Annotated in this window: 126 protein-coding genes (2 of these 126 cut by a window edge); 111 read left to right on the top strand and 15 right to left on the bottom strand. The window is 31.4% G+C overall.

The window, feature by feature from the left end:
- Positions 1 to 275, bottom strand: the start of a protein-coding gene (locus LPB88_RS14740) for a SusC/RagA family TonB-linked outer membrane protein (protein ID WP_230716453.1). Its footprint begins 3,004 nt before the window's first position; the window shows 275 of its 3,279 coding nt (coding positions 1-275); the start codon lies at positions 273 to 275; its stop codon lies beyond the left edge, outside the window.
- Positions 276 to 362: 87 nt separating this feature from the next.
- Positions 363 to 2,078 (bottom strand): ShlB/FhaC/HecB family hemolysin secretion/activation protein, encoded by a 1,716-nt coding sequence (locus tag LPB88_RS14745; RefSeq protein ID WP_230716454.1) that lies wholly within the window; start codon positions 2,076 to 2,078, stop codon positions 363 to 365.
- Between the two features lie 168 nt (positions 2,079 to 2,246).
- Here LPB88_RS14745 and rpsL point away from each other — a divergent pair, with 168 nt between their 5' ends.
- The 37 genes from rpsL (at position 2,247) to ctlX (ending at position 25,933) form a co-directional block, all read left to right on the top strand.
- Positions 2,247 to 2,630 (top strand): 30S ribosomal protein S12, encoded by a 384-nt coding sequence (rpsL, locus tag LPB88_RS14750; RefSeq protein WP_007136570.1) that lies wholly within the window; start codon positions 2,247 to 2,249, stop codon positions 2,628 to 2,630.
- A 118-nt stretch (positions 2,631 to 2,748) separates the two neighbouring features.
- On the top strand, positions 2,749 to 3,225 hold the full coding sequence (gene rpsG / locus LPB88_RS14755) for a 30S ribosomal protein S7 (RefSeq protein ID WP_007803600.1): 477 nt from the start codon (positions 2,749 to 2,751) through the stop codon (positions 3,223 to 3,225).
- A gap of 10 nt (positions 3,226 to 3,235) precedes the next feature.
- Positions 3,236 to 5,392 carry an elongation factor G gene (gene fusA, locus LPB88_RS14760; protein ID WP_110835464.1) on the top strand — a complete coding sequence of 719 codons (2,157 nt, stop codon included), beginning with the start codon at positions 3,236 to 3,238 and terminating at the stop codon, positions 5,390 to 5,392.
- Between the two features lie 11 nt (positions 5,393 to 5,403).
- Entirely contained in the window at positions 5,404 to 5,709 is a 306-nt protein-coding gene (rpsJ, locus tag LPB88_RS14765) for a 30S ribosomal protein S10 (protein ID WP_007803605.1), read from the top strand.
- A 403-nt stretch (positions 5,710 to 6,112) separates the two neighbouring features.
- A complete protein-coding gene (rplC, locus tag LPB88_RS14770; protein WP_007803612.1) occupies positions 6,113 to 6,730 on the top strand; it encodes a 50S ribosomal protein L3 in 618 nt (205 codons plus the stop codon).
- Complete coding sequence (rplD, locus tag LPB88_RS14775; RefSeq protein ID WP_089351922.1) at positions 6,730 to 7,359, top strand: 50S ribosomal protein L4; 630 nt, start codon at positions 6,730 to 6,732, stop codon at positions 7,357 to 7,359. Before rplC ends, rplD begins: the two co-directional genes overlap by 1 nt.
- A gap of 7 nt (positions 7,360 to 7,366) precedes the next feature.
- Entirely contained in the window at positions 7,367 to 7,657 is a 291-nt protein-coding gene (rplW, locus tag LPB88_RS14780) for a 50S ribosomal protein L23 (protein ID WP_017495018.1), read from the top strand.
- A gap of 9 nt (positions 7,658 to 7,666) precedes the next feature.
- Entirely contained in the window at positions 7,667 to 8,491 is an 825-nt protein-coding gene (gene rplB, locus LPB88_RS14785) for a 50S ribosomal protein L2 (RefSeq protein ID WP_007803623.1), read from the top strand.
- A gap of 6 nt (positions 8,492 to 8,497) precedes the next feature.
- On the top strand, positions 8,498 to 8,776 hold the full coding sequence (gene rpsS, locus LPB88_RS14790; protein WP_007803626.1) for a 30S ribosomal protein S19: 279 nt from the start codon (positions 8,498 to 8,500) through the stop codon (positions 8,774 to 8,776).
- Positions 8,777 to 8,782: 6 nt separating this feature from the next.
- Positions 8,783 to 9,196: a 50S ribosomal protein L22 gene (rplV, locus tag LPB88_RS14795; RefSeq protein ID WP_007803631.1), complete on the top strand. Its 414-nt coding sequence runs from the start codon at positions 8,783 to 8,785 to the stop codon at positions 9,194 to 9,196.
- A 5-nt stretch (positions 9,197 to 9,201) separates the two neighbouring features.
- Positions 9,202 to 9,963, top strand: a complete 762-nt coding sequence (gene rpsC / locus LPB88_RS14800) for a 30S ribosomal protein S3 (RefSeq protein WP_007803635.1) — start codon at positions 9,202 to 9,204, stop codon at positions 9,961 to 9,963.
- 19 nt (positions 9,964 to 9,982) lie between these two features.
- Positions 9,983 to 10,408 (top strand): 50S ribosomal protein L16, encoded by a 426-nt coding sequence (rplP, locus tag LPB88_RS14805; protein ID WP_007803637.1) that lies wholly within the window; start codon positions 9,983 to 9,985, stop codon positions 10,406 to 10,408.
- A gap of 13 nt (positions 10,409 to 10,421) precedes the next feature.
- Entirely contained in the window at positions 10,422 to 10,613 is a 192-nt protein-coding gene (gene rpmC / locus LPB88_RS14810) for a 50S ribosomal protein L29 (RefSeq protein ID WP_007803639.1), read from the top strand.
- A 17-nt stretch (positions 10,614 to 10,630) separates the two neighbouring features.
- A complete protein-coding gene (gene rpsQ / locus LPB88_RS14815) occupies positions 10,631 to 10,891 on the top strand; it encodes a 30S ribosomal protein S17 (RefSeq protein WP_007803646.1) in 261 nt (86 codons plus the stop codon).
- A 2-nt stretch (positions 10,892 to 10,893) separates the two neighbouring features.
- Positions 10,894 to 11,262: a 50S ribosomal protein L14 gene (gene rplN, locus LPB88_RS14820; RefSeq protein ID WP_007803649.1), complete on the top strand. Its 369-nt coding sequence runs from the start codon at positions 10,894 to 10,896 to the stop codon at positions 11,260 to 11,262.
- A gap of 11 nt (positions 11,263 to 11,273) precedes the next feature.
- A complete protein-coding gene (rplX, locus tag LPB88_RS14825; protein ID WP_007803650.1) occupies positions 11,274 to 11,588 on the top strand; it encodes a 50S ribosomal protein L24 in 315 nt (104 codons plus the stop codon).
- Positions 11,589 to 11,590: 2 nt separating this feature from the next.
- Positions 11,591 to 12,142, top strand: a complete 552-nt coding sequence (rplE, locus tag LPB88_RS14830) for a 50S ribosomal protein L5 (RefSeq protein ID WP_007803652.1) — start codon at positions 11,591 to 11,593, stop codon at positions 12,140 to 12,142.
- Positions 12,143 to 12,145: 3 nt separating this feature from the next.
- On the top strand, positions 12,146 to 12,415 hold the full coding sequence (gene rpsN, locus LPB88_RS14835) for a 30S ribosomal protein S14 (RefSeq protein ID WP_007803655.1): 270 nt from the start codon (positions 12,146 to 12,148) through the stop codon (positions 12,413 to 12,415).
- Positions 12,416 to 12,519: 104 nt separating this feature from the next.
- Positions 12,520 to 12,918 carry a 30S ribosomal protein S8 gene (gene rpsH, locus LPB88_RS14840; protein WP_017495014.1) on the top strand — a complete coding sequence of 133 codons (399 nt, stop codon included), beginning with the start codon at positions 12,520 to 12,522 and terminating at the stop codon, positions 12,916 to 12,918.
- 18 nt (positions 12,919 to 12,936) lie between these two features.
- A complete protein-coding gene (gene rplF / locus LPB88_RS14845) occupies positions 12,937 to 13,479 on the top strand; it encodes a 50S ribosomal protein L6 (protein ID WP_055093060.1) in 543 nt (180 codons plus the stop codon).
- Positions 13,480 to 13,490: 11 nt separating this feature from the next.
- Positions 13,491 to 13,841 (top strand): 50S ribosomal protein L18, encoded by a 351-nt coding sequence (gene rplR / locus LPB88_RS14850; RefSeq protein WP_039111736.1) that lies wholly within the window; start codon positions 13,491 to 13,493, stop codon positions 13,839 to 13,841.
- Positions 13,842 to 13,844: 3 nt separating this feature from the next.
- The gene (gene rpsE / locus LPB88_RS14855; RefSeq protein ID WP_085950926.1) at positions 13,845 to 14,369 is read left to right on the top strand and encodes a 30S ribosomal protein S5; all 525 of its coding nucleotides are present in this window, start codon (positions 13,845 to 13,847) and stop codon (positions 14,367 to 14,369) included.
- A 12-nt stretch (positions 14,370 to 14,381) separates the two neighbouring features.
- Entirely contained in the window at positions 14,382 to 14,564 is a 183-nt protein-coding gene (gene rpmD / locus LPB88_RS14860) for a 50S ribosomal protein L30 (RefSeq protein WP_017495010.1), read from the top strand.
- Between the two features lie 11 nt (positions 14,565 to 14,575).
- Positions 14,576 to 15,028 (top strand): 50S ribosomal protein L15, encoded by a 453-nt coding sequence (gene rplO / locus LPB88_RS14865; protein WP_017495009.1) that lies wholly within the window; start codon positions 14,576 to 14,578, stop codon positions 15,026 to 15,028.
- Positions 15,029 to 15,041: 13 nt separating this feature from the next.
- Positions 15,042 to 16,388, top strand: a complete 1,347-nt coding sequence (gene secY / locus LPB88_RS14870; RefSeq protein WP_230716455.1) for a preprotein translocase subunit SecY — start codon at positions 15,042 to 15,044, stop codon at positions 16,386 to 16,388.
- Between the two features lie 7 nt (positions 16,389 to 16,395).
- Positions 16,396 to 16,611: a translation initiation factor IF-1 gene (gene infA / locus LPB88_RS14875; RefSeq protein ID WP_007136545.1), complete on the top strand. Its 216-nt coding sequence runs from the start codon at positions 16,396 to 16,398 to the stop codon at positions 16,609 to 16,611.
- A 12-nt stretch (positions 16,612 to 16,623) separates the two neighbouring features.
- A complete protein-coding gene (gene ykgO / locus LPB88_RS14880; protein WP_072945378.1) occupies positions 16,624 to 16,740 on the top strand; it encodes a type B 50S ribosomal protein L36 in 117 nt (38 codons plus the stop codon).
- Between the two features lie 2 nt (positions 16,741 to 16,742).
- Positions 16,743 to 17,117 (top strand): 30S ribosomal protein S13, encoded by a 375-nt coding sequence (gene rpsM / locus LPB88_RS14885; RefSeq protein WP_056245953.1) that lies wholly within the window; start codon positions 16,743 to 16,745, stop codon positions 17,115 to 17,117.
- A gap of 8 nt (positions 17,118 to 17,125) precedes the next feature.
- A complete protein-coding gene (gene rpsK, locus LPB88_RS14890; RefSeq protein ID WP_007803677.1) occupies positions 17,126 to 17,509 on the top strand; it encodes a 30S ribosomal protein S11 in 384 nt (127 codons plus the stop codon).
- A 95-nt stretch (positions 17,510 to 17,604) separates the two neighbouring features.
- Positions 17,605 to 18,210 carry a 30S ribosomal protein S4 gene (gene rpsD, locus LPB88_RS14895; RefSeq protein ID WP_026982953.1) on the top strand — a complete coding sequence of 202 codons (606 nt, stop codon included), beginning with the start codon at positions 17,605 to 17,607 and terminating at the stop codon, positions 18,208 to 18,210.
- Between the two features lie 21 nt (positions 18,211 to 18,231).
- A complete protein-coding gene (locus tag LPB88_RS14900) occupies positions 18,232 to 19,224 on the top strand; it encodes a DNA-directed RNA polymerase subunit alpha (protein ID WP_026109818.1) in 993 nt (330 codons plus the stop codon).
- A gap of 36 nt (positions 19,225 to 19,260) precedes the next feature.
- Positions 19,261 to 19,749, top strand: a complete 489-nt coding sequence (gene rplQ / locus LPB88_RS14905; RefSeq protein WP_089351920.1) for a 50S ribosomal protein L17 — start codon at positions 19,261 to 19,263, stop codon at positions 19,747 to 19,749.
- 254 nt (positions 19,750 to 20,003) lie between these two features.
- Positions 20,004 to 21,122, top strand: coding sequence for a glutamine-hydrolyzing carbamoyl-phosphate synthase small subunit (gene carA, locus LPB88_RS14910; protein ID WP_230716456.1), 1,119 nt, complete (start codon positions 20,004 to 20,006; stop codon positions 21,120 to 21,122).
- Between the two features lie 102 nt (positions 21,123 to 21,224).
- Complete coding sequence (gene eno, locus LPB88_RS14915) at positions 21,225 to 22,517, top strand: phosphopyruvate hydratase (protein ID WP_230716457.1); 1,293 nt, start codon at positions 21,225 to 21,227, stop codon at positions 22,515 to 22,517.
- A 155-nt stretch (positions 22,518 to 22,672) separates the two neighbouring features.
- Entirely contained in the window at positions 22,673 to 23,950 is a 1,278-nt protein-coding gene (locus LPB88_RS14920) for a citrate synthase (protein WP_230716458.1), read from the top strand.
- A gap of 65 nt (positions 23,951 to 24,015) precedes the next feature.
- Positions 24,016 to 24,930, top strand: coding sequence for a dimethylarginine dimethylaminohydrolase family protein (locus LPB88_RS14925; protein ID WP_230716459.1), 915 nt, complete (start codon positions 24,016 to 24,018; stop codon positions 24,928 to 24,930).
- Positions 24,931 to 24,997: 67 nt separating this feature from the next.
- Positions 24,998 to 25,933, top strand: coding sequence for a citrulline utilization hydrolase CtlX (gene ctlX, locus LPB88_RS14930; protein WP_230716460.1), 936 nt, complete (start codon positions 24,998 to 25,000; stop codon positions 25,931 to 25,933).
- Between the two features lie 78 nt (positions 25,934 to 26,011).
- On the opposite strand, the gene LPB88_RS14935 is transcribed toward ctlX, so the two are convergent.
- A complete protein-coding gene (locus tag LPB88_RS14935; RefSeq protein WP_230716461.1) occupies positions 26,012 to 26,641 on the bottom strand; it encodes a MarC family NAAT transporter in 630 nt (209 codons plus the stop codon).
- 151 nt (positions 26,642 to 26,792) lie between these two features.
- Here LPB88_RS14935 and LPB88_RS14940 point away from each other — a divergent pair, with 151 nt between their 5' ends.
- The 69 genes from LPB88_RS14940 to LPB88_RS15280 all read left to right on the top strand — a co-directional run bounded on the left by LPB88_RS14940 (position 26,793) and on the right by LPB88_RS15280 (position 98,058).
- Positions 26,793 to 27,158 carry a CoA-binding protein gene (locus tag LPB88_RS14940; RefSeq protein ID WP_089351913.1) on the top strand — a complete coding sequence of 122 codons (366 nt, stop codon included), beginning with the start codon at positions 26,793 to 26,795 and terminating at the stop codon, positions 27,156 to 27,158.
- Between the two features lie 179 nt (positions 27,159 to 27,337).
- Entirely contained in the window at positions 27,338 to 27,958 is a 621-nt protein-coding gene (recR, locus tag LPB88_RS14945; protein WP_230716462.1) for a recombination mediator RecR, read from the top strand.
- A 72-nt stretch (positions 27,959 to 28,030) separates the two neighbouring features.
- On the top strand, positions 28,031 to 28,825 hold the full coding sequence (locus LPB88_RS14950; protein WP_230716463.1) for a polysaccharide biosynthesis/export family protein: 795 nt from the start codon (positions 28,031 to 28,033) through the stop codon (positions 28,823 to 28,825).
- 15 nt (positions 28,826 to 28,840) lie between these two features.
- Complete coding sequence (locus LPB88_RS14955) at positions 28,841 to 31,282, top strand: polysaccharide biosynthesis tyrosine autokinase (RefSeq protein WP_230716464.1); 2,442 nt, start codon at positions 28,841 to 28,843, stop codon at positions 31,280 to 31,282.
- Between the two features lie 10 nt (positions 31,283 to 31,292).
- Positions 31,293 to 32,276 (top strand): SDR family oxidoreductase, encoded by a 984-nt coding sequence (locus LPB88_RS14960; RefSeq protein ID WP_230716465.1) that lies wholly within the window; start codon positions 31,293 to 31,295, stop codon positions 32,274 to 32,276.
- A gap of 27 nt (positions 32,277 to 32,303) precedes the next feature.
- Positions 32,304 to 33,695, top strand: coding sequence for a UDP-glucose 6-dehydrogenase (locus LPB88_RS14965; protein ID WP_230716466.1), 1,392 nt, complete (start codon positions 32,304 to 32,306; stop codon positions 33,693 to 33,695).
- An 87-nt stretch (positions 33,696 to 33,782) separates the two neighbouring features.
- Positions 33,783 to 34,247: a UpxY family transcription antiterminator gene (locus LPB88_RS14970; RefSeq protein WP_230716467.1), complete on the top strand. Its 465-nt coding sequence runs from the start codon at positions 33,783 to 33,785 to the stop codon at positions 34,245 to 34,247.
- A 270-nt stretch (positions 34,248 to 34,517) separates the two neighbouring features.
- Positions 34,518 to 35,831, top strand: coding sequence for a nucleotide sugar dehydrogenase (locus tag LPB88_RS14975; protein ID WP_230716468.1), 1,314 nt, complete (start codon positions 34,518 to 34,520; stop codon positions 35,829 to 35,831).
- Between the two features lie 30 nt (positions 35,832 to 35,861).
- Complete coding sequence (locus LPB88_RS14980; RefSeq protein ID WP_230716469.1) at positions 35,862 to 36,869, top strand: mannose-1-phosphate guanylyltransferase; 1,008 nt, start codon at positions 35,862 to 35,864, stop codon at positions 36,867 to 36,869.
- Between the two features lie 12 nt (positions 36,870 to 36,881).
- Entirely contained in the window at positions 36,882 to 37,928 is a 1,047-nt protein-coding gene (gene rfbB / locus LPB88_RS14985; RefSeq protein ID WP_230716470.1) for a dTDP-glucose 4,6-dehydratase, read from the top strand.
- A gap of 5 nt (positions 37,929 to 37,933) precedes the next feature.
- Positions 37,934 to 40,420, top strand: a complete 2,487-nt coding sequence (locus LPB88_RS14990) for an SLBB domain-containing protein (RefSeq protein ID WP_230716471.1) — start codon at positions 37,934 to 37,936, stop codon at positions 40,418 to 40,420.
- Positions 40,421 to 40,429: 9 nt separating this feature from the next.
- The gene (locus tag LPB88_RS14995) at positions 40,430 to 41,509 is read left to right on the top strand and encodes a Wzz/FepE/Etk N-terminal domain-containing protein (RefSeq protein WP_230716472.1); all 1,080 of its coding nucleotides are present in this window, start codon (positions 40,430 to 40,432) and stop codon (positions 41,507 to 41,509) included.
- Between the two features lie 127 nt (positions 41,510 to 41,636).
- On the top strand, positions 41,637 to 42,047 hold the full coding sequence (locus tag LPB88_RS15000) for an FdtA/QdtA family cupin domain-containing protein (protein WP_230716473.1): 411 nt from the start codon (positions 41,637 to 41,639) through the stop codon (positions 42,045 to 42,047).
- Positions 42,031 to 42,447: an FdtA/QdtA family cupin domain-containing protein gene (locus tag LPB88_RS15005; protein ID WP_230716474.1), complete on the top strand. Its 417-nt coding sequence runs from the start codon at positions 42,031 to 42,033 to the stop codon at positions 42,445 to 42,447. The genes LPB88_RS15000 and LPB88_RS15005 overlap by 17 nt, the downstream gene beginning before the upstream one ends.
- On the top strand, positions 42,444 to 42,992 hold the full coding sequence (locus LPB88_RS15010) for an acyltransferase (protein ID WP_230716475.1): 549 nt from the start codon (positions 42,444 to 42,446) through the stop codon (positions 42,990 to 42,992). Before LPB88_RS15005 ends, LPB88_RS15010 begins: the two co-directional genes overlap by 4 nt.
- A complete protein-coding gene (locus LPB88_RS15015) occupies positions 42,989 to 44,101 on the top strand; it encodes a DegT/DnrJ/EryC1/StrS aminotransferase family protein (protein WP_230716476.1) in 1,113 nt (370 codons plus the stop codon). The genes LPB88_RS15010 and LPB88_RS15015 overlap by 4 nt, the downstream gene beginning before the upstream one ends.
- Positions 44,102 to 44,112: 11 nt before the next feature.
- Positions 44,113 to 45,555 carry a lipopolysaccharide biosynthesis protein gene (locus LPB88_RS15020; protein ID WP_230716477.1) on the top strand — a complete coding sequence of 481 codons (1,443 nt, stop codon included), beginning with the start codon at positions 44,113 to 44,115 and terminating at the stop codon, positions 45,553 to 45,555.
- Between the two features lie 22 nt (positions 45,556 to 45,577).
- Entirely contained in the window at positions 45,578 to 47,113 is a 1,536-nt protein-coding gene (locus LPB88_RS15025; protein WP_230716478.1) for an aldolase catalytic domain-containing protein, read from the top strand.
- Positions 47,114 to 47,119: 6 nt separating this feature from the next.
- A complete protein-coding gene (locus tag LPB88_RS15030; protein ID WP_230716479.1) occupies positions 47,120 to 47,851 on the top strand; it encodes a 3-deoxy-manno-octulosonate cytidylyltransferase in 732 nt (243 codons plus the stop codon).
- Complete coding sequence (locus LPB88_RS15035) at positions 47,841 to 48,470, top strand: HAD family hydrolase (RefSeq protein ID WP_230716480.1); 630 nt, start codon at positions 47,841 to 47,843, stop codon at positions 48,468 to 48,470. Before LPB88_RS15030 ends, LPB88_RS15035 begins: the two co-directional genes overlap by 11 nt.
- A 2-nt stretch (positions 48,471 to 48,472) precedes the next feature.
- Positions 48,473 to 49,510 (top strand): sulfotransferase, encoded by a 1,038-nt coding sequence (locus LPB88_RS15040; protein WP_230716481.1) that lies wholly within the window; start codon positions 48,473 to 48,475, stop codon positions 49,508 to 49,510.
- A gap of 79 nt (positions 49,511 to 49,589) precedes the next feature.
- Positions 49,590 to 50,768 carry a hypothetical protein gene (locus tag LPB88_RS15045; RefSeq protein ID WP_230716482.1) on the top strand — a complete coding sequence of 393 codons (1,179 nt, stop codon included), beginning with the start codon at positions 49,590 to 49,592 and terminating at the stop codon, positions 50,766 to 50,768.
- The gene (locus tag LPB88_RS15050; protein WP_230716483.1) at positions 50,765 to 51,883 is read left to right on the top strand and encodes a DegT/DnrJ/EryC1/StrS aminotransferase family protein; all 1,119 of its coding nucleotides are present in this window, start codon (positions 50,765 to 50,767) and stop codon (positions 51,881 to 51,883) included. Before LPB88_RS15045 ends, LPB88_RS15050 begins: the two co-directional genes overlap by 4 nt.
- Complete coding sequence (gene rfbF, locus LPB88_RS15055; protein WP_230716484.1) at positions 51,883 to 52,656, top strand: glucose-1-phosphate cytidylyltransferase; 774 nt, start codon at positions 51,883 to 51,885, stop codon at positions 52,654 to 52,656. Before LPB88_RS15050 ends, rfbF begins: the two co-directional genes overlap by 1 nt.
- Positions 52,620 to 53,759 (top strand): CDP-glucose 4,6-dehydratase, encoded by a 1,140-nt coding sequence (gene rfbG / locus LPB88_RS15060; RefSeq protein ID WP_230716485.1) that lies wholly within the window; start codon positions 52,620 to 52,622, stop codon positions 53,757 to 53,759. Before rfbF ends, rfbG begins: the two co-directional genes overlap by 37 nt.
- Positions 53,752 to 54,210: a dTDP-4-dehydrorhamnose 3,5-epimerase family protein gene (locus tag LPB88_RS15065; protein ID WP_230716486.1), complete on the top strand. Its 459-nt coding sequence runs from the start codon at positions 53,752 to 53,754 to the stop codon at positions 54,208 to 54,210. Before rfbG ends, LPB88_RS15065 begins: the two co-directional genes overlap by 8 nt.
- Entirely contained in the window at positions 54,197 to 55,087 is an 891-nt protein-coding gene (locus tag LPB88_RS15070) for a glycosyltransferase (RefSeq protein WP_230716487.1), read from the top strand. Before LPB88_RS15065 ends, LPB88_RS15070 begins: the two co-directional genes overlap by 14 nt.
- On the top strand, positions 55,087 to 56,346 hold the full coding sequence (locus LPB88_RS15075) for a hypothetical protein (protein WP_230716488.1): 1,260 nt from the start codon (positions 55,087 to 55,089) through the stop codon (positions 56,344 to 56,346). Before LPB88_RS15070 ends, LPB88_RS15075 begins: the two co-directional genes overlap by 1 nt.
- A 90-nt stretch (positions 56,347 to 56,436) precedes the next feature.
- Positions 56,437 to 57,483: a glycosyltransferase family 4 protein gene (locus LPB88_RS15080; RefSeq protein WP_230716489.1), complete on the top strand. Its 1,047-nt coding sequence runs from the start codon at positions 56,437 to 56,439 to the stop codon at positions 57,481 to 57,483.
- A gap of 74 nt (positions 57,484 to 57,557) precedes the next feature.
- Entirely contained in the window at positions 57,558 to 58,709 is a 1,152-nt protein-coding gene (locus tag LPB88_RS15085; RefSeq protein WP_230716490.1) for a glycosyltransferase, read from the top strand.
- Positions 58,709 to 59,608: an NAD-dependent epimerase/dehydratase family protein gene (locus LPB88_RS15090; protein ID WP_230716598.1), complete on the top strand. Its 900-nt coding sequence runs from the start codon at positions 58,709 to 58,711 to the stop codon at positions 59,606 to 59,608. The genes LPB88_RS15085 and LPB88_RS15090 overlap by 1 nt, the downstream gene beginning before the upstream one ends.
- On the top strand, positions 59,608 to 60,573 hold the full coding sequence (locus LPB88_RS15095) for a glycosyltransferase family 4 protein (RefSeq protein WP_230716491.1): 966 nt from the start codon (positions 59,608 to 59,610) through the stop codon (positions 60,571 to 60,573). The genes LPB88_RS15090 and LPB88_RS15095 overlap by 1 nt, the downstream gene beginning before the upstream one ends.
- On the top strand, positions 60,570 to 60,995 hold the full coding sequence (locus LPB88_RS15100) for a WxcM-like domain-containing protein (protein WP_230716492.1): 426 nt from the start codon (positions 60,570 to 60,572) through the stop codon (positions 60,993 to 60,995). Before LPB88_RS15095 ends, LPB88_RS15100 begins: the two co-directional genes overlap by 4 nt.
- Positions 60,988 to 62,127 (top strand): DegT/DnrJ/EryC1/StrS aminotransferase family protein, encoded by a 1,140-nt coding sequence (locus tag LPB88_RS15105; RefSeq protein WP_230716493.1) that lies wholly within the window; start codon positions 60,988 to 60,990, stop codon positions 62,125 to 62,127. The genes LPB88_RS15100 and LPB88_RS15105 overlap by 8 nt, the downstream gene beginning before the upstream one ends.
- A 20-nt stretch (positions 62,128 to 62,147) precedes the next feature.
- Positions 62,148 to 62,696, top strand: coding sequence for a dTDP-4-dehydrorhamnose 3,5-epimerase (rfbC, locus tag LPB88_RS15110; RefSeq protein WP_230716494.1), 549 nt, complete (start codon positions 62,148 to 62,150; stop codon positions 62,694 to 62,696).
- Positions 62,696 to 63,541: a dTDP-4-dehydrorhamnose reductase gene (gene rfbD, locus LPB88_RS15115; RefSeq protein ID WP_230716495.1), complete on the top strand. Its 846-nt coding sequence runs from the start codon at positions 62,696 to 62,698 to the stop codon at positions 63,539 to 63,541. The genes rfbC and rfbD overlap by 1 nt, the downstream gene beginning before the upstream one ends.
- Before the next feature lie 84 nt (positions 63,542 to 63,625).
- Positions 63,626 to 64,510 (top strand): glucose-1-phosphate thymidylyltransferase RfbA, encoded by an 885-nt coding sequence (rfbA, locus tag LPB88_RS15120; RefSeq protein WP_230716496.1) that lies wholly within the window; start codon positions 63,626 to 63,628, stop codon positions 64,508 to 64,510.
- Between the two features lie 84 nt (positions 64,511 to 64,594).
- Entirely contained in the window at positions 64,595 to 66,562 is a 1,968-nt protein-coding gene (locus LPB88_RS15125; RefSeq protein WP_230716497.1) for a nucleoside-diphosphate sugar epimerase/dehydratase, read from the top strand.
- Positions 66,563 to 66,729: 167 nt separating this feature from the next.
- Complete coding sequence (locus LPB88_RS15130) at positions 66,730 to 67,575, top strand: ABC transporter permease (RefSeq protein ID WP_230716498.1); 846 nt, start codon at positions 66,730 to 66,732, stop codon at positions 67,573 to 67,575.
- A gap of 3 nt (positions 67,576 to 67,578) precedes the next feature.
- Positions 67,579 to 68,778, top strand: coding sequence for an ABC transporter ATP-binding protein (locus tag LPB88_RS15135; protein WP_230716499.1), 1,200 nt, complete (start codon positions 67,579 to 67,581; stop codon positions 68,776 to 68,778).
- Positions 68,771 to 69,844 (top strand): DegT/DnrJ/EryC1/StrS aminotransferase family protein, encoded by a 1,074-nt coding sequence (locus LPB88_RS15140; protein WP_230716500.1) that lies wholly within the window; start codon positions 68,771 to 68,773, stop codon positions 69,842 to 69,844. The genes LPB88_RS15135 and LPB88_RS15140 overlap by 8 nt, the downstream gene beginning before the upstream one ends.
- A complete protein-coding gene (locus LPB88_RS15145) occupies positions 69,844 to 70,542 on the top strand; it encodes a WbqC family protein (RefSeq protein WP_230716501.1) in 699 nt (232 codons plus the stop codon). The genes LPB88_RS15140 and LPB88_RS15145 overlap by 1 nt, the downstream gene beginning before the upstream one ends.
- The gene (locus tag LPB88_RS15150; protein WP_230716502.1) at positions 70,539 to 71,171 is read left to right on the top strand and encodes a class I SAM-dependent methyltransferase; all 633 of its coding nucleotides are present in this window, start codon (positions 70,539 to 70,541) and stop codon (positions 71,169 to 71,171) included. Before LPB88_RS15145 ends, LPB88_RS15150 begins: the two co-directional genes overlap by 4 nt.
- 4 nt (positions 71,172 to 71,175) lie before the next feature.
- Positions 71,176 to 71,829: an acetyltransferase gene (locus LPB88_RS15155; protein ID WP_230716503.1), complete on the top strand. Its 654-nt coding sequence runs from the start codon at positions 71,176 to 71,178 to the stop codon at positions 71,827 to 71,829.
- Positions 71,830 to 71,835: 6 nt separating this feature from the next.
- Positions 71,836 to 72,762 carry a hypothetical protein gene (locus tag LPB88_RS15160; RefSeq protein WP_230716504.1) on the top strand — a complete coding sequence of 309 codons (927 nt, stop codon included), beginning with the start codon at positions 71,836 to 71,838 and terminating at the stop codon, positions 72,760 to 72,762.
- Complete coding sequence (locus tag LPB88_RS15165; RefSeq protein ID WP_230716505.1) at positions 72,746 to 73,681, top strand: glycosyltransferase; 936 nt, start codon at positions 72,746 to 72,748, stop codon at positions 73,679 to 73,681. Before LPB88_RS15160 ends, LPB88_RS15165 begins: the two co-directional genes overlap by 17 nt.
- A complete protein-coding gene (locus LPB88_RS15170; protein ID WP_230716506.1) occupies positions 73,671 to 74,600 on the top strand; it encodes a glycosyltransferase in 930 nt (309 codons plus the stop codon). The genes LPB88_RS15165 and LPB88_RS15170 overlap by 11 nt, the downstream gene beginning before the upstream one ends.
- Positions 74,600 to 75,472, top strand: a complete 873-nt coding sequence (locus tag LPB88_RS15175; RefSeq protein ID WP_230716507.1) for a glycosyltransferase family 2 protein — start codon at positions 74,600 to 74,602, stop codon at positions 75,470 to 75,472. Before LPB88_RS15170 ends, LPB88_RS15175 begins: the two co-directional genes overlap by 1 nt.
- Positions 75,473 to 75,522: 50 nt before the next feature.
- Positions 75,523 to 76,611 (top strand): glycoside hydrolase family 99-like domain-containing protein, encoded by a 1,089-nt coding sequence (locus tag LPB88_RS15180; protein ID WP_230716508.1) that lies wholly within the window; start codon positions 75,523 to 75,525, stop codon positions 76,609 to 76,611.
- Between the two features lie 65 nt (positions 76,612 to 76,676).
- Positions 76,677 to 77,555 (top strand): glycosyltransferase, encoded by an 879-nt coding sequence (locus LPB88_RS15185; RefSeq protein WP_230716509.1) that lies wholly within the window; start codon positions 76,677 to 76,679, stop codon positions 77,553 to 77,555.
- Positions 77,556 to 77,637: 82 nt separating this feature from the next.
- Positions 77,638 to 78,561: a glycosyltransferase family 2 protein gene (locus tag LPB88_RS15190; protein ID WP_230716510.1), complete on the top strand. Its 924-nt coding sequence runs from the start codon at positions 77,638 to 77,640 to the stop codon at positions 78,559 to 78,561.
- A gap of 4 nt (positions 78,562 to 78,565) precedes the next feature.
- Positions 78,566 to 79,411 carry a glycosyltransferase family A protein gene (locus tag LPB88_RS15195; protein WP_230716511.1) on the top strand — a complete coding sequence of 282 codons (846 nt, stop codon included), beginning with the start codon at positions 78,566 to 78,568 and terminating at the stop codon, positions 79,409 to 79,411.
- A gap of 21 nt (positions 79,412 to 79,432) precedes the next feature.
- A complete protein-coding gene (locus LPB88_RS15200; protein ID WP_230716512.1) occupies positions 79,433 to 80,299 on the top strand; it encodes a glycosyltransferase family A protein in 867 nt (288 codons plus the stop codon).
- 46 nt (positions 80,300 to 80,345) lie between these two features.
- A complete protein-coding gene (locus LPB88_RS15205) occupies positions 80,346 to 81,257 on the top strand; it encodes an alpha-1,2-fucosyltransferase (RefSeq protein WP_230716513.1) in 912 nt (303 codons plus the stop codon).
- Positions 81,254 to 82,411, top strand: a complete 1,158-nt coding sequence (locus LPB88_RS15210) for a glycosyltransferase (protein WP_230716514.1) — start codon at positions 81,254 to 81,256, stop codon at positions 82,409 to 82,411. Before LPB88_RS15205 ends, LPB88_RS15210 begins: the two co-directional genes overlap by 4 nt.
- An 18-nt stretch (positions 82,412 to 82,429) precedes the next feature.
- The gene (locus LPB88_RS15215) at positions 82,430 to 83,446 is read left to right on the top strand and encodes a glycosyltransferase (protein ID WP_230716515.1); all 1,017 of its coding nucleotides are present in this window, start codon (positions 82,430 to 82,432) and stop codon (positions 83,444 to 83,446) included.
- 28 nt (positions 83,447 to 83,474) lie between these two features.
- Positions 83,475 to 84,137, top strand: a complete 663-nt coding sequence (locus LPB88_RS15220; RefSeq protein WP_230716516.1) for a cytidylyltransferase domain-containing protein — start codon at positions 83,475 to 83,477, stop codon at positions 84,135 to 84,137.
- Positions 84,138 to 84,155: 18 nt separating this feature from the next.
- Positions 84,156 to 85,196, top strand: coding sequence for an N-acetylneuraminate synthase (gene neuB / locus LPB88_RS15225; RefSeq protein WP_230716517.1), 1,041 nt, complete (start codon positions 84,156 to 84,158; stop codon positions 85,194 to 85,196).
- Positions 85,189 to 86,322 carry a UDP-N-acetylglucosamine 2-epimerase gene (gene neuC / locus LPB88_RS15230; RefSeq protein WP_230716518.1) on the top strand — a complete coding sequence of 378 codons (1,134 nt, stop codon included), beginning with the start codon at positions 85,189 to 85,191 and terminating at the stop codon, positions 86,320 to 86,322. Before neuB ends, neuC begins: the two co-directional genes overlap by 8 nt.
- A 33-nt stretch (positions 86,323 to 86,355) precedes the next feature.
- Complete coding sequence (locus LPB88_RS15235) at positions 86,356 to 87,789, top strand: MBOAT family protein (protein WP_230716519.1); 1,434 nt, start codon at positions 86,356 to 86,358, stop codon at positions 87,787 to 87,789.
- Positions 87,789 to 88,670 (top strand): hypothetical protein, encoded by an 882-nt coding sequence (locus LPB88_RS15240; RefSeq protein WP_230716520.1) that lies wholly within the window; start codon positions 87,789 to 87,791, stop codon positions 88,668 to 88,670. The genes LPB88_RS15235 and LPB88_RS15240 overlap by 1 nt, the downstream gene beginning before the upstream one ends.
- A 136-nt stretch (positions 88,671 to 88,806) precedes the next feature.
- Positions 88,807 to 90,066 (top strand): CDP-glycerol glycerophosphotransferase family protein, encoded by a 1,260-nt coding sequence (locus LPB88_RS15245; protein WP_230716521.1) that lies wholly within the window; start codon positions 88,807 to 88,809, stop codon positions 90,064 to 90,066.
- An 11-nt stretch (positions 90,067 to 90,077) separates the two neighbouring features.
- Positions 90,078 to 90,728 carry a CatB-related O-acetyltransferase gene (locus LPB88_RS15250; RefSeq protein WP_230716522.1) on the top strand — a complete coding sequence of 217 codons (651 nt, stop codon included), beginning with the start codon at positions 90,078 to 90,080 and terminating at the stop codon, positions 90,726 to 90,728.
- Positions 90,729 to 91,865 (top strand): glycosyltransferase family 4 protein, encoded by a 1,137-nt coding sequence (locus LPB88_RS15255; protein ID WP_230716523.1) that lies wholly within the window; start codon positions 90,729 to 90,731, stop codon positions 91,863 to 91,865. It abuts the gene before it with no gap.
- Between the two features lie 189 nt (positions 91,866 to 92,054).
- Positions 92,055 to 93,059, top strand: a complete 1,005-nt coding sequence (locus tag LPB88_RS15260) for a glycosyltransferase (RefSeq protein ID WP_230716524.1) — start codon at positions 92,055 to 92,057, stop codon at positions 93,057 to 93,059.
- Positions 93,060 to 93,070: 11 nt separating this feature from the next.
- The gene (locus LPB88_RS15265; RefSeq protein ID WP_230716525.1) at positions 93,071 to 94,189 is read left to right on the top strand and encodes a glycosyltransferase; all 1,119 of its coding nucleotides are present in this window, start codon (positions 93,071 to 93,073) and stop codon (positions 94,187 to 94,189) included.
- A complete protein-coding gene (locus LPB88_RS15270; protein ID WP_230716526.1) occupies positions 94,186 to 95,256 on the top strand; it encodes a glycosyltransferase in 1,071 nt (356 codons plus the stop codon). The genes LPB88_RS15265 and LPB88_RS15270 overlap by 4 nt, the downstream gene beginning before the upstream one ends.
- Positions 95,257 to 96,606 carry an O-antigen ligase gene (locus LPB88_RS15275; RefSeq protein ID WP_230716527.1) on the top strand — a complete coding sequence of 450 codons (1,350 nt, stop codon included), beginning with the start codon at positions 95,257 to 95,259 and terminating at the stop codon, positions 96,604 to 96,606.
- A 57-nt stretch (positions 96,607 to 96,663) separates the two neighbouring features.
- A complete protein-coding gene (locus LPB88_RS15280; protein WP_230716528.1) occupies positions 96,664 to 98,058 on the top strand; it encodes a sugar transferase in 1,395 nt (464 codons plus the stop codon).
- Position 98,059: 1 nt separating this feature from the next.
- Here the strand turns inward: LPB88_RS15280 and LPB88_RS15285 are convergent, their stop codons facing one another.
- Entirely contained in the window at positions 98,060 to 99,196 is a 1,137-nt protein-coding gene (locus LPB88_RS15285; RefSeq protein ID WP_230716529.1) for a DUF4105 domain-containing protein, read from the bottom strand.
- A 36-nt stretch (positions 99,197 to 99,232) separates the two neighbouring features.
- Positions 99,233 to 100,216 (bottom strand): PorV/PorQ family protein, encoded by a 984-nt coding sequence (locus LPB88_RS15290; RefSeq protein WP_230716599.1) that lies wholly within the window; start codon positions 100,214 to 100,216, stop codon positions 99,233 to 99,235.
- 275 nt (positions 100,217 to 100,491) lie between these two features.
- On the opposite strand from LPB88_RS15290, the gene LPB88_RS15295 reads away from it, so the two are divergent.
- Together LPB88_RS15295 and LPB88_RS15300 are read left to right on the top strand one after the other, a co-directional pair.
- Positions 100,492 to 101,223, top strand: a complete 732-nt coding sequence (locus LPB88_RS15295; protein WP_230716530.1) for a phosphatidylcholine/phosphatidylserine synthase — start codon at positions 100,492 to 100,494, stop codon at positions 101,221 to 101,223.
- 10 nt (positions 101,224 to 101,233) lie between these two features.
- Positions 101,234 to 102,094 (top strand): glycoside hydrolase family 25 protein, encoded by an 861-nt coding sequence (locus tag LPB88_RS15300; RefSeq protein ID WP_230716531.1) that lies wholly within the window; start codon positions 101,234 to 101,236, stop codon positions 102,092 to 102,094.
- A gap of 59 nt (positions 102,095 to 102,153) precedes the next feature.
- Here the strand turns inward: LPB88_RS15300 and LPB88_RS15305 are convergent, their stop codons facing one another.
- The 5 genes from LPB88_RS15305 to LPB88_RS15325 all read right to left on the bottom strand — a co-directional run bounded on the left by LPB88_RS15305 (position 102,154) and on the right by LPB88_RS15325 (position 105,541).
- Positions 102,154 to 102,375 carry a DUF5808 domain-containing protein gene (locus LPB88_RS15305; RefSeq protein WP_230716532.1) on the bottom strand — a complete coding sequence of 74 codons (222 nt, stop codon included), beginning with the start codon at positions 102,373 to 102,375 and terminating at the stop codon, positions 102,154 to 102,156.
- A gap of 97 nt (positions 102,376 to 102,472) precedes the next feature.
- Positions 102,473 to 103,213 (bottom strand): LPS export ABC transporter ATP-binding protein, encoded by a 741-nt coding sequence (lptB, locus tag LPB88_RS15310; protein ID WP_230716533.1) that lies wholly within the window; start codon positions 103,211 to 103,213, stop codon positions 102,473 to 102,475.
- Between the two features lie 198 nt (positions 103,214 to 103,411).
- Positions 103,412 to 103,765: a carboxymuconolactone decarboxylase family protein gene (locus LPB88_RS15315; RefSeq protein WP_007803834.1), complete on the bottom strand. Its 354-nt coding sequence runs from the start codon at positions 103,763 to 103,765 to the stop codon at positions 103,412 to 103,414.
- The gene (gene tatC, locus LPB88_RS15320; RefSeq protein WP_230716534.1) at positions 103,758 to 104,576 is read right to left on the bottom strand and encodes a twin-arginine translocase subunit TatC; all 819 of its coding nucleotides are present in this window, start codon (positions 104,574 to 104,576) and stop codon (positions 103,758 to 103,760) included. Before tatC ends, LPB88_RS15315 begins: the two co-directional genes overlap by 8 nt.
- Positions 104,576 to 105,541, bottom strand: coding sequence for an SIS domain-containing protein (locus tag LPB88_RS15325; protein WP_230716535.1), 966 nt, complete (start codon positions 105,539 to 105,541; stop codon positions 104,576 to 104,578). The genes tatC and LPB88_RS15325 overlap by 1 nt, the downstream gene beginning before the upstream one ends.
- An 87-nt stretch (positions 105,542 to 105,628) precedes the next feature.
- On the opposite strand from LPB88_RS15325, the gene recQ reads away from it, so the two are divergent.
- Positions 105,629 to 107,824: a DNA helicase RecQ gene (gene recQ, locus LPB88_RS15330; protein ID WP_230716536.1), complete on the top strand. Its 2,196-nt coding sequence runs from the start codon at positions 105,629 to 105,631 to the stop codon at positions 107,822 to 107,824.
- A 150-nt stretch (positions 107,825 to 107,974) separates the two neighbouring features.
- On the opposite strand, the gene LPB88_RS15335 is transcribed toward recQ, so the two are convergent.
- Entirely contained in the window at positions 107,975 to 108,214 is a 240-nt protein-coding gene (locus LPB88_RS15335; RefSeq protein ID WP_230716537.1) for a hypothetical protein, read from the bottom strand.
- Between the two features lie 294 nt (positions 108,215 to 108,508).
- Here LPB88_RS15335 and LPB88_RS15340 point away from each other — a divergent pair, with 294 nt between their 5' ends.
- Both LPB88_RS15340 and LPB88_RS15345 read left to right on the top strand, forming a co-directional pair.
- Positions 108,509 to 110,068: an NAD(P)/FAD-dependent oxidoreductase gene (locus LPB88_RS15340; RefSeq protein WP_230716538.1), complete on the top strand. Its 1,560-nt coding sequence runs from the start codon at positions 108,509 to 108,511 to the stop codon at positions 110,066 to 110,068.
- Between the two features lie 9 nt (positions 110,069 to 110,077).
- Positions 110,078 to 111,172 (top strand): hypothetical protein, encoded by a 1,095-nt coding sequence (locus LPB88_RS15345; protein ID WP_230716539.1) that lies wholly within the window; start codon positions 110,078 to 110,080, stop codon positions 111,170 to 111,172.
- A 94-nt stretch (positions 111,173 to 111,266) separates the two neighbouring features.
- On the opposite strand, the gene LPB88_RS15350 is transcribed toward LPB88_RS15345, so the two are convergent.
- The 4 genes from LPB88_RS15350 to msrA all read right to left on the bottom strand — a co-directional run.
- On the bottom strand, positions 111,267 to 112,226 hold the full coding sequence (locus LPB88_RS15350; RefSeq protein ID WP_230716540.1) for a quinone oxidoreductase: 960 nt from the start codon (positions 112,224 to 112,226) through the stop codon (positions 111,267 to 111,269).
- Positions 112,227 to 112,370: 144 nt separating this feature from the next.
- Positions 112,371 to 112,718 carry a cupin domain-containing protein gene (locus tag LPB88_RS15355; RefSeq protein ID WP_230716541.1) on the bottom strand — a complete coding sequence of 116 codons (348 nt, stop codon included), beginning with the start codon at positions 112,716 to 112,718 and terminating at the stop codon, positions 112,371 to 112,373.
- Positions 112,719 to 113,561: 843 nt separating this feature from the next.
- Entirely contained in the window at positions 113,562 to 114,977 is a 1,416-nt protein-coding gene (locus LPB88_RS15360) for an aminopeptidase P N-terminal domain-containing protein (RefSeq protein ID WP_230716542.1), read from the bottom strand.
- 229 nt (positions 114,978 to 115,206) lie between these two features.
- Positions 115,207 to 115,343, bottom strand: the 3' end of a protein-coding gene (msrA, locus tag LPB88_RS15365; RefSeq protein ID WP_230716543.1) for a peptide-methionine (S)-S-oxide reductase MsrA. It continues 472 nt past the right edge of the window; only the last 137 of its 609 coding nucleotides appear in the window; its start codon lies off the right edge, out of view; its stop codon occupies positions 115,207 to 115,209.

The raw sequence follows: 115,343 nt of genomic DNA on the forward strand, positions 1-115,343 counted from the left end.
GCATTTACTTGAGATGAACTTGCAGCTATTTCTTGAGATTTCATCCCAATGTAGCTAAAAATTAAAACTTGACTTGATGTTGCTTTGATGGAGTATTTACCATCAAAATCTGTTTGCGTTCCAGCTTTTGTACCTTTTACTAATACACTCACGCCTGGTAAAGGCATGCCTGCATCATCGGTAACAGTTCCTGAAACAGTTCTTTCTTGTGCAAAGGTTAGTTGCACGATTAGTGCTAATAAAAGCACTAGAAATCTGTTTAACTTTGGTTTCATATTATCAAATATTTTGAATTAGTTATGTAATATTCGTAATTAATTCCCAAAAGTCCTAATATTTTGTTAACAGATTTAAATTAGAGATTAAAATTTAACATTGTAACATATATTGAGAATACTGTTATAAAATTTTATTTCTGCGTTATTTGTGCTTCCGTTTGCTATAATTAGCTTTAAAAGACCGTTTTTTGTTAATAGTCCAAATCCTACACCAATAGAGAGTAAAGTGTTAAATTTTTTGCTGTTTTGTGGAGATGTTTGGTCCTGGTAAATTCCGTAATCGAGGATGCTGTGTAGGTATAAGTTTTGAGATGTCAAGTAGCGATATTCGGTTATAAGTAGGTTGCTGGTGTTTCCTTGTAAGCTGTTTTCTGAAAAACCTCTAATTGAGTTAAGTCCTCCAAAACGGAAAAGTTCATTTGTGATATAGTTTTTACTTTTTAAATAAAGATTCTGTGAATTGATGTAGATAAAGTTTTTTTTGTTTAGTTCAAAATTGTAAGAAAGATTGATGCTGCTGTAAAATTGTTTACTCGATTCAGCTGTTTCCGGATCACCATTGGTGTTTCTTTTTCCATAGCCAATTAAAAAGTTTAGGTAAGCTTTTTTTGAAAATAGATTGTTAGAATAATCTGTTTTTTTGTAATCAAAAGTAGAGGTGAGATAGGAGTTTTTAAAATCGCTGATTGTTGTGTTATTAGTATTTTGAATATCGCTTGATTCTGTCGATTGATAACCTAGGTATATTTTTGAATTATAATTTATATAATACCCCAGGTCGATCGCTGTTTTAGTATTTTGAAAAGTACTGTCTTGTTTAAAAATGTTTAATTGCGCTTTTAATCCCAACGATGAGTTAAAGATGTATGGGATTTCTATTTTGGTATTAAAGGTTTTTTGCTGATTTCCATCGCTTTTCCAATACAATGAGAATTGTTCTCCGGCATGGAGTGTGTTTAATAACGAAATGTCTAAATAGCCATTAAGGGTTGCTTTTTTGTTTTCTTCGTTTGAAAATCCAATGTAGCCGTCAAAAGTATTGGCTTTTCTTTTTTCTATGTAAGCGTATATTTTTGTAGAATCGTTAGTAAAAAGGATTTCAGGGTATTTGGTTTGAGTGACAAAATCAAAGTTATTTATGTCGTCATGCAGTTCTTTTACAACTTCTTGATTAAAGGTTTTGTTAAGGTATTTTTTATTCAGTTGTTTTAGATGTCCTTTTGGGAAATAATCTTTGCGATTGCTATTTTGATAGTTGATGATGATTGAATTTATATTGCGTTTTTTTTCTGATTTAAAATTTAGATTGGCATAGATAGTTAGGTTTTTTTGCTGAATATTTTCAAGTTTTATTTTGCTTAAAGCAAAGCCTTTTTTTTCTGCATCAATTATCTTTTGGTTAAGAAAATTTTCGATTTCTTCGTATGGGATAACTAAAGTGTCTTTTTTTGTATCTGATAAATTGAAAAAAGAATTATTTGCTCCTATATATATATGAATGTACTTTATTCTCTTATTCAGGTCTATTGTTGCAATGTATGTACTGTCATTTGTTTTGTCTGTTTTTAATGTTTGATTGTCTATGTAGCCTTTTTTAGATAATTTTTCAGAAGTATTTTTTATTTCGTCAAACAGTGATTTGATATTGGGATGAATGGTTGTATAGTTTAGAGAATCAATTGTTTGGGTTTGATTTTTGTTAGAACCGTTTATTTTTAAATGAAAATTTTGGGCATAGCAGGAAACGCTTGCACAAAAAAGGAGTAGGTATAAAAAACGTTTTGAAAGCAATTTTTTCATTTATTAAAAGTATTGCAAATATCTATCGTTTGTTTCTAAAATCATAAGGATAAATAATGTTATTGAAAATTAATGAATTAACGTTTGTATAGTGAAAATTATTTTATACATTTGCAACCCCGTAAAAAGCGGGAATTTAATATACATAATAAATTTTTAGTATTAATTATGCCAACAATTCAACAATTAGTAAGAACAGGAAGAACTCAGATAACTAAGAAGAGTAAATCGGTTGCTTTAGATTCTTGTCCTCAAAGAAGAGGGGTTTGTACGCGTGTTTACACTACTACACCAAAAAAACCAAACTCTGCAATGCGTAAAGTTGCGCGTGTACGTTTGACAAATGGTAATGAGGTGAATGCTTACATCCCTGGAGAAGGACACAATTTACAAGAGCACTCGATAGTATTAGTTAGAGGTGGAAGGGTAAAAGATTTACCAGGTGTTAGATATCATATCGTTCGTGGAGCGCTTGACACGTCAGGAGTTGCAGGAAGAACGCAAAGAAGATCTAAGTACGGTGCTAAACGCCCAAAAGAAGCAAAAAAGTAATTTAAAACGTTAAGAGTTGGAGGTTAGGAGTTAAGGGTTGGGGATTATTGACGAAAGTTGAAGTCTGTAACACATAACATTTAACGGATAACCTATAACTTTTTATTAAAAAAAAGACATGAGAAAAAGAGCGGCAAAGAAAAGACCACTTTTACCAGATCCAAGGTTTAATGACCAATTGGTAACACGTTTTGTGAACAACTTAATGTGGGATGGTAAGAAATCTACAGCCTTCAAAGTATTTTATGATGCTATTGACATCATTGAGTCTAAGAAGCAGGATTCAGAAAAATCTTCATTAGAAATTTGGAAAGATGCGTTAACAAACGTTATGCCTCACGTAGAAGTACGTAGTCGTAGAGTTGGTGGAGCTACATTTCAAATTCCAATGCAAATTAGACCAGACAGAAAAATTTCTATGGCAATGAAGTGGTTAATACTTTATTCTAGAAGAAGAAATGAAAAATCTATGGCACAACGTTTAGCGTCAGAATGTTTAGCTGCTGCTAAAGAAGAAGGTGCTGCGGTTAAGAAAAGAATGGATACTCACAAGATGGCAGAAGCTAACAAAGCTTTCTCTCACTTTAGATTTTAATTCGTAAGAAATGGCTAGAGATTTAAAATATACAAGAAATATTGGAATTGCTGCTCACATTGATGCTGGTAAAACAACAACAACTGAGCGTATCCTTTTTTATACTGGAAAGTCACACAAAATTGGTGAAGTACACGATGGTGCTGCAACAATGGACTGGATGGCTCAAGAGCAAGAAAGAGGTATTACAATTACTTCGGCTGCGACAACTTGTGAGTGGAACTTTCCAACTGAGCAAGGTAAGATTTTGCCTGAGTCTTTGCCATACCACTTTAATATTATTGATACTCCTGGACACGTTGACTTTACTGTAGAGGTAAACCGTTCTTTACGTGTACTTGATGGATTGGTTTTCTTGTTTAGTGCTGTTGATGGTGTTGAGCCTCAGTCAGAAACTAACTGGAGACTTGCTGATCAATATAGAGTTCCACGTATGGGATTCGTAAACAAAATGGACCGTCAAGGATCTAACTTTTTGGCAGTTTGTCAACAAGTTCGTGATATGTTGAAATCAAATGCTGTTGCGATCACTTTGCCAATTGGTGAAGAAAATGATTTCAAAGGTGTTGTAGATTTAGTAAAAAACCAAGCTATCATTTGGCATGATGCTACTCAAGGGGCAACTTTTGATATTGTGCCAATTCCTGAGGATATGATTGCAGAGGTTAAAGAATACAGATCAATTCTTATTGAAGCAGTTGCTGACTACGATGAAAATCTTTTAGAGAAATTCATGGAAGATGAAAACTCTATTACAGAGGAAGAAATCAACAATGCTTTAAGAGCTGCTACTATGGATATGGCTATCATCCCGATGATTGCTGGTTCTTCTTTCAAAAACAAAGGAGTTCAATTCATGTTAGATGCGGTTTGTAAATATTTACCTTCTCCAATGGATAAGGAAGGTATCGAAGGGATTCACCCTGATGATGCTGAATTATTAGAAGAAGATCAAACTAAAATCTTACGTCGTCCAGATGTAAAAGAGCCGTTCGCTGCTTTGGCATTTAAAATTGCTACTGACCCATTCGTAGGTCGTTTAGCTTTCTTCCGTGCTTACTCAGGTCGTTTAGATGCTGGTTCTTACGTTTTGAACACTCGTTCAGGAAATAAAGAAAGAATTTCTCGTATCTACCAAATGCACGCTAACAAACAAAATCCAATCGAATATATTGAGGCTGGAGATATTGGAGCTGCTGTTGGATTTAAAGATATCAAAACTGGAGATACATTGTGTGATGAAAAGCACCCAATCATTCTTGAGTCTATGAAATTCCCTGCACCGGTAATTGGTATTGCAATTGAACCTAAAACTAAAGCTGACGTTGATAAAATGGGTATGGCTTTGGCTAAATTAGCTGAAGAAGATCCAACATTTACAGTTAGAACAGATGAGGCTTCAGGACAAACTATTATCTCTGGTATGGGTGAGCTTCACTTGGATATCTTAGTAGATCGTATGAAACGTGAATTTAAAGTTGAAGTAAACCAAGGTGAGCCTCAAGTTGAGTATAAAGAAGCGTTTACAAGAACTGCTACACACAGAGAAACTTACAAGAAACAATCAGGGGGTCGTGGTAAATTCGGTGATATCGTATTTACACTTGAGCCAGCTGATGAAGTTGATGGTAAAGTTCCTGTTGGATTACAGTTTATTAATGCAGTAAAAGGTGGTAACGTTCCTAAAGAATATATCCCTTCTGTAGAAAAAGGTTTCCGTGAAGCTATGAAAACTGGTCCATTGGCAGGTTATCAAGTGGATAGTTTAAAAGTAACTTTGACGGACGGATCTTTCCACCCTGTCGATTCTGATGCACTTTCTTTTGAGTTAGCTGCTAGAATGGGTTATAGAGAAGTAGCTAAAGCTGCTGGTGCGATTATTTTGGAGCCAATCATGAAAATGGAAGTTATTACTCCTGAAGAAAACATGGGGGATATCGTTGGTGATATCAACCGTCGTAGAGGTCAGGTAAATGACATGGGTGACAGAAACGGTGCTAAAACTATTAAAGCTGATGTGCCTTTATCAGAAATGTTTGGTTATGTAACAACATTAAGAACATTGTCTTCTGGTAGAGCAACTTCAACAATGGAGTTTTCTCACTATGCAGAAACACCTTCTAATATTTCAGAAGCTGTAATTAAAAAAGCAAAAGGTAACGCTTAATTCTTAAGAAAATGAGTCAAAAAATCAGAATAAAACTAAAATCTTACGATCACATGTTGGTGGATAAATCTGCTGAAAAGATCGTAAAAACAGTAAAAACTACTGGAGCAGTTGTAACAGGTCCAATTCCGTTACCAACTCACAAAAAACTTTTCACTGTATTGCGTTCTCCGCACGTTAACAAAAAAGCGAGAGAGCAATTTGAAGTAATGTCATACAAGAGATTGATTGATATTTATTCATCTTCATCTAAAACTATTGATGCATTAATGAAACTTGAATTGCCAAGTGGAGTTGAAGTAGAAATAAAAGTATAATTTTTTTATTATATTTTGCATATAAAAAGCGAGTCAGAAATGTCTCGCTTTTTTTTATAGCTAAAAATTTTGACAGTAATTTTTTGAGGTATTTATTTTTGATAAATTATTTCTGTTTCTGTCGAAATGTCTTTAATTTAGGCTGTTAAGGGAGTTTTTTCTTTTGAAGATTATGTAATTGTTAAGGAAAATGATGTTGAGGGTTAAGATGAGAAAAATTAATTTTTTAAAGAAATGGAATGTGGATGTTGATGAGATTGGTGCTTTGATTTTGATTATGAGCTATTTAATTTTTATAACCGTTTGGTATATTCAATTTTAATGTATACTTTTGCACTCCCTGTTTGGAAATTTCTGTTATTTTCAAATTGAAGGGAATTTTAGTAATTAATAATTAATATTTATGTCTGGGTTAATTGGTAAAAAAATCGGCATGACTAGTATTTTCGACGAAAACGGGAAAAACATTCCTTGTACAGTAATCGAGGCTGGGCCGTGTGTTGTTACCCAAGTCAGAACCAAAGGTGTTGACGGGTACGAAGCGTTGCAACTAGGTTTCGATGACAAAAACGAGAAACATTCTACTAAAGCGGCTTTAGGTCACTTTAAAAAAGCTGGAACTGTTGCTAAGAAAAAAGTCGTTGAATTCCAAGATTTTGCAACTGAACAAAAATTAGGAGATCTTATCGATGTTTCTATTTTTGCTGAAGGAGAATTTGTAGATGTACAAGGTGTGTCTAAAGGTAAAGGTTTTCAGGGTGTTGTAAAACGTCACGGATTTGGTGGTGTTGGTCAAGCAACTCATGGTCAACATAACCGTTTAAGAGCGCCAGGTTCTGTGGGAGCTTCTTCTTATCCATCTAGAGTATTCAAAGGAATGCGTATGGCTGGAAGAATGGGAGGAGATAATGTAAAAGTACAAAACCTTAGAGTTTTAAAAGTAGTTGCTGAAAAGAACCTACTTGTTATTAAAGGATGTGTTCCTGGACATAAAAACTCTTATGTAATCATTCAGAAGTAATGGAAGTAAAAGTATTAGATTTCAACGGAAAAGATACTGGAAGAAAAGTTCAACTTTCTGATTCAGTATTCGCAATTGAACCAAACAATCACGCTGTATACCTTGATGTTAAGCAATATCTTGCTAATCAAAGACAAGGGACTCACAAAGCTAAAGAAAGAGCTGAAGTGACAGGAAGTACACGTAAGATTAAAAAACAAAAAGGAACAGGTACTGCTCGTGCGGGAAGTATTAAGAATCCATTGTTTAAAGGTGGTGGAACAGTTTTCGGACCAAGACCAAGAAGTTATTCATTTAAATTGAATAAATCTTTGAAAAGATTGGCTAGAAAATCTGCTTTCTCAATCAAAGCAAAAGAGTCAAATATTATCGTTCTTGAGGACTTTAATTTTGAAACTCCAAACACTAAAAATTTCATTAACGTTTTGAAAGCTTTAGGGTTAGATAATAAAAAATCTCTATTTGTGTTGGGAGAGTCAAATAAAAATGTATATTTGTCGTCACGCAATTTAAAGGCTTCAAATGTCGTAACTAGCTCAGAATTAAGCACTTACGCTATTTTAAACACTAATAATTTAGTGCTTTTAGAAGGTTCTTTGGAGTTAATTGAAGAAAATTTAAGTAAATAATAGGAGTATGAGTATCATAATTAGACCTATAGTAACAGAAAAAGTAACCAAAGAAAGTGAAGTTTTAAACCGCTTCGGATTCGTTGTTGACAAAAAAGCAAACAAAGTTCAGATTAAGAAAGCTGTTGAAGCTGCTTATGGAGTAACTATCGTTTCAGTTAACACGATGAACGTAAGACCGGATAGAACTACAAAATACACTAAGAGTGGTTTAATCAGTGGAAAGACAAATGCAATTAAGAAAGCGATTGTTCAAGTACAAGAAGGAGAAACAATTGATTTTTACAACAATATCTAAGATAGAAAAATGTCAGTAAGAAAATTAAAACCTATTACCCCAGGTCAGCGATTTAGAGTTGTGAATGGTTATGACGCCATTACAACTGATAAGCCGGAACGCTCTTTGATAGCGCCGATAAAAAACTCTGGAGGTAGAAATAGTCAAGGAAAGATGACCATGCGTTATACGGGTGGTGGTCACAAGCAGAGATATCGTATTATTGATTTCAAAAGAACTAAAGACGGAATTCCGGCTACAGTGAAATCAATCGAATACGATCCGAATCGTACTGCATTTATCGCTTTATTAGCTTATGCTGATGGAGAGAAAACTTATGTAATTGCTCAAAACGGATTGAAAGTTGGTCAGAAATTAGTTTCTGGTCCAGAATCTCAACCTGAAATTGGTAATACATTGCCTTTGAGCAGAATTCCTTTAGGAACTGTTATCTCTTGTATTGAGTTACGCCCAGGTCAAGGTGCGGTAATCGCTCGTTCAGCTGGAACATTTGCTCAATTAATGGCAAGAGATGGAAAATATGCTACAATTAAAATGCCGTCAGGAGAAACAAGATTGATCTTGTTAACTTGTTCAGCTACAATTGGAGCAGTTTCTAATTCAGACCACCAATTAGTTGTATCTGGTAAAGCAGGTAGAACAAGATGGTTAGGAAGAAGACCTAGAACAAGACCTGTTGCAATGAACCCTGTTGATCACCCAATGGGTGGTGGAGAAGGACGTTCTTCTGGTGGACATCCACGTTCAAGAAATGGAATACCAGCAAAAGGTTATAGAACTCGTTCTAAGAAAAACCCGAGTAACAAGTATATCGTAGAACGTAGAAAGAAATAATAAGATATGGCACGTTCATTAAAAAAAGGACCTTTCGTTCATTATAAGTTAGACAAGAAAGTTCAAGAAAACATTGAAAACGGAAATAAAGGAGTGGTAAAGACTTGGTCTAGAGCTTCTATGATTACTCCAGACTTTGTTGGGCAGACTATCGCAGTTCATAACGGTCGTCAATTTGTACCAGTTTACGTAACAGAAAACATGGTAGGTCACAAATTAGGAGAGTTTTCACCAACTAGATCTTTTAGAGGTCATGCTGGAGCAAAAAATAAAGGTAAAAAATAAGAAGCAATGGGAGTTCGTAAAAGAGAAACAGCAGATGCGAGAAAAGAGGCTAATAAGTCTATTGCTTTCGCAAAATTGAATAACTGCCCTACTTCACCTAGAAAAATGCGCTTAGTAGCGGACTTGGTAAGAGGTCAGAAGGTAGAAAGAGCACTTAACATCTTAAGATTCAGTTCTAAAGAAGCTTCAAGAAAATTAGAAAAACTATTATTATCTGCAATCAACAACTGGGAGCAAAAAAATAGTGAAGGTAATTTAGAAGAAGCTGGATTATTTGTTAAAGAGATCAGAGTAGATGGTGGAATGATGTTGAAAAGACTTCGTCCAGCTCCACAAGGTCGTGCACACAGAATAAGAAAACGTTCTAATCACGTAACAATCGTGCTTGGAGCTATCAATAACACACAAAGCAATTCTTAAGCAGCATGGGACAAAAGACAAATCCAATTGGAAATAGACTTGGTATCATCAGAGGATGGGACTCAAACTGGTATGGTGGAAATGATTACGGTGATAAACTTGCCGAAGATCACAAAATCAGAAAGTATATCCACGCTCGTTTATCAAAAGCTAGTGTATCAAAAGTAATCATTGAGAGAACTTTGAAGCTTGTAACCGTTACTATCACTACTGCTAGACCTGGTATCATTATCGGAAAAGGTGGTCAAGAGGTAGACAAGTTGAAAGAAGAACTTAAGAAAGTTACTGACAAAGAGGTTCAAATCAACATCTTTGAAATTAAAAGACCTGAGTTAGATGCTTATCTTGTGGCGACAAGCATCGCTCGTCAAATCGAAAGCCGTATTTCTTACAGACGTGCAATCAAAATGGCTATTGCTGCTTCTATGCGTATGAATGCTGAAGGTATCAAAGTTTTGATTTCTGGTCGTTTGAATGGTGCTGAGATGGCGCGTTCAGAAGGTTTCAAAGAAGGTAGAATTCCTCTATCAACTTTCAGAGCTGATATTGATTATGCTTTGGCTGAAGCTCACACTACTTATGGTAGAATGGGTATCAAAGTATGGATCATGAAAGGTGAAGTTTATGGAAAGAGAGATCTTTCTCCACTTGCAGGAATGGATAAAAAACAATCTGGAACTGGTGGTGGTAAAGGTGGTGATTCTCCAAGAGGAGACAGAAAGCCCTTTAATAAAGGTGGAAAACCAGACGCTCGTAAAAGAAAGTAAATTTTTAAACTAAAGAAAAATGTTACAGCCTAAAAGAACAAAATACCGTAAGGTACAGAAAGGTAAAATGAAAGGTAACTCTCAAAGAGGGCATGAACTTTCTAATGGAATGTTTGGTATTAAATCTGTACATGAAGATGGAATGTTCTTAACGTCTCGTCAAATCGAAGCTGCGCGTATTGCTGCAACTCGTTTCATGAAGAGAGAAGGACAATTATGGATCAAAATATTTCCAGACAAACCAATTACTAAGAAGCCTCTTGAGGTACGTATGGGTAAAGGTAAAGGTGCCGTTGAATATTGGGCTGCCGTTGTTAAACCCGGAAGAATTATGTTTGAAGTTGGAGGAGTTCCTTTATCAGTTGCAAAAGAGGCTTTACGTCTTGCAGCTCAAAAGCTTCCAGTAAAAACTAAATTCGTCGTTGCTAGAGATTTCGAAGCATAATTAAATTTATATTATGAAACAATCAGAAATAAAAGATCTTTCTGCAGCGGAGTTGCAAGAAAAACTTAGTCAAACTAAGAAAATATATGCTGACCTAAAAATGGCTCACGCTATTTCTCCAATTGAGAACCCGCTTCAAATTAGAAGTGTAAGAAGAACAGTTGCAAGATTGGCTACAGAGTTAACTAAAAGAGAGTTACAATAATTGTATTCTGCTGAAAGATGGAAGAAAAAAGAAATTTAAGAAAAGAAAGAATAGGTGTTGTTACTTCAAATAAAATGGATAAGTCTATTGTTATTGCTGAAGTAAGAAAAGTAAAACACCCATTATACGGTAAGTTCGTGTTGAAAACAAAGAAATATGTTGCACACGACGAAACAAACGACTGTAACATTGGAGATACTGTAAGAATTAGCGAAACGCGTCCTTTAAGTAAAACAAAATGTTGGAGATTAGTTGAAATCTTAGAAAGAGCTAAATAATTATGGTACAACAGGAATCAAGACTAAAAGTAGCAGATAACACGGGAGCAAAAGAAGTTTTAACTATCCGTGTTTTAGGAGGTACCAAAAGAAGGTATGCCTCTGTTGGTGACAAGATTGTAGTATCTATTAAAGATGCAACTCCTAACGGTAACGTTAAAAAAGGAGCTGTTTCAACTGCAGTTGTTGTACGTACCAAAAAAGAAGTGAGAAGAGCTGATGGTTCTTATATCCGTTTCGATGATAATGCATGTGTTCTTTTGAACGCTGCAGGGGAAATGAGAGGAACACGTGTTTTTGGTCCGGTAGCAAGAGAACTTCGTGAAAAACAATTCATGAAAATTGTATCATTAGCACCAGAAGTGCTTTAATTCGTTTTAAGATGATAAAGCTAAAAATAAAATCAGGAGATATCGTAAGAGTTATTGCTGGAGACCATAAAGGTGCTGAAGGTAAAGTTTTACGTGTTTACCGTGAGAAAAATAAAGCGATAGTTGAAGGTGTAAACATGGTTTCGAAACATACAAAACCAAGTGCTAAAAACCCTCAAGGTGGTATCGTTAAGAAAGAAGCTTCTATACAAATATCCAACATTTCACTAATTGATCCTAAAACTAAGGAAACAACTAGAGTTGGTATTAGAGTAGAAGGAGATAAGAAAGTAAGATTTTCAAAAAAATCTAATCAAGTACTATAGTAATGGCATATACACCTAGACTAAAAGAAGAATATAAGAGTAGAGTAATCTCTGCTCTTAAAGAGGAATTCGGATATACAAACGTGATGCAAGTTCCAAAACTTGAAAAAATCGTTTTGAGCCGTGGAGTTGGTGCAGCTGTATCTGATAAAAAACTTATTGACTATGCAGTTGATGAGTTAACAAAGATCACTGGACAAAAAGCAGTATCTACAATTTCAAAGAAAGACGTTGCGTCATTCAAATTGAGAAAAGGGATGCCTATTGGAGCGAAAGTTACTTTACGTGGTGAAAGAATGTATGAGTTTTTAGATAGACTTGTAACTTCTGCTTTGCCACGCGTTAGAGATTTTAGTGGTATCAAAGCTACTGGTTTCGACGGAAGAGGTAATTACAATCTTGGAGTTTTAGAGCAAATCATTTTCCCAGAAATTGATATTGACAAAGTGAACAAAATTTCAGGAATGGATATTACATTTGTTACTACTGCAAAAACAGACAAGGAAGCAAAGTCATTATTGGCTGAATTAGGATTACCTTTTAAAAAGAATTAAGACATGGCTAAAGAATCAATGAAAGCCCGCGAGGTTAAGAGAGAAAAAACGGTAGCAAAGTATGCTGAGAAAAGAAAAGCTTTGAAAGAAGCTGGAGATTTTGAAGGTTTACAAAAATTACCTAAAAATGCTTCACCAGTTCGTTTGCACAATCGTTGTAAATTAACAGGTAGACCAAGAGGGTATATCCGTCAATTCGGTATTTCACGTGTAACTTTCCGTGAAATGGCTAACAATGGGTTAATTCCTGGAGTTAAAAAGGCATCTTGGTAATCTCGTAAAAAGTTATTACTTTTGCAAACCAAAAAATAATTTTAATTGATTAAAGGTTCGGGAGACGGGTGTCTCCCGAAAACCATAATCGCAATCAAATACATATGTATACAGATCCTATTGCAGATTATTTGACTAGAGTTCGTAACGCTGTGGCTGCAAACCACAAAGTTGTTGAAATTCCAGCTTCTAATCTAAAAAAAGAAATAACTAAGATCTTATTTGATCAAGGTTATATCTTGAGTTACAAATTTGAAGACAACTCTGTTCAGGGTTCAATCAAAATCGCTTTAAAGTATGATAAAGATACTAAAGAGCCTGTAATTAAAGATATCCAAAGAATTAGTAAACCTGGTTTACGTAAATATGCAGGTGCTGCCAAATTACCAAGAATCCTTAATGGATTAGGAATTGCAATTGTTTCAACTTCAAAAGGTCTTATGACTGGAAAACAAGCGAAACAATTAAATGTAGGTGGTGAAGTAATTTGTTACGTATACTAATTTTAAAGACTAAATAAGATGTCAAGAATAGGTAAAAGCCCAATTGTAATTGCTGCTGGAGTAACTGTAGAAGTTAAAGACGGTATCATTACAGTAAAAGGAAAAAAAGGTCAACTAACTCAGGAGTTTTCGGACATTACTGTAAAAGTTGAAGGCGATCAAGTTTTATTAGAAAGATCGTCTGATCATAAAGACCAAAGAGCAAAACACGGATTATACAGATCATTAATCAATAACATGATAATTGGTGTATCTGAAGGTTTTACAAAAGAACTTGAATTAGTTGGAGTTGGTTATAGAGCTTCAAACCAAGGTCAAAAGTTAGATTTAGCTCTTGGATATTCTCACAATATTGTTTTGGAAATTGCTCCTGAAGTAGCTCTAGAAACAATATCTGAAAAAGGTAAAAACCCTATCGTAAAATTAACATCATTTGATAAACAACTTTTAGGTCAGGTTGCTGCGAAAATCAGAGGTTTCCGTAAGCCTGAGCCGTACAAAGGAAAAGGTGTTAAATTTGTGGGTGAAGTATTAAGAAGAAAAGCAGGTAAATCAGCTTAAAAAATAAGATTATGTCATTAACAAAATCTGATAGAAGACAGAGAATTAGATTCAGAATTAGAAAATCGATTAGTGGTACTGCTACTAACCCAAGACTATCTGTATTTAGAAGTAACAAAGAAATTTACGCTCAAATTATTGATGACGTAAACGGAGTTACTTTATTAGCTGCATCTTCAAGAGAAAAAGAAATAGGAAAAGGTACTAACGTTGAAATCGCTGCTGCTGTTGGAAAACTAGTTGCTGAGAAAGCGTTAAAAGCTGGGATTGATACCATCACTTTTGACAGAGGTGGATATTTGTATCACGGTCGTATTAAATCATTAGCAGAAGGCGCAAGAGCGGCTGGACTTAAATTCTAATATATTATGTCTAAATACAAAAATGTAGAATTGGTAAAACCAAGTGGTCTTGAACTTAAAGATCGTCTGGTAAGTGTTAATCGTGTTACTAAAGTTACAAAAGGTGGTAGAGCTTTCGGTTTTTCTGCTATTGTAGTTGTAGGTGATGAAAACGGAGTAGTTGGTCATGGATTAGGAAAATCTAAAGACGTTTCTGAAGCAATTGCGAAAGCAGTAGAAGATGCTAAGAAAAATTTAGTAAAAATTCCTTTGAACGGACAATCTGTTCCTCACGAACAAAAAGGTAAATTTGGTGGTGCGCGTGTATTCTTAATTCCTGCGTCTCATGGTACAGGAGTTATTGCTGGTGGAGCTGTTCGTTCAGTTCTTGAATCAGTAGGTATTCACGATGTATTATCTAAATCTCAAGGATCATCAAATCCTCATAACGTAGTGAAAGCAACTTTTGATGCTTTATTACAAATGAGAAGCGCTCACACTGTTGCAAAACAAAGAGGTGTTTCTTTAGAAAAAGTTTTTAAAGGTTAATTCAAGGAAATTATGGCTAAATTATTAGTAAAACAAGTAAGAAGCAAAATCAACTGCCCTCTTTCTCAAAAAAGAGGTTTGGAAGCTTTAGGTCTACGTAAAATGGGACAAGTTGTAGAGCATGATTCAAATCCTGCAATCCTTGGGATGATAAACAAAGTTAAACACTTAGTTTCTGTCGAAGAAGCTAAATAACAAATACTGTTATGAATTTAAGTAACTTACAACCAGCTGAAGGGTCAACACACAATCAAAATAAAAGATTAGGTAGAGGAGAAGGTTCTGGAAAAGGTGGTACTTCTGCAAGAGGTCACAAAGGAGCAAAATCTCGTTCTGGTTATTCTAAAAAGATTGGTTTTGAAGGAGGGCAAATGCCACTTCAAAGACGTGTGCCTAAGTTTGGTTTCACAAACATCAATCGTAAAGAATACGAAGGTGTTAATTTAGATACGCTTCAATTATTAGTAGACAATGGTGTGATTACTGATTCTGTTTCAATGACAGATTTCGTAGCAAATCGTCTAGCTACCAAAAATGAAATCGTTAAGATTTTAGGTAGAGGAGAATTGAAAGCAAAATTAAAAGTAACTGCCCACAAATTTACTGCTACTGCAAAAGCTGCTATTGAAGCTGCTGGTGGAGAAGCTGTAACTATATAACTTATCTATTAAGATGAAGAAATTTATTGAATCAATAAGTAATGTTTGGAAAATCGAAGAACTGAAAAATAGAATCTTAATTACATTAGGATTACTTTTAGTATATCGTTTTGGTGCACACGTTACGCTTCCTGGAATTGACGCAACTCAATTAACAGGTTTAGCGGGACAAACTAAAAATGGTTTAGGATCTATCCTAGACATGTTTACAGGGGGTGCTTTCTCTAAAGCTTCAGTTTTTGCTTTAGGTATTATGCCTTATATTTCTGCATCTATTGTTGTTCAGTTAATGGGAATTGCGATTCCTTATTTACAAAAGCTTCAAAGCGATGGAGAGAGTGGTAGAAAAAAGATTAATCAAATCACTCGTTGGTTGACTATAGCTATTACACTGGTTCAAGGTCCAACTTATATCTATAATTTATACAGAACGTTACCTGGAAGTGCATTCTTACTAGGCTTTAATTCACCTGAATTTTTGTTTTCGTCTGTTATCATCTTGGTTACTGGTACTATTTTTGCTATGTGGCTTGGAGAAAAAATTACAGATAAAGGTATTGGAAATGGAATTTCATTATTGATTATGGTTGGTATTTTGGCAAGACTACCTCAAGCGTTCATGCAAGAGTTTTCTTCTAGAGTAACAAACAACAATGGTGGTCCAATGTTATTAGTTATTGAAATTATTGTGTGGTTATTGGTAATCATTTCTTGTGTATTGCTTACAATGGCAGTACGTAAAATTCCGGTTCAATACGCTCGTCGTACAACAACTGGAGATTACGAGCAAGATTTAGCTGGTGGTAATAGACAATGGATTCCTCTAAAGCTTAATGCTTCTGGAGTTATGCCAATTATTTTTGCTCAGGCAATTATGTTTATACCTGCAGCTGTAGCTGGATTGTCTAAATCAGATACATCACAATCTATTGTTGGTGCGTTTAGTAATATGTTTGGTTTTTGGTATAATTTTGTATTTGCAACTTTAATTATTGTGTTTACATTCTTCTATACTGCGATCACTGTACCTACTAACAAAATGGCCGATGATTTAAAAAGAAGTGGTGGTTTTATTCCTGGAGTTCGTCCAGGTGCTGAAACTTCAGACTTCTTAGATAAAGTGATGTCTTTAATAACTTTCCCAGGATCTTTATTCCTTGCTTTGATTGCTGTGTTCCCAGCTATTGTTGTAAGTATTATGGATGTACAACAATCTTGGGCAATGTTTTTTGGAGGTACCTCATTAATAATTATGGTTGGAGTTGCAATAGATACTATTCAACAGATCAATTCATACTTGTTAAACAAACATTATGATGGTTTAATGAAGACTGGTAAAAATAGAAAAGCGGTAGCTTAATATATTTATGGCAAAACAATCAGCAATAGAACAAGACGGATCAATCATCGAAGCATTATCAAATGCGATGTTCCGTGTAGAGTTAGAAAATGGACATATCGTAATTGCTCATATTTCTGGTAAAATGCGTATGCATTACATCAAGTTATTACCTGGTGATAAAGTGAAACTGGAAATGAGTCCTTATGATTTGTCAAAAGCAAGAATTACTTATCGATATTAAAGGATATTCACTATGAAAGTTAGAGCATCAGTAAAAAAGAGAAGTCCCGAGTGCATCATTGTGCGTAGAAAAGGGAGATTGTACGTAATAAACAAAAAGAATCCTAGATTTAAACAAAGACAAGGATAATTATGGCAAGAATAGCAGGGGTAGATATCCCAAAAAATAAAAGAGGTGTTATAGCACTTACCTATATCTTTGGATTAGGAAGAAGTAGAGCTATTGAGATTTTAGAGAAAGCTCAAGTTAGCCAAGATAAAAAAGTTCAAGATTGGAATGATGACGAGATCGGAGCAATTCGTGAAGCTGTTGGTGCATTCAAAATTGAAGGAGAATTACGTTCTGAAGTTTCTTTGAACATCAAACGTTTAATGGATATTGGTTGTTACAGAGGGATCCGTCATAGATCTGGTCTTCCGTTAAGAGGGCAAAGAACTAAAAACAACTCTAGAACAAGAAAAGGTAAAAGAAAAACTGTTGCTAACAAGAAAAAAGCAACTAAATAATAAGTAATATGGCTAAAGCAACTGCAAAAAAACGTAAAGTTATCGTTGAATCAACGGGAGAAGCTCATATTTCTGCTACCTTCAATAACATCATCATTTCTTTGACTAACAAAAAAGGTGAAGTTATTTCTTGGTCTTCAGCTGGTAAAATGGGTTTCAGAGGTTCTAAAAAGAATACTCCGTACGCAGCCCAAATGGCAGCAGAAGATTGTAGTAAAGTAGCTCTTGAAGCTGGACTTAAAAAAGTAAAAGTTTATGTAAAAGGACCAGGAAACGGACGTGAGTCTGCTATCCGTTCTATTCATAACGGTGGAATTGAAGTTACAGAGATTATCGATGTTACTCCAATGCCTCACAACGGATGTCGTCCTCCAAAAAGACGTAGAGTTTAATTTTATTTATTCATAGTATAAACAAGGTAGAATATAGATTATCGAAGGATTTGACCTGAATTCATAATCTCTACCTTAAATTTAATTTTTTAGAAATGGCAAGATATACTGGTCCAAAAACTAGAATTGCTCGTAAATTTGGCGAAGCAATCTTCGGAGATGATAAATCTTTCGAAAAAAGAAATTACCCACCTGGACAACACGGGATGGCTAAAAAAAGAGGTAAAAAATCTGAGTATGCTGTTCAGTTAATGGAAAAGCAAAAAGCTAAATATTCTTACGGAATTTTAGAAAAACAATTCAGAAATTTATTCAAAAAAGCATCAGCTACTAAAGGTGTTACTGGTGAAGTTCTTTTACAATTATGTGAAGCAAGATTAGATAACGTTGTTTTTAGAATGGGTATCGCTCCTTCTAGAAGAGGTGCTAGACAATTAGTTTCTCACAGACACGTTACTGTTAATGGTGAAGTTGTAAATATCGCTTCTTACCACCTTAAACCTGGTGATAAAGTTGCAGTTCGTGAAAAATCTAAATCTTTAGAAGCTATCGAACGTTCTTTATCAAATTCAAGTCATGTTTATGAATGGATTACTTGGAATAATGATCTTAAAGAAGGAACTTTCGTTTCTGTACCTGCAAGACTTCAAATTCCAGAAAACATTAAAGAACAATTAATCGTAGAGTTGTACAACAAATAATAATTGACTTAGTCGAAATTTATGGCAATATTTAATTTTCAAAAGCCCGATAAAGTTATCATGATCGATTCAACCGATTTTGAAGGTAAATTCGAATTTAGACCTTTAGAACCTGGTTATGGATTGACAGTTGGTAATGCACTTAGAAGAGTTTTGCTTTCAGCATTAGAAGGTTATGCAATTACATCTGTTCGTATCGAAGGTGTAGATCATGAGTTTTCTACTATTTCAGGTGTTGTTGAAGATGTTACCGAAATTATCCTTAATCTAAAACAAGTACGTTTCAAACGTCAAATTGAAGATATCGATAATGAAGCAGTTACAATTTCTGTTTCTGGTAAAGATCAACTAACAGCAGGTGATTTTCAAAAATTTATTTCAGGTTTCCAAGTTTTGAATCCAGACCTTGTTATCTGTAATTTAGATTCTAAAATCAAATTGAACTTCGATTTAACAATCGAAAAAGGTAGAGGATATGTTCCTGCTGAGGAGAACAAAAAACAGAACGCTGCAATTGGTACTATTTTTACAGACTCTATTTTTACTCCGGTAAAAAATGTAAAATACGCAATTGAAAACTTCCGTGTTGAGCAAAAAACAGATTACGAAAAATTAGTTTTTGAAATTAAAACTGATGGTTCTATTAATCCAAAAGATGCTCTTACAGAAGCGGCTAAAGTTTTAATTCACCACTTCATGTTATTTTCTGACGAAAGAATTACACTCGAGGCTGACGAAATTGCACAAACAGAATCGTATGATGAAGAGTCATTGCATATGAGACAATTGCTTAAAACTAAGCTTGTTGATATGGATTTATCTGTGAGAGCATTAAATTGCTTGAAAGCGGCTGAAGTTGATACACTTGGTGATTTAGTATCGTTCAATAAAAATGACCTAATGAAATTCCGTAATTTTGGTAAAAAATCTTTAACTGAGCTTGATGAACTTGTTGCAGTTAAAAATTTAACTTTCGGAATGGACTTAGCTAAATACAAATTAGATAAAGAATAATTCAATCCCGCTTGCGGGATTAAATTTAAAATAGCAATGAGACACGGAAAAAAATTCAATCACTTAAGCAGACAGACTGGACATAGAAAAGCTATGTTAGCTAATATGGCTTGTTCTCTTATTGAGCACAAACGTATTAACACTACTGTTGCTAAGGCTAAAGCGCTTAAACAATTCGTTGAGCCTTTAATCACAAAATCAAAAGAAGATACGACTCACAATCGTCGTATTGTTTTTGCTTACTTACGTAGTAAATATGCGGTAACTGACTTGTTCAGAGACGTAGCTGCTAAAGTTGGTGACCGTCCAGGTGGATACACTCGTATCATTAAAGTTGGAAATCGTTTGGGAGATAATGCTGATATGGCAATGATCGAACTTGTAGATTTCAATGAACTTTACAATGGAGGTAAAAAAGAAGTTAAAAAAGCAAAAAGCCGTCGTGGTGGTAAAGCAAAAAAAGCTGAGGAAACTACTGAAGCTCCAGCTGCTGAGTCTGATACGACTACAGAAGCTTCTGAATAATTATGAAAGTAATGATTCTATAGAAATCAAGGATAAACTAATTTTTAGTTTATCCTTTTTTTTTGATTTTTTTTAAAATAGTTTAAAATGTAACTTATTTCGAAATATAGGTTTTAATTTTATCAATGAAATTTTTAAAAAATCTTGGAAGCACTCTTTTAAAGAAGTAAATTTGCAAAATATCTAATTACAAATGAAAAACGTCTAACGGATTTCATGAAACAATTAAAAAAAAACAATACACAAATTAAAGAATGAAATACACTACACGACAAAGCGCCATTTTATTACTAAGTGATGGAACTATTTTTCACGGGAAATCTATCGGAATTAGCGGTAAAACTTTTGGTGAAGTTTGTTTTAATACTGGAATGACCGGATATCAGGAGATTTTTACAGATCCTTCTTATTTTGGTCAAATAATGGTGGCTACTAATGCTCACATTGGAAACTATGGTGTTAATGATTTGGAAATAGAATCTGATAGCATTAAAATTGCTGGTTTAGTTTGTAAAAACTTCAGTTTTAATTATTCAAGAGAAGATGCTTCAGGAAGTTTAGAAGATTATTTTACAAAACAAAATTTAATCTGTATTTCTGATGTTGATACGCGTGCACTTGTAAGTTACATTCGTGATAATGGAGCTATGAATGCTGTTATTTGCACTGATGGTACTTCTGTTGAAGAATTGAAAAAAGAATTGGCCAACGTGCCAAACATGGAAGGTTTAGAGTTAGCTTCAAAAGTATCAACAATTGAACCTTATTTTTTTGGTGATGAAAATGCAACTTATAAAATCTCTGCTTTAGATCTTGGAATCAAAAAGAATATCTTGAGAAATCTTGCAAAGAGAGATTGTTATATTAAAGTTTTTCCATACAATTCAACATATAAAGATTTAGCTGAATTTAATCCAGACGGATATTTCTTGTCAAATGGACCTGGAGATCCGGATCCGCTTTTTGGAGCTATCGAGGTTGCAAAAGAAATTTTGGCTGATGATAAACCATTATTCGGAATTTGTTTAGGACATCAGGTAATTGCTTTGGCAAACGGAGTTCAAACGTATAAAATGTTTAATGGTCACCGAGGAATTAACCACCCGGTTAAAAATCTAATTACCGGTAAAGGAGAAATTACTTCGCAAAATCATGGTTTCGCTGTAAATAAAGAAGCTTTAGATAATCATCCAGATTTAGAGATAACACATTTGCATTTAAATGATGGAACGGTTGCAGGTATGCGTATGAAAAGTAAGAATTGTTTTTCAGTGCAATACCATCCTGAAGCAAGTCCTGGACCACATGATTCATCTTATTTGTTCGATCAATTTGTTGAGAACATAAAAGAAGCTTTATCTAAAACGATGTAGTTAATAAATAAAGGTGTTTATTAGTTAGAATACGTTTTTACTATTAAATATTTTTATAATTTCGAAAAAAAAATATAATTTATTAATAAAAAAACAAAAGTAATGAGTATTATAATTAAAGTTCACGCAAGACAAATTCTTGATTCTAGAGGTAATCCTACTATTGAAGTTGATGTAGTAACTGAAAACGGAGTTTTAGGTAGAGCTGCTGTTCCATCTGGAGCATCAACTGGAGAGCACGAAGCTGTTGAATTACGTGATGGAGGTAAAGCTTATCTTGGAAAAGGAGTTTTGAATGCAGTGAATAATGTAAATACTGTTATTGCTGAAGAGTTAGTTGGTACTTCTGTTTTCGAACAAAATACTATTGATCAATTGATGATCGATTTAGACGGAACTCCAAATAAATCTAAATTAGGAGCTAATGCTATTTTAGGAGTTTCTTTGGCTGCTGCAAAAGCTGCTGCTAACGAATTAGGATTGCCTTTGTACAGATACGTAGGTGGGGTTTCTGCTAATACGTTGCCTGTACCAATGATGAATATCATCAATGGAGGTTCGCACTCTGATGCACCTATCGCATTTCAAGAATTTATGATTTTCCCAGTAAAAGCAACTTCTTTTACACATGCTATGCAAATGGGAACTGAAATTTTCCACAGCTTAAAAAAAGTATTACACGATAGAGGTTTAAGTACTGCTGTAGGTGATGAAGGTGGTTTTGCGCCTAACTTGGCTGGAGGTACTGAAGATGCTTTAGATACTATCAAGTTAGCGGTTGAAAAAGCAGGATATACTTTCGGGGATGAAATTATGATTGCTCTTGACTGTGCTGCTTCTGAGTTTTATGTAAACGGTAAATATGATTATACTAAATTTGAAGGTGAAACAGGAAAAATAAGAACATCTGAAGAACAAGCTGATTATTTAGCTGAACTTGCTGCTAAATATCCAATTATTTCTATCGAAGATGGTATGTATGAAGATGACTGGAACGGATGGAAATATTTAACTGAAAAAATTGGACATAAAGTACAATTAGTAGGAGATGATTTGTTTGTTACTAATGTTGAGCGTCTTTCAACTGGAATAGAAAAAGGAATTGCAAATTCAATTTTAGTAAAAGTGAACCAAATTGGGACTTTAACTGAAACTATTGCAGCTGTAAATATGGCTAAAAATGCAGGTTATACATCAGTAATGTCTCACCGTTCTGGAGAAACTGAGGATACTACTATTGCTGACTTAGCAGTAGCTTTAAACTGTGGTCAAATTAAGACAGGTTCTGCTTCTCGTTCTGATCGTATGGCAAAATACAATCAATTATTAAGAATTGAAGAAGAGTTAGGAAGTACTGCTTATTTTCCTGGATTAAACGCTTTCAAAATTAAATAATTGTAAGAGTTATATATTGAATTCAAACCATTCGCTTTTGCGAATGGTTTTTTTTTGGAGTTTTAACAAATTCATAGCAGGATTCTTTTTTTAATTAGTCTTAAATTCCTTAGATTTGATAAATTATTATTTTAAAGAATTATTTCCGATATATTATGTCAAAAATAGCTACATTAGAAGTAGATGGTCAAAAAATTGAACTTCCGGTAATCACAGGAAGTGAAAATGAATCAGCTATCGATATTAACAAATTACGTGATTTAACTGGTTTTATTACAATCGACCCTGGATATAAGAATTCTGGATCTTGTACAAGCGAAATCACCTTCTTAGACGGAGAATTAGGAATTTTACGTTACAGAGGATATTCAATTGAAGATTTAGCTGAAAAAGCTAATTTTTTAGAAGTGTCTTATCTATTAATTTTTGGTGAATTGCCAACAGCTCAAGAATTAGAGCAGTTTGAAAATGGTATTAAAAAACATACTTTGGTAAACGAAGAAATGAAAAATATCATTGATGGTTTTCCAAAAACAGCTCATCCAATGGGTGTTTTATCAGCTTTAACCAGTGCGTTAACTGCCTTTAATCCAAAAGCGGTAAATGTTGATAATGAAAAAGAAATGTACGAAGCCATTTGTAAAACAATGGGTAAATTTCTTGTAATTGCTACATGGACTTATAGAAAATCTATGGGATATCCGTTAAACTATTATGACAATACACAAGGTTATGTGGAGAACTTTATGCAATTGATGTTTAAATTGCCTACAGGACCTTACGCTGCTAATCCGGTTGTTATTGATGCACTAGATAAATTATTCATATTACATGCTGATCACGAACAAAACTGTTCGACTTCTACGGTAAGAATGGTTGGTTCATCTCATGCTGGTTTATTTGCTTCAATTTCTGCTGGAGTTTCAGCACTTTGGGGGCCTCTTCATGGTGGTGCAAATCAAGCTGTTCTTGAAATGCTTGAAGATATTAATAAAGATGGAGGAGATACGGATAAATTTTTGGCGAAAGCAAAAGATAAGAATGATCCTTTCCGTTTAATGGGATTTGGTCATAGAGTTTATAAAAACTTTGATCCACGAGCTAGAATTATTAAAAAAGCTGCTAAAGAAGTATTAGAGACTTTAGGTGTTGATGATCCGATTTTAGAAATCGCTAAGAAATTAGAAATGGCTGCTCTCGAGGATGAATACTTCAAATCAAGAAACTTGTATCCAAATGTTGATTTCTACTCTGGAATTATTTACAGAGCACTTGGAATTCCAACAGATATGTTTACAGTGATGTTTGCAATTGGTAGATTACCAGGTTGGATCGCGCAATGGAAAGAAATGCGTGAAAACAAAGAACCAATTGGTAGACCAAGACAAATCTATACAGGGCATCCGCTTAGAGACTTTAAGTCGAATAAATAAAAATATTTTAAAGCTTCACTTAACTGTGAAGCTTTTTTTATCTTTGCCCAAAATATAATAAAGTTATGTTGCAATTAAATATAAAGAACGAAACGTCAAGATTACGGGCTGTAGTTTTGGGTTCAGCTGTTCATAATGGGCCAACTCCATCTATAGATGAAGCCTATGATCCTAAATCATTGGAACATATTAAAGCAGGAACCTATCCAATCGAAGAAGATATGGTTGTTGAAATGGAAGCTTTTAATACTGTTTTTAAAAAATATGATGTAAAAGTTTATCGTCCAGAAATGATCGAAAACTATAATCAGATTTTTGCAAGAGACATTGGTTTTGTAATTGATGACACCTTTGTAAAATCGAATATTTTACCGGATAGAGAACGTGAATTAGATGCAATTCAGTATGTAATTGATCAGATGGATCCTTTAAAAGTGGTTCGTCCGCCAGAAGAAGTTCATATTGAAGGAGGAGATGTTATGCTTTGGAACGATCATATCTTTATTGGAACATATAAAGGAAGTGATTATAAAGATTACATTACAGCAAGAACAAATATGCAGGGTGTAAACTATATTAAAGAGTTGTTTCCAAATAAAATTGTCAAAGAATTTGATTTAGTAAAATCTAAATTAGAAGCTCGTGACAATGCTTTGCACTTAGATTGTTGTTTCCAGCCTGTAGGAAAAGATAAAGGAATTATTTATAAAAGAGGTTTCCGTGAAGAAGCTGATTACTTGTACTTAGTTAACCTTTTTGGAATGGAAAATTTATTTCATATCGAAAGAAACGAAATGTATAATATGTTTTCTAACGTTTTTTCGATTGATGAAAATGTCGTTGTTTCGGAAAAAAACTTTACTAGACTAAACAATTGGCTTCGTGCAAACGGATTTACTGTGGAAGAGATTCCTTATGCAGAAATTGCAAAGCAAGAAGGATTATTGAGGTGTTCAACTTTGCCGTTAATTAGAGACTAAAAAAAAGTTTCAAATCTAAAGTTCCAGCAACTTGAAACTTCAAACTTGAAACAAAAAATACATAAACATGAGACAAACAACAAATGCAATCGTAATGATTCGGCCTGTTGCTTTCAGGATGAATGAGCAAACAGCTGTAAATAATTATTACCAAAAAGTATTAGACGGACTTTTACCAAGTACAGTAAATGCCAAAGCACAACAAGAATTTGATACTTTTGTTGAAAAACTGAGAGCGGTGGGAGTTGATGTTACCGTAATAGATGATACTTTAGAAACGGACACTCCAGACAGTATTTTTCCAAACAACTGGGTTTCTTTCCATGAAAATGGAGACGTAGCATTATATCCAATGTTTGCAGAGAATCGTCGTCAGGAACGTCGTGAGGATATCTTAGACACTTTAGAGGATAAAGGTTTTGAGATTTCTAACATTATGGATTATACATCAGCAGAAGAAGATGGTTTTTTTCTTGAAGGAACAGGAAGTTTGCTTTTAGATCGCGCTAATGCAAAAGCGTATTGCGCATTATCACCGCGTGCTGATGAAGAATTATTTATTGAATTCTGTGAAGATTTTGATTACGCTCCGGTAATTTTCGAAGCTTTTCAAACTGTTGATGGCGAACGTAAATTGATTTATCATACCAATGTTATGATGTGTTTAGGAGAAACTTTTGCTGTTATTTGTGCAGATTGTATAGATGATAAAAAAGAGCGTAAAATGGTTCTTGAAAATCTAAAAGCCGATAAGAAAGAAATTGTTTTAATTACGGAAGCTCAGGTAAATAATTTTGCAGGAAATATGTTGGAAATTAGAGGAACTAATGATAAAAAATATATTGTAATGAGTGCATCGGCGCATCAGAGTTTGACACCTAAACAAATTGCACAATTAGAAAATCACGCTGAAATTCTGAGTTCAAGCTTAGATACGATAGAAGCTTGTGGTGGAGGAAGTGCAAGATGTATGATGGCTGAAGTGTTTTTGCCAAGAAACTAGAATACTTTTTAGATATAAAAAAGGGATAGAACTTAACGTTTTATCCCTTTTTACTTTTTGTATAAATTGAAAAATAATTTACATTAAATTTCCTTTAACAATATTAATGATAGAACTCACAATATATTGAATTCCGATAGAAATTACAATAAATCCAACGATTCTCGATATTGCCACAATTCCCGAAGCACCAAGTATTCTTGCCAAATAATGAGCGCTTTTTAGAATTACAAAAATGGCAACTGCAATTGCCAGAATTGCCAAAGATGAAATGATGATTTCTTCCATTCCATGATGTTCCTGGTAAAAAGCAATTAGTAACGAAATTGATCCTGGTCCTGCTAGCATTGGTATTGCCAGAGGAGTCAGAGCAATGTCATTTCGTTGTTGCGCGTCCGTTTCAACTTTCTTGTTTATTCCTCTTTTTTTATTAATTTTTCCAGAAAGTAAAGAGAATCCTGAGTTTACAATTATGATTCCTCCTGCAATTCTAAGCGCATCAATACTAATTCCGAAAAAGCTTAGAACATATTGACCGATAAAGAAGGAAACCATCAAAATAATAAAAACATTTATAGCAGTCCAAAGCGAAATTCGGGAGCGCTCCTCTTGAGAATCGTGTTGAGTAAGTCCAACAAAAATTGGAACAGTTCCAATTGGGTTTAAAACCGAAAATAGAGCAGCAAATAAATAAATGAATAAATCCATAGAGTTTTGGTTAGTGGAGTAAAAATAATCATTTTTTGATATCTGAAAGCAAATTCGTATTAAGATATTGTCTTTATTATTCTTATTTCTAAATCAATAACCTAAACTAAGCTCATTCTTTTTGATTACTTTTGTGGAATATTTAAAAATGATGAAAAATAAAAAAACTTTAGTTCTGGGTGCAACCACAAAACCAGATCGTTACGCTTTTAGAGCTATAAATATGTTAGTGGAAAAAGGACATACTGTTTTAGCAATTGGTCAAAATACTGGTGAGGTTGCCGGTGTTAAAATTTATACTAAAGCAATTCCTGTAAAAAATATAGACACAGTTACCTTATATCTGAACCCTGCACGTCAACGAGATTATTATAATTACATTATAGAAGCACAGCCTAAAAGAGTTGTTTTTAATCCCGGAGCAGAAAATCCAGAATTCTATCAACTGTTAGAACTAAATAATATCAAAGCCGAAGTTGCATGTACTTTGGTCTTATTGGCTACAAATCAATATTAAATTTTTAAGGAGCTATTCCAGCTGTTCACTATATCTTTTGTGGCGAACCCCGCCACAAAAGGATGTCGTTTCCATCTGGGCTAGAAAGAACTCTTGAAATTCAATTTACATTCTTGGTTAACATTGAATTTAGTTGCCCCAAAGCCTACTAAATCATTAAAAGTATTACTTTTGTCTTCATGGAATTTTCATCAAAATTAATAGAAAAAGCAGTCAACGAAATGTCGCAATTGCCAGGAATTGGTAAGAGAACGGCATTGCGATTGGTTCTTCATTTATTAAAACAACCCAAAGAACAAACCAGCTTTTTATCGCAGGCATTATTGAACATGCGTGCAGATATTAAGTTTTGTGAAAGTTGTCACAATATTTCAGATACAAAAGTTTGTGAAATTTGTGCAAATATGGCAAGAAATCATCAAACGATTTGTGTTGTTGAGGATATTCGAGATGTTATGGCTATTGAAAATACTGGCCAGTACAAAGGAATTTATCATGTTCTTGGTGGAAAAATTTCTCCAATTGAAGGAGTTGGACCAAGTCAGTTGAATATTTCGAGTTTAGTCGAAAAAGTAAAAGCGGGAAAAGTGGTTGAGATTATTTTTGCCTTAAGTTCAACTATGGAAGGTGATACAACGAATTTTTATATTTATAAACAAATCGCCGAATCAGAAATTATAATTTCTACAATAGCAAGAGGTATTTCTGTTGGTGATGAATTAGAATATGCAGACGAAATTACACTTGGTCGGAGTATTTTACACCGGGTTCCGTTCGAAAAAACTTTCAAAAACAATTAAATAAGCCCCAAATAAAGTATAGATTTCCTGAAGATTAAAGGAAAAGCTATATTTGCGATAAAACCCCAAGTAATGACTAAAAACAGTTTCTTTATATTTCTATTAATTAGTACGCTATTTACATCTTGTATTCCTATAAAAGATTTAGTGTACTTGCAGGATAAAAACAATTCAGGAGAACAAAATACTATTTCAGCAGTAGAGTCTAAGCCTTATAGATTGCAGGTAAATGATGTTTTGAGTGTTAGCATAAAAGCTATTGATCCTAAATTAGTTTCGATTTTTAATACAACAGATAATGCTTCTTCGACAACCGGAAAATCTGAATCAGCTTTGTATTTTGATGGATTTACCGTAGATGATCATGGTAATATTAGAATGCCAGTTTTAGGAGAGATAAATGTTATTGGATATACACTTGACGAAGTCAGAATTAAAATTGAAAAAAAATTGCTTGAGGAATATTTTAAAAACGAAGCAGATATTTTTGTTACAGTAAAATTAGCAGGTTTTAGATACACCATAAATGGTGAGGTGGGAAGTACCGGAACAAAAACATTGTTTCAGGAACATGTTAATGTTATGGAGGCAATTGCAAATGCAGGCGATATTACTACAGTTGGAGATCGAAAAACGGTAACCATAATTCGACAAACACCAACTGGGGTTCAAATGAATAATATAGATCTTACCGATGCCAATGTTATGAAATCACCTTATTATTATTTGCAGCCTAATGATTATATTTATGTAAAGCCATTGAGACAAAAAACTTGGGGAACTGGTCAAACAGGTATACAATCTATAGGTACTATTATTACATTGTTGTCACTGGCAACAACGGTTTATTTGATTATCAAAAATTAAAACTAAATTCAAAAGATGTTAGATATAAAAGATTTTTCCATTTTTGAGAATCATTCAAGTTTTGATTTTAAAGGGTTTTTGTTAAAAATCGCCAGCTATTGGAAATGGTTTTTGGTTAGTTTGTTAATTGCTTTTACGATTGCATATCAGGTAAATATTCGTAAAGAGAAAATTTACGAAATACAGACGATGATTTCTATTAAAGAAGAGAGTAATCCGTTTTTTACATCCAATACTAGTTTAGTTTTCAATTGGGGCGGAATCTCAGATCAGGTAAATGGGATTTCTACAATATTACAATCGCGTTCTCATAATGAATTAGTTGTAGATAAGTTGCAGTATTATATTGATTATCTCGAGCAGGGAAAATATAATTTAATTGATTCCTATGGAGCAGTTCCTTTCTATGTAAGTATTGATAAGACAAAACCTCAGCTTGTAAATACTTTGATTGGAATTAAATTTCTTACTGAAAATGAATATGAGATTCAAATCCCTTTTGAGAATAATTCTGTTTCGTTAATTACCTATTCCGCTAATTCATATAGTAATACTTCGGTTCAGCCTACGATATTCGTGAAAAGATATAAAGTTGGAGAACAAGTTTTATTGCCGTTTTTAAATTGGAAATTGCAGATAAATGATATTCCTGGTTTTTACAAAGGAAAAGAGTATTTTGTAAAATTTAATGATTTTGATGGAACAGTGTCTCGATATAGAGGCATTAATGTTGAGGGTGATAAAGGCGGAGGTTCATTGTTAACACTAAGCATGCAAGGAGCAAATAAAGCCAGAATGGTAGAATATTTGAATGCTACTGTAAGAATGCTCATCAAAATACAATTAGATGGTAAAAACCAGTTTGCTACAAATACAATTAGGTTTATTGATAGTACGTTAGTTGCAATGGAGTCGCAATTGAAACAGACAGGGAATGAATTAAAAACTTTTAGAAAGGATAAAAATGTCTATGAAATAGAGGGTGGAGGCGCGAAATTTTCTGATAAAATCATGAATTTTGATGTCGAACGAGATCAGGTTACTAGAAAAATTGCATATTATAATTCTTTAAAAGCATATTTAAATAATAGTGTTGATTATTCAAGATTACCGGCTCCTTCTGTTGCAGGAATTGAAGATCCAAATGTTGTAGCAAATGTTTCAAAACTTATAGCGCTTTCTACTCAAAGATCTGAGATGGCTTACGCCGTAAAAAGTGATAAAATATTTAAGGATTTCGATAATCAAATGCGTGCAATTAAAGATGTTCTGTTGGAAAATATTACAACAGCAAAAACATCATTGGTGTATGATTTGTCATTGGTTAATGCTAAAATTGGTGAAGCCGAAAGTACCGTAAAAAGACTCCCGGAAGAACAACAAGAATTGTTAAAAATACAAAGAAAGTATGATTTAAATGATAATATTTATACCGAATTTCTTAAGAAACGAAATGAGGCAGAAATTGTAAAAGCGTCTAATTTATCTGATATTCACTTTATTGATTCGGCAAAAGATATTGGAGGAGGCTTGATAGGTCCTAAAACTTCTGCCAATTATATACTTGCACTGTTTTTAGGGATATTAGTGCCCTTGCTATTTGTTTTTGTTTTGTTTTTTATTAATAATTCGATTCAAAATACAGATGATATTAGTAAATTGACTGATATACCGTTAATTGGAGTTGTTGGAGTTAATAAAGATGCTGTCAATCTTGCTGTTTTTGATAAACCAAAATCAGCACTTTCTGAAGCCTTTAGAGGAATTCGTTCATCATTGCAGTTTTTATATAAAAGACAACAAGTAAATGGTTCAAAAACGTTGATGATAACTTCTTCTATAAGTGGAGAAGGAAAGACATTTTGCTCAATAAACATTGCTACTGTTTTTGCTCTAAGTGAAAAGAAAACAGTTGTTATTGGATTAGATTTAAGAAAGCCAAGGTTGGCTGAGGAATTTAATTTAACAAATCAATTGGGTGTTGTGAACTATTTGATTAAACAAAATAGTTTGGATGAAATCGTTAATAAGACACAAATTCCAAATCTTGATGTTATTCTCTCTGGTCCAATCCCACCAAATCCTTCTGAATTAATTTTGAGTGAGGCTATGAAGGAAATGATAGATCAATTAAAACAAAAGTATGATTATGTTATTTTGGATACTCCACCAGTTGGTCTTGTGTCAGATGCATTAGAATTAGTTCAGTATGCTGATGTGACACTTTACATAGTTAGGCAGAATTATACGAAAAAGGAGATGATATCGTTACTGAATACCAGAGTGAAGAGAGGAGAGCTTAATAACGCTAGCATTGTTTTGAATGGGTATGAAAATAAAGCAAAATATGGTTCATCGTATGGTTATGGCTATGGAGCTTATTCAAACGGATATCATGATGAAGTAGTTAAATTAAGTTGGTGGAAGACTATTTTAAATAAATTCAATATAAAATAATTTGAATTAGATGAATGCATTATCTCAAAATACAATTTTAATTACAGGTGGAGCTGGTTTTATTGGGTCAAATTTATGTGAGTATTTCTTAGGAATAGGCAACAAAGTAATTTGTCTGGATAACTTTTCTACAGGTCATCGTCATAATTTGAAAGATTTTATCGAGAATCCTAATTTTAAATTAATTGAAGGAGATATTCGAAATATTGCTGATTGTGTTTTAGCTGTTGAAGGAGTTGATTATGTCTTGCATCAGGCAGCTTTAGGTTCGGTTCCAAGATCTATAAATGATCCAATTACAACAAATGATGTAAATGTGTCGGGTTTTTTAAATATGTTAGTTGCTTCTCGAGATGCTAAAATAAAGCGTTTTGTATATGCTGCAAGTTCTTCAACTTATGGAGATTCTGAAGGATTACCAAAAGTAGAAGATATTATCGGAAAACCATTGTCACCATATGCAATTACAAAATACGTAAACGAATTATACGCTGAAATTTTTAGTAGAACTTACGGTTTAGAAACCATAGGTTTGAGATATTTTAACGTTTTTGGACGAAAACAAGATCCCAATGGAGCTTATGCGGCAGTGATTCCTAAATTTGTGATGCAATTGATGAAACATGAAAGTCCTGTAATTAATGGTGATGGAAATTATTCTCGTGATTTTACTTATATAGATAATGTAATTCAGATGAATGAATTGGCGATAACAAGTCAAAATCCCGATGCAGTTAATACAGTTTATAACACCGCTTTTGGTGATCGAAATACATTAAATGATTTGGTTGAATATTTAAAAGAGTATTTAACTGAGTTTGATTCTAAAATTGCTGATGTTAAGATTGTTTATGGAGCAAATCGTGCAGGAGATATTCCACATTCACTAGCTAGTATTGACAAAGCAAAAACAGTATTAGGATATAATCCAAAATATTCGCTGCAAGACGGGTTAAAAGAAGCAGTGACTTGGTATTGGAATAATTTGAAATAAAAAAGGATTAAGATAATAGTATATTAAATGAAAATTACAAAAATTTGTTGTATTGGGGCAGGTTATGTTGGGGGGCCAACAATGGCAGTAATTGCTCAAAAATGCCCAAATATTCAAGTGACTGTTGTCGATTTGAACGAACAAAGAATTAAAGATTGGAATGATCCAAATACAGATAATATTCCGATTTACGAACCGGGACTTTCAGAAATAGTAGCTGAGGCTAGGGGACGAAATCTTTTCTTTTCGACAGAAGTTGAAAAAGCAATTGATGAAGCTCAGGTGATTTTTATTTCAGTTAATACGCCAACCAAAACTTATGGAAAAGGAAAAGGGATGGCTGCTGATTTAAAGTATATAGAGCTTTGTGCCAGACAAATTGCAAAAGTAGCTAAGGGGAATAAAATTGTTGTTGAGAAATCAACGCTTCCGGTGAGAACTGCCGAGGCAATAAAAAGCATTTTAGATAATACAGGAAACGGTGTTCAGTTTCAGATTTTATCAAATCCTGAATTTTTGGCTGAAGGAACCGCTGTGGCAGATTTATTAAATCCGGATAGAATTTTAATTGGGGGTGATTCTACACCAGAAGGCGAAGAGGCAATTAACGCATTAGTTGATGTTTATGCAAACTGGGTTAGTAAAGATAAAATTCTAACAACAAATGTTTGGTCTTCTGAATTGTCTAAGCTTACCGCTAATGCATTTTTAGCACAACGCATTTCGTCTATAAATGCAATGTCTGAATTATGTGAGAAAACTGGTGCCGATGTAAATGAGGTTGCTAAAGCAATTGGTATGGATAGTCGTATTGGATCTAAATTCCTAAAAGCTTCCGTTGGTTTTGGTGGTTCGTGTTTCCAAAAAGACATCTTGAACTTAGTTTATATTGCAAAATCATATGGATTAAGAGAAGTTGCTGATTATTGGGAGCAGGTTATTATTATGAATGATTATCAGAAAAGAAGGTTTTCAAATAAAATAGTTCAGACACTTTATAATACTGTGGCTGATAAAAAAATAACATTTTTAGGATGGGCTTTCAAAAAAGATACAAATGATACCCGAGAGTCTGCAGCAATATATGTAGCAGATGATTTGATTAATGAGCAGGCAAAAATTTCTGTTTATGATCCAAAAGTCTCAAGAAATAAAATGTTGAATGATTTGAATTATTTGGAAACAAGATCTAGCGAGCAGAATAATTCTACAGTTATAACGTTTGATAATGCTTATGATGCATGTAGAGATGCTCATGCTATTGCAATTCTAACAGAGTGGGATGAGTTTACAACTTATGATTGGCAAAAAATTTATGATTCAATGCATAAACCTGCATTCCTTTTTGATGGTAGAAACATATTGAATTCAAAAGAAATGGAATCAATAGGGTTTATTTACAAAGGAATTGGTTTGTAATTGAAAATTTATTGAGGTAAAATTTGATAGGAAATGAAAAACGGGAGAGATGAGTTTAAAATTTTTATTTCAATATAAAGAGAAAAGATGAATTGGTATGTAGTGTATACAAAGCCTAAATGGGAGAAAAAAGTTGCTGAAAAGCTTAATCAGATTGGGATAGAATGCTACTGTCCATTAATTACTCAGGTAAAAGAGTGGTCTGATAGAAAAAAGAAGGTTGAAGTGCCACTTTTTAACTCATATGTGTTTGTGCAATTAGAAAATGTTGATCGAAATTCTGTTTTTCAGATAGCGGGTGCAGTGCGATATTTGTTTTGGCTAGGAAAACCTGCCATTGTTCGTAATGAAGAAATAAATATTATAAAAAAAAGCCTCATGTCTTCAAATGTAAGTGATATTTCAGTGAATTCAATTCAGCCTGGAGATCGTATTAAATTAGAAACAGGTGCTTTTAGTAATCAAGATGCGATAGTTCGGGAGGTTTCTAATACTCATTATATATTAGTTTTGGAGTCTTTAGGTTGTGTGCTTAAAATAAAATACAAATAATTGAGTTATAGTTTAGCTATAGTCAAGTAAAACAGAAGATGAAATTTCTTTATTTTGAGATTTTATTTTCTGTTTTTTTTGTAATGTTTTTTTTTATATACTGATTAATAGATTGTTGGTGCTTTTTGGTTTTTTTTAATAGTCCGTTTTTTCAGTATTATGGGAAACCGTATTGAATAAATTGACTTAATGTGTTATATTTGCCGAAAATGAATTTTGAGTGTCTGTGTCAAGTTTTTGTGACTCAGAGGGGCGAAGCCGTGAATTGTAATGACTGAAGTGAATAAAAAAGAGTATAAATTGGATGAAAACATAAAAATAGCCATTATTGGCCTAGGTTATGTTGGTTTACCTTTGGCCAGATTATTTGCTACGAAATATGCAGTTGTTGGTTTTGATATAAATGGAGACAGGGTTTCATCGTTAAAATCAGGTACAGATACAACATTAGAAGTTGATGACGAAACTTTACAAAAAGTTTTAGTTGATAATCCTAAACTTCAAGTGGGATTATATTGTACAACTTCGCTTAGTGATATTGCAGATTGTAATTATTTTATAATAACTGTTCCAACTCCTGTTGATAAAAATAATCGTCCAGATTTGACTCCTCTTTATAAATCGAGTGAGTCAGTGGGTAAAATTTTAAAAAAAGGAGATATTGTAATTTATGAATCTACTGTTTATCCAGGAGTAACTGAAGAACAATGTGTGCCGGTTCTGGAAAAAATCTCCGGATTAAAATTTAATGTAGATTTCTTTGCTGGTTATTCACCTGAGAGAATAAATCCTGGAGATAAAGAACATACAGTAGAAAAAATTTTGAAAGTAACCTCGGGATCGACCCCTGAAATAGGATTAAAAGTCGATGCGCTTTACAAATCTGTAATTACCGCAGGAACTTATTTAGCTCCAACTATTAAAGTTGCAGAAGCAGCTAAGGTTATCGAAAACTCCCAAAGAGACATAAATATTGCTTTTGTAAATGAATTAGCTAAAATATTCAATTTGATGAATATTGATACACAAGAAGTATTAACAGCAGCTTCTACAAAATGGAATTTTTTACCCTTCAAACCCGGATTGGTTGGGGGACATTGTATTGGAGTAGATCCTTATTATTTAGCACAACGAGCGCAAGAGTTCGGATATCATCCTGAAATAATTTTGGCAGGAAGACGTTTAAATGATAGTATGGGGGAATATGTAGCTTCGCAAGTAGTGAAGTTGATGATAAAAAAAGGAATTTCAGTTAATGGAGCAAATCTTTTAATGCTTGGAATTACCTTTAAAGAGAATTGCCCGGATGTCAGAAATACTAAAATTGTAGATGTAATTCGAGGATTAAAAGAGTATGGTATAGCTGTAACTTTATTTGATCCTCTTGCAAATATTGAAGAAGTTAAAAAAGAATACAAATTAGAAACTATTAATTCTGTACCAAAAGAAAAATTTGATGCTATTGTACTTGGTGTAGCGCATAATGAATTTTTAGAATTGAATTTTTCGGAATTGCAAAAAGAAAATAGTTTATTATACGATGTAAAAGGAGTCTTAGGTACTTTAGCTGATAATAGGCTATAGTAAAAAAGACTTTTTTTTATTTAGAGAAAAATGGAAACAAATAATTCAATCATACATGTAATTTTGACCGGTGGTGTTGGCAGCAGATTGTGGCCATTATCACGGAAGAGTAAGCCAAAGCAATATTTGGAGATGTTTGAAGGGAAGTCTTTGTTTGAAATGACAGTGGATCGCAACAGACATTTAGCTGATAAAGTTATGGTTGTAGGAAATGTTGATAATCATACGCTTAGTGCAAGAGTAATGGATAAGTCTAAAAGGGCTTATATTAATATTGTTGAAGCAACTCCTAGAAATACCGCTGCCGCAATTGCTTTTGCTGCATTTGCGTCTGATCCTGATGATATTTTAATTGTAACTCCTTCTGATCATATTATTGAAAAGATGGAGGATTATAATAAAGCCATAAGTGAAGCTATTGTAAAAGCAAAAGAAGGTTTTATAGTAACTTTTGGTATTATTCCAACTAAGCCTGAGACAGGATATGGTTATATTGAATCAAAAGGCGACAAAGTAATTTCATTTCGTGAAAAACCAAATGAAACAACAGCTAAAAATTTCATTGCAAGAGGTAATTTTTTGTGGAATAGTGGAATGTTTTGTTTTAAAGCAGGAGTTTTATTGGAAGAATTAAAGCAATTTCAGCCAGATGTTTTTGAAAAATCTAAAACTGTTTGGGAGGCTAGTAAAGAGGGATTTTTAGATTTAGATCTATCTTTAGAAATTCCATCAATTAGTGTGGACTATGCCGTAATGGAGCGTAGTAAAAAAATCAAAGTAGTTCCTGCCGCGTTCTCATGGTCAGATTTAGGCTCGTTTGAGTCTGTTTATGATTATTTAGTTTTAAAAGGGCATGCTGTTGATAACGATGGAAATATGGTTATTGGTACCGAAAAATATACCGCATTTTTAGGATTGAGAAATACTATTTTTGTCTATACAGATACCGCAAATTTAATTTTGCAAAAAGAAAATTCACAGGATGTAAAAGATTTGTACGGTGAATTAGAAAGACGAAATTCAGAATTATTAAATTAATTGAAAAGTAAAATGAAGAAAATTCTTGTAACCGGTGGTGCTGGTTTTATTGGATCGCACGTGGTGAGACGTTTTGTCAATAAATATCCGGAATATCAAATATTCAATTTAGATGCCTTGACTTATGCCGGAAATCTGGAGAATATTAAAGATATTGAAGATAAGTCTAATTATACATTTGTAAAAGGAGATATCGTAGATGAAACTTTTATAAATGAGCTTTTTTCGCTTCATAATTTTGACGGTATTTTGCATTTAGCAGCAGAATCGCATGTTGATCGCTCTATTGAAGATCCGTTAGCTTTTGTAAAAACAAATGTTATTGGAACAATGAATTTATTAAATGCTGCAAAAAATCAATGGAAAGCTAATTTTGAAGGGAAACGTTTCTATCATATCAGTACGGATGAAGTTTATGGTTCACTTGGAGCAGAAGGACTTTTTACAGAAAGTACTTCTTACGATCCTAACTCTCCTTATTCAGCTTCTAAAGCAAGTTCAGATCATTTTGTAAGAGCTTATGGCGAAACGTATGGTTTGCCTTATGTCTTGACAAATTGTTCTAATAATTACGGGTCATATCATTTTCCTGAAAAATTAATTCCACTTTTTATAAATAATATTATTAACAATAAACCATTACCGGTTTATGGAGATGGTAATTATACACGTGATTGGCTCTTTGTGGAAGATCATGCTATTGCAATAGATTTAGTTTTTCACGAAGGTAAAAATCATGAGACTTATAATATTGGCGGCTTTAATGAATGGAAAAATATAGATTTGGTAAAACTATTATGCCAAATTATGGATCAGAAACTAAGCAGAAAAGAAGGGACTTCACAGGAATTGATTACTTATGTGAAAGACAGACCAGGTCATGATTTGCGTTATGCTATTGATGCCTCAAAAATTAATAAAGAATTAGGATGGAAACCATCCGTTACTTTTGAAGAAGGTTTAGAAAAAACAATTAATTGGTATCTTAATAATGAAGAATGGTTGCAAAATGTAACTTCTGGTTCTTATAAAGATTATTATCAAAAGCAATATTCATAATAAATATGAAAAAGATAACATACGTTCTTACTCTGTTCTTTATTTTATTAGTGTCATTTAATGCAAATGCACAAGATATCATGAAATCGAAAGATTTAAGCACAGTACAAGTTGATTATTTATCAAATGACGACTTGGCTAAAATTAGCGCTCAATTAAAGAGTAATAATGCAACAATTGATCAAGTAGAGTCAATGGCATTGTCAAAAGGGATGACTCAAACGGAGTTCAATAAGTTAAAAATTAAGCTTGTTGAATTTGAGAAGAAAAACTCAAAAGATAGTTCAAAGGACAAACCCAATGACAGCAAATCAAAGATAGTTGATAAGGATTCTGAGTTTGGAAGAAAGCAAGAAAAAATTAAAAATGAAAAAATAAAGGATTCATTGAACGCCTTGATTTTTGGATCCGAGTTATTTGATAATCCAACTTTGAATTTTGAGCCAGATTTGAAAATGGCAACACCGGTAAATTATGTTTTGGGACCAGGTGATAAATTGGAAGTTAGCGTATATGGTGTTCAGCAGTTTGACGATACTGTTCCTGTAAATTTTGAAGGTAAAATTACAATTCAGAATGTAGGACAGATAACTGTAGCAGGAATGTCAATTGAAGCGGCTTCACAAAAAATTAGGGCAGCAATTGCAAGAGTTTATAGTACTGTTAGATCTGGACAATCTCAGGTTAGTGTTAGTTTAAGTGATATTAGAACTATTAAAATAACAATAGTTGGAGGAAAACAGCCAGGCAATTATTCTATTTCCTCTCTAGCTTCTGTTTACAATGCATTACATTTAGCAGGGGGCCCTGGTAAAAATGGAAGTTACAGGAATATAGAGTTAATCCGTAATAACAGGGTTTATAAGAATGTAGATATTTATAAATTTTTAGTTAAAGGAGATCAATCTGATAATGTTAACCTGAAGGATAATGATGTTATTAGAATTCCCGCTTATACTCAAAGAGTGGTAGTTGAAGGAGAGGTAAAGAGACCTGGAATTTTTGAAATGAAAAAGGGTGAAAAATTTGCAGATCTTTTAAATTTTGCATCTGGCTTTAATGAGTTCGCTTATACTGCCTCAGTAAATGTATTGCAAAAAACAGGAAAAGAATTTAAGGTTCATGATATAAATGAAAGTGAATATAATATTTATTTGCCACAATCGGGAGATGTCTTTAAAGTAACTAAAATTTTAAATCGATTTGAAAATCGTATAAAAATAGAAGGTGCTGTGTTTAGGCCAGATTATTATTCTTATAATGAGGGAATGAGAATTTCAGATCTTATTACGAGATCTGAAGGTCTTAAAGAAGATGCTTATAGCAAAAGAGCAAGGATTATTCGTTTAAAAACGGATCTAACAACAGAGATTGTAAATGTGGATTTAAGTGCAGCATTATCAGGAGATTTGAATGCTGACATAGAGCTTAAAAGAGAAGATATTGTTACGGTCTATTCTATTTTAGATTTTAGAGAAGAGTATAAAGTAACAATTGACGGAGAAGTTAAAAATCCTGGGGATTATGAATATTTTGAGAATTTAACTTTGAATGACCTAGTAGTTCAGGTTGGTGGCTTGACAGGTTCAGCATCTAAAAGGGTTGAAATTGCTAGAATGGTAAAGTCTGATGTAATTGATGATGCCGATCCAAAGAGAATTGAATTAGTTGAACTTGAAATTACTGCGGATAATAATGAACAGATTAAAAACTTTGTATTAAAGCCTTTTGATGTTATCAATATACGTAAAATGGCAGTTTACGAAAAACCAGAAATGGTCAAAGTTAGTGGTGCTGTAACTTATCCAGGTAAGTATGTTTTGGCTAATAAAAAAGAAACCGTTTACAATGTTGTAATGAGAGCAGGTGGATTGACATCAATTGCAAATTTGGACGGTATGAAAATCAAAAGACCAATCAAAGAGGAGCAGATTGAACAATTAGAAAGTATAAATCTTAATCTTGAGAAAAAGCAAATTGGTGAAGACGGGAAAGAATTAGATGTAAAACAAAAAGATACACTTACTTCTAAATTATCTAAAAAACTTAGAGATGAATTAAAATTTGCAACAATTCCTGTAAATTGGGAAAAAATTGTAAAAGACAAAAATCATTATTCAAACGTTACTCTGTTTCCAGGTGATGAAATTGAGGTGGCGGTTTATAATGAGGGAGTTAAGGTGACCGGAAATGTATTATTGACTTCTGAAATTCCTTATAGAAGTGGAAAAGGGTTTCAATATTATATAAATTCTGTTGGAGGTGTTGATAATAAAGGATGGAAGAAAAAAGCTTATATTATTTATCCAAATGGAAAAGCAGCGGTAACGGGTTCTTTTTTGTTTTTTAGATCGTATCCAAAAGTGACGCCAGACTCTCAAATTGTTGTGCCGGAAAAACCTGAAAAGAAAAAAATGACTGCGGGAGAATGGGTTGGTATAGGAAGTGTCATTTCTAGTTTAGCTTTATTAATTGTTACGGCTTTTAAATAAATAAATTTCATGGATAACAAACTACTTGAAAACGATGAAATTTCGTTAAAAGAATTGATTCAAAAAGCAAAAGGATGGTATTTATATTTGCTTTCTAAATGGAAACTGATATTATTAGCTGGAATAATAGGAGCTACCTTAGGATTAATGTACTCATTTGTTAAAAAACCGATTTATACTGCTACATTGACATTTGCTTTAGAAGATGAAAAAGGAGGCGGAGGTTTAGGTGGAGCATTAGGTTTAGCAAGTACTTTCGGATTAGATTTAGGAGGAAGTGGAGGTGGAATTTTTACGGGTTCTAATTTGACGGAATTGTTTAAATCAAGATCAATGGTAGAAAAGACATTATTGACACCAGTGAATATAAATGGAAAAGTAATTTCACTCGCAGAAATGTACATTCAGGATAATAAATGGAGAAAAAAGTGGTCTGATAAACCAAAATTTGCCTCAATTGAATTTTTACCTGGTGCTAATCGTGCAAATTATACAAGAGATCAAGATAGTATTTTAGGAGAAATGTATGGTAATTTGTATAAGTCAGGTTTGTCGGTTAGTCAGAAAGATAAAAAAATATCGATAATTACAATGGACGTTTCGTCAACAAATGAGTTATTTGCAAAGTATTTTTGTGAAGCTTTGGTAGGACAAGTTGGTAAGTTTTATGTTGAGACAAAAAGTAGAAAAGCTAGAATAAATATGGCTATTTTGGAACGTCAAGTAGATTCTGTTAGAGGAGAATTAAATTCAGCAATAAATGGAGTAGCTGTTGCTAATGATAATACTTTTAACCTGAATCCAGCACTAAATGTTCGAAGAGCACCATCTGCTAGAAGACAAGTTGATGTTCAGGCTAACACTGCAATATTAACGGAGCTTGTCAAGCAATCTGAATTAGCAAAGGTGACTTTGCGTAAAGAAACACCTTTAATTCAGGCAATTGATAGACCAATTTTACCATTAGCGAAAGAAAGTTTTGGTAAGACAAAAGGTTTTTTAATTGGTGGTTTTTTAGGCTGCTTTTTATATACAATACTACTACTATTTAGAAAAATAATTAAAGAAAAAATTAACTATAATGATTAAAATAGATTAATAAAATTATTTAGCTATAATGCTTAAATACTGTACTTGTTAAAATATAGAGGGTTTATTGATGGGTAAGTTATTCTTAGTTTAACATTGGATTATTATTAAAAAAAAGTAAATTATTATGAAACCAAAAACTATAGATTTTCCTAAAATTCAAGATCCAAGAGGGAATCTAACATTTTTGCAATATCCAAATCAAGTTCCTTTTACAATTAAGAGAACCTTTTGGACATATGATGTTCCAGGTGGTGAAATTAGGGGAGGTCATGCTTATTTTAGACAGGAAGAAATTATTATTGCTTTAAGCGGTAGTTTTGATGTAGTAATAACAAATGAAGATGGGACTTTAGAAAAATATTCTTTAAATAGAAGTTACTACGGGATATATTTACCAGCAAAAACTTGGCGTCATATGGAAAATTTTTCTACAAATGCACTTGCTTTGCATGTTTCAAGTGAATCTTTTTTTAAAGAAGATTATATTAGAGATTTTAATGTTTTTAAAAAAGTATGCCATGAACAGGAAGAGTAGTGTATTTGAATGTGATCTTTTGCATCTGAATCAAATTGGAGATAGAAATGGACATATAACTTCTGTTAATAATAATATAGAGATTCCTTTCCCTATTAAAAGAATCTTTTATTTATATGACATTCCTGGAGGAGAGTCGAGAGGTGCTCATGCACATAAGGAATGTCATCAATTTTTAGTAGCAACGAGTGGTAGTTTTGAAGTGTTATTAGATGATGGAATTACAAAAAGACAGGTTTTATTAAATAGGCCGGATTTAGGCCTGCATATTCCTGCGGGTATTTGGGCATCTGAAATTAATTTTTCGAGTGGATCTATTTGTTTAGTTTTAGCTTCTCATGAATATGATGAAGCTGATTATGTTAGAGACTATGATGAATATTTAAATCTTACTTTATGATTCATGTTTTAGCTGATGTACAAACTGAAAAAATTGGGATAAATACTTCTGTTTGGCAATATTCGATAATATTATCAGGTGCAATAATAGGGGATAATTGTAATATTAATTGCCATACGTTTATTGAAAATGATGTTAAAATAGGCGATAGTGTGACTATTAAAAGTGGAGTTTATTTATGGGATGGTATTGAAATAGAAGATAATGTTTTTATAGGACCAAATGTTACTTTCACAAATGATGAAAGACCGAGATCTAAGCAATATCCAATTGAATTTAAAAAAATAAAAATTTTGAAAAATGCTTCAATAGGAGCAGGATCAATAATCTTAGGCGGAGTAACTTTAGGAGAATTTTCTATGATTGGTGCAGGTACTTTAGTTACAAAAAATGTTCCTGATAGAGCTTTAGTTATAGGAAGTCCTGGAAGAATTATGGGGTGGTTGAATAATGATGGTACAAAAATGGAATCACTAGGGGATAAATTTATTGATAATTTTAAAAATGAATGGATAGTTAAAAATAATAATTTAGAAAAAATATGAAAGTTCCTTTTTTAAACTTTGCTCCAGTGCATAATGCTATTAAATTAGAAATACAAAATACTTTTGAAAGAGTATATGATAGTAATTGGTATATAATGGGTAAGGAATTATCTGAATTTGAAGAGATGTATTCAGAGTTCAATGATACTAATTTTACAATAGGGGTTAGTAATGGACTTGATGCTTTACATTTGGCATTAATAGCTTTGGGAATTGGAGAAGGAGATGAAATAATTGTGCCTTCAAATACTTATATAGCAACAGCTCTCGCAGCTTCTTTTGTAGGAGCGATTCCGGTTTTCGTTGAGCCAAATATTGATACATATAATATCAATCCATTAAACATTGAAAAAGCTATTACATCTAAAACAAAAGCAATTATGCCAGTTCATCTATATGGGCAAGCTTGTGAGATGGATGAAATAATGAGAATTGCAAAAGAAAATAATTTATTTGTTATTGAAGATAATGCTCAGGCGCATGGAGCAACTTTTAAAGGTAAAATGACTGGTTCATGGGGAGATGCAAATGGGACTAGCTTTTATCCCGGAAAGAATTTGGGTGCTTTAGGAGATGGAGGAGCTGTTACTACAAATAGCGACACCATTGCAAAAAAAATTAAAATGTATAGGAATTATGGGTCCGAAATTAAGTATGAAAATAAAGTTATAGGTCATAATATGCGTCTTGATGAATTACAGGCAGCATTCTTAAAACTAAAACTTAATTATATTAATAGCTGGACAGATCAAAGAAAAGAATTAGCTTTATTATATAATGAGCAATTGGTTGGAATTAATGAAATCATTCTTCCAAAGATTCACCCAGACTCTTCTCATGTTTTTCATTTATATGTTATTAGGTTAGAAAAAAGGGAAAAACTTCAAAAATATTTAAATGACAACGGTATAGGTACATTGATTCATTATCCTATTCCTCCTCATTTACAAAAAGCTTATGCACATCTAGGATATAAAAAAGGAGATTTTCCCATCGCTGAAGAGATTGCTAATACAAGTTTAAGTTTACCTTTATGGCCGGGAATGAGTAAAGATGATTTGTTGAGTGTGACAAATTGTATTAAAGATTTTTTTGAAACTTATAGTTAGTAAGGATGACTATGAAATCAAAAATTAAAGAAGTACTTGGACATGGACTTGTCTATGGTTTAACATCTTCTTTGCAGAATATACTCGGATTTGTATTATTACCTATACTGACTGTCTACTATACTCCAGCTGAGTTTGGGGTTTATAGTATAATTTTGCTATCCAGCTCATTAGCGAGTGCTATTTTTTATTTTGGAGCTTCAACTGCTTTAGGCCGATTTTACTTTGATGAAGATTCAGATAATTATAGACAAGAAATTGTTTCTACGGCATTGTTTATTACAATGGGAGGAGCAGTACTTTTAGTACTATTATCTTTTTTATTTGGAGAATATTTATCTATTGTACTTTTCAAATCAAGTGTTTATAGAATACCACTAATCCTGGCTTTCTCTGGAGCTTCGTTTGGATTTTTGTTAAATACAATGACACTATTATTGAGATATGAAAAACGTTCTGTTTTATTTATGAGTGTGACATTGTCAGGAGTAGTCTTAAATTTTATTACAACTTATACATTACTTACCGTATACAATTATGGAATTTTAGCACCTCTTTGGGGCTCATTTTTCAGTATGGGATTATGTTTTGTTTTTTTATTTATAATTAATTTTTCAAATTTAACTCTTAGAATAAATCGTTCATACTATAAGAAAATATTATTTTTTGGAATACAATTTAGTATAAGTGGTCTTTTGTTTTATTTACTAGATTATGCAGATCGTCTAATTATTAAACAGTTATTGCCAATGGCAGATGTTGGAATATATTCTTTGGGCTGTCGAATAGCTGCGGTAATTAATGTAATTTTAATTTTGCCTTTTAGCCTCATCTGGGCACCTATTCGTATGGAGCAAGCTTCAAGTCAAAATAATCAAGAATTTACATCAAAGATATTTTCTTATTTAGCATTAACTGGTTTTGTATTAGTAACATTTGCTATGTTATTTGGCGGAGACTTAATGTCGTTAATTTTTAAGAATAATCAATACACTGGATATACGAGAGTATTTCCTCTAATCATGCTGTCTTTATTATTTTATGGTTTTCAAAACATACTTGATTTTGGAATTTATTTGCATAAAAAAGTGCATTTCTATATTATAATTTCTTTAGTTGGAATTGTTTTCAATGTTGCAATGAACTACTGGTTGATACCTTATTTTGGATATATGGGATCTGCTTATATTACTTTTTTGACATATTTTATTACAACAAGTCTAATTTATTTTATTTCTTCAAAATATTATACATTACGACTTGAGTGGAAAAGAGTATTGATTCCATTTATAGTGCTCATATGCCTATATTATTTTCTCAATTTTACTGAAATTTTTAATTGGCATAATTTGCTGCTAAGAATTTTTATTACCATTATATTATTATTAGGTATTATTTTCTGTTGGCTAGATGATAAGGAACAAAAGATAATACGAACATTTCTCAATTTTTAATTTTTCATAAACAATATACAAAATGAAAATACTTGACTGTACTTTAAGAGACGGAGGTTATTATACAAATTGGAATTTTGATAAAAGAATAACAGATCTATATTTCAAATCTTTAAATGATTTGCCCGTTGATTATCTTGAAGTTGGATATAGATGTAGTCCTGGAAACGATTATTATGGGGAATATTATTATTGTCCTCCATATGTCCTTGATAGAATTAAGAGTATTTCTAATAAAAAACTAGTAATTATTCTAGATGAAAAAAACATCAAAAAAGAAGAAGTAAATGAACTTTTAAGACCTTGCGTTGGTGTTATTAGTATGATACGTTTTGCAATTGATCCTAAAAATTTTAAGCGAGCATTAATTTTAGCTGAAGAAGTAAAAAAAATGGGGTTTGAAGTTGGTTTTAATGTGATGTATATGTCAACATGGAAAGACGAATCAGATTTTTTAGAATCAATTAAATACGTTGAAGGAATTACTGATTATTTTTATATGGTAGATTCTTTTGGAGGAGTTTTTCCTAAAGATGTAAAAGATACTATTGATATTGTACGATCAAAAACAAATGTGCCATTAGGTTTTCATGGTCATAATAACTTAGAATTAGCATTAGTAAATTCATTGACAGCACTTGAAAATGGAGTTGAAATTATTGATGCTACCATAACGGGTATGGGTAGAGGAGCTGGTAATTTAAAAACGGAATTATTATTAACGGTTTTAAATAGTACCAAGGGATTAGAGGTTGATTTTAATGCCTTAAGTCAAATATCTGGTGCATTTGAATTACTTCAAAAAGAGTTTGAATGGGGAACAAATATTCCTTATATGGTTTCAGGTGCAAATTCATTACCGCAAAAAGAAGTTATGGAATGGGTAAGCAAGAGATATTATTCGTATAATAGTATAATAAGAGCTTTACATAATAAAAAGGAAGGAGTCAAGGATAACTTAAAATTTGATATACTTAAACATGAAAACTCTTCAAAAGAAGTATTAATAATTGGTGGAGGTGAATCTGTTATAGCTCATATAAAAGCACTAATTGTTTATTTAGAAGCAAATCCGGAAATTACGATTATTCATGCTAGTTCAAAAAATGCAAAACCTTTTATTAATTTGAAAAATGAACAGATCTTTTGTTTAGTTGGAAATGAAGGACATAGACTTGAAGATGTGTTTTCTGAGTATGTAGATTTTAAAGGATTATGTGTGTTACCTCCATATCCTAGAGAGATGGGTACTTATGTTCCTGTTTCAGTCGAAAGTAGAACTTATGAACTGGAGAATGTGAGTTTTTCAAATTTAAAGGTTTATTCGCATACATCTTTAGCTATACAAACAGCTTTAAATCTTGGAGTAGATAATATATTGATAACCGGATATGATGGATATTCAGGAGATAAAATTGCGGAAAAAGAACAAGAATTGTTTATCGAGAACGAAGGTTTATTTCAAGATGGAATTGCTAAAGGAGTTGATTTCTATTCTTTAACACCAAGTAAATACAAATCTTTAAAAGCCAAGTCAGTTTATGGCTTATTAATATAATTACTTATGCAAGATTATTTATTAGTTATACCCGCAAGATATCAATCATCTAGATTGCCAGGAAAACCTTTAATCGATTTGAATGGAAAGAGTATGATTTTACGAACATATGAGAAATGTCTTGAAGTTGTGCAAAATGAAAAAATTATTGTTGCAACTGATGATGAAAGAATCTATAATCATTGTTTAAGTAATTCAATGAATGTGTTAATGACATCAGATTCTTGTTTAACAGGTACAGATAGAGTGGCAGAGGTGGCAAAGATTATTTCAGCTGAATATTATATTAATGTGCAGGGAGATGAACCATTATTTAATCCAGCTGATATTTTAAAGGTCATTGATTGTTTAAAGAATAATAAAGGGAAAATAATTAATGGATATTGCTCAATAAACAATAAAGAAGACTTTTTTAGCACTTCAATTCCAAAAGTAGTTTTTCGACCTGATGGTAGATTACTATATATGTCTAGAAGCCCAATTCCTGGAAATAAAAATAGTGATTTTATTAAAGGCAATAGACAAGTTTGTGTCTATGCTTTTCCGAAAGATGCTTTAGAAAAATTTAGCTCTCAAGTTAATAAAACTTCGCTGGAGAAAGAGGAGGATATTGAAATAATTAGATTTTTAGAATTGGATTATGAAATATTTATGATAGAACTTTCTAATGACTCAATTGCTGTGGACAACCCAGAAGATGTTGAAAAAGTTTTGAAAAAACTATCCAATGAAAACTAAACCTAATCAATACAAAATAATCCTTTGGGATTTTGACGGAGTTATTGTTGAATCTAATAAAGTTAGAGAATTTGGTTTTAGAAAAGTTTTAGAACAATTTCCTCAATCACAAATTGAAGAGTTGATTAAATTCCATAATTTAAACGGTGGATTGTCTCGATATGTTAAATTTAGATATTTTTACGAAGAAATTTGTAAATCTACGATATCAAATGAGCAAGTACAAGATTTAGCTAATTTGTTCTCAGAAATAATGCTGGATAGTCTAGGCTCTAAGGAATATCTAATAAAAGATGCTTTGAAGTTTATAGAGTCGAATAGTAATGCTATTGAAATGAGTATTGTATCAGGTTCTGATCAGAATGAGTTAAGAATTCTTTGTTCTAGATTAGAAATTGATAAAAATTTTAAGTTTATATATGGTTCTCCAACCCCTAAAAATAAGTTAGTTGCTGATTTTTTAAATACGACTACTTTTAAAAATGAAGAGATTTGTTTAATAGGTGATTCTATGAATGATTTTGAAGCAGCATCAATAAATAATATTGATTTTTTCGGATACAATAATCCTGAACTGAAAAATTTTGGAATTTATATTAATTCGTTTGAACTTATTTAATTATGAAGAAAATAGTTGATGTTTCAGGTTATGGACATTCAGGTAAAACTGCTGTTTCAGATTTTTTAAAAGATTATGAAAGTGTTTTTTCATTTCCTAGCTATGTAGAGTTTGAATTGTTTAGAGTTCAGGGTGGACTTTTAGACTTATATTTATCCATTTATTTTGGATGGAATTTAATAAGGTCGAGAACAAGAATAAATGAATTTAAAAAATTAGTTTTAAGGATAGGCACTGTTCAGAATAAATTTAAACCTAGTACTTTGTGGAATGCTTCAGGGCATGGATACAATCAGTTTTTTAATCATAAGTTTATTTCCATATCGGAAGAGTTTATAGAGGAACTGAGTAAAGTTCGTCAAGAGTCTTTTTGGCCCTATGATAGTTTAAGTGATAATAAGGCTAAATTATTTTTTGATAAAATTTGGAGTAAATTGTCAGGAAAACTTTCATTGAAAACTATTTATTATACAGATAGAAACCACTTTACTAATTTGACATCAAGTTATATTCACAAGTTATTTTCTGAAGTTGGAGATTCAAATCAAACACACGTTGTTTTAAATAATACTTTTGAGCCCTACAATCCTTCTATGTCTCTTGAGATGGTTGAGAACTCTTTTTCAATTGTTGTGGATAGAGATCCGAGAGATATTTTTTCTAGTTTAATTAATGCTAAAGATATATTTGTTCCGAGTTTTGAGAAGTATAAAAATGCTGAAGAATTAAAGAAACGAATGGTTGGTTTTGATAATATTGACCAGTTTATTGCAAGATTTAGAATTTTAAAAGACAATATAATTGAAGAACAAAATAATAGAGTATTAAGAATAAGATATGAAGATTTTATTTTAAATCATGAAGAAACAGTTGGGCAGATAAAGAATCATATTGGTCTGACAAATTTGTCAAAAAAAGGGAGTAAATCATTTAACATAGAAGATTCTAAAAAAAATGTTGGAATTTGGAAACAGTATAAAGATTTGCCTGAAATTATTAAGATAGAAAAAGAACTGGCACAATATTGCTATCAACAATAATTTTAATATAATGCTTAATTCTTTATGTTTTTTCTTTCCTTATCATGAGGATTCCGGAGTACCGGTTTTATTTTATCGATTGGCTAATTTAATAGCTCAATCAATACCAGATATCGAAATTAGTGTAATTGACTATGAAAATGGAGCAATGGCACGTAACATGATTTCACTGCCAAATCTCAAATTGATTGTTTTTAATGATAATGCTGAGGTTTCTCCTCCGGCAGGAAGTATTCTTATAATGCAAAGTTTTGTGCCTTATTATTGGCCAAAAGAGCTTAAAATGATTGGTGATCAAAAAATCTTTTTTTGGAATCTGCATCCACAAAATCTAATCCCATCGTTATTACCGGTTCCGTTTTTGCGAAAATTACCAATTAACAACTTTGGTGTTTATAAATTTGTTTCTATTTTTTACAATAAACTTTTTCAGAATCTAACGAAGTATCTTAAACTACTATTAGAGACTGATTCGATTTGTTTTATGGATAAAACAAATTTAGATTTTACAGCTAAATATTTGTTTTCAAATATAGAGAAGAAAGAGTATTTACCCGTGCCTGCTAGCCCTACAGAGATTAATAATCTCAAAATTTTCTCAAAGGAAGAGATTCATATCGGTTGGGTTGGAAGACTATGTGATTTTAAAAGTTACATTTTGGTTTATACCATTAATAAATTATCTGAAATATCCAGTCAATTTAATAATACACAATTTGTTTATCATATAGTTGGAGATGGTCCGTTTTTAAATTATATAAAAGAAAATATAAAAGTTTGCGATAAAGTTTCAGTAGTTTTTCATGGATCTTTACCTCATGATAAATTAGATTATTTTATTAATGATAAATTTGATATAGTAACGGCCATGGGCACATCTGCCTTAGAGGGAGCTAAATTAGGGAAACCAACAATTTTGCTTGACTTTACTTTTAAAAAGATTAAAAAGGATTATGTTTTTAGGGAAATTTATAATACTGTTGGTTTTGATTTAGCTCATTTAATAACAAACAAAGATTATAAAAAAGGCAATGATTCGTTATTAAATATATTAAATAATATTATTTTAAATTATCCGGAAAGTTCGCAAAAAGCAAAGGAATATTTTACAGATAATCATAATATTGAGAGTGTCAAAAATCTATTTGTAGAAAAAACCATGCAAACTAAATTAGTTTTTTCAATGATAGATTCTTCAATTATGGAAAAAGGAAGATTATTAAAAATTTATAATAGAATAAGAAAATTAACGGCATGATAAGACTTTCAAAATCAATTATTGGCGAAAAAGAAGCCAATGAAGTAAAGAGGATATTATTGGATGATGGTTATTTGGGCATGGGAGCCGAGGTTGGTAAGTTTGAATCTGATATTGCAGATTATTTAGGAGTATCTTTTGATAATGTGGTTTGTGTTAATACTGGTACTTCTGCTCTTCATCTTGCTGTAGAAGCAGTTGTAGAAAAAGACTTTGAAGTGTTAGTTCCATCATTTACATTTTTATCATCTTATCAAGCAATTAGTGCTGCTGGTGCAATTCCTGTTTCCTGTGATGTACATGAAGATACCTTATCTATAGATCTGGAAGACGCAGAAAAAAGAATCACCCATAAAAGTAAAGCTATAATGGTTGTACATTATGCAAGTAATGTCGCAAACATTGACAAGGTTTACGAATTTGCTAAAAAACACAATCTTAGAGTAATTGAAGATGCCGCGCATGCATTTGGCTGTACTCATAAAAATAAGAAGATTGGATCTTTTGGAGATATAGTTTGTTTTTCTTTCGACGGTATAAAAAATATTACTTCAGGAGAAGGAGGTGCAATAGTAACAAATGATGCTCACGTATTGTCAATTGTTAAAGATGCTCGCTTATTGGCCATTGAAAAAGATTCTGATAAAAGATATAATGGACAAAGAAGTTGGGATTTTGATGTAAAAAGACAGGGATATCGTTATCATATGAGTAATATATTTGCTGCAATTGGAAGAGTTCAATTAAGTAGGTTAGATAGTGAATTTGGCCCAAAAAGGATTGAATTATTAAAATTATACCAAGTATTACTTGGTTCGAATCAAAATGTTGTCTTTCAAAAGCATGAACAAGACGCATATATTATTCCTCATATTGTTTCTGTACGAATATTAAACAATCAAAGAGATGGACTTAAAGATGAATTAGAGAAAGAAAAAATTCCAACAGGAATTCATTATAAACCAAATCATTTATTAACTTATTACAAAACTGATTATAATTTACCAGTTACTGAAAAAGTTTATAAAGAGATAATAACATTACCATTGCATCCTGAAATTAGCACATCAGATGTAGAAAACATTTGTAAAATTATAAATAACTATCTAAACTAATGAAAACAGTTCTATTAGCAGGAGGATTAGGTACACGCTTAAGTGAGGAAACTTCTTTGAAACCAAAACCAATGGTTGAAATTGGTGGTATGCCAATATTGTGGCATATAATGAAAATTTATGCAACTTATGGCTATAATGATTTTGCAGTTGCACTAGGTTACAAGGGAGACGTAATTAAAGAATTTTTCTTAAATTATAAATTGCATAAAAGTGATATGATTGTAAACTTGCGTTCTGGCGACGTTAAATTTGAAAATGATTTATCTGAAGACTGGACTATTGGTTTGCATGAGACCGGAGCAAATAGTATGACGGGTGGACGTTTGTTTAATTTAAAAAAGATATTTAAACCTGGCGAAACATTCATGTTAACATACGGAGATGGAGTAGCGGATATAGATGTTGAAAAATTAGTAAACTTTCACAAGAGTCATGGTAAAATAGCTACTTTAACAGCCGTTAGACCATCAGCTAGGTTTGGTTCAATAATGATGGAAGATGATGGACATATTCTTGAATTTAAAGAAAAACCACAAACCGGAGAAGGTTGGATAAATGGAGGTTATTTTGTTTTTGATTATAAAATTTTTGATTATCTAACAGATGACTCAACAATTTTAGAAAGAGAACCACTCGAAAATTTAGCAAAAGATAATCAGTTAGTAGCGTACAAACATGATGGCTTTTGGCAATGTATGGATACAATTAGAGATAGAGATAATTTAAATGAAATATGGGCGCAAGAAAATGCACCTTGGAAAAAATGGTAGGTATGTTTAAAGACATTTATAGAAATAAGAAAGTATTAGTTACAGGCCATACAGGTTTTAAAGGAACATGGTTAACAACATGGTTGCTAAATTTAGGTGCAGAAGTTGCAGGTTATTCTATTAGCATTCCAACCACTCCGTCACATTTTGAAGAATTGAATCTTGAAGATAAAATTGAACACCATTTTGGAGATATTAGAGATTACGAAAAACTTCTGAAAGTTTGTCAAGATTTTAAACCTGAATTTGTTTTTCATCTTGCAGCTCAACCTTTAGTAAGAGATTCTTATGAAAATCCAAGAGAGACTTTCGATGTAAATATGATTGGAACTTTAAATGTTTTGGAAGTCATTCGAAAACTAGATGACATTATAAAGGTAGGGGTAATAATTACAAGTGATAAGTGCTATGATAATGTTGAATGGGTTTATGGATATAGAGAAGACGATAGATTAGGAGGAGAAGATCCATACAGTGGATCTAAAGGGGCTGCAGAAATTATAACTAAATCCTATATGCATTCCTTTTTTAAGGAAGGATTCCCTAATATTTGTACAACACGTGCAGGAAACGTAATCGGGGGAGGTGATTGGGCTAAAGATAGAATCATTCCTGATATTGTGCGTTCCTGGTCAAAAAATACGCCGGTTGAGATTAGAAGTCCATATAGTACGAGGCCATGGCAACATGTTTTAGAGCCTTTAAGTGGTTATTTAAGTGTGGGTGCTGAGCTTTATGAATCGAATTCAAAACATAGAAATAATGCATATAATTTTGGTCCAGACTCAAAAGTTAATAAAAATGTTGGTGAATTGATAGATGAAATGAAAGGTCTTTGGCAAAATTCTCCAGGATGGATAAACAAGTACATTGATGATGGAAAAAAAGAAGCAAATTTATTAAAGTTGTCTTGTGATAAAGCAAATATTAATTTAGAGTGGTATCCAGTTATGGGATTTGAAGAGACAATAGATTTTACGATGTCTTGGTATGCTAATTTTTATTTCGATAAAAAATCAGTATTTGATTTTACTAACGATCAAATTAATTTATACACATCCAAAGCAAAAGAGCGTAAAATCAAATGGGCATTAAATGAATAGTCTTGTTACAAAAATTCATGATTTGCAAATAGCACCTTTAAAGCAAATTAGAGATGAAAGAGGTGCTGTTTATCATTATTTGAAGTCAACTGATAGTAGCTTTAAAGGATTTGGAGAAGCTTACTATTCCAAAATAAATCCACAGGTAATTAAAGGTTGGAAATTACACCACAGATTGCATCAGAATTTTTGTGTTCCTTTTGGAGATGTGAAAATTGTTATTTTTGATGATAGAGTTGATTCTCCTTCTAGAGGACAGTTTGATGAAATAGTTTTAAATGATACTGATAATTATTATTTATTAAGCATGCCACCGGGATTGTGGTACAGTTTTAAATGTATATCTGAAAATTTTGCTTTATTAGCTAATATAATAAATGAAGGGCATGACCCATTAGAATCAATTACTCTTCCTTTAGAAAATAGTATTATATCTTATGATTGGAAATAAAATAAATTTACCCTTAGTATCCATTATAATGAATTGTTACAATGGAGAGGAGTATTTAAGAGAAGCTATCGATTCAGTTTTGTCTCAAAGTTATGAAAATTGGGAATTGATCTTTTGGGATAATAAATCGATTGATGAGACTTCAACTATTGTAAAATCTTATGGCGACAAGAGAATATGTTATCATTTAGCAGAAATTAATAAGCCGCTTAGTGCCGCGAGAAACCTTGCTATTCAAAAAGCAAAAGGAGAATATATTGCATTTTTGGATAGTGATGATGTTTGGTTGCCTGAAAAACTGGAAAAGCAATTGGATGGCTTGATTGAACAAAAAGATGCGGGCATATCCTTCTGCGGTTTTAAAACCCTTTTAACTTCTGATACAGAAAGTGCGGTTAGACAAGCTGATTTTTATTCAAAGTTCCTGTATAAATCTCATAATTCACGATCAATTTATAATAACTTATTAAAAGGTAATTATATAATTTTTTCGACCGTTATTATAAAACGAGATGTTTTAGATCTAACAGGAGGATTTAGTGAATTCTTAGAGCAAAATGAAGACTTTGAGATATTGTTAAAATCGTCTCTATATACAAATGCAATTTGTATTAAAGATGTTTTGGTTAAGTATAGAATACATGCTTCAAATAATTCCTATTTAAATGCTAGGAAAAATTTTACAGAAAGCAAATATATATTTGCAAATTTGCCAAAATCTTTTTTGACATCAATGGCATTAGATAGAAATCGAACCAGAGAAATAATATATTATATTTTCTTTGAGAAAGAAATAAAACAATTATTCAATTTGTTCAATCCTGTTTATTGGCCACATATTGGGTATTTGTTTTTTAAAAAAATATACAGTAAGTAATGACTATAAATAGAAGCATAGGAAATAAAATTATTTGCGTTTTCTTTTTTCTGATGTTAATACTTCCTGCTTCTTTTCAAGCTCCAAGGGGGATATTGTTATTAATTATATTAGTTCTTATTTTGGTCAATAATAGTTTTTCTTCATTTAGATATGACAAATTATTATTAAATATTGGTCTGGTAAATATTTTTTTTTCTTTTGTATTTATTTTAAATGGAATAGTTAGAGCTGCTCCGGGTGCTATATCAGTAACTACTGTTTATATTGTTTGGCCCATTCTTTATTTATATTTTATTGGCTTGTCTAATAAAAAGGAGGATATTATTCCTTTACTAAAAGTAATTATTTTTGGAGGACTTGCTTCCGCAGCTTTGATTGTTATTTTTATATTTAATAATTTTTTTGGATTTCCAATAGATATAAGTTACCTCGTAAAATCTCAGGATTTTGGAGTTTTTTGGGAGGGAGGTGCAACAGAATTAAATTCAATGAACCTTGCAACAGTATTTTATACATTTATATTTGTTTTGACTTTAATTTTTATACCTGAAAAATTTAATGATTTAAGAATAAGTAAAAATTTAATTAGATTCACTTTAATTGTTTCCTTATTTCTAATATTTATTTCTGCTCGAAGAGCATTTTGGCTTGTTTGTGGTATAAGCCCTGTTCTTATTATGTTATTATTAAAAATCATAGGAATTGATTTAGGCTTAAAAAGATTTATAATTCCTGTTTCATTATTCTTTGTGGTAGCTTTGACAACCATAACATATATGGCAATTGATAACGATAATCTTATTACTGAACTTAATTCTTCTTTTGAATTTGATAATCCTGAAGCAGAATCCAACTATTTGAGAAAAGAACAGTTTGATGCCTTAATACATGGTTGGGAAGATAATTGGTTAATAGGAGCTGGTTTAGGTGCTAGTGCAAAGGGAAGTGTTAGAGATGAAAATGCAACTTGGGCTTATGAGTTATCATATATTGCACTATTATTTCATACAGGAATACTTGGTATTATTGTTTATGGGACTTCGGTGATTTGGATAATGTATAAGTCTATTATGATCTGCAGAAAAAACAAATATTATATTTCTTATTTACTACCTCAAATTACTGCTTTGATCTGTTTTTTATTAGTTAATGCATCCAATCCTTATTTAAGTAAATTCGATTATCTCTGGACTATATTTTTACCTTTAGCTACATTAAACGCTATTAAACTTGAATCCAAAGATAAAATTGATTAAACTTTTCATGTTTTTTCTCAATTAAATAATTTATTAAGATTTATAGTTTGAAACTATATTTAATCTCCCTTTCTTCTTCATTTTTGATTTATGAAAATACTATTTTTATCTAAATATAATCGCGATGGTGCGTCTTCAAGATATAGATTCTACAACTATAAACCTTTTTTTCAGGAAAATGATATTGAATTTGATATAAAACCTTTGTTAGATAACAACTACGTGTTAAATCTATATGCAGGAAAAAAAACTAGAGTTCTTGCACAAAAGTTAAAATCTATCTGTCAGCGTTTTTATTTTATATTGATTAAATCTGGTAATTATGACCTGATAGTGATAGAGAAAGAACTTTTTCCAAATATTCCTTATTTTGTTGAGAAACTATTATTAAAAGGGAAAAATTACGCCTTAGATTTTGATGATTATATAGCAACAGGTTATAAAATAAATAAATTAAAACGATTGTTTCTAGAAACAAAAATAGACAAATTAGCTCAAAATGCAAGTTTTGTTACTGTTGGTAATCATTGGTATTTTGAAGAAATTAAAAGTAATAATTTGATTTATCTGCCAACTGTAATTGATTTAAAAAATTACTCAAAAGCGAAAGAACAGTACGAAACGGATGTAGTAACAATAGTTTGGATAGGTTCACTTTATACAGGAAAATATTTAAAAATTGTAATTCCAGTTTTGCAAAAACTAGCTAAAAAATATGTTATAAGGTTAAAAGTTATTGGAGTCGATATAGCTATTGATGAAGTTAATTTAGAACTTATTAAATGGACCGAAGACACAGAAGTTGAGGAATTACTTTCTTCTGATATTGGTATTATGCCGCTTGAAAATACGATATGGGAAAAAGGTAAGTGTGGCTTTAAATTGATTCAATATATGGCATGTGGTTTACCCGTAGTTGCAACATCTGTACCTGCAAATATGGAAATAGTGGATAATAATGTCAATGGTTTTTTAGTTGAGAGTGAAGAAGAGTGGTATGTTGCCCTAGAGAATCTAATTATAAATAAAAGTAATCGTGAAAAATTCGGTAAATCTGGTAGATCAAAGATCGAATCAAGTTATTCTTATCAGGTATGGGGTGAAAAATATTGTGAATTTCTTAAGGATGGACAGTGATTTAATAATAAATAGTTAATAAAATTTTAAAGCAAAATTTATACTTTAGATATAAAAGGTAGTAACAATAATTTATGAATAATAATAAAAAGATTCTTCACATTATAACTGTTTCTTTTGTGATAAATCATTTTTTTGGTAAACAGTTTGTTTATTTAAAACAGAAGACAGATAACGAATATCATCTCGGATGTTCACCTTCAGAAGACTTTATAAAACATTCTACGGAATTAGAATATATTCCTTTTGAAGTAGAAATTACCAGAGACATTAGTCCGCTAAAAGACTTAAGAGCTATAATTAAAATTTATCAATATATAAAAATAAATAAGATTGATAAAGTAGTAGGACATACGCCGAAAGGAGGAATGGTTGCAATGATTGCGGCATTTTTGGCAAATGTTTCTGAAAGAGTTTACTTCAGACACGGTATTATCTATGAAACTAGTACAGGTCTTAAAAAAAAATTATTAAAAAACATTGACAGACTAACAGGTTTTTTTGCTACAAAAGTAGTTTGTGTGAGTAATTCAGTTAAACAAATTAGCGAGAATGATAAATTAAACAATCCTCATAAAAACTTGATTTTAGGATTTGGAACTTGTAACGGAATCGATACCGAGAATAGATTTAATCCAGATAATAAAAGTTTGGAAATTATTACCTCTTTAAGGGAAAATTATAAAATTAATTCTAAGGATAGAATTGTAGGTTATGTTGGTAGATTAGTAAAAGATAAAGGGATTGATGATTTAATAAATGCTTGGGATTTATTGAAAGAAAATTTTTCAAATGCTAAATTATTATTGGTCGGTCCTATTGAAGAAAAAGATTCTATTTCAGAATATTCCAAGCATCAAATAATGTCAGATCCGACAATTATTTATGAAGATTTTGTTACAGATGCTTCTCCTTATTTCTCATTAATGGATATTTTTGTATTGCCAACTTACAGAGAAGGATTTCCAACTGTATCATTAGAGGCTTCTGCTATGAATTTACCAGTTATTATTACAAAAGCAACTGGATGTGAAGAGGCTATTGTAGAAAATCAAACAGGCCTTTTTATTTCAAATAATCCAAATGATATTGCAGATAAAATTTTATTTTATTTAAAAAATGAAAATATAGCAAAAATGCATGGAAAGCAAGGAAGATCATTTGTTAGGGAGAATTTTGAACAAACTAAAATTTGGGATTTGATTATAAAAAAAATAGATATTTGATGAAGATTATTATAACCGGAGCTTCAGGATTTGTAGGACAGAATCTTATGAATTACTTACAGGACACGAATAAAATAGAGCTTCTGAGTATTCGATACCAATTTAGTAATGAATTGGTGATAAAAGGAGATGCTATTATTCATCTTGCTGGTAAAGCACATGATTTAAAAAAAGTATCTAGTGAGAAAGAATATTTTGAAGCTAATTTTGAATTGACAAAAAAACTATTTAATGCCTTTTTGAAAAGTGAATCTAAAGATTTTATATATTTTAGTAGTGTAAAAGCGATTGCTGACAAAGTTTCAGGGATTTTATATGAAAATGACAAGGCCAACCCTAAAACAATATATGGTCAATCAAAATTTAAAGCAGAAGAATATATTCTATCACAAGAAATTCCGGAAGAAAAAAGAGTTATTATCATTAGACCATGTATGATTCATGGGCCAGGAAACAAAGGAAATTTAAATCTTCTTTACAGTGTTATAAAAAAAGGAATTCCTTATCCTTTAGCAGCTTTTGAGAATGAAAGATCTTTTCTAGGAATCGACAATTTAAATTTTTTAGTTAAAGCAATTTTAGAAGACCGTACTATACCTTCAGGAGTATATAATTTTGCAGATGATGAATTTTTGTCAACAAACGAATTAGTAAATATTATTTCAGCAGTTTTAAAAGTAAAAAATAAAAAAATTGCAATTCCAAAAAATATAATTCATAGCATGGCCAGAATTGGTGATTTAATAAGATTACCTCTAAATTCAGAAACTATTCAAAAATTAACTGAAAATTATAGAGTTTCAAATCATAAGGTAAAAGAAGTAATAGGAATTAAAAAACTTCCTTATACTACAAAACAAGGACTGGAGAAAACAATAAAAAGTTTTATAGATAAATAATGGAATATACAATTCTAGGAATTTTTTTAATTTTTTTAATGCTACTTTATTTTAAAGTTGCGGAGCATTATAATATTATTGACAAACCCAATCAAAGAAGTTCGCATACAGCAATAACACTAAGAGGCGGAGGAATAATTTTTTGGTTTTCGGCCTTACTTTATTTTGTGCAAAATATTCAAAATAATTATTTTTTCTTTGCGGGAATTACGCTAGTGAGCTTAGTGAGTTTTTGGGATGACATTCAAAGTTTGTCAAATAAAATCAGAATTTCAATTCATTTTTTATCGATTACTTTAATTTTTTATGATTTAGGATTATTTGGTTTAGTTCCGATTTGGGGAGTTTTAATAGCTTACGTTTTTGCTATCGGATTAATTAATGCTTACAATTTCATGGATGGTATAAATGGTATTACCGGCCTATATACTTTAGTAGTAATGGGATCTCTTTTGTATGTCAATGTCAATATTCAATGGTTTACTGACGGTTCTTTTATTAAATACGGAATGATTGCGAGTTTGGTCTTTTTATTTTTTAATTACAGAAAAAAAGCTAAATGTTTTGCAGGTGATGTTGGTAGTATTGCAATTGCCTTTTGGATTATTTATTTAGTTTTGAAACTTATTTTGTCAACTAATTCTTTAATTTGGTTACTGTTTTTAGCCGTATATGGTGTCGATGCGGTTTGTACAATTATGCACAGATTGTATTTAAAGCAAAATATTTTTGAAGCACATCGTTTGCATTTATATCAGGTTTTAAGTAACGAATATAAAATACAGCATAGATTGGTATCCCTTTATTATGCCTTATTTCAAATCGCAATTTCAGCTTTAGTTATCTTTTTATATCAGAAAGTTGGTGATATATTGTTGTTTGTAATTGTTGTAGCACCTTTGCTTTTGGTTTATACATTAAAATTTTATTTGTTGAATAAATACAGATTAAAGTTAAATACATGATTCCAACAATAATTCAAGGTGGCAATTTCTCAGATCATCGCGGTACTATTTCATATGTAAATGATTTTAGTTTTCAAGATATCGAAAGGTTTTATATTATTAGTAATTCTGATAATAACCCAATTAGGGCATGGCAGGGACATAAATTGGACGCTAAGAATTTTTATTGCCTTAGCGGATCTTTTAAAATTCATTTTGTAAAGGTTGATAATTGGGAAGTACCCTCAAAAAATATTGCTATTGAAACAGTGTTCGTGTCTGAATCTGATAGTAAAGTAGTTCATATCCCTGCAGGTTATGCAAATGCTATAGAATCGTTAGAAAGTAATTCAAAATTGATTTCGTTTTCTACCTTACCTTTATCAAATGTAAGTTATGATGACGTTCGCTATCCTTCAGATTATTGGAATATAAATGGATAAAAGAATTTATTTATCATTATCTCGACAAAGTGGATTTGAACAAGAATATGTTCAGAAAGCATTAGAGACAAATTGGATAACCTCTGGCGGGCCAAATGTTGATGAATTTGAAAATGAAATCGAAAATTATTATAATGAAAAAGCATTTGTTACAGCATTAAATTCTGGAACATCGGCCATTCATTTAGCATTAATTTTACTAGGTGTTAAATATGGTGACGAAGTTATTTGTCAAACTATGACATTTTCAGCTTCGGCCAATCCAATTTTATATCAAGGAGCAAAACCTGTTTTTGTTGATAGTGAGCCTGGCACGTGGAATATTTGTCCTAAATGTCTTGAAACAGCAATAAAAGATAGGATTAAAAAAGGGAAAAAACCTAGGGCGATTATAGCTGTTCATTTATATGGTAATCCATATATGGTTGATGAGATTCATGCAATTGCAGACCGATACGATATTCCAATCATTGAAGATGCTGCTGAGGCTTTTGGAAGTTATTATAAAGGAAAAAAATGCGGAAATTTTGGCGATTTTGGTATATTGTCTTTTAATGGAAATAAAATAATTACAACTTCAAGTGGAGGAGCATTAATAACAAACTCACTCGAATTAAAAGAAAGAGCAATTTTTTATGCTACTCAGTCAAAAGATAAAGCCGTACATTATCAGCATAGTGAAGTGGGTTATAATTATAGGATGAGTAATATTTGTGCAGGAATTGGACTCGGACAAATAAAGATGTTAGACCATAATCTTATAGCACGAAGAAATATACATTCTTTTTATAAAGAAAAATTCCAGAATATTAATGGAACAAGTATTTTGGAAGTATTAAATGAGGATTATTTTTCGAATTATTGGTTAACTACTATTTTGATCGAACAAAATGTAGATAAAAATATAAGTGCGGAAGATTTAAGGCTGGCTTTTGAAGAAGCAAATATAGAATGTCGTCCACTTTGGAAACCGATGCATTTACAACCAATTTTTTTAAAGTATCCTTACTACGGTAATAAAGTTGCCGAAGAATTATTTAAAAAAGGATTGTGTTTACCGTCAGGATCAAATCTTAGTGAAGAAGATAAAAACAGAATAGAAGAAGTAATTAATAACTTTTTCAATAAATAAAAATACGTAGTATATTTAATATGAAAATTGAACAAACATTTATAAAAGATTTAGTAATTGTTGAGCCCACAATTTTTGGGGATGAAAGAGGTTATTTTTTTGAATCATACAGCAAAACTAAATTTGAAGATTTAGGTGTTAATATTGAATTTGTTCAGGATAATCAGTCTTTTTCTAAAAAGGGAACATTGAGAGGTTTGCATTATCAAAATCCACCCTTTGCTCAAACAAAGCTAATTCGCGTTCTTGAAGGAGAAATTATTGATGTTGCTGTAGATTTGAGAAAAAATTCACCTACTTACAGAAAATCTTTTAGTATCTTATTGTCAGCAGAAAATAAAAAACAATTATTAGTTCCTCAAGGATTTGCACATGGTTTTTCAGTTATTAGTGAAACGGCAATGGTAATGTATAAATGTGATCAATTTTACAACAAACCTTCTGAAGGTGGAATTAAGTACGATGATCCATCTTTAAATATTGATTGGGGAATGGATTTAAAAGATGCAATAGTCTCTGAAAAAGATCAAATACTTCCTATTATTGATAATTGTAATAGTTTGTTTTAATGAAAAAGATTCTTGTAACAGGAGCAAACGGACAGTTAGGTTCTGAATTAAATATTTTGTCTTCAAATTATCCTCAATATAATTGGATTTTTGCTTATAGAACTCAAATCACTTTAGATGATTTAGATCTTCTTAGAATTCAACTAAATCAAATTCAACCTGATGTAGTTTTTAATTGTGGAGCATATACAGCAGTTGATAAAGCCGAAACTGAAAAAGAACTGGTTTTTACGATAAATCATTTAGCGGTAGAATTAATTGCAAAATATACTGCAGAAAATAATGTAAAATTAATCCATATATCCACTGATTATGTTTTTGATGGATCATCTTCAATAGCATTGGATGAAGAAGCAGAAACAAACCCAATTAATGAATATGGAGCAAGTAAAAGAGCTGGGGAAATTGCTTGTTTGAAAGAAAATCCAAATTCAATTATTATAAGAACGTCGTGGGTTTATAGTAATTTTGGTAACAATTTTGTTAAGACAATGCAGCGCTTAATGCAGGAAAAAGAATCAATTAATGTGGTTAATGATCAAATAGGTTCTCCAACATATGCAGCTGATTTAGCCCAGGCAATGATAGATATTGTTCAATCTTCAAATTGGATTCCTGGAATTTACAATTATTCAAACGAAGGTGAAATAAGTTGGTATGAGTTTGCGCTGGCAATAAAAGAATTTGGAGGTTATAATTGCGATGTAGGTGGAATTCCATCAGCATCATATCCAACCCCAGCAAAACGACCGGAATTTTCATTATTAGATAAGAATAAAATAAAGAGAGTTTATAATTTAGACATTCCAAATTATAAAGAGAGTTTAAAAAAAATGTTTATATAAAAAAAATAATTTGAAGATTTAGCTTTTAGTATTTCAATTATAAGGAATCTAAAGTTTAAGGTCTAAAATATAAAATAAGAATTTATGAAAGGAATTATTTTAGCCGGAGGTTCAGGTACTCGTTTACATCCTTTAACACTTGCCATGAGCAAGCAAATGATGCCGGTATATGATAAGCCAATGATTTATTATCCGTTATCGACATTGATGATGTCTGGAATTAATGAAATCTTGATTATCTCAACTCCACACGATTTGCCAAATTTCAAGAAATTGCTGGGAGATGGATCATCTTTAGGTTGTAAATTCAGTTACGCAGAACAGAGTATTCCAAATGGTTTGGCACAAGCTTTTGTGATTGGGGAAGAATTTATTGGGAATGATAATGTTGCACTAATTTTGGGAGATAATATTTTTTTTGGTTCCAATATGCAAGAACTTTTAAAATCAAACACAAAGCCTGAAGGAGGAGTTGTTTTTGCTTATCATGTTTCAGATCCGGAACGTTACGGAGTTGTAGAGTTTGATGAAAATCACAAAGCGATTTCTATTGAAGAAAAACCACAAAATCCAAAATCTAATTTCGCAGTTCCTGGTCTTTATTTTTATGATAATTCTGTTGTAGAGATTGCTAAAAATATTCAGCCAAGTACTAGAGGTGAATATGAAATTACTGATGTGAATAAAGTTTATCTTGAAAAAGGAGCTTTAAAAGTAGGTATATTAAGCAGAGGTACAGCATGGCTTGATACGGGAACTTTTAATAGTTTAATGCAAGCAGGTCAATTTGTACAAGTTCTCGAAGAGAGGCAAGGTTTAAAAGTTGGTTGTATTGAAGAAATTGCCTGGAGACAGGGGTTTATAAATGATGCTCAACTTGAAGAATTAGCTTTGCCTTTAGTTAAATCTGGATACGGATCATATTTAATTGAATTTTTAAAACAAAAGAAAAAAGGTGTAAAGGTATAATTTACCTTAAGAAATAATTTTTTGAGACCTTTAATTTGTATTTTTGCAAGTCTTACAAAGTTTACAAAATTAAACTGAACCAAATTGGATACAGATAAACAAACCAAAATAGCCTCTATATTGCATAATTCTTTCTCACCAAGGAATTTGAGAGCTAGTATTAATAATCTTAGTTATTTACCAAGGTGGATTATTGTTGCCATAGATATTATGGTACTGATTTTTTCATTTACTTTTACTTATATGTTGTTTGAAGGGACAGCATTAGGTTATGTTATTACTTCTCATAATTTTTATTTTGTTGGAAGTTTAATTACTATAAATGTATTTTTCTTTTGGCTTTTTAGGACTTATTCGGGGATTATTAGGCATTCAGGTTATATTGATGCTATAAAATTGTTGTTTTCCCAAACATCAGTTTTAGTGTTTTTTTTATTTTTCAATTTAGTTTTTGAATTATATACAGGGCATAAAGCATTTTTAAACACCGCTCTTTTTATCAATTTAGTATTGTCATTTTGTGGATTGTTTTTGTATCGTGTTATAGTAAAACAAACTTTTGAATTATACTTTTCAGAAAAAACGAATTCTAAATTAATTAGAACCGTTATTTATGGAACAGATGCAAATGCCATTTCGGTAGCTAATGCGTTGAAATTTGAAACGCCTTCCAGATTTAAAATTGTTGGATTTGTAGATAAAAATAATCAGAATGCATCTAAGCGAATGTTAGATTTACCAATTTTGATTTTAAGAAAGAAACTACCTGCCCTAATGCGCTCTGTAGCTGCAGAAAGTGTAATTATAGCAGACAAAAGCTTATCCAAAGAAGAACAATTGATTATTGTTGATCAATGTTTAGAATTTAATTATAGAGTATATACAGTTCCGTTGATATCAGATTGGGAGAATCAAAAAGAGATATCTCAGAAAGTAAAAAATATCCAAATTGAAGATTTATTAGAAAGGAAACCAATTGTTCTGGATAGTAAATCAATTTCAAAACAATTAAAAGATAAAACAGTTCTTATTACTGGAGCTGCTGGATCAATTGGTAGTGAAATAGTAAGACAAGTATTGGGCTTTAATCCCAAAATGGTTATTATTCTAGATCATGCAGAGACACCACTTCATAATTTATGTCTGGAAACTTTAACATTAGCTTCTGAATCAAAAATTGTGGCAGTGATTGCAGATGTGAGAAGTAAAAAAGCATTAGAAAAGGTCTTTAAAAATTATAATCCGCATGTTGTTTTTCATGCAGCTGCTTATAAACATGTTCCTTTGATGGAAGAGAATCCGTCACAGGCAATTCAAACAAATATAAAAGGAACTAAGAATTTAGCTGACTTATCTTGTAAATATCATGTCAAGAAATTTGTAATGGTATCAACAGATAAGGCGGTTAATCCTAGTAATGTTATGGGAGCGAGTAAGCGAATAGCTGAGAAATACGTTCAATCTTTATTCTTGAAAAATCAAAGAGAAAATTCTGAAAAGGGGACTAAATTCATTACAACTCGTTTTGGAAATGTATTAGGATCAAACGGATCAGTGGTGCCTTTGTTTACCAAACAAATTGCCGAAGGTGGTCCGGTTACTATAACGCATCAGGATATTATTCGTTATTTCATGACTATTCCAGAAGCTTGTCAGTTGGTTTTAGAGGCTGGAGCAATGGGTAACGGGGGGGAAATTTATATTTTCGATATGGGAAAACCAGTTAGAATCATTGATTTGGCAAAAAAAATGATTAAACTGGCTGGATTTATTCCGGATAAAGAAATAAAAATTAAGATAGTTGGATTAAGGCCAGGTGAAAAATTATATGAAGAATTATTAAATGATACTTCTAAGACGTTACCAACATATCATAACAAAATTATGATTGCGCAGGAAATACAAGATGAGTATGAAAATTTGCATATTGAAATTGATGAACTTATTGGGATTGCAGATTTTTATGATAATGAAGATATAGTAACGAAGATGAAAAAAATAGTTCCTGAATTCAAAAGCATGAATTCTACTTTTGAAGTTTTAGATAAATAAAATTATACTCTAGTTCAAATAAATAATTACAAAAGGTGTTTTTTAAAAAACACCTTTTTGCTTTTTCGGTAATTTTTAAGCGACTAAAAATCTTGTTAATTTGAACTCTCTGATGAAAAACAGAGATAGCCAAAGGATAATAAAATAAATTATTTTTAAATATTTAAATGGAATTAAAAACTACGGTTTATCAAAAAAAAAACAATAGTAATATTGTCAAACTTTTAAAAGAAAGCCTTAATGACATGTACAGTTCACGATTTTTGGCAAAACAATTAGCTATTCGTGATATTAAGGCACAATATCGACAATCATATTTAGGAATCGTTTGGGCATTTATTACACCATTAACAACAGCCTTAGTTTGGGTTATTTTAAGTAAATCAGGAACTGTCAAATTAACAGATACAGGGGTTCCATACCCTGTTTATGTTTTTTCGGGTACTTTGCTTTGGTCAATTTTGACAGATTCTATAAATGCACCAATGGCAAATACGAATGCGGCTCGTGGTATACTTTCTAAAATTAATTTTCCTAAGGAAGCTTTAATCTTATCAGGAGTCTATAAATTAATATCAAACAGTTTTGTAAAAATAGCTTTATTGTTGTTTTTTTTAGCCATTTATGGTGTTGGTTTTCATGCTTCTCTTTTATTTTTTCCTTTTGCTTTTTTAGGAATTGTTTTTTTTGGAACGACAATCGGGCTATTTATTACACCTTTAGGAATGCTCTATAATGATATTGGAAAAATTATAAGTATGGGACTTGGATTTCTAATGTATGCAACTCCTGTTGTTTATGCTATTCCTAAAGCAGGTTTACTTAGAATATTAATGGAATTAAACCCTTTGGCTCCTTTGCTAATAACAACAAGGAGTTTGTTAATGGGACAAGCTTTAGAATATCAGGTAGATTATTTGGTAACTATTGCCTGCTGTATTCCTCTATTTTTTATTGGTTTAGTTTTTTATAGAATCTCTATTCCTATAATTGTTGAACGTATGAGTGCTTAAGTTATGAGTGAAAAGGAAGTGTTGATAAAAGTAGAGCATCTGTCAAAGAAATTTTGCAAAGATTTAAAAACTAGTTTGTGGTATGGTGTAAAAGATTTGTTCAATAATGTATTGGGAAATAAGAATGAAAATTCATTACGTTATAATGAATTTTGGGCTGTAAAAGATATAAATTTTGAATTAAGACGTGGTGAGTGTCTTGGATTAATAGGACATAATGGTGCAGGAAAATCGACTTTACTAAAGATTTTAAACGGACTTATAAATCCTGATGAAGGAAAAGTAACCATTAAAGGTCGAGTAGGAGCCTTAATTGAACTCGGTGCAGGTTTCAATCCAATTTTGACAGGAAGAGAGAATATTTATAATAATGGTGCAATATTAGGACTTTCAAAAATTGAAATTGAAACAAAATTAGATGAAATTATAGATTTTGCAGAGATTCGAGAATTTATAGATATGCCTGTGCAAAATTATAGCAGCGGAATGCAAGTTCGGTTAGGATTTGCAGTTGCAGCCCAAATGAAACCAGATGTATTAATAATTGATGAGGTTTTGGCCGTTGGTGATTTAGGGTTTATTTTGAAATGTTTTAAGCAAATAGATCAGTTGCTACCACATACTGCTGTGGTTTTTGTCTCTCATTCAATGCCAATGGTAGCAAGGGTTTCAAATCAAATTTTATTGATGGAGAAAGGTATTGCTGTTTTTCAAGGAAAAGAGGTTAGTAAAGGTATAAATTCTTATTACAATCGATTTAACTCTAATGAAAAGAGTATAATGTTTGATGACGGAACAGTTAGTCTGATAAAGTATTCAACAAATAAGAATAATACGACTTTACAAAGAGGAGATGATTTGACAATTGAATTGGAAATGGAATTTAAAGAAGAGAGTTTTAATATTCCCTTAATTTATATAGAGTTTAGGGATAAGGAACAGCGTTCAATAGCAGGTATCTTTAATGAAAAAATGAGTTGTGAATTAGCAAATGATAAATTGGTCGTAGAAATAAAAATACCTAAGGTTTTATTTGCTCAAGGAATTTATACCTATGATTTATCAGTAAATCATTTTGAAAACAAATCTCCTATATTGCGAATAAATAATGTCGATATTTTTCAAATTGAAAGTGAAACCGAAATGTGGGTTCCATTTCATTTAGAAGCTGATTGGCAAATTACTGGGAAAGCTAATGATTAACGTAACCAAAGTTTTTTTACCACCCATCAAGGAATATCATAAGCAACTACAACGTGCTTGGGACAATCAATGGCTGACCAATCGTGGGGAGTTGGTTTTGGAACTGGAAGAAAAACTAAAACGCCATTTAGAAGTTTCAAATATTATTGTCACTAATAATGGAACAGTACCACTTCAAATAGCTCTAAAGATATTAGGTAAAGGGGGTGAAGTTATTACTACACCTTTTTCTTATGTAGCCACTTCAGCAGCAATAGTATGGGAGAATTGTAAACCAATTTTTGTAGATATTCATCCAGAATATTTAACAATTGACGAAACTAAAATTGAGAAAGCTATTACAAGTAAAACAACTGCTATTTTAGCCACTCATGTTTTTGGTAATCCTTGTAACGTTAATGCAATCGAGTTGATTGCAAAAAAGCATGATTTAAAAGTGATTTATGATGCCGCACATTGTTTTGGTGTAAAATACAATGATAAATCTATTTTTGATTACGGTGACATAAGTACCTGCAGTTTTCACGCAACAAAATTATTTCATACGGGGGAAGGTGGGGCAATATTTTCTAAGGATATTAATCTGCAGCATAAATTGTTTTATAGTCATAATTTTGGACACAATGGAGCTTTAGCATTTCATGGAGTAGGGATTAACGGAAAAATTTCTGAACTACAGGCCGCAATGGGATTAAGTGTGCTACCTTATATGGATGAGATACTTTTTGAAAGAAAAAAAATAATAGATTATTATGGCACAAATTTAGATTTGTTACAGATTCAGGTTTTAAAAATAAGAGAAAATACTCTTTGGAACTATAGTTATTATCCAATTGTATGTCGAACTGAGGAGCAACTTTTAAGAGTTGAAAAAAAACTAAATGAAAATAAAATTTTTCCAAGACGTTATTTTTATCCTTCTTTAAATACGATTGAATACACAAAAGGAGCAATGATGCCGATTTCTGAAAGTATCTCAGCAAGAATATTATGTCTGCCTTTGTATGTAGGAATATCTTCTCAACAATTGAAAACAATAGTTTCTATAATAAATGAAAATTTGTAATGAAAGTAGCCATAATGCAACCCTATTTTTTGCCTTACATTGGTTATTTCCAATTGATAAGTGCTGTAGATACTTTCGTAATTTATGATGATGTTAATTTTATTAAAAGGGGATGGATAAATAGAAATAATATTTTGGTTAATGAAAAGCAATTTTTGTTTAGTATTGATTTAAAAGGTGCTAGTCAAAATAAGTTGATTAATCAAATTGAAATTGTTGCAAATCCAAACTGGAAAAAAGATTTATTGAAAACTTTAAGATTAGCATATGTAAGAGCTCCTTTTTTTGAAAAAGTTTTCCCTGTTCTTCAAGATATAATAATGCAAGAAGAGATAAATCTATCCAAATTAATAATTTATTCTTTGTCTAAAATTTGTGATTTTTTATCGATAAAAACGGATGTGATTATTTCTTCTGAAATAGCGAAGGACAGTAATTTAAAAGGTCAGGATAAAATTATTGAGATCTGTAAAAAACTTAATGCAACGACTTACATTAATGCTATAGGAGGTTTGGCATTATATGATAAAGAATTATTTTTAAAGCATGATATTTCATTAAATTTCATTAAATCAAATCCAGTTAATTATTCTCAATTTAAAGGAAACTTTATACCTTATTTATCAATAATTGATATTATGATGTTTAATTCACCAGAAAGAATAAAAGATTTTTTAAATCAATATGAACTGATATGAAAGAATATAATAAAATAATAGAACATTATGAAAGCTGTTTGGACAAGTATGGTGATAATCATTTAGGGGTTGATTGGCCAAAGCTGGAAGATGTTGATACTCGTTATAAAATAATGTTAGATATTATATTATTAAGTGAAGCAAGCGATCATAATGTGTCTTTATTAGATTTTGGTTGTGGAACAGGTCATCTTTTAGATTTTATTCAAAGAAATAATATTAAAAATATAATTTATTCAGGTTTAGATATTTCTCAAAAATTTGTTGACGTTGCAAAAAAAAAATATACTGATAATTCTTTTTACTGTATTGATATATTGGATTCTAAAGATAGTATTGGCACCTTTGACTATGTCGTAATGAACGGTGTTTTTACTGAAAAAAGGGAGTTGTCTTATGATGAAATGTGGAATTATTTTACAAAAATGATTACGGTTATTTATGAAAAATGTAATAATGGTTTTGCTTTTAATGTAATGTCTAAGAATGTAGATTGGGAGCGAGAAGATTTATTTCATGTTTCACATGATACACTAAGTGATTTTTTATGTAAAAATCTTACAAGAAATTATATTATTAGAAATGATTATGGATTGTATGAGTATACAGTCTATGTTTTTAAAAAATGAAAATATGGCAAAAATTATAATTTTTGGAATTCAGGATTTTGCTGAGTTAGCACATTATTATCTAGAAAATGATTCAGAACACGAAGTTGTTGCTTTTAGTGTCAATAAAGATTATTTGCCAGAGAATAATTTTTTTCATGATTTACCTATTATACCATTTGAAAATATTGAAAAAATATACTCTCCAATAGATTATAAATTTTTTGCTCCAATGGCTCCGCAAAAAATGAATAAACTTAGAGAAAATATTTACAATAATATTAAAGCAAAAGGATACGAATTGATTAGTTATGTGAGTAGTAAGGCAACTTTATTTAATAATTTGATAGGAGATAATTGCTTTATTTTGGAAAACAATACAATTCAGCCTTTTACATCAATTGGGAATAATGTTATTTTATGGAGTGGTAACCATATTGGGCATCATAGTATTATAAAAGATCATGTTATGTTTACATCACATGTTGTACTTTCGGGGCATTGTGTAGTTGAAAGTTATTGTACCTTTGGAGTAAATTCGACAATAAGAGACGGGGTAAAAATTGGAGAAGGAACTTTTGTAGCAATGTCAGCAAGCATTATCAAGAATACAGAATCATGGGGTTTATATAAAGGAAATCCGGCAGTTAAATCTGAAATATCGACTAAAAAACTATAAAAAATTATGTGGATCAAGAAGGGATTAATCTACAATGTTGATGGTGCTTATGAGTGGAATAAAAGTCATGCTCAAGTTCCTGTTGTTGATATGCTTTCTGATAGAATTAGAATTTATTACGCAACAAGAAATAATTCGGGAAAAAGTAATGTTTCATATATTGAAGTTGATAAAAAAGATCCTAAAATAGTTCTATTTGAGAATAACAAACCTTTGTTTAATTTTGGAAACCTTGGAACATTTGATGATTCTGGAATAATGCCTTCATCTATTATTAATGTTGGCGACAAAAAATATCTGTATTATATAGGTTGGACAACAAGACAAACAGTTCCTTTTCAAAATGCTATCGGACTTGCAATAAGTCAAGATGGAGGGAAAACATTTAAAAAAACATCTGAAGGACCTATAATTTCTGTCAATAATATTGAGCCATATTTTTCTGGGACCTCTTTTGTTATGATTGATGAAGGAGTGTTTAAAATGTGGTACCTGTCATGCATAAGGTGGGAAATTTTTGATGATAAACCAGAACCAATATACAATATAAAATATGCTGAATCTTTAGATGGCATCAATTGGAAGCAAACAGGTAAAGTTGCAATTGAATTGGATGAAGATGAAGGTGGTTTGGTTAGTGCTTCAGTTGTTAAAGAAAATAATCTTTACAAGATGTGGTTTGGAAAAAGAAAAAAAAGTGACTACAGGACTAATTTACAAAATTCTTATCGAATTGGATATGCCGAATCTTCTGACGGAATCAATTGGGAGCGTAAAGACAGTCTCGCAGCTATTGATATTTCAAAAGATAATGATTGGGATTCTGAAATGATTTCTTATCCATACGTTTTTAAAAATAATAATGATTTTTTGATGTTATATAATGGTAATGGATTTGGTAAAACAGGTTTTGGATATGCACTCTGGAAATAAAAGTACTCCTTTTGTAGCAATATGGATGGTTACTTACAATCATGAAAAATTCATTGAAGAAGCAGTAGAGTCCGTAATGGCACAAAAAACTGATTTTGAATATAAATTATTTATAGGAGAAGATTGCTCAATAGATAATACACGTGCAATTTGTCTAAAATTAAAATCAAAATATCAAAATAAAATTGAACTGTTCCTAAATAAAAATAATATAGGAGCAAACTTAAATGCCTACAACGTTTTTAACTCATGTTTTGAAAGTGAAGCCAAATATATTGCTTTACTAGAAGCAGACGACTATTGGACAGATCCATTGAAACTCCAAAAACAAGTTGATTTTTTAGAGAATAATGCAAATTATTCAATTTGTTGGACTAAGTATTTCGTTAAGCAAGAATCACAGATGTTATCGTCTTTAGAAAGACCAGAGTGGGCTGATCAAGTAGGTGTAGATGGAGGTTTTAAGATAGATTTAGATACTGTTTTTACACCTTATTGTACTTATACTTTAACAACATTATTTAGAAAAGAGGCTCTTGATTTGGATTTATTGAAAAAATTAAGATATCATAAAGATAATTCTCTTTATACACTTTGCCTGAGCAAAGGCGATGGTCTTTTACTTGATTTTTATTCTGGTGTATACAGATTGCATGATGGAGGAATTTACTCAAGTACTTCAGCTTTTAAACAAAAACACTATAGTTATTTAAATTTAAAAGAAATCGTATCTGAAATTCCAAATTGTAATAATGGTAACATGCGCAGTGTTAGAGATTATTTGCTTAAAGAATCAATACAACTTCATCCTGATCGATTTTCTCTTAGCTATTTAAATTTAATAAAAGACGGAATTAACTTTTTTGGGATTAGAGAATGTTCATCGTTAATTTTTAATAATTTCAAAAATGAAGGATAATTATTTGGTCAGTATCATTATGCCAGCTTTTAATGCTGGTAGTTATATTGAGACGAGTATAAAAAGTGTTTTGGAGCAAACGTACCAAAATTGGGAATTAATAATTATTGATGACGGATCTTTGGACGATACTGGTATAATTTGTAAAGGATATGCTGCTAAAGATAAAAGAATTATCTATATCTATCAAGACAATGCAAAGCAAGCTATTGCCAGGAATAATGGAATAAAAAACGCAAGGGGTGAAATTTTAGCCTTTTTAGACTCAGATGATCTATGGCTGTCAAATAAATTAGAATTGAGTTTATTACATTTTGATTTAGAAAATTTTGATTTAATTTTTACCGACGCATATTTTTCAAATAAAGATCAATTAGATATTTTTGATCCAAAGATGGAGAAAATGGGAATTCCAAAGAAAACATATTTTGGTAATACCGGTATAGCTAATTTTATTGAAGTAAATCAAATTCCAATTTTAACAGTCTTAGTAAAAAAGGCTGCTGTTGAACAGATTAATTTTTTTGATGAGAATTGTGTTCCTGCTGAAGATTATGATTTATGGTTAAGGTTGCTGAAAAATAAGTATAGATTCAGATCACTCGATCTGCCTTTATCAGTTTATCGGGTTCATTCTGCATCATCTTCATCTTCGGATAGATTTGTCACAGATATGGTTTTAAAATCTATTATGAAGAATTTTAATGCTGATGACATTCAGGAAATGAATGCTATGCCTTTTGTAAAAAACTGGATTCTAAGATGGATTAAATTGTATTTGACAAAATCAAACTGTAGCCAATTAAAAATCCTCTTAGATCATTTTGAATATAAAAAGATGACTGTCAAATTATCTTTTTTGCTAGGCAATTTTATCAGTTTTACGAGTTTTAAATATTTAATTTCAAAAACAATTTAATGAGTTCCAGCGTATCTATTATAATTCCAAGCTATAACCGGGCAGAATATTTAAATGATGCTTTGCAGTCTGTTTTAGATCAAACTCATACAAACTGGGAATGCATTATCGTGGATGATGGAAGTTCAGATAATACTAAAGAATTGGTAGAAAAATGGATTGTTAAAGATGGCCGATTTAAGTATGTTTATAAGAAAAATGGAGGAGCAAGTTCAGCAAGAAATGCTGGATTACATTTAGCAAAAGGAGAGTTTATACAGTTTCTTGACTCAGACGATTTTATGAGTAAGTTTAAAATAGAAAAGCAGCTTACTTATTTTAATGAAATGATTGATATTGTAATATGTGATTTCTTTCCTTTTGATCAACAAACCGGGAGTTTTTTATCATCAAGATATAGGAATCCTTTTCCAGATGTATCCAATTATATTAGAGATATTATCATTAATTGGGAAATAGATTTATCAATACCTTGTCACTGTGTATTGTTCAAAAGTAAATTATTACATCAAAATCGATTTATAGACTTTGATGAATCCCTTGTAAATCACGAAGATTGGGTATTTTGGGTACAATTGTTTTATTATTCTTCAGGAATCTATAATTTGCAGGAGTCACTAGTAAGTTATCGTATTCATAATAAATCACTTTGTGCTGATAACGAAAAAATGAAAGAGTATTTTTTGCAAGCGAACAAAAATATACAATCGTTTTTTGAAAATATAGGAGATAAAGAAGCGCTGCAATTTTGTTCTGATAAATTGAAGATTTTGAAGCCCAAAAAAGAGTTTAACTTAAAAAAAACAATCAAATTATTCATTCCACCTATACTTTTAATTATTAAAAAAAGACTTGTGAAAAATCTAAAATAGCTATTATATTACGATTTTTATAATACAAGAGTAATAACAAACTAAAAAAAATGGATAATATAAAACCAATTGCAATTTACTTACCTCAATTTCATCCCATTCGTGAAAATGATACTTGGTGGGGTAAAGGTTTTACTGAATGGACTAATGTGACAAAAGCACAACCTCGATTTGAAGGTCATTATCAACCACATTTACCTGCCGACTTAGGTTTTTACGATCTAAGACTTGAGGAGGCGAGATTAGCTCAAGAGCAAATGGCAAAAGATTATGGCATCCAAGGGTTTTGTTATTACCATTATTGGTTTAATGGTAAGAAATTATTACAAGAACCGTTAGATAGAAAACTTAAAAACCCTAAAGAGAATTTATCTTTTATGATGTGTTGGGCTAATGAAAATTGGACAAGAGCATGGGATGGTTTAGATAAAGAAGTTTTATTAAAACAAGAATATGCTTTTGAAGATGATTTAGTTCATATAAATCACCTTATTAATTATTTTAAAGACGATCGATATATTAAGGTAAATGGAAAACCGGTTTTTATTATTTATAGGCCAAGTCTTTTTCCAGATATAGAAAAAACAATTGCAATATGGAGAAAAGCAGTTAAAGACGCAGGTTTTCCAGATTTATACATTGGATTTGCGCATAAAGATGAGAATCAATTTAAGCCGGCAAGCAAGGGGTTTGATTTTGCTTTTGAGTTTCATCCTAATTCGAATTGCCCAGCCAGGACGCCGTTTCCGAGAACTTTTTTTCAGAAAGCAATAAGAAAGATTAGAAAAAAAATGAGAATTAAAGTAAAGGATTTGAATTATTTTATTGATTATTCGAATTATGTAAGTAAACAAATGAGAACAGCCTATAAAGAAGATGTTTATCCCGGAATAACCCCAATGTGGGATAATTCTGCAAGGCGACACAACAATAGTATTATAATACATGATTCTACACCAGAAAAATATAAAAACTGGTTAAGTCATATTAAACAAAATTATCCTTGGGAATTGGTTGAAGAAAATTTTTTATTTATTAACGCATGGAATGAATGGGCTGAAGGTAACCATTTAGAACCTTGTCAAAAATGGGGAACCGCTTATTTGGAAGCTACAAAGGAAGTGATAATAAAAACATAAGGTTTTTGAAAACATTATTCTTTTTATTAAAAGTTTAATTGTTTTAATTTAAGTTAATATGAATTATGAAAAATTATAATTTTCCTTTAGTCTCATTATGTATTCCTACTTATAATGGAGCTAAATTTATTGGTGAAGCTCTAGATGCTGCAATAAACCAAACTTACAATAATATCGAAATTATAATTTCAGATGATGATTCAAATGATGATACATTAACTATTATAAATGACAAGCTAAAGAATTCTAAAATATCATATTATATTTATAATCATAAACCAAATGGTATTGGTGCCAATTGGAATAATTGTATTAGATATGCGAGAGGAGAATATATAAAATTTCTTTTTCAAGATGATTTAATGCGCCCTGATTGTATTGAGAAAATGATAGAATTAGCCATAACAAATAATAATATAGGTTTGGTATATTGTAAGCGAACTATTTTACATGACGCTAATAATTTGGAGCATAAAGCATGGATTAATTATGGTGGAATACTTCATAAAAAATGGTTTGCGATAGATGTCGCGGCCGGCGTATTAGATGGTAAAAAATATCTTTCTGATTTATATTTAATGAATGATAATCCTTTAAATAAAATTGGTGAACCTACAGCAGTTTTATTAAAGAAAAGGTGCGTTGATAAAATTGGCCTTTTTGATGAACATTTAAAACAGACACTTGATATTGATTATTGGTATCGTTTAATGAAATATTATAAGATTGGGTTTATCGATGAGGAGTTAGTATCTTTTAGACTCCATTACGATCAAGCATCTTCGGTAAATAAAAGAAATCAAATTAACGAGGGAGAATTACTTAATAAAAAATTTTATAAAACTATTTCATGGTATTTTCATCCTAAAAAAAGATGGAAGTTTTTTAAACGCTATAGTTCGGTAGGAAATTTGGCAAGATATATTAAAAGAGTTTGTTCGTGAAATTATGAGATTTTTTATAATAGGTTTAAAGTCAGGATTTCAGTCGATTTTAAGTTAAAGTATATTTGTTATAGATTAAAAAATGAAAATAAGTGTAGTTATTGTTACTTTTAATGGTATGAAATGGATAGAAAATTGTATCAATTCTATTCTTGAAAGTATTGTATTGCCTGAGATTATAGTTGTTGATAATTGTAGTACGGATAGCACTTACAGCTTTTTAAGGGATAATTATTCGAAAAAAATTAAACTTATCGAGGCTGATGAAAATTTAGGATTTGGTCGTGCAAATAATCTGGGGATTTCATTAGCACTAGAATTAAATAGTGATTTTGTTTTTTTATTAAATCAGGATACTGTTATAGAAAAAAATACTATTGAAAAACTCTTAGAAGTATCAGGTAATAATCCGGATTTTGGAGTAATTAGTCCCATACATTCAGATGGAAAGGGTTCTTTATTGGATATGAGTTTTTTATATTATATAAATCGTAAGGGTAAGGATTTGATTTCTGATTCCATTTTAAATAAAGTGATGAAAGAAATTTATGAGGTTGAAATGATAAATGCAGCGGCTTGGTTCCTACCTAAAAAGACCCTTGAGATTGTTGGAGGTTTTGATCCTATGTTCTTTTTATATGGAGAAGATGATAATTACTGTCAAAGAGTACTTTACCATAATTTAAAAATTGGTGTCACACCTAAAACAGTTATAAAACACGATAGCGATAATAATAACACTGTTGACTTTGTTAAAGGTTCTGAAAAATATTATAATAAATTCCTGAATAGGATAAGGGTAAAATATGCGAATATTCAATCGGAGGATTATAAGGAAATTAGTAAGATAAAAAACTATTTTTTTAAAGAATCAATTATAAGTTTATTAAAATTTAATTTTACAGACTACCTAATTAACAAAACTAAATATAAACTTATAGACAAAAAAAGTATAGAGTTAAGTGTTTTGCAAAACAGAGAGTTAGGAAAGAACTATTTAACTTAAAAGTATGAAGTCAAATTCAAATTGTCAGGTATCTGTAATTATTCCTTGCTATAACGACCATAAATATATTCAAGAAGCAGTAAACTCAATTAATAATCAAACGCATAAAAATGTAGAGATTATTATTATTGATGATGGCTCAGATAGCACTACGCACAATGTTCTAAAAACTCTGGAGCAAGAAAATTTAACAATTATATATCAAGAGAATTCAGGTCCAAGCTCGGCAAGAAATACAGGAATAAAACAGGCGAAAGGAGATTATATTTTAACATTAGATGCTGACGATTTTTTTGATTCCGTTTTTATTTCAAAAGCATTAGATTATCTCACACTTAATAATAAGGTTGGATTAGTAAGCTGTTGGATTAAGACTTTTAATGATGAAGGAATTATGGAAATGTTTAAACCTGGTGGGGGAGATTTAGAAACATTAATTCTTGGTAATGGTGCATCTGGAAATTATTTATTTAGGAAAAAATGCTGGTTGGATGTAGGTGGTTACGATGAAAATATGAGAAAAGGTTATGAAGATTGGGAGTTTAATATTTCGGTAGTAAAGGCCGGATGGGAAATTAAAATAATAGAAGAATATTTATTTAATTATAGAAAAAAATCAAAATCAAGAAATTCTGAAGCAGACAAATTTCATAAATATGAACTGTGGAGATATATTTATAAAAAGCATAAAGATTTGTGGAATACGTATCATGAATTAATGATAGATAATGTTTTTTTACAAATGGAAGCTTTAGAAATGGGGTCGCAAAATCTTCGAAAAACAATTGATTATAAGTTAGGAAAAATGTTCTTAATGCCTTTTCGGTTTATTAAAAAGCGTTTATTATAATCTTAATATTAAATATATAAAGTGGAAAATATCAAATTAGTTTCAATTGTTATACCGTGTTATAATGATAAAGACTATATTCAAGAAAGTGTCAATTCAGCTTTAAATCAATCCTATGAACATATTGAAGTTATTATTATAGATGATGGATCTGATGAAGCTACAAAAAAGGTTTTAGCGAGTATTAATCATGAAAAAATAAAGCTAATTACTCAAGAAAATAAAGGTTTAAGTGCAGCTAGAAATGTTGGTATTGCAAATGCAAACGGCGAATATATTTTGACTTTAGATGCGGATGATTTTTTTGAAAATTCCTTTTTAGAAAAAGCAGTGCACATTCTAAACTCAGATCTTGAAGTTGGAGTTGTAGGTTGTTTTACAAATTATTTTGAGGATAATTATAAAATAGTACATAAAAACTACCCTAGTGGTGGTAATATTGATGATTTTTTGTTTAAAACTAATACAGCAGCAAACTCACTATTCCGAAAAAAGTGCTGGCTGGATGCAGGTGGTTATGACGAAAATATGAAAAAGGGATATGAAGATTGGGAATTTTGGATTTCAGTGACAAAGCATAATTGGAGAGTTCATACTATTGAAGAATTCTTATTCAATTATAGAAAAAAAGAAGGATCAATGCTTCAGACAATTACAAATTCGTACATTGAGGAAAACCATAGATATATATTGAATAAACATAAAGAACTATATATAAGAGATTTTGATAAAACAATAGAGTTTTTACAAAAGGCTACCTTGAAATATAAAGCAAATGAAATTAAAAGGTTGAAATCTATTGATTATAAGTTAGGCCATTTTTTTTTAAGTCCATTAAGGGTTTTAAAGAAATGTATATTTATTCTTTTAAACATAAAAAATAAATAATTTAATTATTCGTAAGGTGATAAAATTTAAAATGAATTTAGAATAAATGTTTGTATTTAATAGTTTGGGGAGGAAAGGAAACTTAGGAAATCAATTGTTTCAAATTTCATCTACTATCGGTTTAGCTATAAAACATAATAGAGAGTTTTCATTTCCAGAATGGCCATATTCAGAATATTTTGAATATAAATTGCCAAAGCAAGATAAAAATAAAAAGTTAATTCAGATTGTTGAAAACAGCTATCAATATCATGATTGGGAAATTGGTAATCAAGATTATGATATAAATGGTGCTTTGCAATCAGAGAAGTATTTTGATGTTGAAACGACTAAAAAGATATTTAAGTTTAATGATGATTTTTTAAAACCATTACTTGATAAGTATAAATATTTGTATATAAACAAACCTATCTTTATATCTGTAAGACGTGGTGACTTTGTAAATCACCCTAATTATTATCAATTATCAAATTCTTATTATTTTCTTGCTTTAACGAATAATTTTCCTGATTGGAAGGATCGAAATTTGATTTTTATGAGTGACAATATAAATTATTGTAAAAGTCATTTTAAATTTCTTAAAAATGCAATTTTTGTAGAAAATCTTTCAGCAATAGAACAACTAGCTTTAGGTTCTCAAGGTGAGGATTTTATAATTAGTAACTCTACATTTTCATGGTGGCTTGCTTGGCTTGGCGAAAAAGAGAACAGTAAAATTATAAGACCACTGAAAAACTTTAGAGGTAAATATGCAAGACTAAATAATGACAAAGATTTTTTCCCCGAAAGATGGCTTTTATTTGATTATAGAAAAAACAATAAAGAGCTTAAGAACTTTAAATTATTTATTCAAGATCTTTATGCACAATTGATAGATTTCTTATTCTTAACAACAAATAAAACTATTCATTTGATCAAGAAAATAATAGTAAAAATTAAAAAAACAATTTTCACATGAAAATCCTTTTAATTTCAATGCATTCTATACACTCTATTCGATGGATTGAAAATTTGAAAAATTCCGGACATCATTTATATTGGTTTGATATTTCAAATCGAGGAAAAATAGATACTCTTGAGACGGTTAACCAGATTAGCGACTGGAAAAAAAGAAAATTACCTTATATAAAAGGGGAGTATTGGTTGTCAAAAAAAATGCCAAATTTATACAGCTCAATTCGCTCTTTCATGGAGGTTACTGAAAATGAAGCTCTCGAAAAAGTTATTAAAGAAATAAAACCAGATGTTATACATAGTTTTGAAATGCAGGCTGTTACTTACCCAATAGTCAAGACTATGAATAAATATCCAGAAATAAAGTGGATATATTCGTGTTGGGGAAATGATTTGTTTTATTTTCAAAATATTCCATATCATAAAAATAGAATCAAAGAAGTTTTAAAGCGAGTTGATTATATGCATGCCGATTGTCAACGAGACTATCCAATTGCTTTTAAATTAGGTTTTAAAGGAACAACTTTAGAGGTAATTCCGACAGGTGGCGGATTTAAAATAAATGAACTCGAGGTTTATAAACTACCCAATAAGGATAGAAAAATAATTTTAGTCAAAGGCTATCAAAATATTTTTGGGAGAGCAATAAATATAATCAAAGCCTTAGAGAGATTAACAGGAAAAATTACCGAATATGATGTCGTTATTTTTGGAGCTCATGCTGTAGTTCAAAATTATGTTGCTGTTAATAATTTAAATTATACAGTATATGGACGTCATGATTTATCTCATCAGCAAACAATGGAATTGATAGGGAAATCGTTTTTGTATATCGGAAACAATATTTCAGATGGTATGCCAAATACATTGCTGGAAGCCATTATTATGGAAGCTTTTCCAATTCAATCTAATCCGGGAAACGCCTCTGCTGAAATTATTGAGCATGGCGTAAATGGGTTTTTAATTAATGATCCAGAAGATGTTGAATCTATTTCAAATTTAATTTTGGAAGCAATTGAAAAAGAGAAAATGAGAGAAGAAGGATGTCGGCTTAATAAAAAAATTGCCTTGGAGAAATTAGATTATAATGTAAATCAACAAAAGATAGTAGCTTTATATAAGAAAGTTGAAGCAGGGATAGAGAATAATACATTCTAATTTTAAAATGATTAAAAAATGCGAGTAGGTTTTAATCCAAATAAAGATAAGTCACAAGAGCGGAATGTTTTTTCTCATCATATAGTTATTCCTGTTTATATTCCAGATCAAGAAGGATATTTTAAAGACAGTTTTGAAATATTAAAGCTTTGTTTAACATCATTATTTCGAACTTGTCACAAAAAAACATATATTACGATTGTAAATAATGGAAGTAGTAAATTAGTTATAGAGTACTTGGATAATTTGTACAATGAGAAGAAAATACACGAACTTATTCATGTTACAAATATAGGTTACATAAATGCAATGCTGAAAGGAATAACAGGTCAAAATTTTGATCTGATAACTACAGCAGACGCCGATGTTCTTTTTTTAGAAGGATGGCAGGAAGAAACATATAATGTATTTGAAAATTTTTCCAGAGCAGGTGCGGTATGTCCAACACCTTCATCTAGAATGTTGCGAACTCATACAGCAAATTTGTACTGGAATTTTTTGTTTTCAAAAAGGATGCGGTTCAAAACAGTAATTAATCCAGATGCTTTAAGGAAGTTTGGGACAAGTATAGGTCATTATGATTTTTATAACGAGGTTCAATTAAGAAAACATTTAACGATATCTAATAATAATCAACTTGCAGTAGTTGGAGCTGGACATTTTGTTGTAACATATAGAGCAGATATTTTTAATGTTTTAAAAAGCCGACATACAGAATACGTTTTAGGAGGAGGAAGCGATGATTTGTTTGATATTCCAGTTATAGAGAAAGGATTTTGGAGATTATCTACAGCAGACAATTATACTTATCACATGGGGAATGTTGTGGAAGAATGGATGTACAATGAGGTTTCCAGATTAAGGCCATCTAAAGAAGAAAGTACTTTTCAATTAAGTTCCGTGCAAGCGGAATCTAAATTAGCCTATCTGATTAAAAATAAAATTTTCGGAAGATTTATTTTAAATAAAAAAATACTTAGAAAGTTCTTAATTCAAAAAGGGTTGACCCCAGATGAGGCTCGAATTTACTTGTGATAATCACTAATTAACAAACATAGTATTTATGTATAAAACCATAGCTATAATTCCTGTTCGGGGCGGATCAAAACGGCTTCCTGGTAAAAACATACAAATGTTAGGAGAGTTGCCTTTATTGGCCCACTCGATTTTGTATGCGCAACATAATGATACGATAATTGATGAGGTTTATGTTTCGACAGACAACGATGATATAAAAAAAATAGCCTTGCAGTTTGGTGCTAAAGTTATCGATCGGCCAGCCTCCATTTCTGGAGATTTAGAACCTACAGTTTCGGCTTTAAAACACGTATTGGAATGTATTGAGCCTAATGTTGAAAATATTATTTTATTACAGGCAACAAATCCATTGCGTCCAGAGGGTTTATTAAAAGAAGCTTTTGATTTCTATGAAAAAGAAAATTATGACAGTTTGTTTACGGTTTCACGAAATCATCAAAAGCTTGGTAAAATAAAAGCTCATAAGTTTATTCCATTTAACTATTCCATAGGACAAAGAAGTCAGGATTTAGAACCACTTTTTTTTGAAAATGGATTGTTATATATAACAAAAGCATCTCTAATTCTGAATGATATAATTATTTCAGAAAATGCTTTCCCATTCGAAGTAAATCATATTTTTGCACATGTTGATATTGATACGTTTGACGATTTTGATTATGCAGCGTATTTGTATCAAAAAAAATAAACCCCGAATACAATAAAAATGAATCAATATATAGAAATTGCCGGCCGTAAAATAGGACCAGATTTTCCACCGTTAGTTATTGCCGAAATTGGTATTAATCATGAAGGTTCTTTACAAGTAGCCAAAGAAATGGTTGATGCCGCACAAAGAGCAGGAGTTGAGGTAGTGAAACATCAAACACATATTGTAGAAGATGAAATGTCTGGAGCTGCAAAAAAAGTTATTCCTGGCAATGCTGATGTTTCGATTTATGAAATTATGGAGCGTTGTTCTTTAAATGAAGAAGAAGAACTTGAACTTAAAAATTATGTAGAAAGTAAAGGCATGATTTTTATTTCGACACCTTTTTCTCGCGCTGCTGCGGAACGATTAAATAAATTTGATATTCCGGCATATAAGATTGGTTCAGGCGAGTGTAATAACTATCCATTATTAGAACATATTGCTTCTTTTGGCAAACCTGTAATTTTGAGTACAGGTATGAATACTATTGAAAGCATTCAAAAAGCCGTTGCGATTTTTGACAAATATAATATTCCAGTTGCTTTACTACACACGACGAATTTATATCCAACTCCAATTCATCTGGTACGTTTTGGTGCGATGGTCGAACTGCATCAGGCTTTTCCAGATAAAGTTTTTGGGTTAAGTGACCACACACTAAATAATAATGCCTGTTTAGGAGCTGTTGCGCTTGGAGCAAGTATTTTAGAAAGACATTTTACAGATCACATGCAGCGAAGTGGCCCGGATATTGTTTGCAGCATGGACGAAAAGGCTTGCGGTGAATTGATTGTTGCAAGTGTTGAAATTGCATTAATGCGCGGCGGAACAAAGAAACCTGCTCTTGAAGAACAGGTTACTATTGATTTTGCTTTTGCGACAGTTTGCGCTATAAAACCAATTAAAAAAGGCGAGAAACTATCCAAAGAGAATATTTGGGTAAAAAGACCAGGTACAGGAAAAATTCTGGCAGAACATTTTAACGATTTAATTGGAAAAGAAGCGGTCAGAGATATTGAAAATGATGAGCAATTAGATTTTATTGATTTTGAGTAGTAATATAAAAAAAATCCTATTTCTTACAGGTACTCGTGCCGATTTTGGTAAAATAAAATCCTTGATTCAAACGCTTGAGCAAGATCAAGACTTTGAAGTTTTTGTTTTTGTTACCGGAATGCATTTACAAGAGCTTTATGGCTATACATTAATAGAAATAGAACGTTGTAATTTTAAGAATGTTTTTACATTTGAAAATCATACCCATGAAACTACAATGGATTTAACCTTGGCAAGAACCATTGAAGGGCTCTCAAATTATTGCAAAAATATAAACCCAGATATGATTGTTGTGCATGGTGACCGTGTTGAAACACTTGCGGGAGCTATTGTAGGATCATTAAATAATATTTTAGTTGCGCATATTGAAGGAGGTGAGGTTTCAGGAACCGTAGATGAGTTAATTCGACATAGTGTAACTAAACTAAGTCATATACATTTTGCATCGAATGAGCAAGCAGCAAAAAGACTACTTCAGATGGGCGAAATAAAAGAATCCGTTTTTACAATTGGCTCGCCTGATATTGACATTATGTTTTCTAACAATCTGCCCGATTTAGAAGATGCTAGGAAATATTATGGAATTTCCTTCGAAAATTATGCAATAGTGATGTTTCATCCAGTAACGACTGAATTTAATTCGATGAAGGAGTACGCAAGCACTTTTGTGAATTGCCTGTCAAAGGATAATAATAATTATGTAGTTATTTTTCCGAATAATGATTTAGGAAGTCAATTTATAATAGATGAATTTGATAAATTAAAAAATAATATAAGATTCAGAATTTTCCCATCTCTTCGATTTGAATATTTTTTAACGTTATTAAAAAATAGTCAATTTATAATTGGGAATAGTAGTGCGGGAATTCGTGAAGCTCCGTATTATGGAATTCCAATTATTAATATCGGGACTCGCCAGCAAAATAGAGCTGTTCATGCTGATATTATCAATGTTGACTATTCCGAAAAAGAAATAAGAGGAGCTCTTTCAATAATAAATTCACACAAGGTTCAGACTTCTCTAAATGATTTTGGTAAAGGGAATAGTAACGAATTATTTTTGCAGTCGCTTAAGAAAAACGATATTTGGCAACTTAATCACCAAAAACAATTTCGAGATATATAATTTTCTTTTTTATCAATACCACTTTAACTACTTATGTTCTTTAATTCCATAGCTTTTGCTATTTTTTTGCCAATCGTTTTTTTCTTGTATTGGTTTGTTTTTAATAAAACTAAAAACACACAAAATGCATTACTTATAGTTGCTAGTTATTATTTCTATTCTTGTTGGGATTGGAGATTTCTTTTTCTGTTGGTTTTTTCAACTTTTTTAGATTATTATACAGGAATTCAAATTGAAAAAAGTAAGTCAGAGAAAAGCCAAAAATTCTGGTTTTGGCTTAGTATTGTAGTCAATTTAGGTTTCTTAGGAATTTTTAAATATTATAACTTTTTTGCTTCGTCTTTCGCTGATTTATTAAATTCAGTTGGAGTAGAGGCAAGTCCTATTTTACTAAATGTAATTCTTCCGGTTGGAATTTCATTTTATACTTTTCACGGATTATCATATGTAATTGATATTTATTACAAACGAATAAAAGCGGAATATAATTTTGTAGATTATTCTTTATTTGTGAGTTATTTTCCACTATTAGTTGCAGGGCCAATAGAAAGAGCAACTCATTTATTGCCAGAAATAAAAGTAAAACGAGAATTTGATTTACAAAAAGCCAAAGAAGGTGTTTACCAAATCATTTGGGGATTGGTTAAAAAAGTAGTTATAGCAGATACTTGCGCTACTTATGCCAATGCCATTTTTGATAATTATACTTCAATGAATTCTTTCTCACTTATTTTAGGTGCAGTATATTTTGCTTTTCAAATTTATGGTGATTTTTCAGGATATTCAGATATTGCGTTAGGAGTTTCCAAGCTGTTTGGTCTAGATTTGCTACGAAATTTTAATTATCCTTATTTTTCAAGGGATATAGCAGAGTTTTGGCGTCGTTGGCACATTTCTCTCTCTTCATGGTTTCGAGATTACTTATATATCCCTTTAGGTGGAAGCAAAGGTGGAATCTGGATGAAAATCAGAAATACATTTATCATATTTGTAGTCAGCGGATTTTGGCATGGAGCAAATTGGACATACATTGTTTGGGGGTTCATAAATGCAGTTTATTTTTTGCCATTGCTTTTATCAAATAGCAACCGTAATAATATGGATACAATCAAGTTAAAATTTAATTTTGATTCAATTAAAGTAGGACTAAGTATTTTATATACTTTTTCATTGACATGTATCGCTTGGGTTTTCTTTAGAGCAAAAACAATTACTGATGCAGTTTTATATTTAAAACGTATTGCTACAAATAGAGATTTTAGTTTTCAATATTTAGACAATGAGCGTTATAGTTATGAATTACTCCTTTTAATAGGTCTTTTTGTTTTGGTTGAATGGAATAATAGAACAAGAGTAGAACCTCTTTCTGGTAAAAAGAATATGCTAAAAGTCGCTTTGGCAATTGCAGCAATTTTGGCTTTTGGAACCTTTTCAGATTATAAAGAATTTATATATTTTCAATTTTAATGAAACAGTTTTTAATTTACGCATTTAAGATTCTAGTCATTGTATTTTTGACAGCTGTTTTACTTGATGGACTTTACACTTACGCTTTTTTGCAATCTAAAAATAGAGGGAAAATCGAAAAAGTTTTTAATTCTAATGGTCAAAAATATGATGTAGTTATTTTAGGTTCATCTCGTGCTAATAATCATTTTGTTGCTCAAATGTTTGAAGACAAAGGTCTGAAAACGTTTAATTATGGAATGAGTGGCGGACATTTGTTTGAAGCTTCATTGATGTTAAAATTAATGGTTGAAAGAAAATATGAAATTAAAAATGTTATTCTTGAAGCTGATTTAAATTTGTCTAATGATAAAGAGTCTGAAGGAGTTTCTGCAAAATTTTTACCATATATTCATAATTCGATAGTAATAAGAGATCATTTCGCATCACAAAAAGATTTTAAAGAGCTTTATTATATTCCATTTTATAGATATATAAAATATGATGCTAAAATTGGTTTTAGAGAAGTTTATAAAGTATTAAAAAATGATAAAACAAATACTTTAGATAATTTGGGATATTATCCATTGCAAAAACATAAAAATGGTAATATGAAAAATAATATTGTTAATTTAAATCCGTTGCCACACAATAGATACTATGAAGAAATTAAAGGTATATGCAGAGCCAATCATATTAATTTTATTGCCGTAATGACACCAATGTGCGAAAATGTTATTGGTATGAATTATTTCAGAAAAGTTCAAAAAGCTTATCCTGAAATCCATAATTATGAAAATGTTGTTGTTGAAGATCAATATTTTTCTTCTTGCGGACATATGACCGATACTGGTTCAAGGATATTTACGGCTAGAATTTTGAATGATTTTTTTAGGGAATAAATTTTATATGGAGAAAAGTAAGATTTTATTGTTGTTTCCAGACGGCGTTGGCATTAGAAATTATTTATATTCTAATGTTTTTAAAAATATAAAGGAGGATTTAATCTTGTTTCATAATTTTGATTCGGAGACTATATTGGCTATTAAACAAAATACTCTCATTAATGATGAAGTTACAATTCCTGAGTATAAAGAATCTGTTAAGGAGAAGTTTTTACGAGAATTAATTTGTCTTTCCAGACTTTATTATAATCATAAAAAAATAAATAATCCAACTTTATTAACCAATTGGAATTGGAATCAGAAGTCATTTTCAAAAAAAGTCTTTTATAAGTTAATTGAAAAAAGCACTCCATTTTTTAGTTCTTATGATAGAATTTTAAAGTTAGAAAAAAGGTATCAAGATGCTCTTCGTCAGAATTCTTTTTATAAAGAAGTAAAAGAGATTTTACAGAAAACAAAGCCCAATGTTATTTTCTGTTCACATCAAAGGGCCTTAAATGCAGCTTCAATATTTGCTGCAGCAGCAGATTTAGATATTAAAACGTCAACAGTAATTTATTCTTGGGATAATTTGCCAAAAGCTCGTCTTGCTTTAAGAGCTGATAATTATTTGGTCTGGTCTGATTATATGAAAAAGGAATTAGAATTATATTATCCTGAAATTTCTTCAGATTCAATTCATGTTACCGGAACTCCTCAATTTGAATTTTATCAGGATAAAAGTAATATTATTGATAAGGAAACCTTTTATAAGAGATATAATTTAGATTTAAATAAAAAAATAATTTGCTTCTCAGGTGATGATACTAAAACATCTCCTGATGATCCAAGCTATCTAAAAGATATTGCTGAAGAATTTGTAAAAGGGAATTTACAGAATGATTATCAAATTTTACTCCGACGTTGTCCCGTAGATTTTTCTGGTAGATTTGATAATGTTGTAGAGGAGTATGGAGATTTAATCAAAGAAGCTTCTCCTTTGTGGTATTTTAGCAAATCAAAAGAGTGGAGTGCGGTTTATCCATCATTAGAAGATGTGAAGTTATTGGTAAGTACTGCTTTTTACTCGGATGTAGTTGTGAATGTGGGATCTACGATGGCGTTTGATTTTGGGATGTTTAATAAACCATGTGTGTTTATTAATTATGACCAAGTGAAGAAAAATGTTCAGAACTGGTCTGTAAAAACGATTTATCAATTTCAGCATTTTAAAAGTATGCCTAAGCAAGATGCGGTTATTTGGTTGAATAGTAAAGAAGAAATTATTGATAAAATAATTCATAAAAAACACTGGAATTCTACGCAAAGCTTAATGAAATGGTTTGATATTGTTGTTGAAAGAAAAGGCCTTAACGCATCACTTAATATCTCAAAGATATTGAGTCAGTTCTAAAAGAAAAAGAAATGATAAAACATATAAGAAAGTTTCTGTGGCGCATATTAGGAATTAATTATTACACCTATTTAAGAGGTAAAAATAGTACCTACTTAAAAGATGCAAAATGGGCTGTTGTTGGAGATAAAACTTATGATAATGGAGCGTTCGTTTGGAGATGGTTTAACAATTCCAGTTTACAAATTGGTAAGTATTGTTCGATTGCTAACGATGTAAATTTTATTTGTGATTCAGGTTACCATACAGAAAGCCAGGTTACTTCTTTTCCGTTGTTTCATGAAATTTTAGAAAAAAATGATGAGATAATAATTAAAAATATTGCTTATAAAGTTTGCGATATTAAAGAAAAATTAAAACCTGAAAAGAGTAATATAATTATCGGAAATGATGTTTGGATAGGAATGAACGTTACTATTCTACCTGGAGTAAAAGTTGGAAACGGGGTAACGATATTAGCTGGCGCAGTAGTTTCTAATGATATTCCAGATTATGCAGTTGCCGGTGGTGTTCCATGTAAAATAATAAAATTCAAACATAGTCAGGAAAATATTGAAACATTAAATAAAATTAAGTGGTGGGATTGGCCTATAGAGAAAATAAAAAGTAACGTTAATGATTTCTATTTACCAATAGATATTTTTATCAAGAAGAATATATAAATGCATATCTGTTTCTTAATAAACGAATATCCTAAAGAAGGATTCCCACATGGCGGAATTGGTAGTTTTGTTAAAACGCTGGCTGGAGCATTAGTTAAAAATGGGATAAAAGTATCGGTAATTGGAATTAACTACACTCTAAACGATGAAAATGAAGTTGTTGAAGGTGTAAATGTTTATCGCATAAAAAGGAGCACTATTAAGGTTTTTTCTTGGTATTTTAATTTTAAAGCGATCAATAAAAAAATAAAGGAGATACATGGGCTGAGTTCGATAGACATTGTGGAGTCATCTGAACTGGGTTTAGCATTTATCCGAAAAATTAAAAAGATTAAATATGTAATTCGGCTTCATGGCGGTCATCATTTTTTTGCTGAGAGTGAGAACAGGCAAATTAATAAATGGAAGGGGTTTCAAGAAAAAAGATCTTTTAGTAAAAGCGATGCGTTTATTGCTGTTTCTCATTATGTTAAAAATCATACTGGAAAATATTTAGATTATAATAACAAGCCAATAGCTTACATTAGTAATCCAATAGATATAGAGTTTTTTAAACCAACGGGGGAAAACGAAATAAGAAATAGAATTGTTTTTGCAGGAACAGTATGTGAAAAGAAAGGCATCCGACAATTAATACAAGCGTTTCCAATTGTAAAAAAAGAATTCCCTGATGCAACTCTTGAAATTTATGGACGAGATTGGTTTTTTCCTGATGGAAGTTCATATATACAAATGTTGAAAGAAAAAGAATTGCTAAAATTAGGAGAAATAATGAACGATGTTCACTTTCACGGAAGTGTTTCTTATGTCAGTATTCCTTTAGTGTATGCTTGTGCAGAGGTTTGTGTTTTTCCTTCTCACATGGAGACTCAAGGTTTAGTGGCTCCCGAGGCGATGGCTATGGAAAAAATTGTCATTTTTACAAAATTAGGTCCCGGACCAGAAGCAATAAAAGATTATGAAACGGGGTTGTTGTGCGATCCCTACAATCCTAACGATATTGCTGAAAAAATTATTTGGGCCCTCTCTAATAAAGAAAAAGCAAAAAAAATTGGTAAAATTGCCAGACAGGTTGTCCTTGAAAAATATGGATTAAGAAATATTGTTTTTCAAAATATTAATTTTTATAAAATGTAATTCTTTTGAAGAAACAGGTATACTCGTTATTAGATTAAAAAAATGTGAGAAACGAGAAAATAATTTTAAGATGAAAGAAGTGGAACGATTTGATTTTAGATGTGATCTCTAAATGAATGAAAATGATTTAAATTAAATAAGATTTTTTAAGAATTTCAAAAAAAATATAATGATTAAAATTTGCTTTAAATGAAACTAGAGCTGCCTTGTTGGACATCTCATCACAATATGTTAATTTATTCATTATTGTTTCATTGTAATGAAAATGATGAAAATTTTGATATTGCTTTTAATTGTAAAATTGCTGTTGCAGGGGCAATCCTTTATGTTAATAAATACAAGATATTTTTTGATTATTCAGATAATATTGTATTTATTGATAATCCAAAGCAATATGATTTTTATTTTAAAAGATCATTTATGTTTACGGATCAATATGAAAATGTACATCCACTTAATTTTCAAGTTAATTTTTCATTTAAGACAATAAATATCTTGCCAAAATTTCATTTTAAAGATTTATTAAATACCAGAAATAGAGTTGAAGTAATTCGTGCGATGGATTATTTTAATTTATTTACAAATTTATCGCATAATGCGATGGATATAAGAAGTTTTCCTAAAGATGGTTTAGATAATAACGGAAAGATAATTTTTCATACAAGATTGTGGAATCCAGATAATCATTCTGATTTTGAGGAAAAAAGCAGAAGAGAAAATCAAAATGAATTCCGTATTGAAGCTTGCAGAATTATAAAGAGTAACTTTAAAAATGTTTCTGTGGGTTTATTTCCAGATGAATTATCAAAAAAAATAGCTCCGGATATTTTGCTGAATTTAAAAAGTACATCTAAAAAAGAGTATTTCAAATCTTTAAAACATGCAGATATTGGTATTGCAGACGATGGTTTAAAAGATACGCCAGGGTGGAAAATTGGTGAGTATTTGTTATTTGGAAAGGCAGTTATAACTACTCCTGTAAAAATAACTTTAAATAATTTTGAAGAACATCTCAATTATGAAAAGGTTGAAAATCGTAATTCTTATTTAGAGCTACCTGAAAAAATTGAATATTTGCTTGAAGGAAAAAGATACTTAAAAATGGGAGAGAATAATTTAAAATGGAGCAACGCTCATTTACATCCGCAAAATTACATTAAAAGAATAATGAATATTATTGAGAACATAATTTAGTGCCAAAATTTATGAAATTTGCTGTAATAACACATGTTAAGCATATTAAAAGTGAGAATAAATATTTTGGTTATGGACCTTATGTAAGAGAAATGAATATTTGGTTAAAACATGTAGATGAATTAATCATTGTTGCGCCTTTACAAAAGAGTGTTCCAAGTGCTATTGATGATCATTATAATTATAAAAAAATTGATTTTAGGGTTGTATCTGATTTCAGTTTTACCAATTTTAGAAATAGTCTCTATTCATTTTTTAAAGTTCCAGTTATTTTCTGGAGCATATTTTGGGTGATGAAAAAGGCAGATCATATTCATTTGCGATGTCCTGGAAATATGGGTTTGTTGGGATGTTTGATTCAAATACTTTTTCCAAATAAAATTAAAACTGCTAAATATGCAGGTAACTGGGATTCTTGTAGTGAACAACCATGGACATATAATTTGCAAAAACGAATTTTGAGTAATAGATTTCTTACTCGTAATATGAAAGTTTTGGTTTATGGAGAATGGGAAAATCAATCTAAAAATATTAAACCTTTTTTTACTGCAACATATTCACAAACAGAAAAAAGAGTAATTGAAAAAACAAGTTTAGATTCAATTATAGAATTCATTTTTGTAGGAAGTTTAGTTTCAGGAAAAGATCCAATGTATGCTGTGAGGTTAATTCAGAAATTAGTTGAAAAAGGCAAAAATGTAGTCCTGAATCTATATGGAGAAGGGAAAGAGAGGATTTTTTTAGAACGATATATTAAAGAAAATCAACTTGAAAATTTTGTTGTCCTACATGGAAATCAAAATAAAGAAATTGTGAAAAAAGCTTATCAAAAAAATCATTTTGTCATTTTACCCTCTAGAAGTGAGGGTTGGCCAAAAGCAATCGCTGAAGGTATGTTTTGGGGATGTGTTCCCATCGCTACAAAGGTATCATGCGTTCCGTATATGCTAGATTATGGCAATAGGGGCGTTTTGTTGGAAATGGATCTAAGCAAAGATGTTTTTTATATAGAAAATATTTTAGAAGATGAAAATGTTTTTAAAGATAAAAGTATTTTGGCTGTTCAATGGTCACAAAAATATACGTCTGATCTTTTTGAAGATGAAATTAAAAAGTTGCTTGTAAAATGAAAGTTATTCAAATTATAGATACTTTAGAAGTTGGAGGAGCAGAACGTATGGCAGTTAATTATGCTAATGCGCTGGCAAAAAAAATTATATTTTCAGGTTTAATTACAACTAGAAAAGAAGGACAATTATATAATGACATTAGCGAAAATGTTTCTTATCTGTTTTTGGAGAAAAGGAAAATAATCGATTTTAAAGCTATTTTTAAATTAAGAAAATATATTTCTAAGAATAAAATTGAGATAGTCCATGCCCACGGTTCTTCATTTTTTATTGCGGTTTTGGTAAAACTAACTTTACCTAAAATTAAGGTAATATGGCATGATCATTACGGATCCAGAGCTAAAGAATCGATAAAACAGAATAAAATTTTAATATTTTTATCACTGTTTTTTCATTCTATTTTAGTTGTTAATCTTCAATTAAAAGAATGGAGTGAGAGAAACATGCTGTGTAGAAAAGTTTTTTTTATACCTAATTTTACTATTGAATCAGTTGAAGATCAAAAAATAACCAATCTTAAAGGGACAGAAGGTAAGCGAATTGTATTTTTGGCCAATTTAAAGAATCCCAAAAATCATATTATTATTTTAAAAGCTTTTTTAGATTTGAAATTAAATGAATCTGGTTGGAGTTTACATTTAATTGGGAAAGATTATCTAGATTTTTATTCAGATGTATTAAAAAAGTTTATAGAATTTAATTCACTCAAAAATCATATACATTTGTATGGTGAAAAAACTGATATTAAGTATATTTTGTCACAGTCTTCTATTGGTGTTTTGGCTTCGACTCAAGAAGGATTTCCTGTTACATTATTAGAGTATGGGCTGGCTAATTTGGCAGTTATGTCTACAAATGTGGGTTATTGCTCAGAAATTATCCAAAATGAGTCTAGTGGATTGTTATTTAATCCCAAAAATAATTTAGAAGCAATATCTCAGCTTGAAAAAATAACTCAAGATGGAACGTTAAGAAAAATGTTATCAGGAAATTTAAAACAATCTGTTACAAGATATTATTCAGAAGAAAAAGTTATGGAATTGCTAATTCAAGAATACAAGAAATAAATGAAAAAAACTTCATTTTCGTATAGTTTTCTTATTTTAATTCATGCATTAATTGCTTTGGTAGTTTTTGTATTACCTTTTTTAGCTAAAATTTATGCGCTTTTAATTCCTATAATTGGTTTTTTTATTGTTTTAAAAAATAAAAACAAAAATAATGAGGTTTTGTTTGTTACTGCATACCTAGTAGGTGTTGAAGTTTTTTTACGTATGACTGGCGGTAATTTTAACAATGAGTATATAAAGCTGCTGATTATTTTTTTTATGTTAGTAGGTATGATGTATAACAACTTCTCTATTAATGCTCTTGTTTACGGATTCTTTTTACTTCTATTAATTCCAGGTATTGTCGTTACAGTTGAGACAGTAAATTTTAATGTTGATGTTAAAAAAGCAATTATTTTTAATTTATCTGGACCACTTTGTTTGGCAATAAGTGCTATGTTTATGTTTAAAAGGCGCATTTTGTTTTCAGATTTACAGAATATTTTAATGGCTATAGGGTTTCCCATAATTACAACTGCTGTTTATTTGTTTTTATATAATCCAAGTGTAAAAGATGTGGTAACAGGAACTCAGTCAAATTTTGAGACATCTGGTGGTTTTGGGCCTAACCAGGTTTCGACTATTTTAGGGTTGGGAATGTTTGTCTTTTTTGCCCAGCTATTTTTGTTCTCTAAATTTAAAAAAGAAGTGATTTTAAATGGATTTCTACTAATTTTTATTAGTTATCGTGCGATTGTAACCTTTTCAAGAGGCGGAGTTATAGCTGGTGCCTCTATGATTGTGTGTTTATTATTTTTGATTTATTACTTTTCGAATAGAAAGGGTAGAACTAAAGTCAGCTTAGTATTTATATTGACGGGATTAATAACTTTAGGAATTTGGACCTACACTTCTTTGCAAACTAGCGGACTTATCGAAAAGAGATATGCTAATCAAGATGCACGAGGAAGAGTGAAAAAAGATCGTTTAGGTGGTAGAGAAGCTATTATTGATGCTGATTATAAGTTGTTTATCGATAGTCCAGTTGTGGGGGTTGGTGCGGGAATGGGAAAAGAACTGCGAAAAGAAGATTTAGGTCAAGAGGTTGCTGCACATAACGAAATGTCCCGTATGCTTAGTGAACACGGTCTATTTGGTATTTTTGGACTTTTGATATTACTTATTACACCATTTATAGTTTATATTAACAACAGACACCATTTGTATTTTTTATCATTTTATGTTTTTTGGCTTTTAACTATTAGTCACGCTGCGATGCGAATTGCCGCCCCAGCTTTTGTGTACGCTTTGACACTTCTTTCAGTACAAATTAAAATTCCTGAAAAAGCAGAAAATTCGGTCGATTAAGTTTTCTTTTTTATAATATATTTGCTTCAGTTTAACGCCCCTAAACAAATAAAATATATGCTTTCAAATAAAAAAATGCACTTCGAAATTTCAGAAAGGAAACTTCTGCTTCGTGCTTTTGATACCCTTTTTGTTTTATCAGTTTTATACCTACTAAGCTTAGTTTTCGATTATCATTATTTTGTTTTAGAGAACAGTAGTTACTTTGGTCCAATTTTGCTTGCTTGCTATATCAATGCTTTTGGAACTATTTTCGAAATGTATAATTTGCAAGTTGCCAGTAATCAATTTCAAATTCTTCGAAGTGTAGTTCTTGCTGCAAGCACAGCTGTTCTGGTGTATCTATTTACACCTGTTTTATCTCCGGAACTTCCTAAGCAACGATTAATTGTATTGATCTTTTATTTTTCAGTATTAATTGTTTTATTGTTGTGGCGTTTCTTTTATGCTATTTTTTTGGCATCGCACCGATTTTCACAGAACGTAGTTTTGATTTGTGATCAGGATCAAGTAGAAAGATTGGTTTTAGGACTTGAAAGCGTAGATCCACATTATAAGATTATTGGTTTTGTAAACTCAGATTCAGTTTCTGAAGAAAATCTGAAATTTCATTACGTAAAAGAAATTAAAAAGAATGATTTAGAGTCTTTTGTGAGTAAAAATAACGTTTCAGAGATCGTTATTGCCTCTCAGAAAACGGATGGAATCACCGCCGATTTATATCAACAATTACTTCATTTATTAGAGTCGGGAAATATAATAAGAGAGTATACACAAGTTTATGAAAGCAAGACGCAGCGTATTCCAGTTCACTATATTTCTCGTGATTTCTATCGCTTTTTTCCTTTTAGCCGGAGCAATAATAATAAGCTGTATTTATTTGTAATTCGATTTTTTGAGTTCTTTTTATCTTTTACTGGTTTATTGATTTGTCTTGTTTTAGTCCCTTTTATTTTTATCGGAAATCTTATTGCTAATAAAGGAAGTCTATTTTATACACAGGAAAGGGTAGGGAAAAACGGTGTTGTTTTTAAAATCTACAAGTTTAGAACAATGATTAAAAATTCAGAAGCGGATGGCATTGTTTTCGCAACTTCAAATGATAAACGTGTAACTCCATTCGGGAAATTTATGCGTAAATCAAGAATTGATGAATTGCCTCAGTTTATCAACGTTTTAAAGGGCGATATGGCTGTAATTGGGCCAAGACCAGAAAGACCATTTTTTGTTGCCGAAATTGCGCAAATAATGCCTTTTTACGAAACCCGACATGTTATAAAGCCAGGACTAACTGGCTGGGCACAGGTCAATTATTCTTACGGAGAATCTATAAATGAGAGTTTGATAAAGCTTCAATATGATTTATACTATATCAAACACCGAAGCGTTTTTCTTGACTTGAGTATCACTTTTAAAACAATTACTACCGTTTTATTTTATCGTGGACAATAATTTAGATAATTATCGGAATAGGTTTTTTATTTTGAATTGCAATTCTAACTAAGATTATTCCATTTGTAATAATCATTGGTAAAACAATAAAGAAGTGCGCTTTGTTGATTATAAAAAGAGAATAAACAACTAAAAAGATTAGATGTAAAACGGCAAATCGATAAGTCCATTTTTTATTTTTTGCAATTGAAAGAATAACCAAAACTAACAAAAGTGGACTAAGCAGAAGTACATTATAATTCATAGCTAGTTCGTGGTGAGAAGAATAAAATCCCATAAAAACAAAAAAGATCCCCATAAAAGACAAGAGCAAAAGATAAATGTTGTCAATTATTCGCTTGTTTATTAATGCGATAAAAAGTAGAATGATAATGTAAGTAAAGATGTTGTTCCACCATGAGATTGGTGTTTCTTTTTCGAATTGTAATAACGTTTTACTAGTACTTACTAAAGGCTGATTCTTGAAAGTAGTTTTTTCTAAACTGTTTTTCAATTCAAAAGGTAAAAATATTTTGGTTCCTAATTGATCTACTTTAGTTCCAAAAATAATACTCGTTCCTAATTTGTCATAGAAATGCCCATCAAAATAAGGGAATAGAATAGAGCGATAAGTAATATCAGTATCTTCTTTCTTTGTAATCACTTCACCATTTAAAGTTTTATTGATAATTTCAACAACCATTGACGTACAGTTTTTATCAATAAATTTATAGGTATAGTAACGATCTTCAGAAAGTAATGTATTGTTTAAATTATCAAAAAGTTTTTGCTTTGAATCCTGCGGAATAAGAAGCTCTTGTTCAAAAACACTTCTTTTCTCATAAGTATATTCATTCATGAAATCTACAAATGGATGTACAACAACAAAATATTGTAAATCACCTTTTGCAAACTTCATTACAAAATTTGGTGTCGAAAAATCAAATGCACCATAATTGTAAACCAGATCAATATTGTTTGCAGGATCGGCAACACGAATAGCCGTATGACCAAAATAAGAATATGTTTCGTTACCCAAGCCACAAGTGATAACGCTTATTTTGGCATCTTTTGATAAAGGTAAATTTTGGCTGAAACCAGTAAAACTTAGTAATAATAGTAAACTAAAAAGTGTTTTTTTGAAAATGACATTTTTCATAATTTAAAATTTTAAGAAGTTTAATGGTTTATAAAATTATCTAAAGATACCTAAATCTACCTTTAAAGAAAAAATATTTGAATACAAAGCTGTACTTTGATTACCTAAATCGGTCAAAGCATAATCGACCTGAACGCCTTTGTACTTAAAACCCAAGCCAATATTCGGTTGAAAATTTACTTTTTCAGTATTGTCTAATTGTGTTACATTCTGAAAATTTCCGGCCCCTGCTCTCAAAAATACAAGATCAGTATATCCAAATTCAAAACCAACTGCAGGATCAATACTTACTGCTTTTGTCGATATGATATCATTAGTTTGCTCAAAACGCATATTCAAATTTGTAGCAACTAAAAGACTGTAATCATTATGAAATTCAAACCTTTTTGAAACTCCTAATTGTGCTTTTGGCAGCGTGATTTCAGTACTTTCAGGTAATGTGTTATTTTCGCCCGGAATAGCATTGGCAATTTTTTCATATTCTTTCTCGTCAATATTCCAGACGTTATACGTTGTGGTAATATCGCGAAGCATCAAACCAAATTTCCAGTCGTTTTGTTCAAATTGTAATCCAACATCAAAACCAAAACCCCAGGAATTAGCAAATTTCCCAATAATTCTCCTGATAATTTTTGCATTAACTCCATATTGAAATCCCTCAACAGGCAGTTTTCTGGCGTATGAAAAAGTAAATCCATAATCGGCAGTAGAGAATAAACTAATTCGATTATAGTCAATATTTCCCTGATTGTCGATCAATTGAGTAGTATCCATAATGTCGTCAACACCAAAACGGATCATCGAAATTCCCCAGGCACTTCGGTCATCAATTGGGCTTGCGTAGCCTATATAATCGTATTGCGCGATATTAGCAAAATAATTGGCGTGCATTAAAGATATCTGATGATCTTCAAGGTGCGTTAAACCTGCTGGATTCCAATAGACAGAATTGACATCATTTGTAGAAGCAACTACGGCACTCGACATTCCTAATGCGGCAGCGTCGACACCAATATTCATAAATTCATTCGAATATTTTCGAACAGTTTGTCCATAGTGTACGGTGCAGCTACTAAATAATAAAAACGCAAGGATTTTCTTCAACGGATATTTTTTTGCAAACCGAAGTTTGTTTTAATTTTTACCAAAAATATAATATTTTACTCAGCAAATTTATTCCTTTTGATAAATAATGCGAAAGTCAAATTTTCGAATAAAAAACTCTTGCAAAAACACAGATAACATAGACATATTATGCTAAATTTGTCCCCTATCATTATCTAAAATTTTAAAAGATGAATATTAAAAAACACATTCCTAATTTAATTACATTAATCAATCTTTTTTGTGGCTGTATTGCAGTTGTTTTTATTTCTAAAGCTATAGAAACGGGCGATTCTTCTAATTATGAATTGGCTTTTTACTTTGTTTGTTTAGGAATCTTTTTTGATTTTTTTGATGGTTTTTTCGCCCGATTATTCAAAGTTTCAAGTCCGCTTGGTTTGCAGTTAGATTCTTTGGCTGATATGGTAACGAGTGGTGTTGCGCCAGGTTTTGTGATGTATAGTTTGTTTCTAAACAGTGCACATGAATTAGGAACAAATCCCGCTATTCCATTTTTAGGATTTATCGTGACTTTAGGATCTTGTTACAGATTGGCTAATTTTAATATTGATACACGTCAAACGGATTCGTTTATTGGTTTGCCAACTCCGGCAAATTCTCTTTTTATATTGAGTTTACCTTTGGTTTTAAAATTTTCAGATTCGTTAATGATGCTTGAAATATTAACTAATCAATGGGTTTTATTAGTGATTACTTTGTGTAGTGCTTATATTTTGAATGCCGAAATTCCGTTATTTGCTTTAAAAATTAAAAAGTTTACTATAAAGGATAATGTGCTGCAAATAATATTTTTAGTGATTTCTTTGATATTACTAGTGTCGCTTCAATACATAGCAATTCCTTTAATTATCATTTTTTATGTATTGCTTTCAGTAGTGAATAATTTGTTTTTGAAAAAGTAGTTTTATTTGAATGGCAAGAAAAACAACTACACGACGAACTTCTTATTCCAGAAAGACGAAACCTCAAAGATCATTTTTGGCAAGTGGACTTCGTTTCATTATTTATTCTTTTTTAGTATTACTTTTTTTTAGCACAGTTTATCATTATCGTGATGGACTGGCATATTATCTTGGCTTTAAATCAAATAAAGTTTTAGATGAAGATGAGGTTGATAAACATCTTTCGGATGTTAGAAACATTCAGGTTCTCGAAAACCATAAAGGAAAGGTAATAGGTATTGATGTTTCTGAATTTCAAGGAAAAGTTCAATGGGATGAAGTTGAAGTTCTGGAAGAAAAATATCCTGTTAAATTTGTTTTTGTTCGTGCTACGGCAGGAAATGACAGAGTTGATGGACAATTTGAGAGAAATTGGAAAGGTGCTAAAGAGCATAAAATTATGCGGGGTGCTTATCATTATTACCGACCAAATGAAAACTCTATCGAGCAGGCAAATCTTTTTATTAAAACAGTAAAATTACAAAAAGGGGACTTGCCGCCTGTTCTTGATATTGAAAAATTACCAAAGAATCAATCTTTAGATAGCTTAAAAAAAGGTCTAAAACGTTGGCTTAATAAAGTTGAAACACATTATCAGGTTCGCCCGATAATTTATACAGGAGAGCGTTATTATGATGATTTCCTGAAAGAAGAATTTGGAGAATATCTATTTTGGATTGCCAATTATAATTTCTACAGAGAGAAAATAGAACCGGATTGGCTTTTTTGGCAATTTACTGAGAAAGCATCTTTACCGGGAATAAAACATCGTGTTGATGTAAATATCTACAATGGCGATTTAGAACAATTGCAGTTTATAACCGTAGACTAAAGTTTTACAGTCACAGTTTTCAGTATTATAAAGTAGTTGAAAATTGTGACTGTTTGTTTTTATTTAATTTGCGTCAAAGTATATATGAAGAAAAGGAAAGCAATCGTAATTAAAACTGCTTTTGTATTTGCAAAGTTTAATGTAAATCCAGCCCATTTCATTCTTTTTGGGACAAACATTCTTTTATCTTCCTTGTTATAATAGAACATTCCTAAATGCCAATTGTTAGGATCGTTATGCCAGTTGTTATAATCTTGCTGAGTTGGTTTTTGTGGAATCATATTAGAGTTTATGTAAAATGTAAAATGTAATTTGTAAAAGAAAAAAAGGCAAAAAGTAATTTACATTTCACTTTTTACCTTTAACATATACCTTTCATTAAAATTCAAGTTTCTTTTTACGCAATTCGAAGTTTTGTCCAAGATAAACACGGCGAACCATTTCATCTTCAACTAATTCTTCAGGAACTCCGGCTTTCAAAATTCCACCTTCAAACATTAAGTACGTTTTATCAGTAATAGCCAAAGTTTCCTGAACGTTGTGATCGGTAATTAAGATCCCGATATTTTTATTTTTTAACTGTGCTACAATTCTCTGAATATCTTCAACCGCAACTGGGTCAACACCAGCAAAAGGTTCGTCCAATAAAATGAATTTAGGATCAGTTGCCAGAGCGCGTGCAATTTCAGTACGACGACGTTCTCCTCCTGAAAGTAAATCTCCACGATTCGTACGAATGTGTTCTAAACTGAATTCTTCGATTAAACTTTCCATTTTTGCAACCTGCTCTTCTTTTGAAAGTTTAGTCAATTGCAAAACACTTAGAATATTATCTTCAATGCTTAATTTTCTAAAGACTGAAGCTTCCTGTGCCAAATAACCAATTCCTTGTTGTGCACGTTTGTACATTGGGTAATCGGTAATATTCAAATCATCCAGATAAATATTTCCTGAATTTGGTTTTACCAATCCCACGATCATGTAAAACGAAGTTGTTTTCCCTGCACCATTCGGACCCAAAAGTCCCACAATTTCTCCTTGATTTACCTCAACAGAAATTCCTTTTACAACACTACGTCCTTTATAGGTTTTGATTAAATTATCGGCTCTTAGCTTCATTATTTTAATTAGATAATTAGATAATTTGAAAATGAGATAATTGAAAAACTAACTCAATTCAATTTTAAAATTTATTAGAAGAGGCAAATTAAAAGTAAAATAATCAATCAGATAAATGAATTAACAAAATATTGCGCTTTCAAAATTAGATAATTACAGTTTTTAGGAAATTATCTAATTATCTAATTGACACATTTTCTAATTTGCAGCTTCTTCTTCTAAAGCTTCCCAGAATTCGTAAGCTCTTCTTAAATGAGGGATTACAATTGTTCCTCCAACCAAAGTTGCGATTCCCATTGCTTCCATCATTTCTTCTTTGGTAACTCCTTCTTTATGGCTGGTTTCTAAGTGATATTTTACACAATCATCACAACGTAAAACTGCTGAAGCTACTAATCCTAAAAGTTCTTTTGTTTTTACATCAAGAGCTCCCGGAGCATAAGCGTTGGTGTCAAGATTAAAAATTCGCTTAACAATTTTGTTATTGTCAGCTAATAATTTTTCGTTCATTTTAGAACGATAGTCGTTAAATTCTTGTATGATATCAGACATTACTTTCTTTTAATTTATTTCTATAAACAATCCTCGAAATCAGGATACTCACTTCGTAGATAAGCAACATTGGTATTGCTACAATAGTTTGACTTACTACGTCTGGAGGAGTTACGATTGCGGCAATAACTAAAATAATTACTACAGCATATTTCCAATATTTTCTTAAAAAATCAGGAGTTACTAATCCTAATTTAGTTAAGAAATAAATAGCGATTGGTAATTCAAAAAAGATTGCACTACCAAGAATACTTGTTTTTACCATTCCCATATAAGAGTCTAGTGTAAATTGGTTTTTTACCACATCACTCACAGAGAAAGTAGCCACGAAATTTACCGACATTGGGATTACTACAAAATATCCAAACAATACTCCTAAAAAGAAAAGTAAAGAAGAAGTAAATATGAAAACTTTAGCATTTTTTCTTTCCTTCACATATAAAGCAGGACTGATGAACTTCCAGATTTCCCATAAAATATAAGGAAAACTCAAGATAAAACCAGCCAAAAGACACATCCATACAAAGATGTTTACCTGGCCTTCCATTTCTGTATTTTGAATAATAAAATTCAATTCGGTAATACAGATACTATCCGCAAAACCTAATTTATGTGATAAATCACAAAACCATACATAGGTAAAAAAAGTAGGTCTGGTTGGGCCTAAAATAATTTTATCAAATAAATAATCACTAACAAAATAAGTGACAAATGCCATTATCATTGTTGCAATTGTACTTCTTACTAACAGCCATCTTAATTCTTCAAGATGGTCTAAAAATGACATCTCGCCAAGGTTTTTCTTTGCCATTATACGATTCCTTCTTTTAAAATGTCATGTAAATGTAATACCCCTTTGTACTCGCCGTTGTCTGAAACAATCAGTTGTGTTATAGAAAAATCTTCTAAAATATTTAAAGCATCGACCGCCATAGTTTCTGAAGACACTGTTTTAGGATTTTTTGACATAATATCTCTTGCAGTTAAGTCAGCAATAGTATCTACGTCATTTAGCATTCTTCGGATGTCTCCATCGGTAATAATACCAATTATTTTATCATTCTCGATTACAGCTGTTACACCTAATCTTTTTTCTGATATTTCAAAAATAGCTTTTTTGATTGAAGTATCCGGAGCGACCATTGGTTTCAACGAATGTTCGATCATATCTTTAACACGAAGCAATAGTTTTTTTCCTAAAGCACCACCCGGATGATATACGGCGAAATCTTCTGGTTTAAAATCACGCATTTCCATTAAACAAACCGCAAGCGCATCACCCATTACAAGTTGTGCTGTAGTACTGTTTGTTGGTGCTAGATTTATAGGACAAGCTTCCATGTCAACTGTTGTATTCAAAACATAGTCAGAACCTTTGGCTAAAAACGAAGTCATATTTCCTGTTATCGCGATCAAAGTGTTTCCGAAACGTTTTAATAAAGGAACTAAAACTTTTATTTCAGGACTATTTCCACTTTTTGAAATGCAAATAATGATGTCTTCTTTTTGTATCATTCCTAAATCTCCATGAATGGCTTCTGAAGCATGTAGAAACATAGATGGCGTTCCGGTAGAGTTAAAAGTGGCAACCATTTTTTGAGCAATAATGGCGCTTTTTCCAATGCCGGTAACGATCAATCGACCTTTGGTTTCGTAAATGCGCTGTGTTGCTTCGTAGAAATTTTCGTCCAGAAAATCAATTAACTTTGTAATTGCTTCACTTTCAGAGAGTATGGTTTTTTTGGCGATTGCCAATATATTTTCTTTTGTGATCAAAACAGAATATTTAAAATTTGTATGTATAAAAGAAAGTTGTATCTTTATGTGTTGCAAATTTATACAAAATATCCATTAATATAAAGAATGAATTCAAACGAAATTGAAATACACAAGGAATTAAAGAAGTATTTCGGCTTTAGCCAATTTAAGGGCTTGCAGGAGCAAGTCATTACGAGTATTTTACATAAGACGAATACTTTTGTGATTATGCCAACGGGCGGTGGAAAGTCTCTTTGTTATCAATTACCCGCTTTAATTCAGGACGGAACAGCTATCGTTGTTTCTCCTTTAATTGCTTTGATGAAAAATCAGGTTGATGCCATTCGAAGCCTTTCTTCAGAAAACGGAATTGCCCATGTTTTAAATTCCTCCCTCACAAAAACAGAAATAGCACAAGTAAAAAAAGATATAACTTCTGGTTTGACCAAGCTTTTATATGTAGCACCGGAATCTTTGACTAAAGAAGAATATGTTGCTTTTTTACAAAGCGTGCCAATTTCATTTGTTGCTATTGATGAAGCGCATTGTATTTCAGAATGGGGGCATGATTTTAGGCCTGAATACCGAAATCTGAAAAACATTATTAAACAATTAGGACAAGTTCCTATTATTGGACTTACCGCAACTGCAACCCCAAAAGTTCAGGAAGATATTCTGAAAAACCTTGATATGTCTGATGCAAATACTTTTAAAGCATCATTCAACAGACCGAACTTGTACTACGAAGTTCGCACAAAAACGAAAAATATAGAGTCGGATATCATTCGATTTATCAAACAACATAAAGGCAAATCCGGAATTATTTACTGCTTAAGCCGTAAAAAAGTAGAATCGATTGCCGAAGTTTTACAAGTTAACGGAATCAGTGCCGTTCCTTATCATGCAGGTTTAGACGCCAAAACCCGTGCTAAACATCAGGATATGTTCTTGATGGAAGATGTAGATGTGGTTGTAGCAACAATCGCCTTCGGGATGGGAATCGACAAACCAGACGTTCGTTTTGTAATTCATCACGATATTCCAAAATCACTTGAAAGCTATTACCAGGAAACTGGTCGTGCAGGACGTGATGGAGGAGAAGGACATTGTCTGGCTTATTACTCTTATAAAGATGTAGAAAAGCTAGAGAAATTTATGTCTGGAAAACCAGTTGCTGAGCAAGAAATTGGTTTTGCTTTATTGCAGGAAGTTGTGGCTTACGCCGAAACCTCAATGTCACGTAGAAAATTCTTATTGCATTATTTTGGTGAAGAATTTGACAGCGAAACAGGCGAAGGTGCAGATATGGATGACAACGTTCGTAATCCTAAAACGAGAATCGAAGCTCAGGAGCAAGTCGTTAAATTATTGGAAATCGTTCGCGATACGAAACATATTTATAAGTCAAAAGAAATTGTGTTTACATTAATAGGTCGTGTCAACGCGGTAATTAAAGCACACAAAACAGATATACAATCCTTTTTTGGATCAGGCGCGGACCATGACGAAAAATATTGGATGGCATTACTTCGACAAGTTTTAGTTGCAGGCTATTTGTCTAAAGATATTGAAACTTATGGCGTGGTGAAAATCACAAAAGAAGGTTTGAACTTCATTAAAAAACCATCTTCATTTATGATGTCTGAAGATCATGAATATAATGAATCTGAAGATGAAGCAATTGTAACAGCAGCAAAATCATCAGGAACTGCTGATGAAGTTTTAATGGGAATGTTGCGTGAGCTGCGTAAAAAAGTAGCCAAAAAATTAGGTGTTCCTCCGTTTGTTGTTTTTCAGGATCCTTCTCTCGAAGACATGGCTTTAAAATATCCAATTACTTTAACGGAATTGTACAATATTCACGGTGTTGGAGAAGGGAAAGCTAAAAAATATGGTGGAGAATTTGTTGCTCTAATCAGTCGATATGTTGAAGATAATGATATCATTCGCCCGGATGATTTAGTGGTGAAATCTACCGGAGTAAATTCCGCAAATAAATTATACATCATTCAGAATATAGATCGAAAATTACCTTTGAGTGATATTGCTTCTGCAAAAGGACTTTCGATGGATGCTTTGATCAAAGAGATGGAGCAAATTGTATATTCAGGTACAAAACTAAATATCAAATATTGGGTTGATGATATGCTTGATGATGATCAGCAAGAAGAAATTCACGACTATTTCATGGAATCAGAATCAGACAAAATCGAAGACGCTCTTAAAGAATTCGATGGTGATTATGATATTGATGAATTGCGCTTAATGCGAATTAAATTTATTAGTGAAGTAGCGAACTAAAGTTAAATTCCAAATACAAAAAATCCAAATTCCAATTTTGGAGCAGTAAATATTTAAATTCCAAATTCCAAGTGCTAGACATTTTGGAATTTGGAATTTTTTATTTGAGATTTTCCAAGAAAATTGGAATTTGGATTTTTTTATTGGAATTTATCCTTCAAAGACTTCCCCACGATGGGGTTTTAAAGCATCTCTCACCTGAATCATATTTTCATCGGTGACAACCATAAAAGCGATTGCCTGCATTTCGTTTATGATTTTAAACCCCGTAATATTTAATGGAAGTTTTTCTATCACAATATATTCTTTCAAATGAATTTCGTGATGTTCGGCTGTTTTTGCCGATGCCGGACCACGGAAATCCCAAATTAGTTTTATTTTTCTAGACATTGTTTTTTAAGGTGCAAAGGTTCAGAGGAGCAAAGGTACAAAGTCTATTTTGAAAATGGATCTTATATTAAGAAACCAGTGTTTTTTAAAAATCTTTTTAATCATAATAATCTGTGGCTAAAATTAATTGCAAAGGGTATAGGGTTTTTGGATAAAGATAATCAGTGTGAAATCTGCTCATATCTGTGTAAATCTGCGTGCAAATTTTACTGTACAGACATAATTTCATTTCAAAGTAGTATTTTTGCATGTTCTTTTCATAAATAGAAAAGCTAATTGAATAAATAAAACAAAATGCCAAGAGAACTTTTACTTCAGGTAACTCCAGAAATAGCTGCAAACGAATTGTTGCTAAAAGACTATTTGTCTAAAGAAATAAAGGTTTCTCCTAAGGAAATTCAACACGTTTCTATTTTAAAGCGATCTATTGATGCGCGTCAAAAAGCGATCAAAATCAATTTGAAAGTTATTATTTATTTGCAGGGAGAACCCTTTCAGGAAACAAAAATAGAGCTACCTATATATAAGGACGTTTCTTCGGCTCAGGAAGTGATTGTTGTTGGGGCAGGTCCGGCGGGACTTTTTGCAGCTTTGCAATTAATTGAATTAGGCTTAAAGCCAATTGTAATCGAACGTGGAAAAGATGTTCGCGGACGCCGACGCGACTTAAAAGCAATCAATGTTGATCATTTAGTTAATGAAGATTCTAATTATTGTTTTGGAGAAGGTGGAGCAGGAACTTATTCTGATGGAAAATTATATACACGATCTAAAAAACGTGGAGATGTAACCAGAATCTTAGAACTTTTAGTCGCTTTTGGAGCTTCCGAAGATATTCTGGTAGAAGCACATCCGCATATCGGAACGAATAAATTGCCAAAAATCATTGAAGATATTCGAAATAAAATCATCGAGTTTGGTGGTCAGGTTTTGTTTGATACAAGGGTAACTGATATTCTGGTAAAAAATAATGAAGTTGAAGGAATCGTAACACAAAACGGAGATAAGATTCTTGCTAATAAATTAATCTTAGCAACCGGACATTCGGCACGTGATATTTTTGAATTATTAGATAAAAAGAAAATTTTTATTGAAGCAAAACCTTTTGCTTTGGGGGTTCGTGCAGAACATTCACAGCAATTAATAGATAGTATTCAATATAGTTGCGATTATCGTGGCGAGCATTTGCCTCCGGCTCCATATTCTATCGTTAAGCAAGTTAATGGCCGCGGAATGTATTCATTCTGTATGTGTCCGGGAGGTGTAATTGCGCCTTGTGCTACAAGCCCGGGAGAAGTGGTGACAAATGGTTGGTCGCCTTCTAAACGCGATCAGGCAACAGCAAATTCAGGAATTGTAATCGAATTAAAATTGGAAGATTTTAAGCCTTTTGCAAAATTTGGTGCTTTGGCCGGAATGGAATTTCAAAAAAGTATCGAACAAAAAGCGTGGCATTTGGCTGGGGAAACTCAAAAAGTTCCGGCACAAAGAATGATTGATTTTACACAAAATAAAGTTTCAGCAGATATCCCGAAAACTTCTTATGTTCCAGGAACAACTTCGGTTGAAATGGGAGAGGTTTTTCCGGGTTTCTTATCGCAAATTCTGCGTGAAGGATTTAAAGAGTTCGGAAAATCGATGCGTGGTTATTTAACTAATGAAGCTATTTTGCACGCTCCGGAAAGCAGAACTTCATCTCCGGTTAGAATTCCAAGAGATCCTTTGACTTATGAGCATTTACAAATAAAAGGTTTATATCCGTGTGGAGAAGGAGCAGGTTATGCCGGCGGAATTATTTCTGCAGCAATTGACGGCGAAAAATGCGCATTGATGATTGCTGAAACTCTAAAATAATATGTTTTTATGAAAAACTTCTTTTCTAATTTCTTTGGTAGAAATAACGACCCGAAATCAATTGTTTCTTTTGATGTTATTGATTCTATTTACACTTCTTTATATAATGAAGAAAATAGATTAGAGATTAAGCTGAAAGGGATTTATGATACGGTTTCTGTGAATTTATATTCGTTTCCAAATTCATTTAATAATGAAGACGCACAAAACGAAATTAAAAAAGCAGGATTAAAAAATGCTTATGAAGTTTTAAACGAATTGTATAAAAAACTTAATATTGGAGCTATTTCAGAAGAGGATATTCAGGCAGAATTAGAATACGATTATATCCATATTCAGTTTTATACTGAGCCGCCAACTCCGGAAATGAAAAAGCACTTAAAACATGTTTTGCATAATTTCGCTATTTTCTTTTGTTGTACAAACAGTTTAGAAACCAACGATTTTAGAATTTTGTATAATAACAGTTATTTTCTGGATTATACCAGAGGAATACTTGATACAGAATATATTGATATTAATGATCCAAAAAATGATGTTCAGAAAATAGGTTTTAAAGAATTTGAAAGAGTTTTGCAGGGCATTTGTCAATATTTAAATATTGCAATTCCTGAAAATGTTAATCTCCCTTCAGATGAGAATTTGTTGCCTGAAGAAGTTGAATTGACGCAGGAAACTTTTGAAGAATTTATAAAACTGGTTTCAAGAGGAAATGTGGATGAAAAGTTGCTTCAGAAACAATCAAAAAAACTTTTGAAAAATTTTAAAAAGGAATCAAAAGAATATCACGAAATCGTTGAAAATCATTGGAGTTTTTTCGAAAGTATATATTGTTGGAATAGCGATTGGAAATTTGATCCTGAAGATGCAGAATATTTTATCTCAGAAATGATAGATGAAGATTTGAATTTCGAATATCCGGAAGAAACTTATAGCCACGATTTGTTTCCTTATATTCAATCGGCTTTAGAGAAACGTAATCTTGAACTAATGACTTACGATACGCATGGGGATAATTATTTGTTTTTTGTAGCAAATAAAAATGATGTAAACAGAATTTTAGAATTGTCTGAGTTGACAAAGATTGAGATTAATCAGTTGTGAATTACGTAATTTTTAAAAAAAAAACGCCACGAATTCACGAATTAAGTTTTTAAAATAATTCGTGAATTCGTGGCGAAAAAAATATTTAGTTCTATTAAGGAATCAAAATTATTTTTCCTGTACTTTTTCGGCTTTCCAGATAATCATGTGCTAGTTTTCCTTCGGATAATTTGAAAGATGTTGGTGTCGAAAGCGTAATTTTTCCTTCGATAATCCAATTGAACAATTGATTGGCTCTTTTGATTCTTTCTTCTTTAGAGTTTAAATAACTCCAAAGATCTCCTCCGGTTAATGTTTTTGAAGTATCCATTAGCATTCTTGGATCTACAGGTTCAGGATCGCCACCTGCCATTCCGAAGAAAACAACTTGCCCGCATTCTTTGGTGACTTCGAAACTTTCCTTCAATGTGCTTCCAACGCTGTCGTAAACTACATCAACACCATTTGGGACTGTTTTAAAAATATCTGATTTCCAGTCTTCATTGTATAGAAAAACATGATCTGCTCCTTGTTCGATAGCAACTTTGGCTTTGTCTGGAGATGAGGTTAAACCAATAACATTAGCACCTAAAAGTTTGCTTATTTGAGTTAAAGTTTGTCCCACTCCGCCAGCAACCGCATGAATTAAAACCGTTTCTCCTTTTTGAGTTTTGTGACTGTCTGTTGCCAAATAATGCGCTGTTAAACCTTGCAGTAAAATAGCGGCGGCAGTTTCAAAAGAAATAGCTTCGGGCAATGGCAAAACGTGATTTGTATTTACGGCAACCAATTCAGCATTTGCAAAAGGAACATCGGCGAAAGCCACGCGATCTCCAACTTTATATTCCGAATGATTATTAGCATCGACAACAATTCCTGCACCTTCGTAACCTGCAATAAAAGGCGGATTTCCTTTTAAATGATAATTTCCTTTTCGTCTGTAAACATCAGCAAAATTTAATCCGATGGCTTTCATTTCGACTAAAATTTCATCGTTTTTTAATTCCGGTTTCGGAATTTCTATATATTCTAAAACATCTGAATCTCCAAAAGTAGAGAAGGTAAGTGCTTTCATTTTTTTATATTTTTAGGAATGCAAAGAACGGAAAATATATTGGCTCCATTTTAGAGATGCTGTTAAAATTAAAAAAAGTAACAACCTGAATTTAGGTTGTTACTTTAAATTAAATACTAAAAAAGTTTAGATACTCATAATGTTTTATTTTTTAGGTCTGGGTTTTATTTCTGTTACAACCAAATTCACAGTTGTGTTTCCCAAATTTTTTGCCATATGTGTAACTGCGGGAATGTATAAAGCATCTCCTGCTTTAATGTCGATAGTGACAGGAGCTTTACCTTTATCAGTTATTTCAATTTTTCCATCACTCAATGCATAGATGGTATGATCAGGATGACTATGCCATGGAATTGTTTCCCCGGGAGCAAACTCAAGTTGTATCACTCTTACTCGATCATTGTCGAGAAGTACTTTTTTATATACGTTAGGAGCTACTTTTATAGGATCTTGCGCATACATACTCACACTCAATATCAAAAATATTGGCATGAATAGAGATATCAAATTCTTTTTTATTGTTTTCATTTCATTTCTTTTTTATTGATTAATTTTTTGCAGAATTGTTTATTGTTCATTCCTTTTGAGAACTTCATCATGGTTGAGTTTCATGAAAAAGATAAAGTTCTATCGCAATACTTTTTTAATTAATACAATGAGATGAATTTTTCCTGATTCGAAAAATTAGTGTTAGGATATTTAGCTGGAAAAATTGGCATTTTTGCAGTCGTAAGACTATTGAGTTTTGGAATGTTTCACTCACTGAATTTTTCAATAAAGTATTTTGTTGTCAGTCGGGATTGTTTTGTAATGTTGATCCCCATGCCTGTTCGAATCCGTTGTTTTTTTCGTCTTACCTTCACTAGGTTTGAAAATTGAAGTGCGATAAATGGCTTCTTTTTTTGGGAGTACTAATTTACGAAAAAAAGAGATGCAGAATGGTTTAAAACTAAATTATTAGTGTTGTTTTTAGGTGTAATGTGTTTCTTTTTAGTTGTTTATGTGTGTTTCAAGTCAGATATGCTTGAAGTTATTTAAAAAAGGTTGAAAGGCAGAACATCAGGAAAACTGCAAATGGAGCTTTCAGAGCTTCAATTGTGTTATTTGGGTCAGTATTTTGAGTAAGTGGTTATGGGGTTTAGACCATACGAAATATTACCGATGAGATGCTAAAAGAGTATTTAGAGCATTATAGAAGAAAGGAAGGGAGGTAATAATTCAAATGCTATTTTTGAATTAAATAAAAAGAGGGACTAAAAAGTCCCTCGTAAACAGCCTCTACTTTGAATTCAGAGTAGTTTCGTTTTTATTTTATCTTTAAAGATTTTTGCGAATTTATATTTTAGGAAATTTCATTTCATTAAATGTACTTTTCTGTGTTGCCAATTTTTCAATATCCTGCCATTTTCTTGGAGAGTCAATTGATAGATTTTCGTATGAATCTTTTTTGATTGCAATGTCATCTTCGATACGAACACCAATGTTCCACCATTTTTTGTCGCATTTACTATTTGCCGGAATATAAATTCCTGGTTCGACAGTTATAATCATATTTTCTTTAAGAGTACTTGTTGGGCCACTGAAATTTCCTTTGTCGTGAACATCTAAGCCAAGAAAGTGAGAACAACCGTGCGGATAGTAAAGTTTTACATCTTTAGGATCTGTAATAATTCCTAGTTTTATCAAGCCGTTTGCCAGAACTTCTTTTGCTGTATTGTTTAGATCGACAAGCGGTGTTCCTTCTTTGCAAATTTTGAAAACAGCTTCTTGTGCGTCATAAACTAATTGATAAATGGCTTTTTGTTCTTCGGTAAATTTTCCGTTTGCGGGAACTGTTCTGGTAACATCAGCAGAATAGCCGTGATATTCAGATCCAACATCCATTAATAGTAATTGATTGTCAATTTTTGTACTGTTATTTTCTCCATAATGTAAAATACATCCGTTGGCTCCGGCACCAACAATTGGAGGATAACCTTCGCCCTCGGCACCATATTTTTTGTGGATATAAGCATGAATTCCGTCAGCTTCGTTTTCGCTCATATCAGGGCCAACGGCTTTCATAACTTCATTGTGAGCAATGCAGGAAAGTTTAACGGTTTTACGCATTAATTCCATTTCTTCCGGAGTTTTGATTTCTCTAAGCGTGCTTGTAATAGATCTGAAAAATTCTAAAGAAACATGATCTTCTTTTGTAATTCCGGCTTTGGTTTTGAAGGTCTGTAGTAATCCGGAAAGATCAAAACCAGTTGAATTATTTCTAATATCTACAGGTATATTATCGTATATTATTTTATCAAATTTTTTAAAATCAATAGCAAAATCTTTAAAATCTTTTCCGTTATAAACGTTAGAAATTCCCAATTGCGATTTTACACCATCGATACCCAAACGTCTTCCGGTCCACATTTCGCTGGCGGCATTTCTTTCTCTTGTAAAAAATACTTCATTATAGGTTTGATCTGTTCCTTGTGCTTCTTTAAAAATCAATAAAACGGCATCCGGTTCTTTGTATCCGGTTAGGTAATACAAATCGGGATTTTGATGGAAATTGTAGTTAATGTCTCTTGAAAAAACTCTTTCCGGATACGAAAAAATCACTGCAACAGAATTGGCAGGCATAAGTTTTCTAAAAGCTTCTCTGCGGCCTTGATGAAATTCTTTTGAAAGATAATCAGTTGGCAGGTTTTCTTGTGAATGAATTTTTGGAAGAATAAGTAAGAAAGTAAAAAGTAGAAATAATTGCTTCATTTGGCAGTTTTTAGTTTTGGTTTTTGATTGGTTTATTGCTGCAAATTACAAAAAAAAATGTTTTACTGTTAGAGGGAAAAAGTTGCCACGAATTTCACGAATTTTTGCTAATTTTTATATTCTGAACATAAAATATAATTCGTGTAGATTCGTGAAATTCTTGGCGAAAAACATAAAAAAACCGTCCATAAAATGGACGGCAATTAGTGTTAACCTTTATGAAGTATTTTTATTTCTTTTTGAGTTTGTCTTTGAAAACCTTTTCGAATTTTTCAATTTTAGGCTGAATTACCATTTTGCAATACGGTTGATTTTTATTATTCGCATAATAATTCTGATGATAATCTTCTGCTTTATAGAAAGCTT

This window comes from Flavobacterium sp. JAS, assembly GCF_020991455.1.
In the GTDB taxonomy this organism is placed as follows: domain Bacteria; phylum Bacteroidota; class Bacteroidia; order Flavobacteriales; family Flavobacteriaceae; genus Flavobacterium.

Bases quoted from the DNA above. Each gene is read 5' to 3' on its own strand.
- LPB88_RS14745 (WP_230716454.1), bottom strand. From the start codon at position 2,078: ATGAAAAAATTGCTTTCAAAACGTTTTTTATACCTACTCCTTTTTTGT.
- rpsL (WP_007136570.1), top strand. From the start codon at position 2,247: ATGCCAACAATTCAACAATTAGTAAGAACAGGAAGAACTCAGATAACT.
- rpsG (WP_007803600.1), top strand. From the start codon at position 2,749: ATGAGAAAAAGAGCGGCAAAGAAAAGACCACTTTTACCAGATCCAAGG.
- fusA (WP_110835464.1), top strand. From the start codon at position 3,236: ATGGCTAGAGATTTAAAATATACAAGAAATATTGGAATTGCTGCTCAC.
- rpsJ (WP_007803605.1), top strand. From the start codon at position 5,404: ATGAGTCAAAAAATCAGAATAAAACTAAAATCTTACGATCACATGTTG.
- rplC (WP_007803612.1), top strand. From the start codon at position 6,113: ATGTCTGGGTTAATTGGTAAAAAAATCGGCATGACTAGTATTTTCGAC.
- rplD (WP_089351922.1), top strand. From the start codon at position 6,730: ATGGAAGTAAAAGTATTAGATTTCAACGGAAAAGATACTGGAAGAAAA.
- rplW (WP_017495018.1), top strand. From the start codon at position 7,367: ATGAGTATCATAATTAGACCTATAGTAACAGAAAAAGTAACCAAAGAA.
- rplB (WP_007803623.1), top strand. From the start codon at position 7,667: ATGTCAGTAAGAAAATTAAAACCTATTACCCCAGGTCAGCGATTTAGA.
- rpsS (WP_007803626.1), top strand. From the start codon at position 8,498: ATGGCACGTTCATTAAAAAAAGGACCTTTCGTTCATTATAAGTTAGAC.
- rplV (WP_007803631.1), top strand. From the start codon at position 8,783: ATGGGAGTTCGTAAAAGAGAAACAGCAGATGCGAGAAAAGAGGCTAAT.
- rpsC (WP_007803635.1), top strand. From the start codon at position 9,202: ATGGGACAAAAGACAAATCCAATTGGAAATAGACTTGGTATCATCAGA.
- rplP (WP_007803637.1), top strand. From the start codon at position 9,983: ATGTTACAGCCTAAAAGAACAAAATACCGTAAGGTACAGAAAGGTAAA.
- rpmC (WP_007803639.1), top strand. From the start codon at position 10,422: ATGAAACAATCAGAAATAAAAGATCTTTCTGCAGCGGAGTTGCAAGAA.
- rpsQ (WP_007803646.1), top strand. From the start codon at position 10,631: ATGGAAGAAAAAAGAAATTTAAGAAAAGAAAGAATAGGTGTTGTTACT.
- rplN (WP_007803649.1), top strand. From the start codon at position 10,894: ATGGTACAACAGGAATCAAGACTAAAAGTAGCAGATAACACGGGAGCA.
- rplX (WP_007803650.1), top strand. From the start codon at position 11,274: ATGATAAAGCTAAAAATAAAATCAGGAGATATCGTAAGAGTTATTGCT.
- rplE (WP_007803652.1), top strand. From the start codon at position 11,591: ATGGCATATACACCTAGACTAAAAGAAGAATATAAGAGTAGAGTAATC.
- rpsN (WP_007803655.1), top strand. From the start codon at position 12,146: ATGGCTAAAGAATCAATGAAAGCCCGCGAGGTTAAGAGAGAAAAAACG.
- rpsH (WP_017495014.1), top strand. From the start codon at position 12,520: ATGTATACAGATCCTATTGCAGATTATTTGACTAGAGTTCGTAACGCT.
- rplF (WP_055093060.1), top strand. From the start codon at position 12,937: ATGTCAAGAATAGGTAAAAGCCCAATTGTAATTGCTGCTGGAGTAACT.
- rplR (WP_039111736.1), top strand. From the start codon at position 13,491: ATGTCATTAACAAAATCTGATAGAAGACAGAGAATTAGATTCAGAATT.
- rpmD (WP_017495010.1), top strand. From the start codon at position 14,382: ATGGCTAAATTATTAGTAAAACAAGTAAGAAGCAAAATCAACTGCCCT.
- rplO (WP_017495009.1), top strand. From the start codon at position 14,576: ATGAATTTAAGTAACTTACAACCAGCTGAAGGGTCAACACACAATCAA.
- secY (WP_230716455.1), top strand. From the start codon at position 15,042: ATGAAGAAATTTATTGAATCAATAAGTAATGTTTGGAAAATCGAAGAA.
- infA (WP_007136545.1), top strand. From the start codon at position 16,396: ATGGCAAAACAATCAGCAATAGAACAAGACGGATCAATCATCGAAGCA.
- ykgO (WP_072945378.1), top strand. From the start codon at position 16,624: ATGAAAGTTAGAGCATCAGTAAAAAAGAGAAGTCCCGAGTGCATCATT.
- rpsM (WP_056245953.1), top strand. From the start codon at position 16,743: ATGGCAAGAATAGCAGGGGTAGATATCCCAAAAAATAAAAGAGGTGTT.
- rpsK (WP_007803677.1), top strand. From the start codon at position 17,126: ATGGCTAAAGCAACTGCAAAAAAACGTAAAGTTATCGTTGAATCAACG.
- rpsD (WP_026982953.1), top strand. From the start codon at position 17,605: ATGGCAAGATATACTGGTCCAAAAACTAGAATTGCTCGTAAATTTGGC.
- LPB88_RS14900 (WP_026109818.1), top strand. From the start codon at position 18,232: ATGGCAATATTTAATTTTCAAAAGCCCGATAAAGTTATCATGATCGAT.
- rplQ (WP_089351920.1), top strand. From the start codon at position 19,261: ATGAGACACGGAAAAAAATTCAATCACTTAAGCAGACAGACTGGACAT.
- carA (WP_230716456.1), top strand. From the start codon at position 20,004: ATGAAATACACTACACGACAAAGCGCCATTTTATTACTAAGTGATGGA.
- eno (WP_230716457.1), top strand. From the start codon at position 21,225: ATGAGTATTATAATTAAAGTTCACGCAAGACAAATTCTTGATTCTAGA.
- LPB88_RS14920 (WP_230716458.1), top strand. From the start codon at position 22,673: ATGTCAAAAATAGCTACATTAGAAGTAGATGGTCAAAAAATTGAACTT.
- LPB88_RS14925 (WP_230716459.1), top strand. From the start codon at position 24,016: ATGTTGCAATTAAATATAAAGAACGAAACGTCAAGATTACGGGCTGTA.
- ctlX (WP_230716460.1), top strand. From the start codon at position 24,998: ATGAGACAAACAACAAATGCAATCGTAATGATTCGGCCTGTTGCTTTC.
- LPB88_RS14935 (WP_230716461.1), bottom strand. From the start codon at position 26,641: ATGGATTTATTCATTTATTTATTTGCTGCTCTATTTTCGGTTTTAAAC.
- LPB88_RS14940 (WP_089351913.1), top strand. From the start codon at position 26,793: ATGAAAAATAAAAAAACTTTAGTTCTGGGTGCAACCACAAAACCAGAT.
- recR (WP_230716462.1), top strand. From the start codon at position 27,338: ATGGAATTTTCATCAAAATTAATAGAAAAAGCAGTCAACGAAATGTCG.
- LPB88_RS14950 (WP_230716463.1), top strand. From the start codon at position 28,031: ATGACTAAAAACAGTTTCTTTATATTTCTATTAATTAGTACGCTATTT.
- LPB88_RS14955 (WP_230716464.1), top strand. From the start codon at position 28,841: ATGTTAGATATAAAAGATTTTTCCATTTTTGAGAATCATTCAAGTTTT.
- LPB88_RS14960 (WP_230716465.1), top strand. From the start codon at position 31,293: ATGAATGCATTATCTCAAAATACAATTTTAATTACAGGTGGAGCTGGT.
- LPB88_RS14965 (WP_230716466.1), top strand. From the start codon at position 32,304: ATGAAAATTACAAAAATTTGTTGTATTGGGGCAGGTTATGTTGGGGGG.
- LPB88_RS14970 (WP_230716467.1), top strand. From the start codon at position 33,783: ATGAATTGGTATGTAGTGTATACAAAGCCTAAATGGGAGAAAAAAGTT.
- LPB88_RS14975 (WP_230716468.1), top strand. From the start codon at position 34,518: ATGACTGAAGTGAATAAAAAAGAGTATAAATTGGATGAAAACATAAAA.
- LPB88_RS14980 (WP_230716469.1), top strand. From the start codon at position 35,862: ATGGAAACAAATAATTCAATCATACATGTAATTTTGACCGGTGGTGTT.
- rfbB (WP_230716470.1), top strand. From the start codon at position 36,882: ATGAAGAAAATTCTTGTAACCGGTGGTGCTGGTTTTATTGGATCGCAC.
- LPB88_RS14990 (WP_230716471.1), top strand. From the start codon at position 37,934: ATGAAAAAGATAACATACGTTCTTACTCTGTTCTTTATTTTATTAGTG.
- LPB88_RS14995 (WP_230716472.1), top strand. From the start codon at position 40,430: ATGGATAACAAACTACTTGAAAACGATGAAATTTCGTTAAAAGAATTG.
- LPB88_RS15000 (WP_230716473.1), top strand. From the start codon at position 41,637: ATGAAACCAAAAACTATAGATTTTCCTAAAATTCAAGATCCAAGAGGG.
- LPB88_RS15005 (WP_230716474.1), top strand. From the start codon at position 42,031: ATGAACAGGAAGAGTAGTGTATTTGAATGTGATCTTTTGCATCTGAAT.
- LPB88_RS15010 (WP_230716475.1), top strand. From the start codon at position 42,444: ATGATTCATGTTTTAGCTGATGTACAAACTGAAAAAATTGGGATAAAT.
- LPB88_RS15015 (WP_230716476.1), top strand. From the start codon at position 42,989: ATGAAAGTTCCTTTTTTAAACTTTGCTCCAGTGCATAATGCTATTAAA.
- LPB88_RS15020 (WP_230716477.1), top strand. From the start codon at position 44,113: ATGAAATCAAAAATTAAAGAAGTACTTGGACATGGACTTGTCTATGGT.
- LPB88_RS15025 (WP_230716478.1), top strand. From the start codon at position 45,578: ATGAAAATACTTGACTGTACTTTAAGAGACGGAGGTTATTATACAAAT.
- LPB88_RS15030 (WP_230716479.1), top strand. From the start codon at position 47,120: ATGCAAGATTATTTATTAGTTATACCCGCAAGATATCAATCATCTAGA.
- LPB88_RS15035 (WP_230716480.1), top strand. From the start codon at position 47,841: ATGAAAACTAAACCTAATCAATACAAAATAATCCTTTGGGATTTTGAC.
- LPB88_RS15040 (WP_230716481.1), top strand. From the start codon at position 48,473: ATGAAGAAAATAGTTGATGTTTCAGGTTATGGACATTCAGGTAAAACT.
- LPB88_RS15050 (WP_230716483.1), top strand. From the start codon at position 50,765: ATGATAAGACTTTCAAAATCAATTATTGGCGAAAAAGAAGCCAATGAA.
- rfbF (WP_230716484.1), top strand. From the start codon at position 51,883: ATGAAAACAGTTCTATTAGCAGGAGGATTAGGTACACGCTTAAGTGAG.
- rfbG (WP_230716485.1), top strand. From the start codon at position 52,620: ATGGGCGCAAGAAAATGCACCTTGGAAAAAATGGTAGGTATGTTTAAA.
- LPB88_RS15065 (WP_230716486.1), top strand. From the start codon at position 53,752: ATGAATAGTCTTGTTACAAAAATTCATGATTTGCAAATAGCACCTTTA.
- LPB88_RS15070 (WP_230716487.1), top strand. From the start codon at position 54,197: ATGATTGGAAATAAAATAAATTTACCCTTAGTATCCATTATAATGAAT.
- LPB88_RS15075 (WP_230716488.1), top strand. From the start codon at position 55,087: ATGACTATAAATAGAAGCATAGGAAATAAAATTATTTGCGTTTTCTTT.
- LPB88_RS15080 (WP_230716489.1), top strand. From the start codon at position 56,437: ATGAAAATACTATTTTTATCTAAATATAATCGCGATGGTGCGTCTTCA.
- LPB88_RS15085 (WP_230716490.1), top strand. From the start codon at position 57,558: ATGAATAATAATAAAAAGATTCTTCACATTATAACTGTTTCTTTTGTG.
- LPB88_RS15090 (WP_230716598.1), top strand. From the start codon at position 58,709: ATGAAGATTATTATAACCGGAGCTTCAGGATTTGTAGGACAGAATCTT.
- LPB88_RS15095 (WP_230716491.1), top strand. From the start codon at position 59,608: ATGGAATATACAATTCTAGGAATTTTTTTAATTTTTTTAATGCTACTT.
- LPB88_RS15100 (WP_230716492.1), top strand. From the start codon at position 60,570: ATGATTCCAACAATAATTCAAGGTGGCAATTTCTCAGATCATCGCGGT.
- LPB88_RS15105 (WP_230716493.1), top strand. From the start codon at position 60,988: ATGGATAAAAGAATTTATTTATCATTATCTCGACAAAGTGGATTTGAA.
- rfbC (WP_230716494.1), top strand. From the start codon at position 62,148: ATGAAAATTGAACAAACATTTATAAAAGATTTAGTAATTGTTGAGCCC.
- rfbD (WP_230716495.1), top strand. From the start codon at position 62,696: ATGAAAAAGATTCTTGTAACAGGAGCAAACGGACAGTTAGGTTCTGAA.
- rfbA (WP_230716496.1), top strand. From the start codon at position 63,626: ATGAAAGGAATTATTTTAGCCGGAGGTTCAGGTACTCGTTTACATCCT.
- LPB88_RS15130 (WP_230716498.1), top strand. From the start codon at position 66,730: ATGGAATTAAAAACTACGGTTTATCAAAAAAAAAACAATAGTAATATT.
- LPB88_RS15135 (WP_230716499.1), top strand. From the start codon at position 67,579: ATGAGTGAAAAGGAAGTGTTGATAAAAGTAGAGCATCTGTCAAAGAAA.
- LPB88_RS15140 (WP_230716500.1), top strand. From the start codon at position 68,771: ATGATTAACGTAACCAAAGTTTTTTTACCACCCATCAAGGAATATCAT.
- LPB88_RS15145 (WP_230716501.1), top strand. From the start codon at position 69,844: ATGAAAGTAGCCATAATGCAACCCTATTTTTTGCCTTACATTGGTTAT.
- LPB88_RS15150 (WP_230716502.1), top strand. From the start codon at position 70,539: ATGAAAGAATATAATAAAATAATAGAACATTATGAAAGCTGTTTGGAC.
- LPB88_RS15155 (WP_230716503.1), top strand. From the start codon at position 71,176: ATGGCAAAAATTATAATTTTTGGAATTCAGGATTTTGCTGAGTTAGCA.
- LPB88_RS15160 (WP_230716504.1), top strand. From the start codon at position 71,836: ATGTGGATCAAGAAGGGATTAATCTACAATGTTGATGGTGCTTATGAG.
- LPB88_RS15165 (WP_230716505.1), top strand. From the start codon at position 72,746: ATGCACTCTGGAAATAAAAGTACTCCTTTTGTAGCAATATGGATGGTT.
- LPB88_RS15170 (WP_230716506.1), top strand. From the start codon at position 73,671: ATGAAGGATAATTATTTGGTCAGTATCATTATGCCAGCTTTTAATGCT.
- LPB88_RS15175 (WP_230716507.1), top strand. From the start codon at position 74,600: ATGAGTTCCAGCGTATCTATTATAATTCCAAGCTATAACCGGGCAGAA.
- LPB88_RS15180 (WP_230716508.1), top strand. From the start codon at position 75,523: ATGGATAATATAAAACCAATTGCAATTTACTTACCTCAATTTCATCCC.
- LPB88_RS15185 (WP_230716509.1), top strand. From the start codon at position 76,677: ATGAAAAATTATAATTTTCCTTTAGTCTCATTATGTATTCCTACTTAT.
- LPB88_RS15190 (WP_230716510.1), top strand. From the start codon at position 77,638: ATGAAAATAAGTGTAGTTATTGTTACTTTTAATGGTATGAAATGGATA.
- LPB88_RS15195 (WP_230716511.1), top strand. From the start codon at position 78,566: ATGAAGTCAAATTCAAATTGTCAGGTATCTGTAATTATTCCTTGCTAT.
- LPB88_RS15205 (WP_230716513.1), top strand. From the start codon at position 80,346: ATGTTTGTATTTAATAGTTTGGGGAGGAAAGGAAACTTAGGAAATCAA.
- LPB88_RS15210 (WP_230716514.1), top strand. From the start codon at position 81,254: ATGAAAATCCTTTTAATTTCAATGCATTCTATACACTCTATTCGATGG.
- LPB88_RS15215 (WP_230716515.1), top strand. From the start codon at position 82,430: ATGCGAGTAGGTTTTAATCCAAATAAAGATAAGTCACAAGAGCGGAAT.
- LPB88_RS15220 (WP_230716516.1), top strand. From the start codon at position 83,475: ATGTATAAAACCATAGCTATAATTCCTGTTCGGGGCGGATCAAAACGG.
- neuB (WP_230716517.1), top strand. From the start codon at position 84,156: ATGAATCAATATATAGAAATTGCCGGCCGTAAAATAGGACCAGATTTT.
- LPB88_RS15235 (WP_230716519.1), top strand. From the start codon at position 86,356: ATGTTCTTTAATTCCATAGCTTTTGCTATTTTTTTGCCAATCGTTTTT.
- LPB88_RS15240 (WP_230716520.1), top strand. From the start codon at position 87,789: ATGAAACAGTTTTTAATTTACGCATTTAAGATTCTAGTCATTGTATTT.
- LPB88_RS15250 (WP_230716522.1), top strand. From the start codon at position 90,078: ATGATAAAACATATAAGAAAGTTTCTGTGGCGCATATTAGGAATTAAT.
- LPB88_RS15255 (WP_230716523.1), top strand. From the start codon at position 90,729: ATGCATATCTGTTTCTTAATAAACGAATATCCTAAAGAAGGATTCCCA.
- LPB88_RS15260 (WP_230716524.1), top strand. From the start codon at position 92,055: ATGAAACTAGAGCTGCCTTGTTGGACATCTCATCACAATATGTTAATT.
- LPB88_RS15265 (WP_230716525.1), top strand. From the start codon at position 93,071: ATGAAATTTGCTGTAATAACACATGTTAAGCATATTAAAAGTGAGAAT.
- LPB88_RS15270 (WP_230716526.1), top strand. From the start codon at position 94,186: ATGAAAGTTATTCAAATTATAGATACTTTAGAAGTTGGAGGAGCAGAA.
- LPB88_RS15275 (WP_230716527.1), top strand. From the start codon at position 95,257: ATGAAAAAAACTTCATTTTCGTATAGTTTTCTTATTTTAATTCATGCA.
- LPB88_RS15280 (WP_230716528.1), top strand. From the start codon at position 96,664: ATGCTTTCAAATAAAAAAATGCACTTCGAAATTTCAGAAAGGAAACTT.
- LPB88_RS15285 (WP_230716529.1), bottom strand. From the start codon at position 99,196: ATGAAAAATGTCATTTTCAAAAAAACACTTTTTAGTTTACTATTATTA.
- LPB88_RS15290 (WP_230716599.1), bottom strand. From the start codon at position 100,216: ATGAATATTGGTGTCGACGCTGCCGCATTAGGAATGTCGAGTGCCGTA.
- LPB88_RS15295 (WP_230716530.1), top strand. From the start codon at position 100,492: ATGAATATTAAAAAACACATTCCTAATTTAATTACATTAATCAATCTT.
- LPB88_RS15300 (WP_230716531.1), top strand. From the start codon at position 101,234: ATGGCAAGAAAAACAACTACACGACGAACTTCTTATTCCAGAAAGACG.
- LPB88_RS15305 (WP_230716532.1), bottom strand. From the start codon at position 102,375: ATGATTCCACAAAAACCAACTCAGCAAGATTATAACAACTGGCATAAC.
- lptB (WP_230716533.1), bottom strand. From the start codon at position 103,213: ATGAAGCTAAGAGCCGATAATTTAATCAAAACCTATAAAGGACGTAGT.
- LPB88_RS15315 (WP_007803834.1), bottom strand. From the start codon at position 103,765: ATGTCTGATATCATACAAGAATTTAACGACTATCGTTCTAAAATGAAC.
- tatC (WP_230716534.1), bottom strand. From the start codon at position 104,576: ATGGCAAAGAAAAACCTTGGCGAGATGTCATTTTTAGACCATCTTGAA.
- recQ (WP_230716536.1), top strand. From the start codon at position 105,629: ATGAATTCAAACGAAATTGAAATACACAAGGAATTAAAGAAGTATTTC.
- LPB88_RS15335 (WP_230716537.1), bottom strand. From the start codon at position 108,214: ATGTCTAGAAAAATAAAACTAATTTGGGATTTCCGTGGTCCGGCATCG.
- LPB88_RS15340 (WP_230716538.1), top strand. From the start codon at position 108,509: ATGCCAAGAGAACTTTTACTTCAGGTAACTCCAGAAATAGCTGCAAAC.
- LPB88_RS15345 (WP_230716539.1), top strand. From the start codon at position 110,078: ATGAAAAACTTCTTTTCTAATTTCTTTGGTAGAAATAACGACCCGAAA.
- LPB88_RS15350 (WP_230716540.1), bottom strand. From the start codon at position 112,226: ATGAAAGCACTTACCTTCTCTACTTTTGGAGATTCAGATGTTTTAGAA.
- LPB88_RS15355 (WP_230716541.1), bottom strand. From the start codon at position 112,718: ATGCCAATATTTTTGATATTGAGTGTGAGTATGTATGCGCAAGATCCT.
- LPB88_RS15360 (WP_230716542.1), bottom strand. From the start codon at position 114,977: ATGAAGCAATTATTTCTACTTTTTACTTTCTTACTTATTCTTCCAAAA.